The sequence below is a fragment of the Dactylosporangium sp. NPDC050588 genome (assembly GCF_040654975.1).
GTDB classification, from domain to species: Bacteria; Actinomycetota; Actinomycetes; order Mycobacteriales; family Micromonosporaceae; genus Dactylosporangium; species Dactylosporangium maewongense.
The window spans coordinates 1-82,298 of record NZ_JBFAJA010000066.1 but is presented as its reverse complement, the minus strand read 5'-3'; the positions used below and the strand labels follow the sequence as shown (position 1 = coordinate 82,298).

Annotated in this window: 87 protein-coding genes; 35 read left to right on the top strand and 52 right to left on the bottom strand. The window is 74.0% G+C overall.

Features of this window, described 5'->3' with window-relative positions; genetic code table 11:
* From AB0I21_RS38200 to AB0I21_RS38180, 5 genes are all read left to right on the top strand, one after another.
* Positions 1 to 1,639 (top strand): ABC transporter ATP-binding protein (locus AB0I21_RS38200; RefSeq protein WP_360568577.1); only part of this gene is annotated, 1,639 nt, incomplete at its 5' end.
* Complete coding sequence (locus AB0I21_RS38195; RefSeq protein ID WP_360568576.1) at positions 1,636 to 2,064, top strand: S26 family signal peptidase; 429 nt, start codon at positions 1,636 to 1,638, stop codon at positions 2,062 to 2,064. The genes AB0I21_RS38200 and AB0I21_RS38195, both read left to right, overlap by 4 nt.
* A gap of 91 nt (positions 2,065 to 2,155) precedes the next feature.
* Positions 2,156 to 2,767 carry a hypothetical protein gene (locus tag AB0I21_RS38190; protein ID WP_360568575.1) on the top strand — a complete coding sequence of 204 codons (612 nt, stop codon included), beginning with the start codon at positions 2,156 to 2,158 and terminating at the stop codon, positions 2,765 to 2,767.
* Between the two features lie 288 nt (positions 2,768 to 3,055).
* Positions 3,056 to 3,427 carry a hypothetical protein gene (locus AB0I21_RS38185; protein ID WP_360568574.1) on the top strand — a complete coding sequence of 124 codons (372 nt, stop codon included), beginning with the start codon at positions 3,056 to 3,058 and terminating at the stop codon, positions 3,425 to 3,427.
* A 56-nt stretch (positions 3,428 to 3,483) separates the two neighbouring features.
* Positions 3,484 to 4,779, top strand: coding sequence for an acyltransferase (locus tag AB0I21_RS38180; protein ID WP_360568573.1), 1,296 nt, complete (start codon positions 3,484 to 3,486; stop codon positions 4,777 to 4,779).
* Here AB0I21_RS38180 and AB0I21_RS38175 read toward each other — a convergent pair.
* Positions 4,749 to 5,090 carry a metalloregulator ArsR/SmtB family transcription factor gene (locus tag AB0I21_RS38175; RefSeq protein ID WP_344514640.1) on the bottom strand — a complete coding sequence of 114 codons (342 nt, stop codon included), beginning with the start codon at positions 5,088 to 5,090 and terminating at the stop codon, positions 4,749 to 4,751. The genes AB0I21_RS38180 and AB0I21_RS38175 overlap by 31 nt on opposite strands.
* Positions 5,091 to 5,096: 6 nt before the next feature.
* Positions 5,097 to 6,128 carry a cation diffusion facilitator family transporter gene (locus AB0I21_RS38170; protein ID WP_360568572.1) on the bottom strand — a complete coding sequence of 344 codons (1,032 nt, stop codon included), beginning with the start codon at positions 6,126 to 6,128 and terminating at the stop codon, positions 5,097 to 5,099.
* A 122-nt stretch (positions 6,129 to 6,250) separates the two neighbouring features.
* On the opposite strand from AB0I21_RS38170, the gene AB0I21_RS38165 reads away from it, so the two are divergent.
* Complete coding sequence (locus AB0I21_RS38165) at positions 6,251 to 7,114, top strand: hypothetical protein (RefSeq protein WP_360568571.1); 864 nt, start codon at positions 6,251 to 6,253, stop codon at positions 7,112 to 7,114.
* Between the two features lie 38 nt (positions 7,115 to 7,152).
* Here the strand turns inward: AB0I21_RS38165 and AB0I21_RS38160 are convergent, their stop codons facing one another.
* From AB0I21_RS38160 to AB0I21_RS38090, 15 genes are all read right to left on the bottom strand, one after another.
* A complete protein-coding gene (locus AB0I21_RS38160; protein ID WP_360568570.1) occupies positions 7,153 to 7,920 on the bottom strand; it encodes a BPL-N domain-containing protein in 768 nt (255 codons plus the stop codon).
* Entirely contained in the window at positions 7,917 to 9,566 is a 1,650-nt protein-coding gene (locus tag AB0I21_RS38155) for a heparan-alpha-glucosaminide N-acetyltransferase domain-containing protein (RefSeq protein WP_360568569.1), read from the bottom strand. The genes AB0I21_RS38160 and AB0I21_RS38155 overlap by 4 nt, the downstream gene beginning before the upstream one ends.
* Positions 9,563 to 10,318, bottom strand: coding sequence for a BPL-N domain-containing protein (locus AB0I21_RS38150; RefSeq protein WP_360568568.1), 756 nt, complete (start codon positions 10,316 to 10,318; stop codon positions 9,563 to 9,565). Before AB0I21_RS38150 ends, AB0I21_RS38155 begins: the two co-directional genes overlap by 4 nt.
* Positions 10,315 to 11,124: an arginine deiminase-related protein gene (locus AB0I21_RS38145; protein WP_360568567.1), complete on the bottom strand. Its 810-nt coding sequence runs from the start codon at positions 11,122 to 11,124 to the stop codon at positions 10,315 to 10,317. Before AB0I21_RS38145 ends, AB0I21_RS38150 begins: the two co-directional genes overlap by 4 nt.
* A 110-nt stretch (positions 11,125 to 11,234) precedes the next feature.
* Positions 11,235 to 15,281 (bottom strand): Pls/PosA family non-ribosomal peptide synthetase, encoded by a 4,047-nt coding sequence (locus tag AB0I21_RS38140; RefSeq protein WP_360568566.1) that lies wholly within the window; start codon positions 15,279 to 15,281, stop codon positions 11,235 to 11,237.
* Between the two features lie 275 nt (positions 15,282 to 15,556).
* Positions 15,557 to 15,910 (bottom strand): hypothetical protein, encoded by a 354-nt coding sequence (locus AB0I21_RS38135; protein ID WP_360568565.1) that lies wholly within the window; start codon positions 15,908 to 15,910, stop codon positions 15,557 to 15,559.
* Positions 15,911 to 16,117: 207 nt separating this feature from the next.
* A complete protein-coding gene (locus AB0I21_RS38130) occupies positions 16,118 to 16,888 on the bottom strand; it encodes an ATP-binding protein (protein ID WP_360568564.1) in 771 nt (256 codons plus the stop codon).
* 193 nt (positions 16,889 to 17,081) lie between these two features.
* Positions 17,082 to 19,046 carry an ATP-binding protein gene (locus AB0I21_RS38125; RefSeq protein WP_360568563.1) on the bottom strand — a complete coding sequence of 655 codons (1,965 nt, stop codon included), beginning with the start codon at positions 19,044 to 19,046 and terminating at the stop codon, positions 17,082 to 17,084.
* 8 nt (positions 19,047 to 19,054) lie between these two features.
* Positions 19,055 to 19,630 carry a D-alanyl-D-alanine carboxypeptidase family protein gene (locus AB0I21_RS38120; protein WP_360568562.1) on the bottom strand — a complete coding sequence of 192 codons (576 nt, stop codon included), beginning with the start codon at positions 19,628 to 19,630 and terminating at the stop codon, positions 19,055 to 19,057.
* Between the two features lie 47 nt (positions 19,631 to 19,677).
* Positions 19,678 to 20,295, bottom strand: coding sequence for a response regulator transcription factor (locus AB0I21_RS38115; protein ID WP_344514683.1), 618 nt, complete (start codon positions 20,293 to 20,295; stop codon positions 19,678 to 19,680).
* Between the two features lie 34 nt (positions 20,296 to 20,329).
* Positions 20,330 to 20,461 carry a 2-oxo acid dehydrogenase subunit E2 gene (locus AB0I21_RS38110; RefSeq protein ID WP_360568561.1) on the bottom strand — a complete coding sequence of 44 codons (132 nt, stop codon included), beginning with the start codon at positions 20,459 to 20,461 and terminating at the stop codon, positions 20,330 to 20,332.
* 13 nt (positions 20,462 to 20,474) lie between these two features.
* The gene (locus AB0I21_RS38105; protein ID WP_360568560.1) at positions 20,475 to 20,918 is read right to left on the bottom strand and encodes a GNAT family N-acetyltransferase; all 444 of its coding nucleotides are present in this window, start codon (positions 20,916 to 20,918) and stop codon (positions 20,475 to 20,477) included.
* Between the two features lie 70 nt (positions 20,919 to 20,988).
* Positions 20,989 to 21,228, bottom strand: a complete 240-nt coding sequence (locus AB0I21_RS38100) for a DUF6289 family protein (RefSeq protein WP_360568559.1) — start codon at positions 21,226 to 21,228, stop codon at positions 20,989 to 20,991.
* Between the two features lie 67 nt (positions 21,229 to 21,295).
* The gene (locus AB0I21_RS38095) at positions 21,296 to 22,453 is read right to left on the bottom strand and encodes a trypsin-like serine protease (protein WP_360568558.1); all 1,158 of its coding nucleotides are present in this window, start codon (positions 22,451 to 22,453) and stop codon (positions 21,296 to 21,298) included.
* Between the two features lie 135 nt (positions 22,454 to 22,588).
* Positions 22,589 to 23,308, bottom strand: a complete 720-nt coding sequence (locus tag AB0I21_RS38090; protein WP_360568579.1) for a GntR family transcriptional regulator — start codon at positions 23,306 to 23,308, stop codon at positions 22,589 to 22,591.
* A 205-nt stretch (positions 23,309 to 23,513) separates the two neighbouring features.
* Between AB0I21_RS38090 and phnD the strand changes: the two genes are divergently transcribed.
* Genes phnD through AB0I21_RS38060 form a run of 6 tightly spaced genes read left to right on the top strand, consistent with a single transcriptional unit; the run spans position 23,514 to position 29,834 of the window.
* Positions 23,514 to 24,446: a phosphate/phosphite/phosphonate ABC transporter substrate-binding protein gene (gene phnD / locus AB0I21_RS38085; RefSeq protein WP_360568557.1), complete on the top strand. Its 933-nt coding sequence runs from the start codon at positions 23,514 to 23,516 to the stop codon at positions 24,444 to 24,446.
* Positions 24,447 to 24,456: 10 nt separating this feature from the next.
* Positions 24,457 to 25,236, top strand: coding sequence for a phosphonate ABC transporter ATP-binding protein (gene phnC / locus AB0I21_RS38080; RefSeq protein ID WP_360568556.1), 780 nt, complete (start codon positions 24,457 to 24,459; stop codon positions 25,234 to 25,236).
* Positions 25,233 to 26,960: a phosphonate ABC transporter, permease protein PhnE gene (gene phnE, locus AB0I21_RS38075; RefSeq protein WP_360568555.1), complete on the top strand. Its 1,728-nt coding sequence runs from the start codon at positions 25,233 to 25,235 to the stop codon at positions 26,958 to 26,960. The genes phnC and phnE overlap by 4 nt, the downstream gene beginning before the upstream one ends.
* Positions 26,957 to 28,075 (top strand): TIGR03364 family FAD-dependent oxidoreductase, encoded by a 1,119-nt coding sequence (locus AB0I21_RS38070; protein WP_360568554.1) that lies wholly within the window; start codon positions 26,957 to 26,959, stop codon positions 28,073 to 28,075. Before phnE ends, AB0I21_RS38070 begins: the two co-directional genes overlap by 4 nt.
* Before the next feature lie 15 nt (positions 28,076 to 28,090).
* Complete coding sequence (locus AB0I21_RS38065) at positions 28,091 to 28,771, top strand: HAD-IA family hydrolase (protein ID WP_360568553.1); 681 nt, start codon at positions 28,091 to 28,093, stop codon at positions 28,769 to 28,771.
* Position 28,772: 1 nt separating this feature from the next.
* The gene (locus tag AB0I21_RS38060; RefSeq protein ID WP_360568552.1) at positions 28,773 to 29,834 is read left to right on the top strand and encodes a zinc-binding dehydrogenase; all 1,062 of its coding nucleotides are present in this window, start codon (positions 28,773 to 28,775) and stop codon (positions 29,832 to 29,834) included.
* A 137-nt stretch (positions 29,835 to 29,971) separates the two neighbouring features.
* Here the strand turns inward: AB0I21_RS38060 and AB0I21_RS38055 are convergent, their stop codons facing one another.
* The 8 genes from AB0I21_RS38055 to AB0I21_RS38020 all read right to left on the bottom strand — a co-directional run bounded on the left by AB0I21_RS38055 (position 29,972) and on the right by AB0I21_RS38020 (position 37,241).
* The gene (locus AB0I21_RS38055) at positions 29,972 to 30,577 is read right to left on the bottom strand and encodes a dihydrofolate reductase family protein (RefSeq protein ID WP_360568551.1); all 606 of its coding nucleotides are present in this window, start codon (positions 30,575 to 30,577) and stop codon (positions 29,972 to 29,974) included.
* 82 nt (positions 30,578 to 30,659) lie between these two features.
* Complete coding sequence (locus AB0I21_RS38050; RefSeq protein WP_360568550.1) at positions 30,660 to 32,006, bottom strand: lamin tail domain-containing protein; 1,347 nt, start codon at positions 32,004 to 32,006, stop codon at positions 30,660 to 30,662.
* A gap of 210 nt (positions 32,007 to 32,216) precedes the next feature.
* The gene (locus tag AB0I21_RS38045) at positions 32,217 to 32,897 is read right to left on the bottom strand and encodes a hypothetical protein (protein ID WP_360568549.1); all 681 of its coding nucleotides are present in this window, start codon (positions 32,895 to 32,897) and stop codon (positions 32,217 to 32,219) included.
* Positions 32,898 to 33,021: 124 nt separating this feature from the next.
* The gene (locus tag AB0I21_RS38040; protein WP_360568548.1) at positions 33,022 to 34,551 is read right to left on the bottom strand and encodes an alkaline phosphatase D family protein; all 1,530 of its coding nucleotides are present in this window, start codon (positions 34,549 to 34,551) and stop codon (positions 33,022 to 33,024) included.
* Between the two features lie 119 nt (positions 34,552 to 34,670).
* Positions 34,671 to 35,351 carry an alpha/beta fold hydrolase gene (locus AB0I21_RS38035; RefSeq protein WP_360568547.1) on the bottom strand — a complete coding sequence of 227 codons (681 nt, stop codon included), beginning with the start codon at positions 35,349 to 35,351 and terminating at the stop codon, positions 34,671 to 34,673.
* Complete coding sequence (locus AB0I21_RS38030) at positions 35,348 to 35,659, bottom strand: antibiotic biosynthesis monooxygenase (RefSeq protein WP_354899953.1); 312 nt, start codon at positions 35,657 to 35,659, stop codon at positions 35,348 to 35,350. Before AB0I21_RS38030 ends, AB0I21_RS38035 begins: the two co-directional genes overlap by 4 nt.
* Positions 35,660 to 35,728: 69 nt before the next feature.
* Complete coding sequence (locus AB0I21_RS38025) at positions 35,729 to 36,493, bottom strand: nitroreductase (RefSeq protein ID WP_360568546.1); 765 nt, start codon at positions 36,491 to 36,493, stop codon at positions 35,729 to 35,731.
* A 280-nt stretch (positions 36,494 to 36,773) separates the two neighbouring features.
* Positions 36,774 to 37,241 carry a chemotaxis protein CheX gene (locus AB0I21_RS38020; RefSeq protein ID WP_360568545.1) on the bottom strand — a complete coding sequence of 156 codons (468 nt, stop codon included), beginning with the start codon at positions 37,239 to 37,241 and terminating at the stop codon, positions 36,774 to 36,776.
* Between the two features lie 136 nt (positions 37,242 to 37,377).
* Here AB0I21_RS38020 and AB0I21_RS38015 point away from each other — a divergent pair, with 136 nt between their 5' ends.
* A complete protein-coding gene (locus AB0I21_RS38015; protein WP_360568544.1) occupies positions 37,378 to 37,968 on the top strand; it encodes a hypothetical protein in 591 nt (196 codons plus the stop codon).
* 80 nt (positions 37,969 to 38,048) lie between these two features.
* On the opposite strand, the gene AB0I21_RS38010 is transcribed toward AB0I21_RS38015, so the two are convergent.
* The 5 genes from AB0I21_RS38010 to AB0I21_RS37990 form a co-directional block, all read right to left on the bottom strand.
* On the bottom strand, positions 38,049 to 38,807 hold the full coding sequence (locus AB0I21_RS38010; RefSeq protein ID WP_360568543.1) for an alpha/beta hydrolase: 759 nt from the start codon (positions 38,805 to 38,807) through the stop codon (positions 38,049 to 38,051).
* 87 nt (positions 38,808 to 38,894) lie between these two features.
* On the bottom strand, positions 38,895 to 39,563 hold the full coding sequence (locus AB0I21_RS38005) for a TrkA family potassium uptake protein (protein WP_360568542.1): 669 nt from the start codon (positions 39,561 to 39,563) through the stop codon (positions 38,895 to 38,897).
* 18 nt (positions 39,564 to 39,581) lie between these two features.
* Positions 39,582 to 40,913 (bottom strand): potassium transporter TrkG, encoded by a 1,332-nt coding sequence (locus AB0I21_RS38000; RefSeq protein ID WP_360568541.1) that lies wholly within the window; start codon positions 40,911 to 40,913, stop codon positions 39,582 to 39,584.
* 28 nt (positions 40,914 to 40,941) lie between these two features.
* Positions 40,942 to 43,143, bottom strand: coding sequence for an MMPL family transporter (locus AB0I21_RS37995; protein WP_360568540.1), 2,202 nt, complete (start codon positions 43,141 to 43,143; stop codon positions 40,942 to 40,944).
* 171 nt (positions 43,144 to 43,314) lie between these two features.
* Entirely contained in the window at positions 43,315 to 43,773 is a 459-nt protein-coding gene (locus tag AB0I21_RS37990; protein ID WP_360568539.1) for a DivIVA domain-containing protein, read from the bottom strand.
* On the opposite strand from AB0I21_RS37990, the gene AB0I21_RS37985 reads away from it, so the two are divergent.
* Together AB0I21_RS37985 and AB0I21_RS37980 are read left to right on the top strand one after the other, a co-directional pair.
* Positions 43,759 to 44,142 carry a VOC family protein gene (locus AB0I21_RS37985; RefSeq protein WP_360568578.1) on the top strand — a complete coding sequence of 128 codons (384 nt, stop codon included), beginning with the start codon at positions 43,759 to 43,761 and terminating at the stop codon, positions 44,140 to 44,142. The genes AB0I21_RS37990 and AB0I21_RS37985 overlap by 15 nt on opposite strands.
* A gap of 107 nt (positions 44,143 to 44,249) precedes the next feature.
* Positions 44,250 to 44,822 carry a hypothetical protein gene (locus AB0I21_RS37980; protein WP_360568538.1) on the top strand — a complete coding sequence of 191 codons (573 nt, stop codon included), beginning with the start codon at positions 44,250 to 44,252 and terminating at the stop codon, positions 44,820 to 44,822.
* Positions 44,823 to 44,929: 107 nt separating this feature from the next.
* On the opposite strand, the gene AB0I21_RS37975 is transcribed toward AB0I21_RS37980, so the two are convergent.
* The gene (locus AB0I21_RS37975; RefSeq protein WP_360568537.1) at positions 44,930 to 45,955 is read right to left on the bottom strand and encodes an NAD(P)H-binding protein; all 1,026 of its coding nucleotides are present in this window, start codon (positions 45,953 to 45,955) and stop codon (positions 44,930 to 44,932) included.
* Between the two features lie 71 nt (positions 45,956 to 46,026).
* Here AB0I21_RS37975 and AB0I21_RS37970 point away from each other — a divergent pair, with 71 nt between their 5' ends.
* From AB0I21_RS37970 to AB0I21_RS37955, 4 genes are all read left to right on the top strand, one after another.
* A complete protein-coding gene (locus AB0I21_RS37970) occupies positions 46,027 to 46,968 on the top strand; it encodes a helix-turn-helix domain-containing protein (protein WP_360568536.1) in 942 nt (313 codons plus the stop codon).
* The gene (locus tag AB0I21_RS37965) at positions 46,965 to 47,102 is read left to right on the top strand and encodes a hypothetical protein (RefSeq protein WP_360568535.1); all 138 of its coding nucleotides are present in this window, start codon (positions 46,965 to 46,967) and stop codon (positions 47,100 to 47,102) included. Before AB0I21_RS37970 ends, AB0I21_RS37965 begins: the two co-directional genes overlap by 4 nt.
* An 87-nt stretch (positions 47,103 to 47,189) precedes the next feature.
* Positions 47,190 to 48,020, top strand: a complete 831-nt coding sequence (locus AB0I21_RS37960; protein WP_360568534.1) for a class I SAM-dependent methyltransferase — start codon at positions 47,190 to 47,192, stop codon at positions 48,018 to 48,020.
* 74 nt (positions 48,021 to 48,094) lie between these two features.
* Entirely contained in the window at positions 48,095 to 48,826 is a 732-nt protein-coding gene (locus AB0I21_RS37955; protein WP_360568533.1) for a hypothetical protein, read from the top strand.
* Here the strand turns inward: AB0I21_RS37955 and AB0I21_RS37950 are convergent.
* On the bottom strand, positions 48,805 to 49,254 hold the full coding sequence (locus AB0I21_RS37950; RefSeq protein WP_360568532.1) for a hypothetical protein: 450 nt from the start codon (positions 49,252 to 49,254) through the stop codon (positions 48,805 to 48,807). The genes AB0I21_RS37955 and AB0I21_RS37950 overlap by 22 nt on opposite strands.
* A 196-nt stretch (positions 49,255 to 49,450) precedes the next feature.
* Between AB0I21_RS37950 and AB0I21_RS37945 the strand changes: the two genes are divergently transcribed.
* Positions 49,451 to 49,870 carry a YjdF family protein gene (locus AB0I21_RS37945; protein WP_360568531.1) on the top strand — a complete coding sequence of 140 codons (420 nt, stop codon included), beginning with the start codon at positions 49,451 to 49,453 and terminating at the stop codon, positions 49,868 to 49,870.
* Between the two features lie 90 nt (positions 49,871 to 49,960).
* Here AB0I21_RS37945 and AB0I21_RS37940 read toward each other — a convergent pair whose 3' ends face one another.
* Together AB0I21_RS37940 and AB0I21_RS37935 are read right to left on the bottom strand one after the other, a co-directional pair.
* Complete coding sequence (locus tag AB0I21_RS37940) at positions 49,961 to 51,532, bottom strand: bifunctional 3-(3-hydroxy-phenyl)propionate/3-hydroxycinnamic acid hydroxylase (RefSeq protein WP_360568530.1); 1,572 nt, start codon at positions 51,530 to 51,532, stop codon at positions 49,961 to 49,963.
* 54 nt (positions 51,533 to 51,586) lie between these two features.
* Positions 51,587 to 52,606 carry an aldo/keto reductase gene (locus AB0I21_RS37935; RefSeq protein WP_360568529.1) on the bottom strand — a complete coding sequence of 340 codons (1,020 nt, stop codon included), beginning with the start codon at positions 52,604 to 52,606 and terminating at the stop codon, positions 51,587 to 51,589.
* Between the two features lie 95 nt (positions 52,607 to 52,701).
* Here AB0I21_RS37935 and AB0I21_RS37930 point away from each other — a divergent pair, with 95 nt between their 5' ends.
* The gene (locus tag AB0I21_RS37930) at positions 52,702 to 53,283 is read left to right on the top strand and encodes a TetR/AcrR family transcriptional regulator (RefSeq protein ID WP_360568528.1); all 582 of its coding nucleotides are present in this window, start codon (positions 52,702 to 52,704) and stop codon (positions 53,281 to 53,283) included.
* A 286-nt stretch (positions 53,284 to 53,569) separates the two neighbouring features.
* Here AB0I21_RS37930 and AB0I21_RS37925 read toward each other — a convergent pair whose 3' ends face one another.
* Positions 53,570 to 53,776 (bottom strand): hypothetical protein, encoded by a 207-nt coding sequence (locus AB0I21_RS37925; protein ID WP_360568527.1) that lies wholly within the window; start codon positions 53,774 to 53,776, stop codon positions 53,570 to 53,572.
* A 64-nt stretch (positions 53,777 to 53,840) separates the two neighbouring features.
* Complete coding sequence (locus AB0I21_RS37920; protein ID WP_360568526.1) at positions 53,841 to 54,884, bottom strand: LacI family DNA-binding transcriptional regulator; 1,044 nt, start codon at positions 54,882 to 54,884, stop codon at positions 53,841 to 53,843.
* Between the two features lie 441 nt (positions 54,885 to 55,325).
* Here AB0I21_RS37920 and AB0I21_RS37915 point away from each other — a divergent pair, with 441 nt between their 5' ends.
* The 3 genes from AB0I21_RS37915 to AB0I21_RS37905 all read left to right on the top strand — a co-directional run bounded on the left by AB0I21_RS37915 (position 55,326) and on the right by AB0I21_RS37905 (position 56,988).
* Positions 55,326 to 56,183, top strand: a complete 858-nt coding sequence (locus tag AB0I21_RS37915) for a hypothetical protein (protein WP_360568525.1) — start codon at positions 55,326 to 55,328, stop codon at positions 56,181 to 56,183.
* A gap of 110 nt (positions 56,184 to 56,293) precedes the next feature.
* Positions 56,294 to 56,578, top strand: coding sequence for a hypothetical protein (locus AB0I21_RS37910; RefSeq protein WP_360568524.1), 285 nt, complete (start codon positions 56,294 to 56,296; stop codon positions 56,576 to 56,578).
* Complete coding sequence (locus AB0I21_RS37905) at positions 56,575 to 56,988, top strand: hypothetical protein (RefSeq protein WP_360568523.1); 414 nt, start codon at positions 56,575 to 56,577, stop codon at positions 56,986 to 56,988. The genes AB0I21_RS37910 and AB0I21_RS37905 overlap by 4 nt, the downstream gene beginning before the upstream one ends.
* Here the strand turns inward: AB0I21_RS37905 and AB0I21_RS37900 are convergent.
* The 5 genes from AB0I21_RS37900 to AB0I21_RS37880 form a co-directional block, all read right to left on the bottom strand.
* Entirely contained in the window at positions 56,975 to 57,934 is a 960-nt protein-coding gene (locus AB0I21_RS37900; protein ID WP_360568522.1) for a CehA/McbA family metallohydrolase, read from the bottom strand. The genes AB0I21_RS37905 and AB0I21_RS37900 overlap by 14 nt on opposite strands.
* Positions 57,935 to 57,980: 46 nt before the next feature.
* The gene (locus AB0I21_RS37895) at positions 57,981 to 60,764 is read right to left on the bottom strand and encodes a BTAD domain-containing putative transcriptional regulator (RefSeq protein ID WP_360568521.1); all 2,784 of its coding nucleotides are present in this window, start codon (positions 60,762 to 60,764) and stop codon (positions 57,981 to 57,983) included.
* 91 nt (positions 60,765 to 60,855) lie between these two features.
* On the bottom strand, positions 60,856 to 61,401 hold the full coding sequence (locus tag AB0I21_RS37890) for an RICIN domain-containing protein (RefSeq protein ID WP_360568520.1): 546 nt from the start codon (positions 61,399 to 61,401) through the stop codon (positions 60,856 to 60,858).
* A 93-nt stretch (positions 61,402 to 61,494) separates the two neighbouring features.
* A complete protein-coding gene (locus tag AB0I21_RS37885; RefSeq protein ID WP_360568519.1) occupies positions 61,495 to 62,223 on the bottom strand; it encodes a hypothetical protein in 729 nt (242 codons plus the stop codon).
* Positions 62,224 to 62,279: 56 nt separating this feature from the next.
* Positions 62,280 to 65,492 (bottom strand): BTAD domain-containing putative transcriptional regulator, encoded by a 3,213-nt coding sequence (locus tag AB0I21_RS37880; protein ID WP_360568518.1) that lies wholly within the window; start codon positions 65,490 to 65,492, stop codon positions 62,280 to 62,282.
* Positions 65,493 to 65,581: 89 nt separating this feature from the next.
* Here AB0I21_RS37880 and AB0I21_RS37875 point away from each other — a divergent pair, with 89 nt between their 5' ends.
* On the top strand, positions 65,582 to 65,950 hold the full coding sequence (locus tag AB0I21_RS37875) for a hypothetical protein (protein WP_360568517.1): 369 nt from the start codon (positions 65,582 to 65,584) through the stop codon (positions 65,948 to 65,950).
* A 2-nt stretch (positions 65,951 to 65,952) separates the two neighbouring features.
* On the opposite strand, the gene AB0I21_RS37870 is transcribed toward AB0I21_RS37875, so the two are convergent.
* Positions 65,953 to 66,255, bottom strand: coding sequence for a hypothetical protein (locus AB0I21_RS37870; protein ID WP_360568516.1), 303 nt, complete (start codon positions 66,253 to 66,255; stop codon positions 65,953 to 65,955).
* A gap of 31 nt (positions 66,256 to 66,286) precedes the next feature.
* Between AB0I21_RS37870 and AB0I21_RS37865 the strand changes: the two genes are divergently transcribed.
* Positions 66,287 to 67,396: an NADAR family protein gene (locus AB0I21_RS37865; protein WP_360568515.1), complete on the top strand. Its 1,110-nt coding sequence runs from the start codon at positions 66,287 to 66,289 to the stop codon at positions 67,394 to 67,396.
* 9 nt (positions 67,397 to 67,405) lie between these two features.
* Positions 67,406 to 67,885, top strand: a complete 480-nt coding sequence (locus tag AB0I21_RS37860; protein ID WP_360568514.1) for a hypothetical protein — start codon at positions 67,406 to 67,408, stop codon at positions 67,883 to 67,885.
* On the opposite strand, the gene AB0I21_RS37855 is transcribed toward AB0I21_RS37860, so the two are convergent.
* The 3 genes from AB0I21_RS37855 to AB0I21_RS37845 all read right to left on the bottom strand — a co-directional run bounded on the left by AB0I21_RS37855 (position 67,854) and on the right by AB0I21_RS37845 (position 70,246).
* Positions 67,854 to 68,705 carry a peptidoglycan DD-metalloendopeptidase family protein gene (locus AB0I21_RS37855; RefSeq protein WP_360568513.1) on the bottom strand — a complete coding sequence of 284 codons (852 nt, stop codon included), beginning with the start codon at positions 68,703 to 68,705 and terminating at the stop codon, positions 67,854 to 67,856. The genes AB0I21_RS37860 and AB0I21_RS37855 overlap by 32 nt on opposite strands.
* 67 nt (positions 68,706 to 68,772) lie before the next feature.
* Complete coding sequence (locus tag AB0I21_RS37850; RefSeq protein WP_354900052.1) at positions 68,773 to 69,507, bottom strand: dienelactone hydrolase family protein; 735 nt, start codon at positions 69,505 to 69,507, stop codon at positions 68,773 to 68,775.
* A gap of 10 nt (positions 69,508 to 69,517) precedes the next feature.
* Positions 69,518 to 70,246, bottom strand: a complete 729-nt coding sequence (locus AB0I21_RS37845) for a DUF4261 domain-containing protein (RefSeq protein ID WP_360568512.1) — start codon at positions 70,244 to 70,246, stop codon at positions 69,518 to 69,520.
* A 97-nt stretch (positions 70,247 to 70,343) separates the two neighbouring features.
* On the opposite strand from AB0I21_RS37845, the gene AB0I21_RS37840 reads away from it, so the two are divergent.
* Entirely contained in the window at positions 70,344 to 70,850 is a 507-nt protein-coding gene (locus AB0I21_RS37840; RefSeq protein WP_360568511.1) for a GNAT family N-acetyltransferase, read from the top strand.
* A gap of 118 nt (positions 70,851 to 70,968) precedes the next feature.
* On the opposite strand, the gene AB0I21_RS37835 is transcribed toward AB0I21_RS37840, so the two are convergent.
* Together AB0I21_RS37835 and AB0I21_RS37830 are read right to left on the bottom strand one after the other, a co-directional pair.
* Positions 70,969 to 72,045, bottom strand: coding sequence for a tetratricopeptide repeat protein (locus tag AB0I21_RS37835; protein WP_360568510.1), 1,077 nt, complete (start codon positions 72,043 to 72,045; stop codon positions 70,969 to 70,971).
* Between the two features lie 58 nt (positions 72,046 to 72,103).
* Positions 72,104 to 72,961 carry an ATP-grasp domain-containing protein gene (locus AB0I21_RS37830; RefSeq protein WP_360568509.1) on the bottom strand — a complete coding sequence of 286 codons (858 nt, stop codon included), beginning with the start codon at positions 72,959 to 72,961 and terminating at the stop codon, positions 72,104 to 72,106.
* Positions 72,962 to 72,978: 17 nt separating this feature from the next.
* Between AB0I21_RS37830 and AB0I21_RS37825 the strand changes: the two genes are divergently transcribed.
* Entirely contained in the window at positions 72,979 to 73,875 is an 897-nt protein-coding gene (locus tag AB0I21_RS37825; protein ID WP_360568508.1) for a GNAT family N-acetyltransferase, read from the top strand.
* Between the two features lie 98 nt (positions 73,876 to 73,973).
* Positions 73,974 to 74,681, top strand: a complete 708-nt coding sequence (locus AB0I21_RS37820) for a peptidylprolyl isomerase (RefSeq protein ID WP_360568507.1) — start codon at positions 73,974 to 73,976, stop codon at positions 74,679 to 74,681.
* A 25-nt stretch (positions 74,682 to 74,706) separates the two neighbouring features.
* Here AB0I21_RS37820 and AB0I21_RS37815 read toward each other — a convergent pair whose 3' ends face one another.
* Positions 74,707 to 75,345 (bottom strand): class I SAM-dependent methyltransferase, encoded by a 639-nt coding sequence (locus AB0I21_RS37815; protein WP_360568506.1) that lies wholly within the window; start codon positions 75,343 to 75,345, stop codon positions 74,707 to 74,709.
* A 147-nt stretch (positions 75,346 to 75,492) separates the two neighbouring features.
* Between AB0I21_RS37815 and AB0I21_RS37810 the strand changes: the two genes are divergently transcribed.
* The 4 genes from AB0I21_RS37810 (at position 75,493) to AB0I21_RS37795 (ending at position 78,618) form a co-directional block, all read left to right on the top strand.
* Positions 75,493 to 75,750 (top strand): YciI family protein, encoded by a 258-nt coding sequence (locus tag AB0I21_RS37810; RefSeq protein ID WP_360568505.1) that lies wholly within the window; start codon positions 75,493 to 75,495, stop codon positions 75,748 to 75,750.
* A gap of 79 nt (positions 75,751 to 75,829) precedes the next feature.
* A complete protein-coding gene (locus tag AB0I21_RS37805) occupies positions 75,830 to 76,249 on the top strand; it encodes a hypothetical protein (RefSeq protein WP_360568504.1) in 420 nt (139 codons plus the stop codon).
* Positions 76,250 to 76,303: 54 nt separating this feature from the next.
* The gene (locus tag AB0I21_RS37800) at positions 76,304 to 77,623 is read left to right on the top strand and encodes a sulfatase-like hydrolase/transferase (protein ID WP_360568503.1); all 1,320 of its coding nucleotides are present in this window, start codon (positions 76,304 to 76,306) and stop codon (positions 77,621 to 77,623) included.
* 29 nt (positions 77,624 to 77,652) lie between these two features.
* The gene (locus AB0I21_RS37795; protein ID WP_360568502.1) at positions 77,653 to 78,618 is read left to right on the top strand and encodes a cellulose binding domain-containing protein; all 966 of its coding nucleotides are present in this window, start codon (positions 77,653 to 77,655) and stop codon (positions 78,616 to 78,618) included.
* Positions 78,619 to 78,725: 107 nt separating this feature from the next.
* On the opposite strand, the gene AB0I21_RS37790 is transcribed toward AB0I21_RS37795, so the two are convergent.
* From AB0I21_RS37790 to AB0I21_RS37775, 4 genes are all read right to left on the bottom strand, one after another.
* Positions 78,726 to 78,962: a DUF1963 domain-containing protein gene (locus AB0I21_RS37790; protein WP_360568501.1), complete on the bottom strand. Its 237-nt coding sequence runs from the start codon at positions 78,960 to 78,962 to the stop codon at positions 78,726 to 78,728.
* A gap of 407 nt (positions 78,963 to 79,369) precedes the next feature.
* The gene (locus tag AB0I21_RS37785; protein WP_360568500.1) at positions 79,370 to 80,209 is read right to left on the bottom strand and encodes a YwqG family protein; all 840 of its coding nucleotides are present in this window, start codon (positions 80,207 to 80,209) and stop codon (positions 79,370 to 79,372) included.
* The gene (locus AB0I21_RS37780) at positions 80,206 to 80,787 is read right to left on the bottom strand and encodes a DUF4240 domain-containing protein (protein ID WP_360568499.1); all 582 of its coding nucleotides are present in this window, start codon (positions 80,785 to 80,787) and stop codon (positions 80,206 to 80,208) included. The genes AB0I21_RS37785 and AB0I21_RS37780 overlap by 4 nt, the downstream gene beginning before the upstream one ends.
* Entirely contained in the window at positions 80,784 to 81,347 is a 564-nt protein-coding gene (locus AB0I21_RS37775; protein ID WP_360568498.1) for a DUF4240 domain-containing protein, read from the bottom strand. Before AB0I21_RS37775 ends, AB0I21_RS37780 begins: the two co-directional genes overlap by 4 nt.
* 190 nt (positions 81,348 to 81,537) lie before the next feature.
* On the opposite strand from AB0I21_RS37775, the gene AB0I21_RS37770 reads away from it, so the two are divergent.
* On the top strand, positions 81,538 to 82,298 hold a 761-nt coding region (locus AB0I21_RS37770), incomplete at its 3' end, for an RICIN domain-containing protein (protein WP_360568497.1).

The window sequence follows — 82,298 nt, the reverse complement described above, 5'->3', positions numbered from 1 at the left end:
GCTCCCCGTCGCCGCCGCGCTCGCCGCCGCCGGGCTGCTCGCCGCGCTCGGCCCGCCCGTGCTGCGCTATGTCCAGGCGGAGCTCGGCCGCGCCGTCGCCGTCATCGCCAAGGACCGCCTGTACGCGGCCGTCGGCCGGTTCACGCTGCTGCGGACCCTCGAGGACCCGGCGTTCCGGGACCGGCTGCGGATGGCCGAACAGGCCGGGAACGGCGGCCCGAGCCAGGTCGTCGACAGCGTCCTCGGCGTCGCCCAGGCCGTCGTGACGATCGCCGGCATGGCCGGCGCGCTCGTCGTCGTCTCGCCGTGGCTGGCCGCCGGTCTCGTCGCCGCGGCCGTCCCGGCGCTGGTCGCGGAGCTGCGGCTGAGCCGGCGCCGGGCCGCGCTCACCTTCAGCCTCAGCCCGGCCGAGCGGCGGGAGCTGTTCTACACCGACCTGCTCACCGACCTCAGCGCCGCCAAGGAGGTGCGGCTGTTCGGCGCCGGCGACCTGCTGCGCCACCGGATGCTCACCGAACTGCGGACCGTCAACGCCGGGCACCGCCGGATGGACCGCGCCGAGCTCGGCAGCCAGGTGTCCCTCGCGGCGCTGTCGGCTCTGTTCGCCGGCGCCGCGGTCGCCTGGACCCTCGTCGCGGCCGCCGCGGGCCGTCTCAGCGCCGGCGACGTCGGCGCCGTGATCCTCGCGGTCGCCGGTGTGCAGGCCGCGCTGTCGGGCGGCGTGCAGTACCTCGCGCTGGCCCATCATGCCGGGCTGCTGTTCGACCACTACCGCTCGCTGCTGGCCACCCCACCGGACGCCGGGGCGGCGCCGGCGGTGGGTGGACCGGTCGCCGGCGAGACCGGGATCGTCCTGGACGACGTGTGGTTCCGCTATGGCGACGAGCATCCGTGGGTGCTGCGTGGCGTCAGCGTCGCCGTCCCGCCCGGGTGCGCGGTCGCGGTCGTCGGCGAGAACGGCTCGGGCAAGAGCACCCTGGTGAAGCTGCTGTGCCGCCTGTACGACCCGACCCGCGGCACGATCCGCTGGGACGGCGTCGACCTGCGCGACCTGCCCGTCGAGGACCTCCGCCGGCGGGTGGCGGCCGTCTTCCAGGACTTCATGTGCTACGAGCTGACGGCCGCGGAGAACATCGCGCTCGGCGACACCGACGGACGCACCACCCTGGACACCGACCCGTCCCGGCTCGCGGAACCGGCGACGTGGGCCGGCATCCACGACACGCTGCTGGCCCTGCCCGGCCGGTACGACACCCTGCTGTCCCGCACGTTCGTCGACTACGACCGGCCGGAGGGGGTGCTGCTGTCCGGCGGGCAGTGGCAGCGGCTGGCGCTGGCCAGGGCGTTGCTGCGCGGGCGGCGGGACCTGCTGATCCTGGACGAGCCGAGCTCCGGGCTGGACGCCGCCGCCGAGCACCGCATCCACCGGGCGATCGCCGCCCACCGCGACGGCCGCACCAGCGTGCTGGTCTCCCACCGGCTCAACACGGTCCGCGACGCCGACCGCATCGTGGTCCTCGCCGACGGGCGGATCGCCGAGACGGGGACGCACGCCTCGCTGATGGCGGCCGGCGGCACGTACGCGACGCTGTTCCGGTTGCAGGCCAGCGGCTACGACCTGGACCCGGCGGCGCCGTGACGTGGGTGCTGCGGGTCTTCCTCCGCCCCTGGTGGCTGGTGGTCAGGGTGCACGGCGGCAGCATGGAACCCGCGCTGCACGACGGCGACCTCGTCCTGGCCCGCCGGCGGGCCGGCCGCACGCCGCGCCGCGGCGACATCGTGGTGCTGCGGCGCCCGGCCGCCGCCGCGCCACCGCCCGGCGCCGAGGTCGTCCACGGTGGACCCACGCCGGCCGCGCCGTCGCCGTGGCTGGTCAAGCGGGTCGCCGCCGTGCCGGGCGACCCTCTCCCACCGGACGTGCCGGCGGCGGCGCCGGGCCCGGTCCCGCCCGGCATGGTCGTCGTGCTCGGCGACCGTCCCGGCCTGGACTCCAGGCTGTTCGGTCCGGCGCCGCTCGCCACCGTCCACGCCACGGTCGTGCGGACCATCGCCTCCGCCCGCTGACCCGCGGGCCGGCCACCACAGTCCGGCCGAACGGCTGCGGCGGGCGCCGGCGGCTTCCCCGTACGATGGCGGCGGCCACACGGTGCGGGAGGTGAGGGCGACGGACCAGCGGCACGCGGGTCGCGCGCTCGTCGCCGTCTCCGCGGTCTCGTCGGGCGCGCTCGGCTGGAGCACCGCGCACCTGGTCACGTCGCGGCTGCTCGCGCACCGGCACGCTGCGGCGCACGGCATGGCCGACGGTGTCTCGCACGTCCACGCGGCCGAGCTGGCCGCGGTGGTCGTGGCGCTCGCCCTCACCGCGACGTCGCTGCTCGCGGTCACCGCCGCGGCGTTCGCGTCCGGCGGGCGGCTGCCGGCGCCGCGCAAACGGCGGCTGGCCCGCACCGCCGGGCTCTGGTCGACCGGAGCGTTCCTCGCGGCCGAGACCGCCGCCTGGGCCGCCTCCGACACGCACGTGGTGCCGCCGCCGGTCGTGCTGCTGCTCGGCCTGGCGGTGCACGGCGCCGCCGGCGTGCTCGCCACGCTGCTGTGGCGCGGCGCCGTGCGGCGCATCAGCCTCGCCGCCGCGGCGGCTGCCTCGCGGCGGTCCGATCCGCCGGTGCGGATGCGCGCCGTCGTGCGCGCGGCCGCCGGCGGCGAGTCGGTCTGGTCCGTGCTCCGGGTGGCGGGCCGAGCCCCGCCGGCGTCGGGAACGCCCGCATAGCGCTGTTTCCCAACGTCCGCCCGGGCGTCGCTTCGCCGTGCCCGGGAAACCCCGAGAGGCCTCCATGCGTCGACCCGCTCTGCGCCGGGGCACCGTCGTGCCCGGCGCCGCCCTGACCCTGCTGCCGCTCCTGCCGACCGCCGCGGAATAGGCCCGATGCCGCACGTACGCGCCGCCGCCGGCGCCCCCACCCCGGGGGGCACCGGCCCGTTACGGACGGGTGAACACGAAGAGTTCTGGCGGATCTCCGACACCGCCACGGCCCGGCGGGCTGCCATCATCCGAGGCATGGGGCGGTGGTGGATGTTGTGGCCGGCACGGGCCGGGCTGGCGTTCCTGCTCCTCCTGTCGTTACTGCTCGCGCCGCTGGCCAGCGCGCAGTCGGCGCACCTCCTGCAGGGGCACCCCGACGGCCACGCGGCGCCGGCCGGGCACGACCATCACGGCGTCACCGGTGAGCACTCCCACCAGCACCACCACAACGTGCTGCACACGGCCGGGGCGCCGGCGTACCCGCAGCAGCCGAAGCTGCCCACCGGCTCCGCGACCGTCATCACGGTCCCGGTCGGCGTCGCCACCGAACCCCCACCACCACCGGCGGTCCCGGACCGGGCCACCGGGCAACCTCGGCAGTCGCACCTCCAGGTATGGCGGATCTAGGCCGACACGGCGCTCGCGACGTGTCCTGACCGACGCCACACACCTGGAGCTCCCACATGCCCGCAACCGCCGACCGGCGGCCGCCGCACCATGCCCCCGACACGGAAACCCACACCGAAACCCACACCGAAACCCACGCCGGTGACCACACCGACCACCACACACCGGCCGCCGCCCCGCCGCGCGGACACCGCCTCGCCCACGGCAGCCTCGCCGGGCGGTGGGACGGGCGCGACAACGGCATCGGCGCCATCCGCCTCGGCCTCGCCGTCGCGGTCGTCCTCGCCCACGCCACGTCGCTGGGCTTCGGCTGGGAGGACCTCGGCCGGAGCCTGTTCCGGTCCCAGACCAACGTCGGCACGCTCGCGGTCTTCGGCTTCTTCGTCCTGTCCGGACTGCTCATCACCCGCTCCGCCGCGCACACGAGCGTCGGGCGGTTCGCCTGGCACCGCGCGCTGCGCATCCTGCCCGGCCTGTGGGTGTGCCTGCTCGTCACCGCGTTCGTCGCCGCGCCGGTCGTCGCGCTGCACCAGCGGGGCACCCTCGCCGGGTTCTGGGACGGGCCGAAGGGGCCGCTGCAGTACGTCGCCGGCAACTGGTTCACCGGCGTGCGCCAGTACGGCATCCAGGACCTCCTCGCCGACACCCCCTGGGGCCGCGAGATCGGCGGCAACAGCGTCTTCGACGGCGCGCTGTGGTCCCTCGTCTACGAGTCCACCTGCTACGCGGTCGTCGCGGTGCTCGCGGTGACGGCCGTGCTGCGCCGGGCGCGGTGGCTCGTGCCGGTGTTCGCCGCCGGGCTGTACGGCTGCATCGTCGCCGACCAGATCCGCGGCTGGACCTTGGAAGGGCCGCCGGCGCAGCACTACGGGTCGATCGTGCCGCCGCTGGTCGGCAGCGTCTCGGTGCAGTGGCTCATCTACCTCGGCGCGCTGTTCCTCACCGGCGCCACCATCGAGCTGTACCGCGACCGCGTCCCGATCCACGACGGCCTCGCCGCCGGCTGCCTCGTGATCCTGGCCGCGTCGCTCCTGCTGGGCGGGTTCTTCGTCGCCGGCTTCCCCACCCTCGCCTATCTGCTGGTGTGGGCGGCGGTCCGGGCACCGCGGCGGCTGCGCCGCGTCGGCGCCGTCAACGACTACTCCTACGGCATCTACATCTACGGCTTCGTCGTCCAGCAGCTCCTGGCGACGTTCGGCGCCAACCGCTGGGGCTACCTGCCCTACACGGCACTGAGCCTGACGATCACCGCCGCCGTCGCCTACGCGTCATGGCATCTCGTCGAACGCCGCGCGCTGACGCTGAAGCACTGGCGGCGGCGTCAGTCGTGCTCGGGCGCGCCGGTCAGATGATGGTCGGCCGCGTGGAACACCTCGGTCACGAGCCGGCGGACGTGCCCGCCGGCCGCCCGGTAGAGCACCCGCCGGCCGTCCCGCCGGGTGTGGACCAGGCCCGCGAGCAGCAGCTTGGCCAGGTGCTGCGACACCGCCGGGCGGGCGGCGCCGACCGCCGCCGTCAGGGTGCTGACGTCCTGCTCGCCGTCGCGCAGCACCCACAGCAGCCGCAGGCGGGTCGGGTCGGCCAGCATCCGTAGCGCGGTCACCGCGGTCGCGACCTGCGCGTCGGTCGGCGAGTCGACCGTGGTTTCGTCTGGTGCGTACATGAGCACTCACGGTACCGCGGGGGCCCGGCGATGGTGCGCGACGGCGGCGTGCGCGTCGGCGCTGTCGGGGTCGGTGTGGATGGTGGCCGCGGTGAGGCGGGGCACCGCGTGCAGCAGCCGGTGCTCGGCGTCGAGGGCGATGGCGTGCGCCTCGACGACCGTCAGCGTGTCCGCCACGACGAGATCGGTCTCCGCGTGCAGCCGGTGGCCGATCCAGCGCATCCGCAGCGCGGCGACCCTCCGCACGCCGGGCGTGCCGGCGAGGGTCGCCTCGGCGGTGTCCACGAGTGCGGGGTCGACGGCGTCCATGAGCCGGCGGTACACCTCCCGCGCCGCGTCCTTGAGCACGAACAGGATCGCGACGGTGATGGCCAGGCCGACGACCGGGTCGGCCCACCGCCAGCCGACGGCCACGCCGCCGGCGCCGAGGAGCACGGCGAGGGAGGTGAAGCCGTCGGTGCGGGCGTGCAAGCCGTCCGCGACGAGCGCCGCCGAGCCGATCCTCCGGCCGATGCGGATGCGATACCGGGCGACGAGCTCGTTGCCCGCGAAACCGGTCACGGCCGCGACCGCCACCCACGGCAGGTGGGTCACCGCGGCCGGGTTGAACAGCCGGTCGACGGCCTCCAGCCCGGCGAGGACCGCCGACGCGGCGATGGTGAGCACGATGACGATGCCGGCGATGTCCTCCCCGCGGCCGTATCCGTAGGTGTACCGCCGATCGGCGACCCGGCGCCCGACGATGAACGCCACCCCGAGCGGCACGGCGGTCAGCGCGTCGGCGATGTTGTGCAGCGTGTCGCCGAGCAGCGCCACCGACCCGGACACCAGCACGACCACGACCTGGATCGCGGCGGTCGCCCCCAGCACCAGCAGCGAGACCCACAGCGCGCGGATCCCTTCCCGCGAGGTCTCCAATGCGCCGTCGACCCTGCCCGCGGTGTCGTGCGAGTGCGGTGCCAGCAGATGCCCGACCCGGTGCCGTGCCGCCGCCCACCGGAAGTCCGGGTGGTGCCCGTGCTCGTGCCGATCGCCCATGCCTCCACTTTATGTGCTCATGTACGCACGCGACAACGTTGCAACTGCCACCGGTGGGCAACTGCCACCCGCCGTTGACCTTGCCGCATACGATCGGGCGCCTACCGGGGGCGGGAGGGCGCGTGCCGGATCGGATCCGCGACGAGCTGCTGGCCGAGCTGGCCGGGCGGCCGCTGGACGGGCGGGCGGTCGCCGCCCAGCTGGTCGACGTGGCCGAGCGTGGGCTGGTGACGCTGCGCTGGCACGAGCAGCCGGCCGGGTTGTGGGCGGTCGACGTGTCGCACGCGCGCGACCCCGCGACCAGGATCGGCGCGGCCGACGCCGCGCTGCTCGGTGAGCTGTTCGGCCCGGTGCGGGAGGTGTCGCTGCACCGGCACGCCGCCGCCGGCGCCGCCCGGAGGCTGTACCTGCGGGCCCGGCGAAGCGGCGAGACGGCGGGGCTCTGGCAGACCGTGCCGCCGGCATGGGACCAGCTGCGCGGCACCCTGGCCACCCTGGTGGTGGCGGTGACGGGCGTCGTCGCCGGTGCGGCGCTCGCCGAGGGCCCGGGCACGGCGGCCACCGCGGCGGCCATCGGCGTGCCGACCGCGGCCGGCCTGTACCTCGTCGTCCGCCGCCTGCTGACCGGGCCGCGGCTGACCGCGCGGGGCCGGGCCGCGGCCGCCGAGGTGCTCGACCGCGCCGAGCGGTGCCGCGCGCACGGCGGAAGCCTGGCCGACCACGTGGCCTTCGGCACGGTCCAGCACCGGCCGGCCGGCGCGCACCCACCGTCATGGGTCGACGGGCTGCCGTGGTGCGAGCCGTCCACACCACAGCAGGACACGGCGAAGCCGGACACGGCACAGCAGGACACAGCGAAGCCGGACACGGCACAGCAGGACACGGCGAACCGCCGGGCGATCGGCACCATGGCCGACCGGATCGCGGCGGCGTTCCGCCCGGCGTCCCGCTCCCCCGACATCGCCGGCGGTGGCGGCGGCTCCTGATGCCCCCCGCCGGCGCGGGTCGATGGCGCGGCGGCGGATCAGTCCCGGCGCAGGGTGCTCTCGATCAGGTCGTGGCCGAGGTCGAACCGGATGCCGTCGGGGTTGGCGAGGCCGGCGTCGTCGTACCAGGACTGGTCCGCCTCCGGGTGCGGGCCGACCAGCCCGACGCGCCCGGAGCCGTAGCCGGTGACGACGGCCGCGGCGCCGCCGGTGTCGTACGTGGCCAGAACCGTCGCCGGCGTGCCCGGCTTGGGGCGGAACAGCGCGCCGTCCTGGAAGAACATGTGCCGCCGCCGGCCCCGCCAGTCGACGCCGACGACGGTGTCGTCCTGGTCGTGGACCGTCGCCTCGGCGCTGTAGATGTACCCCTCGACGCCGACCCCGGCCAGCAGGCCGAAGCCGGGGTCGGCGGCGGCGAGGTAGGCGCCCAGGCAGAACCCGAGATAGTTGCCGCCGCCGTGCACGAAGCCGCGGACCTCCTCGGCGTGCCCGCGCAGGCGGCGCCACGCCTGGCGGACGTCGCCGCCGCCGGGCTGCGCGTACACGCTGGCCCCGGCGAGCGAGTCCGCGGACAGCGCCACCTGCTCGCCGGGGCCGCAGAACTCGGTCCGGAACCCGCTCGGCGCGCCGCGCAACAGGGCCGCGACCGCCTCGGAGCAGCCCGCGCAGGCGGCCGGGCCGCGGTAGACGAGGGCGAGCGGCCGGTCGCCGGACAGCATCATGTACCCGGTGCCGGCCGCCCCGCCGAGCGCGGCAAGGACACCGGCGGCGGCGCCCGCGCCGAGCAGGAACCGCCGCCGGTTCACCGGCCGCCGCCCTGCCCGGCCCCGGGTTGCGCCCGCCGCCGGACGGTGCGGCGGCGGCCGTCGCCGGGCCCATGCGGCCGTCGCTGCGCCCGCCGCGGCGCCGGCCCACCTGACCCCGGGCCATCTGCCCCTGACCTACCTGACGCCGAGCCATCAGGCGCCGGTCCACCGGACCCCGACCCTTCGGACGCCGTCGCAGCCGGTGCCTGCGCCGCCGACGCCGTCGTCGAATCCGTCGAGGATTCCGGGGACTTCGCCGGCGCCGAAGCCGGTGCCGGCGCCAACGCCGGTGCCGAAGCCGCCGGCACAGCCGAGACCGGCGCCGGCGAGGCCTGGACCGGGATGGTGGCGGTAGCTCTGATGGTGGCGGCGACCCGGACCGCGCCGCGGGACGTGGTCAACCGCCGGGCGCGGTTGGCCAGCGCCGCGACGGCCGCCTCCAGCGGGCCGCGGCCGACCGTTCCCCTGACCGCGAGGCCGATCAGCAACGCGCCGACGACCTGCACGAGACAGCCGTTCCCGGCGCTGTACGTGTCGAAATCCGAGTTGATGAACAGGATGTGCGCGGAGTAGAAGGTCAGCGTCATGCTGCCGGCCGAGGCCAGCGCCACCAGGATGACCGTGCACACCGGCCCCAGCACCCGGTGGGTGACGTGCGCGGCGAGCAGCATCAGGCCCAGCACCGCGACGGCGCAGCCGGCGGCGCCGAACATCTCGGGCGGCGTGCCCGTGTGCGCGGTGTCGACCGCCAGCCACCACCACGTGTTGGACGGTACGTTGCCGTTGCCGCCGAACTTGAGCAGCTCGGTCGTCTGCGCCGCCGTCAGGTCGCCGCGCGGCTGCGCGGCCCAGATGTGGGCCAGCCCCCCGTAGCGGTGCAGCAGCAGCGTGGAGGCCGTGTGCGCCGCGACGGCGACGGCCGTGCCGACGGCCAGCAGCAGGGCGGCGAACCGTCGCCGGCTCAGGTCCTGCCGCCCGATGACGATGCCGACGCACACGTACGCCAGCCAGGTCGGCGACGGGTAGAAGCCGGTGAACGTCAGCTCGGTGAGCATCCCGATCGGGTCCTGGACGAGCCGTATGAACGACGGGTTGCCGAGCTCCGGCTCCGGCAGCCGTGGCAGCAGGAAGTAGTTGCCGACCGGGCCCGCGGTCGCCAGGAGCAGCCCCACCACGGCGACGGTCCAGGTGCGCAGGAACACCAGCGGGATCGCCAGCAGGAACACCACCGCCAGGTACGGCAGGATCACCGCCTTGAGCGTCGTGTCGGCGGCGCAGACCAGGAATCCGACCACACCGATGGCGACAGCCCGGGCTGCCATCCCGGCGGCAACGGCGGGACGGTCGGCCGCCGGAACCCGTCGCCGGCCGGACACGAACGCGATGCCGACGCCGGCGAGCAGCGCGAAGGCCGCCGCCGCCCGCCCGCTGAACGCTCTGTCCGACCAGGTCGGGTTGCCTGCCGCGTCGGACTCCCACAGCGCGTGCAGGGTGATCATGCCGAGCAGCGCCACACCCCGGGCGGCGTCGATGCCGATGAGCCGTTGCCGGGTGCGTGGCGCCGCGGCTCGCGCGGGCGGCGCGGGCTCCACCAGGTCGCCGGGGCGCACCGCGCCGTCCCCCGCGCTGCGCTGCACAGCGGTCATGTCGTCATCACCGCGTCCACCAGGTCGAGGCCCAGGTCGACGCCGAGCCGGTCGACGTGCAGCCCGGCATCGGCGTACCAGTCGCCGGTCGCCTCCGGGTGGGGGCCGACGACCCCGACCCGGCCTGCCCCGAAGCCGGCGACGAGCGCGGCGACGGTGCCGTTGGGGTACGTGGCGACGACCGTCGCACCGGCGTCGGGCCGCACCCAGAAGTACGGGCCGTCCTGGAAGAACAGCGTCCGGGCGCGGCCCCGCCACGCGACCTCGACGAGCGTGTCGTGCGGCTCGACGACGGTGGCGGCGGCCGAGGCGATGTACTGGTCGGTGTCCCCCGGCAGCAGGCCGAAGCCGGGGGTCGCGCCGGCCAGGTACCCGCCGAGGCAGAAGCCGAGATACCGCCCGCCGTCGTGCACGAACTCGCGGATCGCGGCGCGGTGCCGGCGCAGGTGGCGGTAGCCGTGCGAGAGCAGGCCGCCGCCGGGCTGCGCGTACAGGACCGCGCCGGACAGGGCGCGCGCCGACACCTGCACGTCCTCGCCGGGGCCGACGAAGCGCACGTCGAAGCCCCAGCGGCTGCCGCGCAGCAGCTCGGCCACCGCCTCGGGGCAGCCGGGCAGGGACGCCGGCCCGCGGTACACCAGCGCCACCAGCGCCCCGCCGGACCCTCCCGTGGGCTGCGCGGCCGGCACGCGGCACGTCGCGGCCATGACGCGCCCGGCGCCGGTGCTCCGGACGCGCCGGGATGCGATCACCGCGACCCCTGTCGCGGCGGGTTGTCCAGGGTCAGGGCGGTGCACCGCACACCGCCGCCGCCCTTGGCGAGCTGGGTCGTGTCGAGCTCGACCACGTGCAGCTTCCGCTCGCGCAGCGCGGCGGCCAGGCGCGGCACCCCGCGGGTCATCGTCACGGTGCGGCCGTCGCTGATCAGGTTGAGCGCGAGGCGGGACGCCTCGTCGAGGCCGACCTCGATCAGGTCCAGCCCCAGCGCGCGCAGGCTGCCGCGGCTCGGCTCGTCGAGCGCCAGCGGGCAGTACGCCAGCGTGTGCGGGTCGATGACGGCGATGGCCAGGTCGAGGTCGTACCAACGCGGGCCGACGGTGCGCAGCGGGATCACGTCGTAGTCGAGCTCCTTGGCCAGGACGGCGTGCATGCGCTGGTCGGTGCGCTGCCCGTGGCCGGCAAGCAGCAGGTCGCCGCAGGCGAGGGCGTCGCCCTGGCCGCTGAACGGGAACGGCGCCTCGACCACCTCGTAGCCGCGGTCGACCAGCCACTCCTCGAAGTACGACACCTCCGCCTTGCGTTCCGGCGGCGGGAAGCCCAGCACGGCCCGCTCGCCGCGGACCACCGCGGCGTTCGCGGTGAACACCATGTCCGGGCACTCGGGCGCGGCGGGGATGTACTCGACGAGGCGGCCGGCGGCCAGGTGCGCGGCGACGATCGCGTCGTGCTCGGCGTTGGCCGCGGCCGGGTCGGGTTGCACGTCGGTGTGCATGTACGGGTTGATCTCGTAGTCGATGCGGAAGTGGGTGGCGTCGGAGACGAGCAGTTCGGTGTTCATGGGGCGGTGTCCTCCTTGATGTGTGACGGAATCTTGCGAAGCGGGCGGTGCGCACGCGACCGGCAGGCACGCGGACGGCGGGCGCCGGTGCGGGCCGGACGGCGGACGGTTCAGGCGGCGAGGGCCGGGAGGGTGGCCGGTGCCGGGAGGGTGGCCGGTGCCGGGAGGGTGGCGACGCCCTGTGCGGGGATGCCACGCCATCGGCTGCCGGGCGTGAGGTGTTCGCCCTTCATGAGCAGCGACAGCGAGCCGAGCGACACGCCGTCGCCGACGACGGCGTCGTACAGCACGATCGCCCGGGTGCCGATGCTGGCGCCGGCGCCGACGGTGACGACGGACATCTTCATCACCCGGTCCTCGAACAGGTGCGTCTGCAGCGACACCTCGGCGCCGACCGCGGCGTCGTCGCCGATCTCGACCAGGTCGAACTCGGTCAGGTACGTGGTGCCGATCCAGGTGCGCCGGCCGATGCGGGCGCCGAACCAGCGCAGCACCGGCGGCAGGAACGGGGTGCCGACGAGCATGCCGACCCCGGCCGGGATCGCCGCGGCCTCGTACAGCCCGGTGACGAACTCGGTGCGCCGCACGAACGTGCTCCACAGCGGCTCGACCCTGGGCCGGTAGGCGCCGATGATGCTGCGTTTCGTGGCCGCGCAGCACCCGATCACGGCGGCGCCCGCGGCCATGACGACCAGCGGGGAGACCAGCGCCGGCACCGGCAGGTCACGGCCGCGGGCCAGCGCCGACAGCACCCACAGGTACAGGTAGACGCTCATGCCCAGCAGCGAGGCGGGCACGGTCGCGCGGGCGAACTCGACGGCGAGGCGGTGCGCCACCACCTGCCGCGGCGGGCGGAACGTCTCCTGCTCGGAGAACGTGCCGCTGCTCTGCCGCCGCGGCAGGTGCATCGCGGGCGAGCCGAGCCACGAGGTGCCGTCGGGGACGTCCTCGTCCGGCGGCAGGGTCTGCACGCCGACGAGGCTGCCGGCGCCGAGGGTGGTGCCGGCCGGCACGAACGCCGCGTTGCCGACGAACGCCCGGTGCCCGACCCTGGTCGGCAGCAGCGCCATCCGCCCGTTGGCGAACGTGGCGGCGCCGACGCTGGCCATGTCGGCCACGAAGCTGTCCGGGTCGAGGGTGAGCAGGTCCGGGTCGAGGTGCGCGGCGGTGGACACCTCGGCACCCCGCCCGACGCGGGCGCCGAGCAGCCGCAGCCACGGCACCGTGTACAGCGTGGAGTACAGCGAGTTGGTGAACAGCAGGCTGAACTCCAGCAGCTTGTCGGCGATCCACTTGCGGACGCCGAGGCCGGAGCGGGCCGGGTGGATGCCGGCCGGGGCGTGCCGCAGCACGAGGCGTTTGCCGCCCGCGATGACCGCGCAGGTGGTCAGCACGTAGAGCGGCCCGGCGGGGACGGTGGCGACGAGACCGGCGAGCAGCCCCCACTTCAGCAGCGCCCACCAGACGAGGACCACGCTGGGCACGACGGTCGCGATGGCGCTCAGCTCGAGGCCGACGGCACCGAGGCCGGCGGCGAGCAGGTGCTTCGGGTGCCAGTTCTGGCGGCGGCCCTTGGCCGCCAGCATGACCTCCACCGTCGAGCACAGCGCGTCGACGGGCGCCGCCGGGGAGCCCGCCCACCGCGCGCCGGGCGGCACGGTCTCGCCCTGCTCGAGCACGGACTGCTCGCCGAGCCCGGCGCCGGACCGCACCGACGAGCCCGGCTCGAGCACGGCGTTGGCGCCCACGAACGCGTGCCGCGCGACCGTGATCGGCTCGACGACGACCCAGCCGTGCTCGACCCGCCACGGCCGCATCGACACGCCGTAGCCGACGGTGGCGTCGGACTCGATCTCGATCATGGTGGGGACGCCGATCGAGCTGGTCGCGATCGTGGTCCGGGCGCCGACGCGGGCGCCGAGCAGCCGCAGGTACACCGCCATCAGCGGCGAGCCGCTGAGCACGGTCATCGGCCCGAGCGCCAGCAGCAGGTCGAGCATCCACAGCCGCACGTAGGTCGGGCCCCATAGTCGGTACCGGCCGGGGCGGATGCCTGCCGCGACCGGCCGGGCGAGCAGGACCGGCACGATCCAGCGCACGCCGAGGTAGCTCACCAGGATCGCCATCATCAGCTGGGCGAGGACCTCGACGGACACGCGGCCGTTGTTCCAGGTGTACACATAGGACACCGGCAGCGTGATGAGCAGCACCAGCAGGTAGATGACGAGCGCCTGGCCGGCGCCGGCGGCCGCGATGCGGCGGCTGCCGTGGCGCAGCGGCGCCGGGCGGCGCGGCGCGGCCAGCCCGGTCACGGGCGCGGCGAGCCGGCCGGCCAGGCCGCGCACCGTCGGGTTGCTGTACAGGTCGCGCACGGCGGGGCTGGCGCCGATGCCGCGCGTGCGCAGCAGCGACACGACCCGTGCGGCGAGCAGCGAGTGCCCGCCCAGGTCGTCGAAGAAGTGCGCCTCGACCGACAGGGCCTGCGGTTCCAGTCCGAACGCCTCGGCCCACACCGCGCGGACCTGCTCCTCGAGGTCGGTGTCGGCGGCGACGACGGTGCCGCGGGCGGGGCGCCGGTGCACCGGGGCCGGCAGCCGCTTGCGGTCGACCTTGCCGCTCGGCATGGCGGGCAGCGCCTCGACCACGTCGAGGTACGCCGGCACCATGTACCCGGGCAGGCGCTCCTGCAGCTGCTCGAACAGGTGGGGCACCAGCGACCCGTCCGCGGCACCGTCGGGTGCCAGGCAGACGATGTAGGCGGCGAGCTCCTTGGGCGCGTCGGGGGCGTCGCCGATCGGGGCGAGGGCCACGACCGCCTCGCTCACGCCGGGGTCCTCCAGCAGCACGCTCTCGATCTCGCCGAGGTCGACCCGGTGGCCGCGGATCTTGACCTCGGCGTCGGCGCGGCCGAGGTACTCGACCTCGCCGTCGGCGGTGAGCCGGCCGAGGTCGCCGGTGCGGTACAGGCGCGATCCGGGCGGTGCGAGTGGGTGCTCGACGAACCGGTCGGCGGTCAGCTCGGGCCGGCCGACGTAGCCGCGGGCGACGCCGGGGCCGCCGATGCAGATCTCGCCGACCTCGCCGTCGCGGACCGGCCGGCGCTGCTCGTCCAGCAGCACGACGCTGTAGGTGGGCAGCGGCCGGCCGATGGTGACGATCCGCCCGGGCAGCAGCTCGCACCAGGTCGCGGTGACGGTCGCCTCGGTCGGCCCGTAGGTGTTGAGGATGCGCCGGCCCGGCCGGCTCCACCGCTCGACGAGCTGGCCGGGGCAGGCCTCCCCGCCGACGAGGACGCTGCGGATGCGGGGCAGCTCCCGGGGGATCGTCGCCAGCAGGGTCGGCACGCAGTACAGGACGGTGATGCCGGACGAGTCGAGGAAGTCGGCGAGCTCGGCGCCGAAGCGCCGCGAGTCGGTCGGCCCGGCGACGAGGGTGGCGCCGACGGACCACGTAGGCCAGATCTCCTCGATCGAGAAGTCGAAGGCGATCGTCATGCCCTGGTAGACCCGGTCGCCGGGGCGCACGTCGTACACCCCCGGCACGACGTCGAGGAAGTTGCAGATGCTGGACTGGGCCACCTCCACGCCCTTCGGGCGGCCGCTGGAGCCCGAGGTGTAGATGATGTACGCGGCGGGGTCGCCGGCGGCGTCCGGCTCCGGTCGGAGTGCGGGTGCCTCGGCGGCGCCGTCCCCGCCGGTCTCCGCGGTCTCCTCGGGGCCGCCGGTGCTGTCGACGCGCAGCACCGGGCAGGGCAGCCCCTCGGCGCGGTCGGCGAGCTCCGCCGACGTCAGCAGCAGCGCGATCGCCGAGTCCTCGGCGATGTAGGCGACCCGGTCGGCGGGCGACTCCGGGTCGATCGGCACGAACGCCCCGCCGGCCTTGCCGACGGCGAGCAGCGCCACGTACGTCGCGACGGAGCGCTGCAGCAGGATCGCCGTCCGGGCGCCGCCGCGGATGCCGAGGCCGCGCAGCCGGTGCGCGAGCCGGTTGGCGCGCTCGTCGAGGTCCTGGTAGGTGAGGCGGATCCCGTCGCATTCCAGCGCGACGGCGGTGGGGGTGCGGTCGCACGCGGTCTCGAACACTTGGTGCAGGCGGCGCGCCGTGAGCTCGTGCTGCCGGGACGGCGGCGCGGTCGTCCTGGTGGTTGCCTGGATCAAAATTTCAGCCCTATCTCTGCTGATGCCGCCGCGGCACAGGTGCGGGCCAGCGGCGCGGCTGCCGCCAAGGCGCAGCGGGGCACCGCGGCCGGTGTGGGACCGGCCGCGGGTCTCAGCGACAGTCATGAACGGGGGCGCGCCGGGGGCGGGACCCGGGGCGTGCCGTGCCACAGCGTGACCGGGTGCGGTCCAACGGAGGCAGCGGCACCTGGGTGGGCACCGCATCCCCAGATTGCCGCCCCGGTTCAGGTCACGGGAGCGGCGTCGGTCAGTTCTCACCACGAGACCACCCACGGCGCGCCGCCCCCACCCTCAGCGGCCGCGACGGTGGGCCGAGGCGCCCTGCGCGCGTCACACGTCGCCTCACCGGGGCACGCGACCCGGGTTCGCGGTGCGGGGAAGCCGGCGTGCCGGGGGTCGATCCCGGACGCCTGCACCAGGTGCGGCGGGTCCGTGGCGGCGAGCAGCACCAGCGCGGCGCCGATCCACTTCGGACGGAGTCGGGCGGCGTGATCCGGCCCGCCGGCGCCACGACCTTCACGGGCGGGCGAGTGGGCGGACGGGCCGGTCGCCGGAGTCGTGCTGGTCTCGGGCGGCGTGATCCGGCCCGCCGGCGCCACGACCTTCACGGACGGGCGAGCGGGTGGGCGGACGGGCCGGTCGCCGGAGTCGTGCTGGTCTCGGGCGGCGTGATCCGGCCCGCCGGCGCCACGACCTTCACGGACGGGCGAGCGGGTGGGCGGACGGGCCGGTCGCCGGAGTCGTGCTGGTCTGCGTGCGGGCCGCGCATCGCCCCTCGGCGCCGCGCATCCGCCGAGCGGGCTACCGGCCCGTGCTCAGGTCCGGCGCTGCGTCGGCACCGTCGCCAGGGTCGCCCAGATCACCTTGCCCGCCGCGGTCCGCGTCGCCCCCCAGGCGCGCGCCGACCGCGCGACGATCCCGAGCCCGAGGCCCCGGACGTCCAGCGGCACATCCTCGCGCTGCACCGGCCTGATCATGCGGGGCAGCGCCGGATCGCCGTCCTCGACCGCGAGATGCAGCAGGTCCCAGCGGCGGGAGGCGGTCACGGTGAACGGCGTCCGCGCGTGCTGCACGGCGTTGGTCACGAGCTCCGAGATGATCGCCCGGGCCGGGTGCAGCAGCGCGCGCAGGTCCCAGGCAAGGACCGTGTCACCGATGAACGACCGCGCCGTCGACGGCGCCATGGCCTCCGGCTGCAGGTCGAGCCTGACCCGGCCGAACGGCGGCGTCCTGTGGCTGAGCGCGTCCTGCGCCGCGGCCATGGTGGTGTAGATCGGGATCCGTGTCTCGAGCCCGGAGGCGGCCAGCTTGCGCCTGGCGGCGTCGGATGCCACGAGCACCAGCGGGACCGGCGGCCGGATGGAGCCGCTGTGCCGCTCGGCCAGGAGGACCGCGCCGACGAGCGCGGGGTTGGGCTGCTCGACCGCCGTCAGGTTCAGCAGCAGCGCCCTTGGATGCTCAGCGAGGCCCTTCCGCACCGCGGTGGCGAGGTCGGTCTTGACCCGCCCGTCCCACACCCCCTCGACGATGACCTCGACTGTGCCCTGCTCGATGTCGCTGCGCAGACCCACCCTCGACTCGATCACCGCCGCCCCACTTCTCTTTCCATCCCGCTGGGTCGGATGCCGCGCCCTCGGACCCGGAGTGTGGCCATCATCCAATAAGAATTGCGCTGCGGCAGCGAAACGGCCAATCCCGTTGGATTTGACCGGTACCGCGGCCTCACCGGATCACTGCAAATCCGTTGTTTTCCGACAATATGCCTCCGGTCGCTCTCGGTCACCGTGCGGGGAGCGGGACCCACAGCTCGACCTCGGTGCCGATGCCCGGGCGGCTCTTGACGGTCGCGGTGCCGCCGAGGTCGTGGATCCGGCCGCGGATCGACTGCTCCACCCCCAGGCGGCCGGCCAGGGCCGCGTCCCGCAGCCTGTGCGGCTCGAAGCCGGCACCGTCGTCGCGGACCGTCACGCGCACGCCGTCGTCCTCGTCCTCCAGAAGGATCCAGGCCCGCGCGCCCGGACCGGCGTGCTGCCGGACGTTGTCCAGTGCCGCCTGGACCGCCGCGACCAGCTCGGCCGCCGGGACGGCCGGCAGCATGACCGGGTCGACCGGGGCGGCGACGTCGACGGTGGGCGAGGACAGCCCGGTGAGCCTGGCCCGCAGGTCGGCCTCGGCGCCCGCGCCGGGTGGCGCCGGGTTGCCGCTGAGCAGGTTGCGCAGGGCCACCTCCTGCTCGCCGGCCAGCGCCGCCAGTTGGGCGCCGGCACCGCCGAGCTCCGAGCCCTCGCGCTGGACCATGGCGAGGACCTGCAGCACGCCGTCGTGGATCGGCCGGGCCAGCCGGTCCCGCTCCGCGGCGGCCGCCTCCTGCCGGATCAGCTCGGCCTGCTTGCGCTCCGCCCAGCGCTCGGAGAGATAGTGCGCGATGCCCAGCCCGCCGATCGCCGCGGCCGACACCAGCAGCAGGATGCCGGCGGTGTCGAGGCGGAGCGTCGTGCCGATCGACCGCGGCGCCGCGCCACCCAGGTCGATCACCGGGGCGGTCTTGACGCCGGCGACGACGAGCACGCCGGCGATCGGGCCGAGGACCGCGGGGAGCGAGCCGCGCGGGGCGAGCACCGGTGCCGTGGCCCCGGCAACCGCGGTCGCGGCCCCGGTGACCAGCACGATCATCAGCAACGCCGGCGTCGCACCGTACTGCCCGGCGAGCTTCTGCGGGTCGCCGCTCGTGCCCGAGAACGCGATGAACAGGCACGTCGCCGCGCCCACCGTGAGCGCGACCGTTGCCGCGACCCGCCACCTGGTCGCCGCGGCCGCCACGCCGATCGCCACCCCCAGCAGCGCGGCGGACCAGCGGGCGGGGCCCGCGTCCCTGGTCGCGAGCAGCGCGATCGCCAGCGGCGCGGAGACCGCGATCTGCGCCGTCGCCGCGGTCAGCGCCCCGGCCAGCGACCACACCCCGGCCAGCGTGGCCAGGACCACCGCCGCCGCGAGGGTCATCCCGCCGAGAATGGCGGTCCTGGCGTTCGGGGAGTTGGCGAGCGTCCGCCAGCTGACGCCCAGCAGGTCCGCGAGCCGCTCGGTGGAGAGCATGGCGAACGGCAGCGCCACGAGCGCCACCAGCCCGCCGGTGACGATCGGCCGCAGCCGCTTCCAGCTCCAGGCCTTCTCGTCCGGCAGCCCGACCGCGGCCGGATCGCCGCGCCGCCACCACCAGGTCGCCGGGGCGACGGCGGCGAGGCCGGCCACGACCAGCAACCCGCGCCAGATGGGCAGCGCCGGGTCCATAAACTGATAGATGGTGCCCGGCAGGGCCTGGCCGAAGAGGCCGAACCCGATGACGAGACCGGCCACGGCGGCGCCCAGACCCGGCGCGCCGGTGCACAGCAACCGCTGCGCGGCGCCGAGCGCCCCGATGGCGAGGACCGGGAACGCCGCGCTGGACAGGTGGTAGAAGGTCATCGTGTCCGGATACGGGACCAGGTCCGGCCACGCGATCGGCACGCACAGCAGCCCGCCGACCGTCAGCAGGTAGGGCCACCACCGCAGCAGGCACAGTGCCAGCACGGTCGCCACGGTGGGGATCAGCGGCGTGTACGGGTCGGGCCCGTAGTACGCGTCGGGCCCCTGTACGCCGAGCCGCGGCGAGAATCCTCCCCCGTGCGAGGACTGCACCACCGCGACCAGCAGACCACCGCCCAGACCCGCCAGCGCGATCCACCACCGCAACGCCCGTTCATGCATGCCGATGATCATGACCGATGGGCCGCGTGCGCGACGGCCGGGTGTGCCAGGCGGGCCGGCCGGCCCTCCGGGTGGTACTCGAAATGCCACCATTCGTTGTCATACATCCGGTACAGGCCGTACCGTGCGCCGTACACCTCGAGCCAGCGCGCACCCTCCGACGGCCGCACGTCGAGGGCCAAACCCGCGACGTGCCGCGACTCGTCCGGCGGCAGCGTCCACCGCCGGGCCAGCTCCTCCGAACCGCAGCGCTCGACCTGCGCGGCGTACAGCGCGGCCTGGGCGGCCGCGTCCCGGTGGCCGGAGGTCAGCCCGAGCAGCTCGCCGTGCCGCCACAGCGCCCGCGTGCGGGCCGCCTCGAACGCCGCCCGCGTCGCGGGGGTGAGCCCGGCCAGGTCCTCGGCCGGGAAGCGCAGGGTCAGCGCCCACTGGCAGGCGGTGTGCCGCGCCCGTCCCGGCGTGACCAGCGCGGCGACCGGTGTCAGCGAGACGGCCAGCAGGCGGGTGACCGCGCGGTACAGCGGGTCACGGCGCCGGACGACGCCGTGCCGTCGGGCGACCACCATCGATTGGTTCAGGGCCATGCACAGAACATTCCGCACCGGCGGCGGCCGGGCATGAGTAGAAGTACTCAGTCGAGCCCGTGCTCGAGTGCGTAGCGCACCAGCGCGCTGCGGTTGTGCAGCTGCAGCTTCCCCAGCGTGTTCTGCACATGGTTCTGCACCGTGCGGACCGACAGCCCCAGGTCCTCCGCCACCAGCTTGTACGGCAGGCCCTTGGCGACCAGCCGCAGGACCTCGGTCTCCCGCGCGGTCAGCTCGGGCCCGCCGCTCGTGGACCGGGCCAGCTTCCGGTACTCCCCGAGCACCAGACCGGCCAGCCCGGCGGTGAACACGGCCTCGCCCTCCGCGGTGCGGCGCACCGCCTCCAGGAACTCCTGCCGTCCCGCCGACTTCACCAGGTAGCCGGTCGCGCCCGCCTTCAGCGCGTCGAGCACGTCGCGCTGCTCCCCGCTGGCGGACAGCATGAGGACGCGCACCTCGGGCAGCGCCTCGAGCAGCCCGCCGATCACCTCGACGCCGGACAGGTCGGTCAGCTGGAGGTCGAGCACGACCACGTCGGGGCGGGCCGCCCGCGCGACCCGCAGCGCCTGGGCTCCCTCGCCGATCACGGCGGTGACCAGGTAACCGGCGTCGGTCAGATCCCGTGCCACCCCGTCCCGCCACATCGGGTGGTCGTCCACCACCATCACCCGCACAGGCACACCGATCACACCGGCCACCCTAGACGGCGGGGCCTGCCGGTGGTTGCTGCAAGGCGTCGCGGAGGTCGCGGAGCAGCTCGACCGCCTCGCGGCCGTTGACGACCCGGTGGTCGTAGGCGACGCCGAGCTGCACGACGGTGCGCCGCACCACGGCGCCGGTGTCGTCAAGGTCGAGCTCCGTGGTGCGGCCCTGCTGCCGCCTCCCACAGCAACAGCTGCCGGTGGTGGCTGAACCCGTTGCGCGCGTAGAAGTCGACCGCCCGCCGTCCTGAGTGGACGGTCACGTGCAGCAGCCCCCGCGCCTCGGCCTCGGCCAGGATCGCCGCCATCAGCGCACCGCCGATGCCCCGGTTCCGGTGCTCCTCGCGGACCATCACCGACTGCACGTCCCCGAACCGCCGATCCGGCGCCCCGCTGCCGGGGACGCGCTCCGCGACGAGCAGGAAGGCGCATCCGACCACGGCCCCGCCGGCCTCGGCGACGAACGGCAGGTGCGTCTCCGCGTGCGCGGCCACCCAGCCGGCGAACTCGTCGAACTGGTCCGGCCCGATCCCCCGCATCTCCGCGAGCGCCGCCAGGTCCGCCGGTCCCGCCATCCGCACGATCACCCGGCGGAGTCTATGCGAGCGCCGGCGGCTCCGGCGGCAGCGCCGGCGCCGCCGGCGAACACGTTTTCCGTCAGCAGGGGGTGAAGAACACCTGCCTGATGCCCGAGGTGACGCCCCAACTGCCGGAGGGCTGGCCGCAGCCGGTCCACGACTGCCCGATGACCTGGGTCTTCGCGTCGTCGGCGTAGTAGGCGAAGACGATGAGAAGGTCGCCGCCGGGCGGGGGCGGCGGGATCGCCCCGGCGGGGGTGGCGGCGCCGGCGATCACGGCACCGGTGACCAGCAGCGCGAGCATCGTACGACGGATCATGTCCATCCCTTCGACAATGGTCTATGTCGTGACCATCATCGGCGCTCGCGGCCGGCACCACAATGCGTCAGCGCGGGGTGGCGCCGGCGGCGCCGGTCAGCCACAGGTCGGAGTTGCCGACGTCGTAGCCGCACCAGTCCTTCAGCACGACCCGCATGGTGTTGAGGCCCGGCTCGAACAGCGTGCGGATGTTCTCGGCCGCGCGGGAGTCGACGGTGGTGTTGCAGTTCAGGCTGAAGTCGCGCTGCCAGCGCCGGGTCGAGCCGGTCGGGGTGACGACCGTGATGTCGACGATGTCGTCGACCGAGAACGGGGCGGTGCCGTCCGCGCTCGCCGACAGGTACACGGCGGCGGTGCCGGCGACGCGGACGTCCCAGGTGCGGTCGTAGAAGACCTCTCCCTCGCGGGCGGCCGGGCGGTCCAGGGCGGTGGCGAGCCGGACCGCCGTGCCGCCACGCAGGCCCGGGACGCGCAGGGACAGCCAGGCCGGGATCGGGCCGTCGTCGAGGCGCAGGTGGACGTTGCGGTCGTCGGCGCGGCCCCGCTTGTCCACCGTCCGCACGTTCAGGCCGACCTGGACGCTGCGGCCGACGAACGTCGCGAAGAGGGGGCCGCCGCTGTCACCGCCGACCAGCAGCCCGTACGGCGTGCCGGGGCGGGTCTGCAGGCCGTAGCCGGCGAGCAGCTCGGGCGTGCGGGCCGGGGCGACGTGCTGCATGTCGGTCTCGCCCCAGCCGGCGATCTCCAGCGGCAGCGACGGCCAGTCGACGGGGCCGGTCGGCAGGGCGACGGGGACGACGCCGGGCGGCGCCATCCGCAGGCGCAGCAGCGCGACGTCGTTGTAGCCCTTGCCGCGGTCGTAGCCCGGCATGCGGACGATCTCGACGACGTCGCTTCGCTGGGCCGCGGTCGTGCCGCTCTTGTTCAGCCGGTTGAACGCGATCCGGACCTCGTTGACCGGGTACTGCCGCATCCACGGCGAGCCCGGGATGTTGTGCTCGAGGCAGTGCTGCGCGGTGAGCACCCAGGTCGGGGCGATGAGGGTGCCGGTGCACTGGCTCTCGGTCCAGTACTTGTAGCTGCGCGACGAGATGAAGCCGGTCGCTCGGCTGGCGGGGGTCGGGGTACGGATGATCGTGCCGCCATCCATCGCGTGGGCCGGAGCGGCCGGCAGGACGGCGACGGCGGCGAACGCGACCACGGCCACCAGGATTCTGCGCAACATGGGTCCGACCCAACCGGCTCGGCCGCCCGCCGAACACCGGCGTTCTGCCTGGTCTCGCGGTCGTTCGGGCCCGCGGGACGGACCGGTCGCGGCCGACGTCGCACCGACCAGGGGACAGCGCGGCCTGCCCGGCGCCTACCGGTCGGCGGTCAGCCGGGTCTCGAAGCCGATCCGGTCGCCGCGGTACAGCGAACGGACCCGCTCGATGGGCGTGCCGGTCGGGTCGCGGCTGACCCGCTGCATGAGCAGCATCGGCAGCGCCGGGTTGGTCTGCAGCAGCAGTGCCTCGCGCGGGCTGGCCAGGGCGGTCTCGATCCGCTCGGTCGCCTCGGCCCAGACGACGCCGAGCTCGTCCTGCATGCAGCGGTACAGCGAGCCGCTGGGATCGAGCACGTCGAGCAGCGTCGGGTAGCGCTCGGCCGGCAGGCAGGTGCTCTCCAGGCCGAGCGGTTCGCCGTCGGCGAGCAGCACCCGCTCCAGATGGATGACCGGTGCGGCCGGCGCGATCTCCAGGGTGGCGGCCAGCTCGTCGTCGGCCGGGATCTCGCCGATCGTGACGACGATGCGGGACGGCGTCCGGCCCATGGCCCGCAGCGCCTCGGTGTAGCTGGCGAGGGACAGCGGATGGATGAGTTTGGGCCCGGCGACGAACGTCCCGCGCCCCTGCCGCGCGCTGAGCCGGCCCTCGATGACCAGCTCCGAGATCGCCTGGCGGACCGTGGACCGGGCGACGCCGAACCGGGCGGCGAGGTCACGCTCCGGCGGGAGCAGCGCCCCGACGCCGAGCTCGGCGATCTCGTCGAGGATCCGCGCCTTGACGGCGTAGTACTTCGGGACCCGGCCGTGCGCGGGGATGCCTGAGTGGTGCAGGGAGACCGACACGGGGCAACCTTACGGTGCGCCCGCTTCATAACGGAACCATAACAGGTGCGAACCTTTATGGCTCGTTCGCTGCGAACTACGGCTCGTTGACGGCCCGTTCACCCGTGCTCCCTACGTTGACGCCGCTGATGAGGAATCCGTACGAACGACTGAACCCGCAGGTCAAGAAGGGTTGAACATGAAGGTCTCCACCCGGGTCGCCCTCGGCGTCGCCGCCGTGGCGGTGCTGCTGGCCGGCACCACCGCGTGCTCCTCCGACGACGACACCACCTCCACCGCCGCCGGCGCGTCGGCCGCGGCCGGCAAGTTCGCCAAGGACTCCGGCACGCTCGTGTTCGGCGTCGTGCCGGACACCGCCTCCACGCAGCAGAACTACAAGCCGCTCGAGGACTACATCGCCAAGATCTCCGGGCTCAAGGTCGAGTACCGGGAGTCGTCGGACTACGCCGCCCTCATCGAGGCCGCGGTCTCCGGCAAGGTCGACATCGCGAGCTTCTCCGGCTTCACGTACGTGACGGCGAAGAACAACGGCGCCAAGATCACGCCGTTCGCCTCCATCATCACCAAGAAGGGCCAGGAGCCCGGCTACTACTCCGAGGCGATCGCCCCCGAGGGCTCCTCCATCAGCAAGATCGATGACTTCAAGGGCAAGAAGGTCTGCTTCGTCAGCCAGACCTCGACCTCCGGCTACCTGTACCCCAGCTACAACCTGCTCAAGGCCGGCATCGACCCGACCAAGGACGTGACGCCGGTCTTCGCCGGCAAGCACGACGCGTCGGCGCTCAAGGTCTCCCAGGGCTCCGAGTGCGAGGCCGGCTTCGCCGAGGACGTCGCCGTCGAGGCCCAGAAGGGCCTGAAGGTCATCAACAAGACCTTCGTCATCGGCGCGCCGATGACCCTCGCCGACGGGCTGCCGGCCGACCTCAAGACCAAGCTGGTCTCGGGCCTGCAGAACGTCACGATCGACCAGATCCAGGCCGCCGGTGTCGCCGGCGCGGACAGCGACGCCTTCAAGAAGACCTTCTACGCCCTCGCCCCGGTCGACGACGCGAAGTACGACATCATCCGCGATCTGTGCAAGCAGACCAAGGCCGCGGCCTGCGGCAACTGAGGTAGGGACGATGACTGTCGGCGACGCGCCCGCTGTCGAGGTGCACGGGCTCAGCAAGACCTACGGGCAGGTCACCGCGCTGCGGGACGTGTCGCTGACGGTCACCCGCGGGGAGATCGTCGTCCTGCTCGGGCTCTCGGGCTCGGGCAAGACGACCCTCCTGCGCCACATGAACGGCCTCGAGACGCCGAGCGCGGGCGACCTGCGCGTCCTCGGCGAGGACCTCACCCGCCTGCGCGGCCGCGACCTGCGCCGGCTGCGCGGCCGCATCGGCATGGTCTTCCAGCAGTTCCACCTGGTCGGCCGGCTCACGGTGCTGGAGAACGTCCTCACCGGCGCCCTCGCCGGGCTGCGCGGCCCGCGGATCGGCGTCGCGTCCTACCCGCGGGAGCAGCGCCGGCGGGCACTGACCCAGCTCGACCGGGTCGGCCTGCTCGACAAGGCCTACCAGCGGGCCGACACGCTCTCCGGCGGCCAGCAGCAGCGCGTCGCCATCGCCCGGGCGCTGATGCAGCGGCCCGAGATCCTGCTCGCCGACGAGCCGGTCGCGTCGCTGGACCCCGAGTCCAGCGACCAGGTGATGGCCCTGCTGCGCGACATCGCCGCCGAGGACAAGCTGACCGTGATCTGCAGCCTGCACCAGGTGGAGCTCGCGCTCGCCTGGGGGCAGCGCATCGTCGGCATGCGCAGCGGCAGCGTCGTGCTCGACACGCCCGCCGCCGGTCTCACCCGCGAGACGGCGATGCGCATCTACGGCCGGATGACGGCGTCACTGGCGGAGGTCAAATGAGCGCCACCGACCTGCCCGAGATGCCGGTGCTGGACCTGGACCGGGCCGTGAAGCGCCCCGCGCCGGCCGCGTCCACGATCGTCGCGGCCGGCCTGCTCGTCGCGCTGCTGGGGTTCGCGGTCTGGTCGCTGAACGAGATCGGCTTCACGGCCGAGACGTTCACCGAGAGCGCCGACAAGGTCGGGCCGTTCCTCGACCGGATGCTGCCGCTGCGCTTCCCACCGTTGCAGGACCTGCTGCGCTCGATCGGCGTCACCCTCGGCGTCGTGCTGTGCGGGACCGCGATCTCCGCGCTGCTGTCGGTGCCGGTCGCGTACATCTCGGCCCGCAACACCAGCCCGCTGTCGTGGCTGGTCCCGATCGGCCGGGCGATCGGCGTCGTGGCCCGCGCCGTGCCGGACGTCGTGCTGGCCATGCTGTTCGTGCTGCTCTTCACGCTGGGCTCGCTGCCCGGCATCCTCGCGATCGCGCTGCACTCGATCGGCATGATCTCGAAGCTCTTCGCCGACGCCATCGAGCAGATCGACGAGGGCCCGCGCCAGGCGATCCGGGCGACCGGCGCCTCCCGGGCGCAGGAGTTCTGGTCCGGCATCTTCCCGCAGGTGCTGCCCTCCTGGATCGCCACGACGCTGCACCGCAGCGACATCAACCTGCGAGGGTCGGTCCTGCTCGGCTACGCCGGCATCATCGGCCTCGGCTACGACCTGCGCCTGTCCCTGGAGTCGCTGAACTACCACAAGGCGATGGCCTTCGCCCTCGTCATCTTCGGCCTGTGCGTGCTGTTCGAGATCGTCTCGACCGTGATCCGGGCGCAGCTGCTCGGCGCGGCGCCGACCGGCCGCAGCCTCGGCTCCCGGCTCGCCCGGCGGCTGCCGGCGCCGGACTTCCCCGTCACCGCCGCCGTCCCCGCGACCCATGACCGGAACGCGGCGGTGGCGGCCGCGATGCGCCGCCCGTGGAACGCGGACCGCGTCAGGTCCACGGCGGCCGTCGCCGCCGCGGTGGCCGTCATCGTGGCGGCCGTCATCGGGTCCGAAGCGAAGTGGCTGGACCTGTTCCGCTTCTGGGGGCAGATCCCGTTCCTCCTCGAACGGACCTGGCCACCCTCGATCGAGCCGCGCACCTGGGCGGACGTCTTCGACGCGCTGCTGGTGACGCTGGAGATCGCGGCGGCGGCCACGCTGCTGAGCGTCGTGCTGTCGCTGCTCGTCGGCCCCCTCGCGGCCCGCAACGCCGCCCCCAACGGCCCGACGCGGGCGGCCGCCCGGCTGCTGCTGCTGGTGGTCCGCTCGGTCCCGGAGCTCATCCTGGCCATCGTGCTGATCATCGTCACCGGGCTCGGCCCGCAGGCCGGCACCCTCGCCCTCGCCTTCGTCGGCGTCGGGCTGCTCGGCAAGCTCATCGCGGACTCCCTCGAAGAGGCGGCGCCGGGCCCGCAGGTCGCCGTCCGCTCCGTCGGCGCGAGCCGCACCCAGGTGTTCTTCTCCTCCACCGCGCGGCTGAGCGTGCCCGCGTTCGTCGGCCACACGCTCTACCTGCTCGACTCCAACATCCGCTCGGCGACCGTGCTCGGCATCGTCGCGGCCGGCGGCATCGGCTACTACCTCGTCGACGCCACCCGGGTGTCCCGCTACGACCAGGTCACCGCGTTCGTCATCGTCCTCGTGGCCGTCGTGCTGGTGGTCGAGGCCGTCTCCGCCGTCATCCGCCGGGCGCTGCGGTGAGCGCCGCCCCCGCCTTCGACCTCGCCGTCGTCGGCGCCGGGATCGTCGGGCTCGGCCATGCCGCCGCGGCGCACGCGCGCGGGTTGCGGGTCGTCGTCGTCGAACGGTCCACCGCGATCCACGGCGCCAGCGTGCGCAACTTCGGGCACGTCTGCATCACCGCGCAGAGCGGGCAGGCGCGCGAATACGCCGAGCGGGCCCGTGAGCTCTGGCTGCGCTACGCCCGGCGGGCCGGCTTCTGGGCCCGCGAGTCCGGCACGGTGATCGTCGCCCGGGCCGCCGACGAGCTGGCCGTCCTCGAGCAGTGGCGCGAGGACGAGCCGGCCATGACCTTGCTGCGCCCGGACGAGGTCACCGACCGGGTGCCGGTGACGGGCGCGGTCGGCGGGGCCTGGCTGCCCCGGGACCTGCAGGTCGACCCGCGGCAGGCCGCCCCGGCGCTGGCCCGGCACCTGGCCGGGGCCGGCGTCGAGTTCCGCTGGCGCACCTCGGCCCTCGGCGTCGACGGCGGCGTGCTGCACACGTCCCGCGGCCCGATCCGCGCCGGCGCGGTCGTCGTCGCCGTCGGGCACGACGTCGACCAGCTGTTCCCGCACGTCGCGGAGGCCGCCGGCGTCGTACGCTGCGGCCTGGACATGCTCCTGGTCGACGCCGGGGTCCTGCCGTCGCCGCTGAGCGCCCCGGTCCTCACCGGATGGTCGCTGCTGCGGTACTCGGCCACCAACGCGACCCCGGCGGCCGCGGCCCTGCGCGAGCGGCTCTCGGCCGAGCACCCCGACCTGTACGCGCTGGACCTCAACCAGATGTACACGCAGCGCCCCGACGGCACCCTCATCGTCGGCGACACCCACTACCGGGACGCCGCGGTCGCGCCGTTCCAGGCGGAGTCGTCCTTCGCCGCGCTCGCCGGCGTCACCCGCGACCTGTTCGGCCTGCCCAGCCTGCCGGTCCGCGAACGGTGGCAGGGCGTCTACGCGTCGGCGCCCGAGGAGTTCCTCGTCGCCGCGCCCGCGGACGGGCTGCGGGTCGTGTCGGTCACCACCGGCATCGGCATGACCACCGGCCTCGGCCTGGGCGACGCGACCGTCGCCGACCTGTTCGGAACCACCTCATAGATGGGAAACGAGAACATGCGATTCGAAACCGTGGTGCTGGACCTCGCCGGGACGACCGTCGTGGACGACGGCCTGGTCGAGCTGGGCTTCGAGCGGGCCTTCGACCGGGTGCTGCCCGGCGACCCGGGCCGCGCCGCCGCCGTCGAGCACGTGCGGGCGACGATGGGGCAGTCCAAGATCGAGGTCTTCCGCGCCCTCGCCGACGAGGCCACGGCGCAGCGCCTCAACCAGGCCTTCGAGCAGGCCTACGGCGAACTGGTCGAGGAGGGCCGCTGCGCGCCCATCCCCGGCGCCGAGAAGGCCGTCCGCGAGCTGCGCGAACGCGGCCTGGCCGTGGTCTTCACCACCGGCTTCGGCCGCGCCACGGCGGACGCCGTCGTCGGCACCCTCGGCTGGCGGGACCTGGCCGACGCCGTGCTCACCCCCGCCGACGCGGGCCGCGGCCGCCCGGCGCCGGACCTCAACCTGACCGCGCTGCTGCGGACCGGCGCCGGGTCCGTCGACGCCCTCGTCGTGGTCGGCGACACCGAGTCGGACGCCGCCTCCGGCGTCGCCGCCGGGGCCGGCCTGGTCGTCGGCGTCCTCACCGGCGGCCGCGCCGAGCCTGCGCTGCGGGCCGCCGGCGCGCAGCACGTGCTCGGCAGCGTCGTCGAGCTCCCCGCCCTCATCGACGCCGTCATCGACGGCCGCCGCTGACGTGGGCGCTGACACTGGCGGCGACACTGGCGGCGACACGGTGCGGTTCGCCCGCTGGGACGGCGCCGGATCGCCCTTCCGCGTCGTCAGCACCGCGCTCCCGGCGCGGCTGGACGCGGGCGAGGTGCTGGTCGAGGTCGAGCTGGCCACGATCTGCGGCAGCGACCTGCACACCGTCGCCGGCCACCGCCCCGCCCCGGCGCCGACCGTCCTCGGTCACGAGCAGGTCGGCCGGATCGTCGGCGCGGCCCCCGGCGCCCGGGTCCGCCCGGGCGACCGGGTGGTCTGGTCGGTGACCGTCTCCTGCGGCGCGTGCCCCCGCTGTACGCGGGGCCTGGAGCACAAGTGCGTGCGGCTGCGGAAGTTCGGCCACGAGCCCGTCGACGCCGGCTGGACCCTCAGCGGCGGCTTCGCCACCCACGCGGTCCTGCCGGCCGGGACCACGATCGTGCCGGTCCCCGAGGACCTGCCCGACGTCGTGGCCGCACCGGCGTCCTGCGCGACCGCGACGGTCGCCGCGATGCTGGACGCCGCACCGCCGCTGCCGGGCCGCCGCGTGCTCATCACCGGCGCCGGCCTGCTGGGCGTCACGGCCGCCGCGATGTGCGCCACGGCGGGCGCCGACGTCACGGTCAGCGACCCGGATCCGGCCCGGCGCCGGCTCGCCACCCGCTTCGGGGCCGGCCGCGTGGCCGCCCCCGGCGAGCCACTGACCGGCTTCGACGTCGCCCTGGAGCTGTCCGGCTCGGCCACCGCGGTCGAGGGCTGCCTGGCCGCCCTGGACGTCGGCGGCCACGCGGTCCTCGCCGGCTCGGTCTCCCCCGGCCCGCCGGTCACGATCGCGCCGGAGCGCTTCGTGCGCAACCTGCTGACCATGACCGGCGTGCACAACTACCGCCCCGGCCACCTGCGCCGGGCCGTCGCGTTCCTCACCGGGCACGCCGGCCGCTTCCCGTTCGCCGAGCTGGTCGGCGAGCGCTTCGGCCTGGCCGACCTCGACCGCGCCTTCGCATCGGCCGGCCGGTCACCGGCGCTGCGCCAGGCCGTCGACCCCCGTCGCTGACCACGCTCGCCACCGGACCGGCTTTCGCCGACGGGTCGCCACGGCCGGCCCTGCCCTCGCCGGACGCCCGCCGGTCTGCTGCCGGACCGGTCGCGTCGCGATCGGGCCGGGACGTGGCCGGTCCGATGGGTGCCGCGTCAGGCGGCGCGATCGACCGGGAACACCAGGTGGGTGACCCGGTCGCCCTGGATGCAGACGGTCGGGTCGCCGAGCAGGGCGTCCCCGGCGTCGAGGTCGCCGAAGAACGGCCGGCCCTTGCCCATCACCACGGGCACCAGGTCGACCGCGACCTCGTCGAGCAGGCCGAGCTCCAGGCACTGCCCGGCGATCGTGCCGGCGGCGACCGCCACGATCCGGTCGCCGGCGATCTCCTGGGCCTTCGCGACCGCCGCCGCGACGCCGTCGGTGACGAAGTGGAACGGGGCACCAGGATGCGCCGCCACCCATTCGGCGGGCACCTGATGGGTGACCACCACGACCGGCATGCCCATCGTGTGCTGCCCGCCCCACCCGTCGGTGAAGTCGAAGAGCGTCCGCCCGCAGACCAGCGCACCGATCTGTGAGACCCACTGCGTCCAGTAGTCGGCGCTCGGCCGGCTCACGTGGAACGTGAAGTGCCCGGCCACGGTGGGCAGCTCCACGTCCCCGTTCTGAAACCAGTCGAAGAGACGGCCGATCGTGTTGTCGTCCTTCGCGATGTACCCGTCCAGCGACATCGACGCCGATGCGACGACCTTGCCCATGCATCCTCCTTCGTCCCGGACGCCACCCGAGGACCCAGCATGCACCACGGCCGGCCCACACCTGCGGCGATCGGCAGGACGATCAGCAGGACAGAGTGCCGCTGCGCAGGGCGTGGCCGCTGTCGTTGCTGTCGTCGGCCCACAGGACCTGCTTCGTGCCGCCCGAGCACGCGGGGCTGAAGGCGAGGCCCTCGTTGTTGTAGTTCGACATGCCGGAGGGGCGGTTGTAGGTGGCGGTCGGGGTGAAGGTGCCCTGCGCGTTGACGGTCAGGGTGGTGGATCGGCCGGAGCAGGTGTCGTCGCAGGCGGCCCACAGGCGGCCGGTCGACGGCTCGTACTCGAGGTCCATGACGGCGGCGAGGCCGGTCGGGAACGTGGCGACCCGGGTGTAGCCGGTGCCCGCGAGGTTCAGCGCGTATGCGTAGACGGTGCCGGTGGCCTCGGCGCCGACGAGGTACAGGCCGGTGCCGTGGCCGGCGTACGACGACGGCGTGTAGGCGCCGCCGGTGCGCTCGTCGCGGAAGCCCGCCGCCACGAGGGCGGTGTCCGGCACCCACGCGATGGCCTCCAGGCCACTGTTCGCGGCGGTGCCCGGCAGGTCGGCGGTGAGGTTCCACTCGGCGGACGCGTTCACCGTGCTGCCGGAGGGGCTGTACCGCAGGATCTTCTGCAGGCTGGTGCCGCTCTTGGCGTTGTCCCGCTCGGTCACCACCATGATCCCGTCGGGGGTGACGACGACACCCTCGGCGTCCGGGTCGCCGTTGCCGTTGGCGTAGCGCAGCGTGTACGTGGCGGCCTTCTGCCACGTCGTGCCGTTCGGCGTCAGCCGGTAGAGCGTGCCGGCGCCGTTGCGGACCGCCCAGACGACGGACGCGGACTCGTACGACAGGCCGCTGAGGTTCTCCCCGAAGGCATTGCTCGCGTCGGCGTTGGCGACCGCCGACCCGCCGGGCCAGGCGGCCGGGGGCGGCGGCGGGCACGCGTTCGCGGTGCCCTTCGTGGCGGCGCTCGTGGTGACGAAGCTGCCCGTGCCGTTCGGGCAGCGGCCGTACGTGCTGCTCGCGTGGCTCGACCAGGTGTAGGAGTCGGCGAGGGGGCCGCCGGGCTCGTACAGGCGGACGCTGTCGGCGCTGCCGAGGCCGAACGCGCTCTCGACGTCGACGGCGAGGAACGCGCCGGGCGCCAGGCTCACGCCGCCACCGATGACGTACTGGTGGGCGTCGTCGTTGTCCTTGACGACCCATCCGGCGAGGCTGACCGCGGTGGTGCCGGTGTTGGTCAGCTCGACCCAGTCGCCGGGGCTGCCGCCGCTGGACTCGACCTCGTTGATCCGCACGCCGGTCGCCGCCGCGTGCGCCGCGGGGCCGGGCAGCAGCGGGACGGTCAGCGCGGCGACGATGACAGCTGTGAGGGACTGGCGAACACGCACGTAAGACGCTCCAGACATGGACGGATGTCGAAATTCGCAGCCTTCCTGACGGCGACGTCGGCCCGTTGAACGCGCCGCGAACAGCGCCCGTCGTGCCGGCAGCTTCTCCCGTCCGGGATCCCCGGACGCCCGGCACCGGCGCCGGTCCCGCGCCATGACCTGACCGGCCGACCGGGCCGGCGCGTCCGGAGGCTCAGCGGCGGCAGCGGGTCAGCCGGACGGGAGCTCCACCGTCAGGTGCGTGCCGCTGCCGGCGGGGCTGTCGAGGTGCAGCACGCCGCCGAGCGCCGCGACCCGGGCGGCGATCATGACGATCCCGCCGCCGATGACCGGCTGCGCGCCGCCGGCGCCGTCGTCCGCCACCGCCACCTGCACCGTCCGGCCGTGCCGCCGGACCGTGACGACCGCCCGCCGGGCGTGCGCGTGCCCGGCGACGTTGGCGAGGGCCTCGCAGATCACCGCGTAGGCCGTCGATGCCACCGCGTTCGCCGCCGGCCCGACGTCCACGGTCACGACGACGGGGAACGGCATGGCCGTGGCGAGCCCACGCACCGACGCCCCGAGGTCGGGCCCGGCCATGCCGTCGGCGAGCACCAGGTCGCACAGGCCCCGCAGCGCGTGCCGCAGCTCGGTCCCGGCCCGCGCCCGCGCCTCGGGGCCGGTCGCCGCGCGGGCGGCCGCAGCCAGGTCCCGCACCCGCTGGTGAGCCGCGTCGTCCCGCCCGCCGCCGGCGCCGCCCAGAGGCCGGCCGGTGCCGTCCGGGGCGCGGCCGGGGCCGTCGGGGCCGGCGCCTCCGCCGGAGCCGGCGCCGGAGGTCTCGTCGCGTCCGGCGGGCGCGGACCGCTCGCGCCGCCGGCGCGGACCGGTCGTGCTGAGCCACGGGCCGAACATTCCCTCGCCACCTCACCCTTCCCCGGGCGGACAACACCCGTACAGACAAGGGGCGGATCGCCGGGCCGGCGCGTTACCGGCGCGGGCGGCCCGGGAACCCGGGCCGCCCGCGGTGCCGCTCAGCTCAGGCGGCGGGCAGCGTCGTCGTCCACAGCACCGCGCCGTCGAGGTCGCGGAGGCGGACCGTCAGCGCCCTGGTGTGCGGGTCGATGTCGACCTGCCCGAAGTGCTGGAACCCCTCCATCGGCGAGGCGTTCGCGCGCGGCGGGGCGTGCACGAACGCGGCCTGCGGCCCGAACGTCGCGTCGAGGGCGTTCGGCCCGAACGCACCCGCGTTCGCCGGCCCGGACACGAACTCCCAGAACGGCGTGAAGTCCTGGATCGCGGCCCGCGCGGGGTCGTAGTGGTGGGCGGCGGTGTAGTGCACGTCCGCGGTGAGGAAGACGATGCCCCGTACACCGTGACGGTGCGCGGCCTGCAGCACCGACGCGAACTCGAGCTCCCGCCCCAGCGGCGCACCCGGGTCGCCCTGCGCGACACCCTCCTGCGCCGCGGCGCCGTCGGGGACGACCAGGCCCAGCGGCAGGTCGATCGCGATGACCTTCCACGTCGCCCGCGAGCCGAGCAGCTCCCGGGTCAGCCAGGCCCGCTGCTGCGCGCCGAGCAGGCCCCGGGACCGGTCGGCGTAGGTGTTGCCGTCGTTGGCGTCCTTGAAGGTGCGCATGTCGAGCTTGAACAGGTCCAGCAGCGGGCCGTAGGACACCTTGCGGTACACGGGCCCGGGGCTGATCGGCTGCCACTCGTAAAACGCCTGCCTGGCACGGGCGGCGAGCACGTCGACGCGCTTCTCCGTGTACCGCGCGTCGTCGAGGATCTGGCCGGGGAACCAGTTGTTGCGGACCTCGTGGTCGTCCCACTGGTTGAGCTGCGGCACCTCCGCGGTGAAGGCACGCAGGTTGGCGTCGAGGAGGTTGTACGCGTACTGGCCGCGGTACTCCTGCAGCGTCTCGGCGACCTTGCTCTTCGCCTCGGTCGTCACGTTGCGCCACACCCGCCCGTCGGGCAGCGCGACGGTCTCCGGCACCGGCCCGTCGGCGTAGACGGTGTCGCCGCTGCACAGGAAGAAGTCGGGGCGCACGTCGCGCATCGCGCGGAAGATGCGCATGCCGCCGACGTCGGGGTTGATGCCGTAGCCCTGGCCGGCGATGTCACCGGTCCACACGAACCGCACGCCCTCGTGCCGGGCCGGGATGCGCAGCGAGCCGCTGACCGGCTCGCTCACCCGGCCGTGCCCGGCGTCGGCGCGGACCCGGTAGTACGCGCGGCGCCCCGGCACCAGGCCGTGGATCCGCAGGCTGCCGGTGAAGTCGCTGCCGGCGGCGAGCACGGGGCCGCGCAGGGTCCGCGCGTGCCGGAAGTCGGGGCGGTCGCTGAGCTCCACGAGCATCCGCCCGGCCCGGTCGGCCCGGGTCCAGATGTTCGCCGCCGCGCCGAACGCGTCGCCGCTCTGCACCCCGTGGGTCAGCACCGGCCGGCCGTCGGGCACGAACGCGACGGACGGCGTGGCCGGCAGCGCGGACGCCGTGACGGCGCCGGCCGCGACGGCCGCCGAGGTGCCCAGCACCCGCCGGCGGTTCCAGGTTCCAGAAGTCATGCCCTTGGTCTACGCGAGCGGGCCGATCGACCGATGCCATCGACGTGAACGGTTCCGGACCACTTCCCGGCCGCAGCGTTACCGGCGGCGCGGGGCGGCCCGCCGTCGGACGGCACTCGTCAGCGACCCGTGAGGAGCGCCGCGAGGTCGGTGGGGTGGGACATCGGGGCGTCGTGGTCGCTGTCGATGAGCTGGTACGGGGTGCCGGCCGTGTCGAGGCGGGCGCGGGTGACGGCGGCCGGGTATCCGGGTGGGGTCGCCGTGCAGAAGATGTGCGTGCGCGGTACCGACGCCGACGCCGCCGTGTGCGCGGGCATGGGGTCCAGGGAGGGGGCGAGCGGGGTCGGGCAGAGGCGGGCGTTCATCCAGGCGGCCGTCTCCTCGTCGAGGCCGGCGCCGGCCTGGAGGGGCTTCGGTTGCAGCCACAGGTCGCGGGGCAGGTCGGGAACGGGCCCGAGGAGGGCGGCGGCGCGCTCGCCCGGCAGGGGCTCGGGTGCGTCGACGAAGACGAGCCGGGCCAGGCGGTCGGCGCACCTGGGCGCCGCGGCGGCGATCGCGATGCCGCCCTGGCTGTGGCCGGCGAGGACGACGTCGTGCAGGTCCTCCTCGGTCAGGAGGTTGGCGACGTCGAGGGCCCAGGTGTCCAGGGAGGGCGGCTCGGCGGTGAGGTGGCGGCGGTCGCCCATGCCGGTCAGCGACGGCGTGTGCACCTCGTGACCGGCGGCCGTCAGCAGGCGGCGGACCCGCGACCACGACCACGCGCCCCGGAAGGCGCCATGGACCAGGACGAACACGGTCACGGCCGGTCCTCCAGCACGACCTCGCCGGTCATGCGGGGGTAGGTGTCGTACGGGCGGAGGTGCTCGTACATGGCTTCGGTGTGCTCGACGTAGCCGGGTGTGCGGGTCGCCTCGGCGTAGGACTCCGCCGTGTCGAAGAGGCGGATGTGGGTGAAGTGCGTCGGGTCGTCGGCGTCGCGGACCAGCCAGCGGCCCCGGAAGCCGGGATGGGCGGCGAAGTAGTCGGCGAACCGCGCGGACAGCGCGACGTACGCGTCGGCGTGGCCCTCCGCGTCCCGGGTCCAGGCCTGGCTGACGACGACGTGCATGGGGCTCCCCTCGTTCCGCTGTGAGAACCGATGTTTCCATCTGGACGCGGCCCGCGGAAGCCCCCGGGGCTACCCGATGACGTCGGACGGCGGGCGGCGGTTCGTGAAGCACGTCGACGGGGCGTAGCCGAAGCGGAGCACGAGCTGCGGGTCGTGGGACCGGTGCAGGGCGAGCCGCACCTGCTCGCGCACGGCCGGCACCTCGATCGGCTGGGAGAACAGCGCGGCGGCCAGGCCGAGGTCGGCGGCGAGCAGCAGCAGCCGCTGCAGCACGATGCCGGCCCGCAGCTCGTCGGCGGGCCGGTCGCCGTGCACGCCGAACACGGCGACGACCGGGCCGCGGCCGGGGTCGCGGGTGTCCTCGTGGCCGGGGCCGCCGAAGTCCCGGCGGGTCATCAGCTCCCCTGGGTGTGGCGTGGCGCCGGCCGCCCGCGGCCCGACACCCTCCACGTCCTGGTCGGCGCCGGTGCTCCAGGCGCGCAGTTCGGCCAGGTACCGGGGGTTCGCGCGCAGCTCCGTGTCGGCCTCATGGGTGAGCGCCGCCAGGGAGTGCAGGTCCGGTCCGTCCTCGACCAGGTCCAGCCAGCCGCCGTCCGACTCGACCTGCCGCACGAGCTGGGTGGTGACGCCGGCGGCGACGGCGGTGTCGGCGAACGGCGACCGGTTGGTGTGCCGGCGCCAGATCTGCCAGTGCAGGCGGCGCTCCAGCGGCGTCGGCGGCCGCGGTACGGCCGGCGTCAGGTGCACCACGCCCGCATGGGCCGCGACGTCCGCGGGCACCTCGGCGACCGCGAGCGACAGGGCGAGGTTGGCCGCCGCGGCCCCGCACGACACGCGCGGCCCGGCCGTCCGGGTCCGTGGCCGGCAGCGCCCTCGCCGGGTCGACACGCACCTCGATGCCGCCCTCCGTGCGGCGGAAGCGCCACGGCTGGCTGTTGTGGATCGACGGCGCCCGCACCGCGTCGCCGACCGCGGAGACGAACGTGTCCTGGTCCCACATGGATGCCCCCGGCGGGTGTGCACGATATCTGCCGGGTACGACGCTTCCCGGGACGCCGGGCGACCGCCAGAGGCGAAGGTCCCGTCCACCCTCGCTCCGGGATCAGGCGGGGGGTCAGGCGGGCTTGGGCTGGCCGTGCAGGATCGTCAGGAGCATCGGCTCGGTGTTCAGCGTGACCTGCAGCGTGTGCAGCGGCGTCGTGCCCGGCCACACGATCTTCGCCCGGCCGACCACCACCTGCGGCAGCGACAGGTGACTGGGCTTCGGCAGCAGGCTCTTCACGTTGCCGGCGAGGATGTTGACCAGCTCGCCGAGCGCGTCGGCGCAGTCGTCGGCGTTGGCGCTCGTGGGGTCGACGTCGAGCATCGCGCCGGCGACCACCCCCGCCACCGGCAGCCCGCAGCGCAGCACGGCGAGGCCGTTCCACGCGCCGGCGAGGCCGATGCTGGCCGTCACGTCCGCGGTGTCCGCCGGCGGCTCCGGGGCGGGCGTCACCTCCGGCGCGCAGTTCAGGTACGCCGTCCACACCTGCCAGACGATGCCCCGCACGTCGTCCTCGGACAGCGACGGCTCCGGGTCCACGAGACCACCCCCGGTGGTCCCATCGGCAGGCCCGCGCCCGGCTTGAGGTCCCGCGAACACGGGACTTCCGGCCCGTTCGCACCGGCGCCGCGACGACAACACTGAAGTCGTCAAGGACACCGACTGGAGGCCCGAAATGAGCGCCGCATCCGTCCACCACACCCCTGTCAGCCACCTCGAGCGGGTCGAAGCCCCCGGCAGCATGCTCACCAAGACCGCCGCGAAGGCGCTCGCGGTGCTGCGGGTCGGCACCGGGTTCGTGTTCCTCTGGGCGTTCCTCGACAAGACGTTCGGCCTCGGCTACGCGACCCCGTCGGCGAAGGCCTGGATCAACGGCGGCTCGCCCACGAAGGGCTTCCTGAGCTCCGTCGACGTCGGCCCGCTGCAGTCGGCGTTCCACGCCATGGCCGGCACCTGGTGGGCGAACTGGCTGTTCATGCTCGGCATGCTCGGCGTCGGCCTGGCCCTCATCGCCGGGATCGGCCTGCGGATCGCCGCCGCCTCGGGCGCGCTCATCATGGCGATGATGTGGCTGGCGGAGTTCCCGATCGCGCAGCACACCGCGGCCGGCGCCGCGAGCGGCTCGACCAACCCGTTCGCCGACTACCACCTGGTCTACGCGGTGGTGCTGGTCGTCCTCGCCGCCGCATACGCCGGCCACACCTGGGGCCTCGGCCGCCTCTGGGCCAAGCTCCCCTTCGTCCAGCGCAACCGCTGGCTCATCTGACCACCCTTCGGCGAACGGCCCGGGACCACGCGTCCCGGGCCGTTCGTGCGCACCGGTCCTGCCGCCCGGGCCGCACCCGTTCAGGCCCGGCGGATCGGCATGTGCGTCGTCGCCGGTGTCCCGTCGAGGAACGCCGCGACCAGGCCGGTGCACAGCTGCGGCTGCTCGATCAGCAGCGTGTGCGAGGCGCGGGGCACCACGGCGAGCTCGGCGTCGGGCAGCCCGCGATAGAGCGCCAGCGTGTGCTCCAGGGACACGGCGTCGTCGTCGCCGACGAGCACCAGCGTGCGGCAGCCGACCGCCCCCAGGTCGGCCGCGGTCAGCGCCAGGTCTCCCGCCTTCGCCGACTCGGCGATCCGCTCGATGACGGACGTCAGCCGCCCGGGCCCGTCCGGCGACACGCCGGCGTGCTGGTCGTAGATGATCTGCGGGATGTCCGCCGGCGAGGCGGGCGGCAGCACCCAGCCGTCCTGGTGGAACGCGGTGCTGATCAGCACCAGCCGGGACACCAGGTCCGGGCGGGCCAACGCCGTCAGCAGCGCCACCACCCCGCCCGCGCTGTACCCGACCAGGGCGGCCGCCCCACCCACCACGGTCTCCAGGAACGCGATCATGTCCGCGGCCATCACCTGCGGGCTGAGCGGGCCACCCGGGTCCGCGGTGTGCCCGTGGCCGCGCCGCTCCGGAAGGTAGAGCCGGAACGACCCCGCCAGCGCGTCCAGGTTGCCGGCGAAGCAGCGCGAGTCGACGATCGCGCCGTGCAGCAGCACCACCGGCTCGCCCGAGCCGCGCTCGTCGTGCCACATGCGCATGCCGTCGCCGTCGGCGTATCGCCGCACCAGGACCTCCCCCGCCCGTCCGCCCGCGACCGATCATGCCGCACCCCGGCCGATCCCGCTGCCCCGAAGCCCCGCCGCTGGAAGGGGTCAGGTGGGGCGGGCGCCGAGCTGCTCGACCTTCTCCGTCGGGCCGGAGACGATCAGGGTGTCGCCGCGCCGGATGACGGTGTCGGGCAGGGCGGTCTCGGCCTCCTCGCCGGCGCGTTTGACGGCGACGACGGTGATGCCGTGCCGGGTGCGCAGGGCGAGCTGGGTCAAGGTCTGGCCGATCATGTCGTCGGGCGGGCAGACCTTGGCGATGGCGTAGCCGTCGTCGAGCTCGATGAAGTCCAGCAGCTTGCCGGTGACGAGGTGCGCGACGCGCACGCCCATGTCGGCCTCGGGGAAGACGACGTGCCGGGCACCGACGCGCTCCAGGATGCGGCCGTGCTTGGCGGAGATGGCCTTGGCCCAGATCTCCTCGATGCCGAGCTCGGTGAGGGCCAGGACGGTCAGGACGCTCGCCTCGATGTCGGTGCCGATCCCGACGACGGCGCGGTTGAACTCGGGGACCCCGATCTGGCGCAGGGCCGCCTCGTCGGTGGAGTCGGCCTGCACGACGTGGGTGAGGACGTCGGCAAGCTTCTGCACGATCTCGGCGTTCTCGTCGATGCCGAGGACCTCGTGGCCGAGCTCGGTGAGCGACTCGGCGACCTGCCCGCCGAAGCGGCCGAGGCCGATGACCACCACGCCGCCCGACGCGTCGCTCTTGCCCATGGAGCCTCCCCGGAAACGTCACCCGATGATCGGCCGCTCCTCGGGCAGGCGGTAGCGCAGCTTCCGGTGCCGCAGCGCGATCGCGGAGGCCACCGTGATCGTACCGACCCTGCCGATGAACATCAGCGCGACGAGCGTCAGCTGGCCGGCCGGCGGCAGGGACGCGGTGATGCCGGTCGACAGCCCCGCGGTGGAGAACGCGGCGGTCGCCTCGAACAGCACCCGGTCGAACGGCAGCGCGGTGATCAGCAGCAGGACCAGCGTCCCCAGCGCGACGGTGCCGACGCCCAGCAACGCGACGGTGACCGCCTGCCGGACCGTCTGCGCCGGGACCCGGCGGGCGCCGACGTTGACGTCGTCCTCGCCCCGGACCTCGGCCCAGATGACGAACGCGAGCAGGAAGAACGTGGTGACCTTGATGCCGCCGGACGTGCCGGCGCTGCCGCCGCCGATGAACATGAGGACGTTGGTGAGGGCGAGGGTCTCCGGGCGGGCCGCCGCGTAGTCGATGCTGTTGAACCCGGCGGTGCGGGGGCTGACCCCGCAGAACGTGCCGCCGACGAGGGTCTGCCACCAGTTGAGCGGGCCGAGGGTCGCGGGGTTGGACCACTCGAAGGCGGTGACCGCGCCGGCGCCGACGAGCAGCAGGATCGCCGAGCCCCAGACCGTGAGGCGGGTGTGGATCGACCAGTACCGCGGCTTGCGCCACTCCCGGTAGAGCTCCAGCATCACGGGGAACCCGAGACCGCCGAGGATGACGGCGACGGCGACGGTGCCGCAGATCCACGGGTCGCCGACGAAGCCCATGAAGCTGTCGGAGTACAGGGTGGTCCCGGCGTTGTTGAAGGCGCTGACCGCGTGGAAGACACCGTGCCAGAGCGCGGTGCCGAACGAGTCGTCGTAGGTGGTGCGGAAGCGGACGGTCAGCACGGCGGCGACCACCAGCTCGAAGCCGACCATCATGGCCAGGACCCGCAGCAGCAGCGCCCGCACCTCGCCGAGGTTGAGCGAGCGGGTCTCGGCCTGGGCGACGAGCCGGGTGCGCAGCGCGAGCCGGCGCGAGACCATCAGCCCGAGGACGGTCGCGAAGGTCATGATGCCGAAGCCGCCGACCTGGATGAGGCCGAGGATGATGCCCTGGCCGGCCGGTGACCAGTAGGTCGCCGGGTCGACGGTGCTCATGCCGGTGATGAACACCGATGACGCGGCGGTGAACAGCGCCACCAGGAACGGCGCGGGCTCCCCGGCGGCGCGGGCCGCGGGGAGCATGAGCAGGCCGGTGCCGACGGCGAGCGCGGCCAGGAACGCCGTCGGCAGCAGGCGGGTCGGGTGCCGCAGGGCACGGAGCATGGGGAAGATCCTATGGCCGCGCCGGCGGTCACACGCTGCTCGTCGCCAGCTCCCGGGCATCGGTGGGCTGCGCCGGCACGTCGTGGGAGACCTCCGGCAGCCAGCCGAGCCAGCGGGGCAGCCACCAGTTGCGCTCGCCGAGCAGGGCCATCGTGGCCGGCAGGAGCACCGCACGGACGATCGTCGCGTCGAGCAGGACCGCCGCCGCGAGCCCGACGCCGAGCTCCTTGGTGGAGACCAGGGGCAGCGTGGCGAACAGCGCGAACACCGCCACCATGACCGCGGCGGCGCTGGTGATGACGCCGGCGGTGGCGGTGATGCCCTCGGTGACCGCCTGCCGGGTCGGCAGCCCCCGGTCGTGGCCCTCGCGGATGCGGCTGACGACGAAGACGTGGTAGTCCATCGACAGGCCGAACAGGATGACGAAGAGGAACAGCGGCATCCAGTTCGTGATGCCGTCGGCGGCGCGGAAGTCCAGCAGCGACTCGAAGTGGCCGTACTGGAAGACGAACACCAGCATCCCGTAGGCCGCGGCGACCGACAGCAGGTTGAGCACCACGCCGGTGACGGCGACGACGACCGACCGGAACGACACGAGCAGCAGCAGGAACGCCAGCCCCAGCACGAACCCGAAGACCAGCGGCATGGAGCCGGCGAGCTGGTCGTTGAAGTCCTTCGAGCCGGCGGTGCCGCCCGTGACGCCGACCCACGCACCCGGCTGCTTCGCGAGCGTCGCGGGGATGACCGTCCCGCGCAGGGCGGCCAGGGCCTCCTCGGAGGCGCGGTCGCTGCCGGTGCCGGACAGGCCGACGCTGATGACGGCCACATCGCCGGCGGGGTTGACGCTCACCGTGACCGGCTCGTGCAGCTTGCCCGTGGCGAGCGCCTGCCGCTTGAACTCCGTCACCGCCGCGTCCCACCCGGCGCCGGTGACGGCGGGTGCCTTGACGACGACCTCGGCGGGTCCGGTGCCGCCGGGGAACGCCGCCTGGATCGCCAGGAACGCCTGGGTGATCGGCGCGCTCGGGGACAGGTCCTCGACGCCCTCACCCTTGGTGCGCAGGTCCAGCGCGGGCGCGGCGAGCACGCCGAGCGCGGCGACGGCGACGACGGTGGAGACCAGCGGGCGCTTCAGCACCAGCCGCAGCACCGCACCCCAGACGCGGCCTCCGCCGCCGCGCCGGCGGTACAGGCCGGGGATCTTCCCGAGGTCGACCCGGTCGCCGAGCGCGGACAGCAGCGCCGGCAGGACCGTCAGCGAGCCGAGGACGGCGGTGGCGACGACGAGGATGGTGCCGACGGCGAAGCTGACGAACGTCGTGTCGCGGGTCAGGAACATGCCGGCCATGGCGACGATGACGGTCAGCCCCGAGACCCAGATCGACCGGCCGGACGTCTGCGCGGCGATGACCAGGGCCCGGTGCGGGTCGACGCCGTTGCGCCGCTCGTCGCGCTCCCGGCGGATGTAGAACAGGCAGTAGTCGACGCCGACGGCGAGCCCGACCAGCAGCATGACGTGCATCGTGGTGTCGACGGCCGGCGCGAGGTGGCTGGCGAACGCGAGGAGCCCGACCGCCCCGACGACCGCGGTGACGGCCAGCCCGACGGGCAGCAGCGCCGCGACGATCGCGCCGAACGCGACGAGCAGGATGCCGAGGGTGACCGGGATCGACAGCATCGACAGCCGGTTCAGGCCCTCGTCGAGTTCGTCGCCGATGAGCTTGTCGCCGCTGGCGTCGCCGGCCTCGGCGATGTACAGCTGGGGGTGCGCGCGCTGCACGCCGGCGACGGCGTCCAGGACCGGCTGGATGCGGTCCTTGGCGGTCTCCGGGTCGCCGCGCACGGTGAACGTGAGCAGCACCGACCTGCCGTCCTCGGAGGTGACCGGCGCCGCGACGGGCTCGGTGGCGCCGGTGCCGTTCACGGCGGCGGCGACCTCCGCGACGGCGGCCTCGAGGTCCGGGTCGTCCACTGTGGACTTGCTGGTGACGATCACCATCTCGCCGGCGCCCTGCTCGGGGAAGCCGGCCTGGGCGACGATCCGGTCGGCGCGGCCCGACTCGCCGTTGCCGAAGTCGCCGCTGCCCGCCTCGACCATCCCGGCCTGCCCGCTGAGTACGGTGACCCCGACGACGAAGACGAGCCATCCGATGATGGCGAGCGCGCGATGGCGGGCGCTCCACACCGCGACCCGCGCCGCGATGCCCTTCACGTTGTCCCTGGATTCCATGCCTGGAACGCTATTGAGGCGCCCACCCCGGATCGATCCGGCGGACCGGCGGACCCGGGGTGGGGCGGGCGGGCGGCGGCCCGGTAGGGACAGCCCTACCGTCCACGGCCGCGTCGATGCGGCGCGCGCCCGCGGCGGCACACGTAACGGGGCGGTGAGAACCCGCCGGCCCTATCCGGAGCGCAGCTGGCGGGCGGCCCGGTCGAGCCAGGCGTCGACCGCGGCCCGGTCGAAGCCGCGGAACGCGACCGGCAGGCGCGCGTCGCCGATCGCCCGCAGCGCGTCGGCCCGCCGGGCGGCGTCGCCGCTCGCGATCGCACCGGCGACGAGGGTGAACAGCGCGTCGGTCTCCGCGGGGCGGTATCCGCGCAGCACGACCGGCAGCTCGACGGCCGCCGCCCAGACCGGGGCGGGGCCGGCGCCCGGATCCGGCTCGACGGTGCGGGAGGCCGCCAGCCAGGCGTCGACCTGGGCCGGCGAGTAGCCGCGGAGCACCACCGGCAGCCGGCCGGCCGCGCGCACCGCGGCCGCGACCCGGTCCCGGTCGCCCGCGGCCGCCTCGACCGCCCGCACCAGGGCGTCGACGGCACGCCGGTCGTACCCGCGCAGGACGACATCGAACGCAACCATGCACTGCATTGTCGGTGCCCGGCTCAACCACCGCAGCCCGTCAGCAGCGGCACCAGGCACTTCTACCAGGCGGTCACCGGCGCGGAGCGGGAACACGACAGCGACGACGCCGTCGCGCTCGCCGCGGTGCCGCCCGGCGGGATCAACCTGTGCTTCCAGCGCGTCGCCGACCACCGGCCACCGCGCTGGCCGGACCCGTCCGCGCCGCAGCAGTTCCACCTCGACCTGTACGCCGACGACCCGGCCGCCGCGCTGGCCCGCATGATCGAGCTCGGCGCCACCGTCGCCCCGCACCAGCCGGGCGACGGCCGCTGGACGGTCCTGCTCGACCCGGCCGGCCACCCGTTCTGCCTCGCCGCCGCGCCGTGATCGGCGGTGCGGGGGGCCGCCGCCCTCCGGCGCGTGGACCTTCGACCTGCGCTGCCGACGTTGCGTCCTTGCCCCACAGTGGCGGTAGGCGAGCGTGAGGGGACACCATGCAAGAGCTGTCTGCGCTTGCGGGCGCGGTCATCGGCACGGTCCTGGGCTTCATCCTGTCGAATCTCGGTGAACGGGCCCGCTGGCGCAGGGACCAGCGCGTGCGATGGGATGCGGCCCGGCTGGCCGCGTATACGGAGTACTGCAACGCCGTCAAGAAGATGGTCCACCTCTCGACCGGCATGGCTCGCACACGAGGGCTCCCGCACTCGTCGGACGCGGTGCCGCTGGAACGCGGCCAGGTGGAGCTGGCCGCAGCGGCAGGCCTGCGGGCACAGGTGTGGGAGACGGTTCTCCTGCTCGGCAACCCGGAAACCATCGAGGCCGCGCGCGCCTGGCACCAGAGTGTGTGGCAGCTGGAGTTCTTCGCCCGCGGAATACTGACCGGCAGGGACAACTGGGCACATGCCCTCGACGAGTTCGAGCTCACCAGAAAGGCGTTCTACCGGGCCGCGCGCACGGACCTCGGGCTTGCCGGGGACATTCCGACCTCGTCATGGCCACCGCCATGGCTCGACCGTCTCGAGCCGGAGCAGAGGGCCGCGGTGGTCAGCTCGACCGATCCCCGGTGAGGCACCCTGTCGCCCAGGTGAGCGACCCCGTCGAGACCGGTCATGACGGCATCGTCCTCTCGCTCGTGTCTCTGCCGTCTCATGCCCACCGGCCGCCGGTCCTACGGTTAACGGATGGTGAACGCGCCGCCGTCCGGCGCGTGCACGGACAGGTGCGGCGACAGCGCGCGGAGGAAGTCCGGGGCGTCGAAGGCGGCGCCGGCCGAGGCGACACCGGTGGCCCTGACGCGGCCGGTGAGGATCCGGTCGACGGCCTCGACCGCCAGGGGCGCGCTGATCGCGTAGATGTCCTGGCCGGTCGCGGTGATGCGGCGCTCCTCGGCGCCGGAGCGGACCACGACGTCGACCATGAACGTCTGCGCGGAGCGGCCCCGCGTGTCGACGGCGGCCGGGGCCGGGGTCTCCGGCGCGGCCAGGTCCGCGGCGGCGGTGGCGGTCATGTACGTGCGCACCTCCGGGACCGTCAGGTGGCTGGGGACGGTGACGACGTCGGCCATCGTGAACTCCCCGATGACGTCGCGCGGACCGAGCGGCGCCGGGAACGGCCACTCCAGGACCGGCAGAGTGTCGGTGTGGTACTCGAGGCGCCCCCCGCTGTAGCGGACCCTGCGGCCGCCCCGCCGCTCCCCCGACACGGCGCCCGCGACCCGGGTCCCGGCGGTGGGGTGCCAGCCGCTCAGGCCGTATGCCACGTGCACCTCGCCGGCCGTGGTCCGCTCGCCCATCGCGGTGGTGACGAGCAGGTCCCCGAGTCCGCCGAAGAACGCCATCGCCGGCACCACCGAGGTGTTCCCCGCGCGGTCCTTGAAGTGGCTGAACGTGTCGCGGTTGGCCTCGATCTCGGCGGCGACGTCGACGTACGGGATGCCCGCCCGCAACGCGGCCTCGACAAGCGGCGCGGCGGTCGTGGCGAACGGCCCGGCGGTGTTGATGACGGCCGCCGCGCCGTCCAGCGCGCGGTCGAGCGCGGCCGGGTCGTCCACCGCCGCCCGCCACCCGCCGGCCGGCAGCTTGGCGGCGTCGCGGCCCACGTGCCGCGGGGTGTACCCGCGCTCGGCCAGCTCCGCGACGACGAACTTCCCCGTGTGCCCGTAGGCGCCGTACACGGCGACCTCTGCCTTGAAGTGATCCACGCGGACGATCCTGTCCCGGCCCGCCGAGCCGCACCAGTGTCCGGAACGACGCGACCCGTACAATTTCCGACATGACCTCTGTCGCGGTCGCCGCCACCGACGGGATGCTGCACTTCGAGCTCGCCCTGGCGTGCGAGGTGTTCGGCCCGCCGCCGGACGCGCTCACCGGCCCCTGGTATGACCTCGCGGTGTGCGGCCCGCGGGGCGTGCGGGCCGGCCGCTTCCGGCTGGAGCCCGACCACGGCCTCGACCACCTGGCGCGCGCCCGCACCGTCATCGTGCCGGCGCTCGCCGACGTCGCCGCCGACCCGCCGGCCGACCTGGTCGAGGCGGTGCGCGCGGCCCACGACGCGGGCGCCAGGATCGTCTCGTTGTGCACCGGCGCCTTTGTACTGGCGGCCGCCGGCATTCTCGACGGGCTCCGCGCCACGACGCACTGGGCGCACACCGACGAGCTCGCCGCGCGCTACCCGAGGGTGGCCGTCGACCCCGACGTGCTGTACATCGACAACGGCCGTGTCCTCACGTCCGCCGGGAAGGCCGCCGCCATGGATCTGTGCCTGCACCTGGTCCGCCTCGACCACGGCTCGACCGTCGCCAACATCGTCGCCCGCCGCCTCGTCGTGCCGCCGCACCGCGCCGGCGGCCAGGCCCAGTTCGTCACCACGCCGGTGCCGGACGAGGACGGCCACCCCCTGTCCGACCTGCTCCCGTGGGTGATGCAGCGCCTCGACCAGCCGCTCACCGTGGAGGACCTGGCCGCCCGGGCGAACCTGAGCTCCCGGCACCTGGCCCGCCTCTTCCACGCCGTCACGGGCACCACCCCGCTGCAATGGCTGCACGCGCAACGCATCCGCCGCGCCCAGCAGCTCCTGGAGAGCACCGACGACGGCATCGACGTCATCGCCTCCGCCGCCGGCATGGGCACCGCCACCACCCTCCGCCGGCACTTCCAGCGGACGCTCGGCGTCCCGCCGGACATATACCGCCGCACGTTCCGCGCCCTTCCATGACCCGCATCGATCAGGGTCAGCGCGAAGCGGCCGCGGTACTGCAGCAGCGTCCCTGGGGCGCGTCCGACAGCCAGGTCATCGACCGCTACGGCCTGCACTGGCTCGTCGGCTTCGAGGTCTCCGAGAGCGCCTGACCGCACGCACGGGATGCGCCGGCGGTTCAATCCGCGGCTGTCCTGATGCTGGCTGCGCGGCGCCCGCCGGGCAGCCAGCCTGGGGCGATGGGAAACCCAGCAGGCGACCCGGCGTACGCGCTGGAGCGGTCGCAGGAGGAGTACGAACGACTCGGCCGTCAGGCGCTGTTCCTGCACGGCACCACCGAACGGCTGCTGCGCGACGCGGGCCTGCGCCCCGGCATGCGGGTCCTCGACGTGGGCAGCGGCGCCGGCGACGTGGCGCTGCTCGCCGCCGGCATCGTCGGACCGCAGGGCACGGTCGTCGGCGTCGACGTCGACGCGGCGGCGCTGGGGGTCGCCCGGGGCCGGGCCGAGGCGCTCGGGCTGTCCAACATCGAATTCGTCGAGGGTGACCTGGACACCGCCGACGCCGGGACCGGGTTCGACGCCGCCGTCGGGCGCCTGGTCCTGATGTACCGCACCGACCCCGTCGCGGCGCTGCGTGCCGTCGCCGCCCGGGTCCGCTCCGGCGGGATCATCGCCTTCCAGGAGCTCGACCTCGACCCCGCGATCGCCGCGCGGTCCCTGCCCGAGGCGTCGCTGTGGAACGACACCGGCCGGCTCACCACCGAAGCCTTCCGCCGCGCCGGCATGCAGGTCCGCATGGGCCGCCAGCTGTTCAGCGCGTACACCGCCGCCGGCCTGCCCGAACCCACGATGCGCGACGAGGCTCTGATCGGTGGCGGCCCCGGCTTCGGCGGCTACGCCTGGCTGGCCGGCGTCACCCGAGCCCTCGCGCCGCTCATGCAGAAGCTCGGCCTCGACCTCCCCGGCGACCTCGACACCCTCGCCGACCGCCTCCGCACCGACGCCGTCACCAACGGCACGGTCGTCTGGACCCCGTCCCTCGTCGGCGCCCACGCGACGAAGCCGTAGCACCGGGCTCACGGGAGCCTGGTGCGGCGCGTATCCTCCGCTGGCTGATCAAGAGCGCGGGAGGCACGAACGCCGTGGGCACCAGCTACAAGACGATGATGGTGGTCGGGGAGCTCGCCGGGGTGGTGTCCGCCCTGACGGACCTCGGCGCCGACGCGTGGGTCGTGCCTGCGGCGGCGGGTCGGGTGGCGGTGCTGCCGCGCGAAGGTGAGCACGATGTCGCCGACGTCGACGGGTTGGCGCGGTCGGTCAGCGCGCGGCTGCGCACGCCCGTGCTGAGCCACGTCGTCGTCGACTCGGACGCGGCGTTCATCACCGTCTACCGCGACGGGGACCGCGTCCACGAGTACGTCTCCGACCGGGCAGCGCTCGCCGGCCGGTACATCGGCGGCGGCAACGAGACCGGGGTCCGCTTCGGCGGTGCCGATCCCGGTGTGTTCGCACCGTTCGGAGTGGGCTCCGTGGACCTGGATCGGCTCGGTGTCACGCTGCGCGGGGAGTTCGGCACCGGGACGAAGGTCTTCGCCGAGTTCCAGCACCGGCTGATCGTCAAGGCGATGAACCTGGACCCGGCCGGTCTTACGACGGCCTTCCGGTGGGCCCGGCAGGAAGACCTTCCCGGGGCGGTGCGGGTCAAGCCCGCCGGCCGTGCGCCCCGCGCCGCCGCCGGCCGGACGTCAGCCGTCCACCCGCCGCGCTTCCGCGCCCCCGCTCACGCTCACCACGTCCGCGCCAGTGACGGTCGGGTGCGCGCGGACACGGCCACCGTCCGGCCCGCGCCGCGTCAGAGGGCGATCGGGCGGTAGGCCAGCGCGGCGTCGACGATCTGTTCCGCCGTCGCGTCGCGCAGTGCCGGCGGCGGGTGGAAGATGAGGCCGCTCGCGCCGGGCATCACGGTGTTGTGGTCGAACGCGGCGATGGACCAGTCGTCGGCCGGGTCGGCGAGAATGCGACGCACGATCTCGACCAGTTCGTCCCGGGTGATGTCAGGCAGCCGGGCCGGCGGCGCCGCGCACGCCCACTCGATCAGCGCTTCGCGGTCCGGCGCTCCGCAGTGATAGCGGAAGTCGTCGGGCCCGAAGCGGTGGCCGGTCGTCTCGTTGAGTGCCGCGACCGCCGCGGCGGCGTCCGCACCGCTGCCGACGAGCTCCTCGATCCGCTGTACCGCCGCCGTGATCGCGGCTCGTCGCTCGGCCGTGACCGGCCTGCGTCGTAGCGCGTCGCGCAACTCCATGCCGCGGACCCTACCGCCCCCACCGATCAACCGCCGCCCATCTGCCGGCGCAGGGGTATCGTTGGCGGCGCACGAAAACACGGCCCCGTCGGTAGTCGGGGCGTCGCCGCTTCGGTGGCGATCCGTCTCCTGCCGGTGGGTTCGCTGACCGGTTGTCCGGTGCAGGACGCATGCTGCCTGCACTCAAGAGACCGTGATGACGACGATGACCGTGTTCTTCGACAACCCGTTCTGGGTTGCCGTGCTCGAAGTGCGTGATCCGAATGGTGTACGGGCGACCCGGCACGTCTTCGGCAGCGAGCCGACCGATGCCGAGCTGTACCAGTTCCTGCTCCGGCACGGCGGTGCCCTGCTCGACCGGGCCGGACGGTCCGCCGCGGTGGCCGGTCAGCCGGCGCAGCCCCCGGCCCGCAGCCCGAAGCGGCTGGCCCGGGACGCGGCCCGGGCCGCGCGGGCGGCGCGGCCGAGCACCGCGGCGCAGGAGGCGGTCCGCAAGGAGCTGGAGCTGCGCAAGCAGGCCTCCACCCGACGCGGCCGCGAGGCGAAGGAGGCACACGCCGAGCACCGCCGCGACGCCCGGCGCGCCAAGGCCCGCGACCGCCACCGCGGCCACTGACGGCCGGGCCGGTGGCGACCTCGGCCGTCACGGTCGGTGTCGTCGGGGGTGTACCAGTGTCCGGTTTGAACGATGCACCGCGGGCGCCGGTCAGGCGGTGAGGGTGGTGGCGTAGACGAAGCGGTCGGGGCGCAGGACCGCCACCTCGGCGCGGTGCTTGGCGAACCAGGCGGTCAGCACGCCGTCGACGTCGACCACCGTCAGTGCGTCTTCCGCCGTTGCTGGGCCTTCTGCCGCGGCTGGGCTGTCTGCCGCGGCTGGGGCTTCTGCGGCGGCGGGGGTGGTGCCGGGTGGCAGGACACGGATGAGGGTTGCCGGCGGGCCGGGGCGCCGGGTCGTGGCGGTCACGGACGGGCCGATCACGGCGAACCCGGTGCCGAGCACGTCGTCGAGGCGGACGGGGTCGGTGGCGCCGGCCGGCAGGACCAGCGGCTGGGGGAACATCGTGCCGATGGGGCCGCGGCGGGTGCCGCCGGCGAGCGCGCCCTTGTCCAGGATCGGCGCGGGCTTGAACTCGAAGTGGCGGATGAGGCGGCGTACGCGGGGCACCGCCTGGACGGCGCGCAGGGTGGCGTCGCGCAGGAAGGCCAGCACGCGGCTGCGGACCAGGAAGACGCGGCCGAGGCGGACGCTCATGGCGGCCATCGCGGCGGTGTGGGGGCGTCGTTCGGCCTCATACGTGTCGAGCAGCTCGTCGCCGGCGGTGCCGTCCAAGGCCATGGCGAGCTTCCAGCTGAGGTTCGCGGCGTCGCGGAGGCCGCTGCACAGGCCCTGGCCGAGGAACGGCGGCATCTGGTGGGCGGCGTCGCCGAGCAGGAAGACCCGGCCCGCCCGCCACTGCCGCGCGGCGAGGTGGTGGAAGGTGTACACGACGGCGCGGGTCACCGTGAAGCGGTCGGGGTCGACGTACGGGGCGGCCAGCCGTGCCACCGTCTCCGGCCGGGTCATCTCGGCCGGCGTCTCGGTGGCGCGGAGCATGAACTCGAGGCGGTGCGTGCCGAACGCGCCCGGCGAGACGAACGCGGGGCGGCGCCAGTCGCAGACGAACCTGGTCGTCGGCTGGCGGACGCCGCCCGGCTCGACGTCGCCGGAGATCGCCAGCCACGGCTCGGCGTACGACGTGCCGCTCAACGCGATTCCAACGGCCGCCCGGGTTGCGCTGCGGGCGCCGTCGCAGCCGAGCACGTACCGCGCCCGGAGCGAGCTGACGGCGCCGTTATCCAACGCGCGTAGGAATACCGTGACGCCGTCGGCGTCCTGGTCGAGGCCGGTCAGCTCGACACCGGTCCGCAGCGACACGTGCTCGAACCGCTCGAGGCCGCCGCGCAGCGACGCCTCCAGCCGGGGCTGGTCGAAGAAGTGCAGCGGCTCGCTGCCCAGGCCGAAGTCGACCTCGTCGAGCGCGATCGTGGCGAACGGCCGGCCGTCGCCGCTGACGTACTCGACGAGCGGCGGCGGGTACATGTCGGCGGCGACCTCGTCGCGCAGCCCCGCCTGCTGGTAGATCCGCAGCGCCTCGTCGTCGCAGGAGAACGCCCGCGGCTGCCCGTGCGGGGCGGTGCTGCGCTCGACGACGACGGTCCGCACCCCGCGGATGCCGAGCAGGTTGGCGGTGAGCGCGCCGACCGGCCCGCAGCCCACCACGACGACGTCTGTGTCCATCCGGGCAGTCCACCAGCGCGCTGTGGGAACCGTGTGGAACCCGTGTGGAGGTCCCTACCGGCGGCGCAGCGCGGCGTCGAGCAGCGACGGTGGCGTGTCGAACTTCTCCTGCGGCGCCAGGTCCACGCCCGGTGCGACGATCGCGTCGACGGCGTCGAGGACGTCGGCCGGCAGTACCACATCCGCCGCCGCCAGCTGGGAGTCCAGGTGCTGCAGCGTGCGCGGCCCGATGATCGCGCTCGTCACGCCCGGGTGTGCGGTCACGAAACCCAACGCGAGTTGGATTAGCGTGAGTCCCGCGTCTTCGGCGACCTTGGCCAGCCGCTCGACGGCCTCGAGCCGGGCCCGGTTGGAGGCGATGCCGAGGTCGAAGCGCTCCGGCAGGATCGCCGACCGGCTGGTGGTGATCCCCCGGCCCTCCCGCACCGCACCCGACAGCCATCCGGACGCGAGCGGGCTCCACGCGAGCACGCCGAGACCGTACTCCTGGGTCACGGGCAGCACGTGCGCCTCGATTCCCCGCTGCAGGATGGAATAGCTCGGTTGTTCGGTCACGTACCGTCCGAGGTGGTGCCGCCGTGCCGCCCATTCGGCCTGCACGATGCGGTACGCCGGAAACGTCGACGACCCGAAGTAGCGGATCTTCCCGGCGCGCTGGAGGTCGGTGAGCGCCGACAGGGTCTCCTCGTCGCTGGTCGTCGGGTCCCAACGATGGATCTGGTACAGGTCGACGTGCTCCACCCCGAGGCGGCGCAGGCTGTTGTCGAGCTCGGTGACGAGCCACCGGCGGGACGCGCCGCGGTGGTTGCGCTCGTCGCCCATCGGCATCACCGCCTTCGTCGCGAGGACGATGTCGTCGCGGCGCCCGGCGATCGCCCGGCCGACCATCTCCTCCGACTCGCCCTGCCCGTACATGTCGGCGGTGTCGATCATGTTGATCCCGGCGTCGAGGGCGGCGCCGACGATGGCCGTCGCCTCGTCCTGCGTGGTGCGCCCGATGCTGCCGAAGTTCATCGCGCCGAGCACGAGCGTGCTGACCTGCACACCCGTGCGGCCCAAAGTGCGGTACTGCATGGCCGTCTGGCATCCTTTCCCCATAAGCGGAACCTCGTTCCGCTCTCTCGACAATACGGAACACGGTTCCGTTTGCCAAGTTCCTGGAGTGGGCAGTGACGCACGAGGCACCACGGAAGCGCGCCGACGCGCGCCGCAACGAGCAGACCCTGCTGGACGCGGCGGCGGCGGCGTTCGTCGCGGCGGGCGTCGACGCCCCGGTCCGCGACATCGCCGCGCGGGCGGGCGTCGGCGTCGGCACCATCTACCGCCACTTCCCGACCCGCGCCGACCTGATCGTCGCCGTCTACCGCCACCAGGTCGAGGCGTGCGCCGCCGCCGGCCCGGACCTCCTCGCCGGCACCGCCTCCCCGCACGCCGCCCTGGCCGCCTGGATCGACCTGTTCGTCGACTTCCTCGTCACCAAGCACGGCCTCGCCGCCGCGCTGCGCTCAGACGACACCACGTTCGACACGCTGCACGCGTACTTCATCGACCGCCTGCTGCCCGTCTGCGCGTCCCTGCTGTCAGCGGCCGTCACCGCCGGCGAGGCAAGGCCCGACGTGGAGCCGTTCGCCCTCATGTACGCCGTCGGCAACCTCTGCATCGGCGCCGGCCGCGACCCCCGCTACGACGCCCGCCACATGGCACAGCTCCTCGTCGCCGGCCTCCACCCACCGCCACCACCCGCCGCCTGACCCACCACGGCAGCGTCGGCGGTACTGCCGATCCTGGCCGGACGCGACGGCTCCGAACCCGCGGCTCCGACCTCCGAGCCAGACGGACAGGCGTGGGCGTACGCCGCGGAGGCCGACTCCGGCGTCGTGCAAGCTTGTGGTGAAAGTGTGTCGCAGCATGTGCGGGTGCATCCCAGGCATCCGTGCTCCGGCGGTACGACCGGCACCCGAACCGCATCCTCGCCGCGGCCGCAGCACTTGAGTCGCGGCTGCACGCCAACCACCGTAGCCAGCAAGCGGAGAGCAGCTACTCGCTGCGGATGTTCTCGCTCCCAGTCTTGTCTGTGCGGCGTGGCTCAATGCGCGGTCGCAGGATGTTGGCGAACGCCCTGAGAATCGCAGGACGCTCACTTGGCTTAGTTCCACGTAGCACGATGATCAACATCAGGAGCTTCACCACAGAGGGAATAACAATAACAACCGCGATCCACGGAATACCGAGCAGCGAGGGCATCGCACCCCCTCTTCGATCCAATGTCCCTTGAACGCAAATGCCCGAGATCGCGACAACGACCTGCCTACGCCCGCAAGGTCTGATGCCCACTCCAGTCGCAGCCACAAGACCGCCGAAGAGTGAGACTCGTCTGCAGCCAAATACTGTCGGCTACAGCCGGGGGTTGTCCTGGCTGCCTCGCGACCCTGTCCACGGCCTCGGTTGCGAGATCATGCAACGGCTGCTGCACCGTGCTCAACGGTGGCACAGTGAACCGTCCACCCTCGATACCGTCGAAACCGAAGACCGCAAGATCTTCCGGCACACGGAGACCCAATTGCGCAGCCGCGGAGAGCACTCCGATCGCCTGCTCGTCGCTGGTCGCGAAGACCGCATCCGGCCGCCGACCGTTGCCCAACATGATCATTGCCGTGCTATAACCGTCTTCTTGCCGAAAGGTGCCGTAGTGCAGATCGACAGCGTTTGGCGTCAGACCAGCTTCATCCATGGCTTGGCGCCAACCCGCAACTCGCTCGTCCGTCGGATGGATACCCCTAGGCCCGGCGATGCAGGCAATGCGTTGACACCCATGGCCTACCAGGTGTTGCACCGCCGCACACGCGCCCGAACGGTTGTCGACCACGACCTGCGGGAACGGCATCTCCTCAAGGCCGCGATCCAGGATCACCGACGCCGTTGGAGATCGGACGAGATCATCCATCCAAGGCGTCGGACCGGCCGAGGGCGCAAGGATGACGCCATCCACCTGACGATCCAGCAGCGCGCGCACATGGGCGAGTTCGCGCTCCTTCTCCTCCATGGCATTGCCCAACAGAAGGGCGTAGCCGCGAGCGAACGCAGCCTCCTCGATCTCACGAGCGAGAGCTCCGAAATATGGGTTGGACGCGTCAGGAACGATCAAGCCGATTGCCATCGTCCGTTGAGTTCGCAGGGAGCGAGCGGCGAGGTTCGCTCGGTACCCAAGTTCGCGAATTGCGCTCAGAACGCGGTCTCGCGTCTCCGCACGAACGTTGCGGGGACCATTATTGATCACGTAGCTCACGACCGCCACCGATGTATTTGCCCGATTGGCAACGTCCTGCCGTGTTACGCGTGCGGATTGAGCCATCGTGTCAGACCGCCGATCTACTCGTATCGTCTACACGTGTAGACTCAATGTACCGACCCGTAGATTGATTGGCAACTGACGATTTAACGATCACTAAGTCCGCTCCACGATCCGCACGCAGACCTCGGCCACCACCTCCCTACCCGAAGACCAGCGCAGACGCCTCGGCGCGGGCTTGTGCCGAATTGAGCGAATCAGTCTTCGTCTGACGGCGGCTGGCAAAAGTTATTCTTGTCCCCGGAGAGAGTCCTGTGCCGCGATGGAGCGTCCCGCCCGACGATCCGGGCGATCTCGCGGCGCAACTCCTTCCCGCCCTCGACCATCACAGGCTGCTGGGTGCAGGACCTGACTGGTTGGCGTACAGGTGGAGCGGGCTTGCTTTTGCGATCTTCCGCGCACACGATTCCGTCCGTGCACACGACTCCAGCAGCTCCGGTCGACATGGACGCGACCTTCCCGCAGTTGCGCGGACTGGCCCGGACCAGCGTCCGGTTGCATCCACGCAAGGGGCATCCGTCGGTCGAGCAGAGTTCGCTGGACGGACCGCTGTTGTGGCCGGCGGACGAGCCGTGGCCTCTGTGTGATGATGCGCGTCTGGAGGAGCACCCGGCCGGCGACCCGGTCCCGCTCGTCCCGGTGTTGCAGGTGTTCGCCAGGGATGTGCCGGAACTGCCTTTTCGGGACGGCTCGGACCTGCTGCAGGTGCTGTGGTGCCCGTTCGATCACGATCCATGGAGCGCTCCGGTGCCCCGGCTGCGGTGGCGATCCCGGTCGGCGGTCGGGCCACGGCTGGTCGCGATGCCGACGCCGCACGAGGAGGCCGACTCCAGGTACGTGCCCGACCCGTGCATCGTCGATCCCGAGCGGGTGCTCGAATATCCGTCCAACGACCTGTCACGGGAGCTGTGGTCGCAGATCCGGGATGCGGTCCGCCAGGTTCAGGCGGAAACGGGGTGGGATTATGAAACCGACCTGGCGGTCGCTTCGGGGATCAAGGTCGGCGGCTACCCCGGCTGGACGCAGCAGCCCGACTGGCCGTTCTGCGGGTGCGGCGACCGGATGGAGCACCTGGTCACCATCGCGAGCTGGGAGTTCAGCCGCGGCGACGAACGTCGTTGGATTCCGTTGGAGGACCGGCCGGCGATGCTCGGCTGGGGCTTCGGCAGCTCGGACGATCATCCGTGGCGGGCGCTGCAGAATCCGGCGGGACTGATGCTCGGCGACGCCGGTGGCATCTACATCTTCACCTGTACGTCGTGTCCGGCACGCCCCGACGACTACCGATTCGACTGTTCCTAAGCTCGGTATGACACGCTGGTGATTGGCTGGCCCGTCGGGGGTGGGGGGACGTTGCGGAGCACAGATGGCTTGTCGCGGACAGGGTTCGACGAGACGGTCGGCTGAGTCCGGTGGACGTGATCGAGGTGCTCCGGGAGCGGGTCGGGACGTTTCGGCGGCTGGCGGTCGAGCACGGCCTTCCCGTCGTCATCGGCGAGCCGGAGCCCTTGCCGCGGAACCCGGAGCTGCCGGTTGGGCTGTATGACGTGTTCGACCTGGTCGGCAGCGTCGACACCGGGGATCTGCGGTTCGCGCCGCCCGCGGAGGTCGCACCGTCGAGGCGTGGCGGGATCGCGACCTCGACGAGGAGTGTCCGCTGGGTGACCCGCCGGCGATCGGCGAGGGGTGCGTCGTGACCGGCGACACCGAGGACGACGTCATCGCCATCGGTGACCTCTCCCTCGACGTCGCCGACGGCAGCGTCTACTACATCGACGGCGACAGCTACCGGTTCTATTGCATCGACGGCGCCGGGCTGGACGAGATCGAGGTCGACGAGTTCGCGCCCGACCTGCCGACGTTCTTCACGCGGTACGTGTTCGGGCCCGATTACCCGCGCCTTGCCGCGACCGTGTGCAACCTCCGGGCGTACCAGACCCGCAAACACCGATACGTCGCCCCTTGGATGCGTCTGCTGGCGGCGGCCAGCCTGATCGAACCGCCCAGCCGCGAACGGCCTCGACCGGCACCGTCCGGCGCCGGCGACCCCGGCGACCTGTTCCGGACCCGGTTGAAGCCCCGCCGCGGCGCTGCTACGTCAGGATGACCGGGTTGGTGAGTGCCGCCATGGGGCCGGTGGGATGGCGGACCTCGACGCGGACGAAGGTGGGCCGGTCGGTGGTGGACCAGGTCACGGTGCCCGTGCCGGCGGGAGGCAGCGCCTCGTGGTGGGACCGGCCGCGGTCGGTGTGGAAGCTGACCGTGCCCGACGGCACGCCGCGCACGTGGACCTCCACCGTGACGGGTTCACCGCTGGCGGCGGGCAGGTGCTCGCCGATTCCGGCCTCGGACGGACCGGCGGTGGCGACCAGCGTCAGCTGGATCGCGGCGGACCCGGCGATCCAGCAGCGGCCGGCGCGTAGGGCGGCGAGCACGGCGTCCTGGGTGAGGTCCGCGGCGTGGACGACGGTCTGCGGGGTGCCGATCTGGCCGGCCAGGTGGACGTCGCTGTTGCCGATCGCCGGTGTCCAGCGGCGGCGGTGGACACCGACCGCCAGGCCGCGGCCCCACTCCGCGAGGGCGGCCTCGTTGTCGGCGTTCCAGGGCAGGTCTGAGCTCCACTGCCCGTTCCACACCTCGACCGCGTCGAAGCCGTCGAACGGGAACATGAAGGTGCCCGCCGGGTACGGGGCGTGCGGGTGCGCCACGACGCACAGGCCGCCGGCCCGGTGGACCTCGGCGACGGACCGGTCGATCAGGTCGTCGCGGACGCCGTAGCGCCAGTCGGCGACGTGCCCGGGAGCCAGGCCGAGCACCAGCCAGTGCCCGGTCTCGGTGACGACCTCCTGGCCGGGAATGACCAGCAGGCCGTCGCCGGCGAGCCGCGACCACGGGTCCCGGGCGGCGTCCAGGTTGTGTTCGGTCACGGCGATGAAGTCGAGCCCGGCCGCCCGGGCGGCGACGACGAGCTCCGCCGGCGTGAGCTCGCCCCCGTGCGAGCGCCGGGAATGCACGTGGCAGTCACCCCTGAACCAGTGCCGGTCCCCGGCCATACCGGCATCGTAGCCACGCCGGCACCGCCGCCGGAGAGCATGCGCCTCAGACCGCTTGCAGCTTCCGGTTGACGTCGCCGGCGCGGGGGTCGCCGATCGCCTCGAAGTGCTGGAGGGCGCGGCGCCACGACACGGCCGCCCCGGCGCCGTCGCCGGCCGCGTGGTGGCGGTCGCCGGCGGCGACGAGGACGTCGGCGGCGGTGGCGCGGTCGCCGAGCTGCTCGAAGAGCTGGATCGCCTTGTCGTAGCAGCGAGTCGCCTGCTGGTGGTCGCCGAGATGGTCGTGGGCGAGGGCGAGGCTGTCCCACGTGCCCGCCTCGCCGTGCCGGTCGCCGACCTCCTGCAGCAGCTGCAGCGCCCGGCCGGAGAGGTCCAGGGTCCGCCGGTGGTCGCCGAGCTGGGCGTGCAGCCATCCGGCCGCGTTCAGGGTGCGGGCCTGCCACAGTACGTCACCCGCCGCCTCGAACAGGTCGAACGCCTGCTCGCTGTGGGTCAGGGCCTCCCGGTGCCGCTGCTGGACCTGCAGCATCCAGCCGATGTTGTGGTGGGTGCGGGCCTGGCCGACCGGGTCGCCCAGGGAGCGATAGAGGTCGATGGCCTGGTCGAGGTGCGTCGCGGCGTCGTCGAAGCGGCCCAGCCGGGCGAGGGTGCGGCCCAGGTCGCGGTGGACGTGCGCGCGGCCGAGGACGTCGCCGACGCGCAGCAGGGCCGCGAGGGCCGCGGTGGACGTCGCGATGAGGTCGTCGAAGCGGCCCAGCCAGTCGAGGTACGTGGTCAGCGTCCACGCGAGCCGCCACACGTGCTCGTCGAGGCCCTCGGCGGCGCCGCCGTGCACGGCCGCGAGCAGGACCGCGTCCTCGGCGGTGAACCACGCCATCGCCTCGTCGCCGCCGCGGACCTTGAGGACCGTGACGCCGTCGGCGGGGCGCGGCAGCCGCGTCGGCGGGCGGCCGGTGTCCAGCTGCATGACCGCCGCGTGCGCGGTGTGCAGGTAGTGGTCGAACATCCTGAGGACGGCGGCGCCCCGGTCCGCGGAGACCTGCTCGGCGGCGTAGCTGCGCAGCAGGTCGTGGAAGCGGAACCGGCCGGTCGTGTGCTCGGTGAGCAGGTTCGCCTCGACGAGCTCGGCCAGCAGCGCACGCGCCCGCGGCAGCCCGACGCCGGCGAGGCTGGCCGCGGCCGGCACGCCGAGATCGGGGCCCGGGTGCAGGCCCAGCAGGCGGAACATCCGCGCCCCGTCGTCCGTCAGCGCGCGGTACGACCAGGAGAACACCGCCCGCACGTCGGTGCTCGTGTCGCCGCCGTCGAGGGCGTCCAGTCCGCCGGCCGTGCCGCGCAGCTGTGCCGCGTGCGTGGCGAGCGACGTGCCCGGACGGGTCGCGGCGTGCGCGGCGGCGATGGACAGCGCGAGCGGCAGCCGCGCGCACCGCTGCACGATCTCGGCGACCGCGGCGGGCTCCGCGGCGGTCCGGGCCGCGCCGAGCCGGAGGGTCAGCAGTTCGCGCGCCTCCCCCGCGGTCAGCAGGTCCAGCGCGAGCGGCACCGCGCCCTCGGCCGCGACGAGCGGCGTCAGCTGGTTGCGGCTCGTCACCAGGACCAGGCAGCCGGGCGCGCCGGGCAGCAGCGGGCGGACCTGGTCCGCGTCGCGGGCGTTGTCGAGGATGATGAGGACCCGCTTGCCGGCGAGGATGCTCCTGTACCGGGTGGCCCGGTCGTCCAGCCCGGCCGGGACCTGCTCCCGCGGCATCCGGAACGCGTGCAGGAAGCCGCTCAGCGCCTCCGCCGGGTCCATCACGGCGCCGCGCTGGTCGAAGCCGCGCAGGTTGACGTACAGCTGACCGTCGGGGAACCGGTCCGCGACCCGGTGCGCCCAGTGCACCGCGAGGCTGGTCTTGCCGACGCCGGGCGGGCCGGACACGGCGCAGACGACCGTGGTCCGTGCTGCCGCCGCCTCCTGCACGAGGGCGTCCAGCCGGGCGAGGCGCTCCGCGTGGCCGGCGAACCCGCGCACCGCCAGCGGCAGCTGCGCCGGCGCGGCGGGTGCGGCGGCGGTGACCCACGACGCGGTCAGGTCGAGCGCCGGGTCCTGCCGCAGCACGGCCGCCTCGAGGTCGCGGAGGTGCTGGCCCGGGTCCAGCCCGAGCTCGGTCGCGAGCGCCTGCCGCAGCCGCTGGTAGGTGGCGAGCGCGTCGGCGGGGCGGCCCGACCGGTACAGCGCGAGCATCAGCTGCCCGTGCAGCCCCTCGTCGAGGGGATGGTCGCGGGTGAGCCGCTCCAGGTCGGGCACGAGCTGCGCGTGCTCGCCGAGCTGCAGCCGGCACTCGGCGAGCGCCGACTGGGCGTGCAGGCGCAGCACCTCCAGCCGCTCGGCCTCCGCGTCGAGCCCGGTCTGGCCGGCGATGTCCTCGAGCGGCCGGCCGCGCCACAGGGCGAGGGCCTGTTGCAGCGCGCGCACCCGCTCGGCGTGCGCGCCCTGCGCGGAACCCTGCGCGGAACCCTGTGCGGTCCCCTGCCGGATGAGCCGTTCGGCGACCGCGACGTCGGTGGCGTCGTCGCCCGGCAGCGCCAGCACGTAACCGGGCGGACGGGCCACGATGGTGTCTCGCCCGCCCAGCACCTGCCGCAGGTACGACACGTGCCGCTGCAACGTGTTCATCGCCGTGGCCGGCGGGTCCTCGCCCCAGACGGCGTCGATCAGCCGGTCGGTGCTGACCACCTCGCCCCGGCCCACCGCCAGCGCCGCGAGCACCGCCTTGCGGCGCAGTCCGGGCACCTCGCGGGGCACCCCGGCCTGCGTCACGTCGATCGGCCCGAGGAGCCTGACCTGCATCGTGTCCCCCACACCCCTTCAACGACCGGTAAACGGTAGCCGCAGGTGTGGCGGTGGAGGGACCCGTCGGTCGGTGACCTGACAGCCGGTATCAGGCGCCCACGATCCGCCACACCTGCGAGTTGGCCCCGGTCCACGGCCGCGTGACGGCGCGGAAGTCCTGCGCGCTGGACACGTACGCGTCGAGGTACCGGCCGCTGCTCACCTGCTGCACCGTGTAGAACGCGCCGCCGTAGTCCTGCAGCCGCCACAGCTGCGTGTTGTCGAACGTCTGCCGCGGCCGCGTCACGACCCGGTAGTCCAGGCTCGCGATCTCGTGCGCGTCGAGGAACCGTCCACTGCTTGCCTGTTGCAGCGTGTACAGCCCACCGCCCACGTCCGTCAGCCACCACTTCTGCGTGTTGTCCGTCTGGTACGGCCTGGTCACCACGTTGTAGTCCTGCGACGCGATCTCGTGCGCGTCGAGCAGCCTGGCCCCGCCGTCCTGCGCGAGGATCACCAGCCTCGGCCCCGCAGCGGTCTGCGCCGCCCGTTGCTGTGTCGCCGCCGACGCAGTGGTCGCCGCCCCGAAGAGCACGGCACCCGCCGCCGCGAGCACGACGACCACCCGCCAACCGGCGCTGCGCTTCGCCTTCATGGTCCTACCTCCGTCTGGTTCCGCCGGCCGGACCTGCCCGGCCGATCTCCCAGAAGGCTGACCGGCACCCCTGAAACGCTGCTGAAACCCCGCTCACGGCACGTGCCGCAGGACCGCCGCCGCGGCGGGCTCCGGCAGGCGGCGCAGAGTCTGGGCCGCACGGAGCCGGTCCATGCCGGCCAGGGCGCCGGCCGCCACCACCGGGTCGAGCAGCGCCACGATCTGGATCGCCGGACCGAACTCCAGCGACTCCAGCACCGCGGCCACGTCCGGCGCCGGGACGCCGGCGAGCGCGGCTGCGGCGTCGGCGGGGCGGCGCAGGGCGGCGATGTCCAGCCTGGCGAGACGGTCGGGCAGTGGGCGGCCTTCGGTGCGCAGCCACCGCCGCCAGCCGCGCCCGTCGGTGCGGTGCTCGGGATGCTCCAGCAGCCACAGCACGAACCGCGCCCGTAACCTCGTGGGCTCCGCTCCATCTGTGGCGGCGGCACGGAGCCGGGCGCGCAGCGTGGGACTGTCCAGGGTGCGGGCCAGTCCCCAGTACCGGTGATCCTTGCACCGGTGCTGCCGGCCGGTCGCGCCGACGATCAGGTCCCGCAGGGTCGCCGCCACCGCCGCGGGGGCACCGAGGGCCGTGAAGGTCCGCAGCACGCCCTCCTTCAACGTCCACGGCGACCACGGCCATGGTCCGGCCCGCCAGGTCTGCGGATCGGTGGCCTCCGACGCCAGGAACCCGACTGCCGCCTTGGCGAGGCGCCGTCGCCTCAGCACCCGGTCCAGCCAAGGTCTGGACGGCAAGCCGCAGAACGCGACGACGTCGGTCATGGGGTGCGAGGGTACGCCAGGAAGACGAGGCCGCAGAAGTCATCGGCGGCGGGGTGTCATCGCTGGAGGCGGTGCAGGAGGAGGCGGGCGCCCTGGGTGGTGGCGATGTCGGCGCCGGTGTGGAGGTCCTCCTGGTTGGCGGTGGCGAGGCCGCGGACGCGGAGGAGCTCGGCGGTGAGGACCTGTTCGCCAATGGCCGCAGCGGCGGTGAGACCTTCGGTGGCGAGGGTGGCGGCGGTGGTGCGGTCGCCGGCGGCGAGGTGGGCGTCGGCCATGGCGGCGATGGAGATGGTCCTCGTGGCGCGCAGGCCAAGGCGGTGGATCGCCTCGCCGGTGGTGCGCATCGTGGCGAGAGCGGCAGGTGTACCGGTGTGCACGGCCGCCCAGGCCGCCACGAAGTCGCCGGTGGTGACGAAGTGGGGCATGCCCTGGCGGGCGCCGATCTCGCGGCAGTGGCGGGCGGCGGCGAGGCCGGCGGGGACGTCGTGCTCCTGCAGGGCGGTCCAGGCGGCGTACAGGGCGGCGTTGGCCCGGCCGTAAGGGTCGTCGCAGCGCTCGGCGAGCGCCGCGGCCGAGGCCAGGTCCTCCCGGGCGGCGGCGGGCAGGCCGCGCAGCGAGCGGACGAGGGCACGGAAGTTGTACGCGGCGAGGGCCGGGGTGCGGCCCGCCTGCGAGCGCAGGTGGCGGGGGTCGACGGCGGCGAGGCGGTCGACGGCGGTGCTGAGGTGCCCGTCGGCCTCGGCGAGGCGCCCGGTGAAGTAGCAGGCGACGCCGAGCAGGTACGGGCCGGCGGCGGCGAGCAGCTCGTCCGGCGGCGCGCCGGCACCGAGCGGCTCCTCCCCAGGTGCGCCCGCGTCGGGCGGCTCCTTCGCAGGCGTGTCCGCGTCGAGCGGCCTCTTCGCAGCCGCGCCGGAGTCGTGTGGCGCCGCCACGGGTGGGGCGGAGGCGAGCAGTTGGCGGGCGAGGTCCTCGGCGACGGCGTACTCGGCGCGGTTGCAGGCGACCTCGCCCAGCGTCCACAGCGCGGCGCGCACGTCGGTGCCGGTGCCCGTGTACGGCAGCAGCCACCTGGCCCGGGCGGCCGCCTCGGCGACCGCGTCGCTGCCGACGCCGACGGTGATCTGCAGCAGCGCCGCCCGGCGCAGCTGCACGTCCAGCTCGGCGGCGGCCGCGCCGGGGGACGTGGCGGCGTGCGGCGCGAGCTCGTCGGTGGCGCGGGCGAGGTGGGCGAGCGCGTCCTCGTACGCGAGGCGGCGCGCGGCGTCGTCGGCGGCGCGCACCGTCCAGCGCAGGAAGTCGCCCGCGTGGCCCAGGCCGATCGACCGTCCATAGTGGAACGCGATCTCGCCCGCGGTGAGCGCGCCGGGGTACGGGTCGGCGGCCGCGGACGCCAGGCGGGCGTGCAGGGCGGCCCGTCGCGCCGCGGGTAGCTCGGCGTATGCGACCTCGGCGAACAGCGGGTGCCGGAACCGGACCGCGCCGGGGCCGGCCTCCGTGACCAGCTGCGCCGCGGCCGGACCGGCGAGCAGCTCGGCGGCGGGGACGCCGGTCACGGCGGCGAGGAGCCGCAGCTCCAGGTCCCGTCCGGCGACGCCGAGCACGTCCAGGCACTCGCGGGTGACCGCGTCGCGGACGCCGTCCAGGCGCAGCCGCACGGCGTCGCGGACGCTCGGCGGCAGCCGCTCCCCCGGCGCGCCGAGGACCTCGGTGAGGAAGAACGGGTTGCCGCCGGTGCGCTCCGCGAGCCGCCGCACCACGTCGTCGGGCGCGGGCGCGCCGGTGCGGGCCGCGACCAGGTCGGCGACCCCGGCGGTGTCGAGGCCGGCGAGGCGCAGCTGCCCGGACCCGGCGCCGCGGGCGAGGTCGTCGAGGGTCTCCACGAGGGCGGGTTCGCGCTCGTACGGGCGCAGCGTCGCCACCACGAGCGTCCGTCCCGTGTGGATGGTCGTGGCCAGGAACCGGGTCAGCAGCAGCGAGTCCGGGTCGGCCGCGTGGAGGTCGTCGAGGACGAGCACCAGGCCGGAGGGGGTGGCGGCCGCTCGTACCAACGCCGAAACCGCCTCATAGGCGCGGAACCTCGCCGCGGGGTCGGGCGCGACGTCCACCGTGGACGGTCCGCCGACGAACCCGGTGAGGGCCGCCGCGGGGGCCCCGGCGTGCGGGAGGGCGAGCAGTCCGCGCACGATCTGGCTCCACAGCCAGAACGGCGGCGCCTGCCCGACGGCGGGGCAGCGGCCCCACACCACGGGGACGCCGGCGGCCGCGGCCCGGTCGGTGACGGCGGTGGCGAGGGTCGTCTTGCCGATGCCGGCCTCGCCGACGACGGCGACCATCCGCCCGCCGCCGCGCAGCGCCGCCCCGAGATGCTCGCCGAGGACGACCAGCTCGGCGCCCCGCCCGACGAAACCAGCCGGCCGCGCCTCCCGCCCGGCCTCCCGCTCGGCCTCCCGCCCGGCGAAGCCGGCCGGGACCGCTTCGTGTCCGATGTGGACGGTCGGCGCGGCATCGGGGACCGTGTGGCTGAGGATCCGGTGGTGCAGCTCGCGCAGCGCCGCGCCCGGCTCGACGCCGAACTCGGCGGCCAGGAAGCGGCGGCCCTCGTCGTGGACGGCGAGGGCCTCGGTCTGCCGGCCCGCGCGGTACAGCGCGAGCATCAGCTGCCCGCGCGCCGACTCCCTGGCGGGTTGTTCGGCCACGAACCGCCGCAGGTCGGGCAGGACCGCGTGGTGCCGGCCCGCGGCGACGGCGGCGGTGCAGCGGCCCTCCTCGACCGCCAGGCGGGTCTCGGCGAGCCTGGCCACCTCGGCGTGCACGGCCGACAGGTCCCCGGCGGGCGGGTCGCCGCGCCAGAGCGTGAGGGCCCGCGTGTACTCGCGTTCGGCGGTGGCGGGGGCACCTGCGGCGAGGGCCCGGGCGCCCGCCTCGGCGAGCGCGGCGAACTCGGCGGCGTCGACCGCTTCGGGCGGCACGCGCAGCTCGTAGCCGCCGGCGTGGCCGACCACGACCGTGCCCTGCGCCCGCGCGCCGCGGCCCGGCTCGAGCGCCCGGCGCAGCGCGGCGACATAGCCGCGCAGCGTGACCTGCGCGCTCGGCGGCGGGTCGCCGTCCCACAGCGCGTCGGTGAGCCAGCCGGTGCTGTTCACCCGGTTGGGTCGCAGGAGCAGCAGGGTCAGCAGCGCCTGCTGCTTGGGGCCGCCGACCGGCACGGCCGCGCCGTCGCGGGACACCAGGAGCGGCCCGAGTATCGCGAACCGCACGCTCCCGGACATGACCGGTCGAGCATAGCGTTGTGCCACAATGGGTCGCATGCGACGACTCCGAAAGGCGTATGGCGCGTAACGCCCCAGGCGCCGGCCGCGTGACACCGCGGACGCCCACCATCGACGGCCTGTCGAGCCGAGCCAACGCGGCGATCGAGGTCCTGCGCCCCCGCATCGGCGATGTCGGCGGCGCGCTCCGCACCTACCGGCGCGAGATCCGACAGGCAGGCCGCTGGATCGACCTGGCCGGCCAGTGCCCCAGCCCGAGCTGCGACATCAGCTTCCAGCGGGACATCCTCGAGGCGGCGCTGCACGCCCTGCCCCGCGACGCCGCCCGCGAGCTGCGGCGTCTCGTCGCGGCGCTGGACGAGGAGTTCCTGCGCAAGACGCTGCCCGACCCGTGGGCCGCCACCCGCGCTCCCCGGCACGCGCGAGCCTGGTGGCGGCAGCGTCTCGTAGACCGGTGACGTCAGCGCGGCCGCAGGACGTCGACCGACGGCAGGTCGCGGTTGGCGGCGTGGACCTCGGCGATGCCCGCCAGGGCGTCCCGGCCCAGCGCGCGGTAGGCGCCGGCGAGCAGTTCGACGGCTTCCCGCCGGGCACCGAGCACGACGGTCGCGGTGGGCCCGCTGTAGGTCCGCTGGTCGTAGAGCGACACCCGCACCACCAGCCCGAGCCCGTCGACGTACGCCGGCTCGGACAGCGCGCTGAGCGTGACCCCGTCGTCGTCGAACTTCCGGTAGCCGATGAGCCGAATGGCTTCGCTGGTCACGGACCGCACTCTACGGCCGTACACTTCGCCGGTGGCGCTCAGGAGGACGTACCGCTTCGTCGACGGCGAACGGATCGAAGGCACCTGGCGGCCCATCTTCATCCGCAACGGCGGCACGTACTTCCTGACCGACCTGTTCGTCTTCGCCGACGGCGTCATCGACTGCTGGGGCTGGGTCGACCTCGACGGCCTGCGCGAGAAGCTGGCATCCGGCTGGGTCGCCACGCGGCTCGAGCCCGGCGCGGAGGCCCGCGCCCATGAGCTGGCGGACTGGCGGATCGAGGAGCCGGAGATGTGGGTGACCGCCGAGGGCCTCCTGGGTGAGGTCGCCGACCTGATCGACGAGCTCAACGACCGGCCCGACTCCACCGGCCGCTGCCGGCAGGCGCTGGACCGCTACCTGGAGACGCGGACCGAGGCGGACCGGGTGGCGCTGCGGGAGGCTTACCTGGCCGTCCCGGAACACCTGCGGATGTTCACCCTGAGCGACATGGACGCGAAGGACTGGCCGCTGCAGGTGCTGTGCACCCAGGTCGGCGAGCCCACACCCCGCGGCACGGTCGTCACGCCGGCGATGCACGCACAGGCGGACGAGTACTTCGCCGACCGGGCCAGGGCGACGGCCCAGCGGCACGGCGGCCGATCCGTCGACGGCCCGCGGGACGCCACGGTCATGCTGGCACGGCTCCCCGGCACCTGGCCCCAGGAGCCGGACATCGAATGGCTGCGCAACGAGTACCCAGTGCCGGTCACCGTCGCCGGGTCGGCGTACGCCAGCGCGGTGCACGCGTACTGGGCCCTCGCCACCACCGACGAGACGGCCCGCCACGCGATCGGCGCCGCGGCGACGGCGACGCTCGCGGAACGGACCGCCAGGACCGCGCCCCTCCGCCCGGACTGGCCGCTCGTCCGCGCCGCCGCGATGCACGCGGTCCTGCGGGCGAAGTTCACCCAGCACCCGGCCCTCGCCGACGTCCTCGTGGCGACCGGCGACGCCCGCATCGACTACGGCAGCGACTCCTTCGGGCACGGCGACGGCCCCGGCACCCGGAACTGGGTCGGCCGCCTGCTGGAGCTCGTCCGGTCGGAGCTCGTGGCCGAGCGGGCCGGCTTCCTCGGCTCCTCCCCGGCTGCCGGGTAGTCCCGCGCTGTGATCACGATGCGGGCGGTCGTCGAGGCGCCGGCGGTCGAGGCGCCGCCGTGGCCCGTGGCGGCGACGGCGGCCTGGTCGACGCTGGACCTCGGGCCGGGGTGCACCGACGCGCAGGTCGGGCTGTTCGTGGCCGGACTGGTCGACCGGCCCGGCGGCGGCGCGGACGAGGTCGTCGACGCGGTGCTGGGTGCGGAGATGCTCATCGCCGCCGGTGGGCTGTCGGTCGGCGACAGCCGGACCGGGACGGTGCTCGCGCCGGGCTGCTGCGCGGGGCTGGAGAACTGGCGGGACTGGGAAGGGCTGGCCAGGAGTTCGACGTCGACGAGGACCCCGACGCGGAGCCCGGCCCCTGGCCCGAGATACGCCTGCCTGAGACGGAGACGTGCTGGGTGCGGATCGCCGACCACAGTCACCGCATGTGGACCGTCCCGTCGCAGGAGTGACGTCAGGCGACGGGGGCGCCGGCGGTCTTCATGAAGGGGACGGGGTCGATGGCGTTGAGGCGGGTGGCGGGGCGGCCGTAGTGGACCTCGAAGTGCAGGTGGGGGCCGGAGGAGTTGCCTGAGGTGCCGACGTGGCCGATGGTCTGGCCGGCGGTGACCTGCTGGCCGACGGTGACGTCGGGCTGGCGGACCATGTGGCAGTACCGCGTGACGATGTCGCCGGCGTGGTGGATCTCGACGTACCAGCCGCAGCCCTTGATGCTCGGTGAGCCGTCGACGTCGCAGGACGGGCCGGAGGTGTTGCACACGACGGTGATGACGGTGCCGGCGGCGGCGGCGCGGATCGGGGTCTCGCGGGCGGCCATGATGTCGATGCCGTCGTGGGTGGGGCGGGAGACGGTGCGGAAGCCGCTGGTGCCCTTGCCCGGCACGGGGTTGACCCAGGTGCCGACGGGTGCGGCGCCGGTGGGCGGCACGATCAAAGACGGGGTCACCGACGGTGTGACCGACGGCGAGGCGGAGGGTGCCGGGGCCGGGCAGGCGGGGACGGTCTTGCGGCGGGAGACGTAGGCGTCCGAGACGTAGGCGCCGCTGGTGAGCCGGTCCCACCGGTCGGTGGTGCGGACGCGGCCCTTCGTCTTCGGGCCCCGCACGGAGCAGACCAGCGACAGCTTCGCGCCGTTGCGCAGGCTGCCGACGGCGGGTGCCGCGGGCGTGGGGGCGGAGCGCACCGCCAGCTTCACCTTGCCCGAGGAGACGGTGGCCGGCACGGACGAGGAGGCCGCGAGCGCGGTTGAGCCGAACGCCATCAGGGCGGCGCCCGTCAGACCCAGCACCGTCAGTTGCCGCCGCATGCACCACTCCGTCCGTCGCCGGTCACGTCACAAGTGAGCGTGCGGGCGGCGGGGTGCGGGACGGTTGCTACAGCGTGGTGAAGAAGGAGATGGCCGCCGTCAGCGCCTGGTCGGTGAGCACCGGGTCGTGGCGCGGGCCGACGTCGCGCATGAACGCGTGCTCGCCGCCGGCGTAGACGTGCAGCTCCGCGTCGTGCAGGCCCGCGTCGTACAGTGCGGCGATGATCTGCAGGCGGGCGTCGGCGGGAACGTGCGGGTCCTGCGAGCCGAACACGAGCATGAGCCGCCCCCGGATCTCGGCGAGGGAGCCCAGGGTGCCGGCGTCGGGGTCGGCGCCGAGCGCACCGTTGTGCAGGCCGGTCGGGTAGAAGCAGACCGTCGCCGCCACGCGCGGGTCGAACGCCGCCCGGAACGCGAGGTGCCCGCCGATGCAGAACCCGGTCGCGAACAGGGTCGTCGTGTCCGGGCGTCCGTCGAGGTACGACAGGACCGCCACCCGGTCGGCGTCGAACGAGGCGGTCGTGGTGGCCGCCGCGCCGGCGAGACCCGCCTGCTTGCCCGCGTCGTCGAACTCGAGCGCGACGCCGGCCAGGTCGCCGTGCGGGTAGATCTCGGGGACGCAGACGACGAAGCCGGCCGAGGCGAGCCGCCGCGCGGTCCGCAGCGTCGACTCCGTCAGCTGGAAGATGTCGGTGTACAGCAGGACGCCCGGCAACGGACCATCGCCGGAGGGCCGCAGCACGACGGCCCGGACCGGCCCGCCGGGCGCCGGCACCGACACCTCGTCCTCACGCAGCTTCATGCCGGTGACCTTACGCGGCGCCGTCCGGCGTGATGGTCAGGACCGGCCGGTCCGGCGCGGCGAACGCGGGCCCGGCCTCGACCTTCCACCGCTGGTGCGGGGTCAGGCCCGGCACGACGTCGCCGGCCTTCAGGCCGCGGCCGTCGATCATCGAGGAGGCGGTCGCCGCCAGGTACGCGGTCAGCGCCTCCGGCGGGAGCGCCCCGCACACGCACTGCAGGTCGGGCAGGCCGAGCGGGCCGAGCCCGAGGGTGTCCAGCACATACCGGCCGGTGACGTCGTGGTGCCGCACGTTGACCACGCCGCTCGCCTCGGCGCCGGGTGGCGTGGCGAGCCGGCTCGACGGCCACCAGACCGCGACCGGTGCCGTGTCGTCGGCGAGGGTACGGACGACGGCGGTGAACGCCCGCACCCGGTCGGCGGGGGCGAACGACGTACCGAAGACCTCGGTGACCGTCACGGTGCGCGTCACCCCGGCCATCACCTCCGCCGCCTCCGCCCAGCCGCGGGTGTGGGCGAGGTCCCGGCGGCCCTGCGACACCGCCGGCCGCCCGAAGCTGACCAGGAGCCGGATCGGGTCGGGCGCGGTGAGCTCCGGGAACCCCACCATGTACCCGCCGCCGCGGCTCGTGCCGTCGGTGAGGGTGGCGGACGGCCAGTACCGCCGCAACGTGGCCGGCGAGGGGCGCAGGCGCACCGCGCCGGTGTAGCACAGCTCCGCCGCCAGTCCAGCGCTCATCGGGTCCCTCGGGCTCGTCGGGTGGCTCGCATCATGCCACGCCGGCGCCGCCGGGAATGCGGTGGCGGCCCGTGGCGGCCCGGTCGATGATGGCCGGGTGACCGCCGTCTCCGAGGCCCGCCTGGCCGTGACCGTGGTGCCACCGGCGCACCCGCGGGCGCGGGAGGCGCTGCGCGCCTACTACCACGACATCGGCGGGCGGTACTACGACCGCCCGATGACGGAGGCGGAGGTCGACACGATCCTCACCGAGGACCCTGACGAGGACCTCCAGCCGCCGACCGGCTGGTTCTGGGTCGCGACCGTCGACACCACGGTCGCCGGCTGCATCGGCCTGCGGTACGTCACCGAGGCCGGCCATCGGGTCGGCGAGCTGACCAGGGTCTACGTCTCGGACAAGGTCCGCCGGCAGGGCCTCGGCGCGAGGCTGATCACCGTCGTGGAGCAGCAGGCCCGCACCGACGGCGTCACGTCCATGCGGCTGGACGTGCGCACCGACCTGGTCGAGGCCCGCGCCCTGTACACGCGGCACGGCTTTCACGAGGTGCCCGCGTTCAACGACAGCCCGTACGCCGGCCACTGGTTGCGCAAGTCCCTCCAGTGACCGGGTCCCGGTGGCGCTGGGTGCGGTTGCACAGCCGCTGGCCATCTCTCCGTCCTGACGTTCGTCCGCGGAAGCCACTCGGCTTGTACCGCGGACCGCAGGGGCGTTGCCATGGCCGCTACGCGGGGCGTGTGAGGCGGGCGAGGTTGCGGCGGGCGGCGGTTGTTTCGGGGTGGTGGGGTCCGTACCGCGTGGCGTACGCCTCGGCGAGGTCGGTGAGTGCGGCGGTGGCGTTGGTCTCGTCGCCCTGCAGCAGCATGATGCGGGTCAGGCCGGCGAGCGCGGTGAGGTGGTGCGGGTCCAGGGGGTCGCTGAGCTCGGTGGCCCGTTCGTAGGCGCGGTAGGCGCCCATCAGGTCGCGCTGCTCGCGCAGCACCATCGCGAGGTCGTTCAGGGCCGCCGGGGTCCCGGTGGCATTCCCGTCGCCGGGCGCGGCGGCCTGTTCGGAGAGGGCGCGGGCGGCTCGCAGGTCGCCGGTGGCGAGGCGGGCGGTGGCGGGGTCCTGCGGGGCGGACTGTCGCCGGGCGATGCGCGCGTCCGGGTGGAACGGGCCGAACAGGTCCTCGTACAGGGCCGCGACCTCGTCGTGGCGCGGGGTGGGGTCGGTCCTGGTGACGCCGTTCAGGGCGGCGACGGTCTCCGGGTCGGCGTCGCCGAGCAGCCGGCGGCAGCGGTCGAGGGTGTCGCGGTAGCGGGCGGCCGCCGCGGCCCGGTCGCCGTGTGTCAGCAGCGCCGCGGCGAGGCCGTTGGCGGCGGCGATCGTCGGTGGCGCGTCGTCGCCCTGTTCGCGCCGGTTCAGCTCGTACGCCTCGCGCCACACCGCGACGGCCCGGCCGGTCTCGCCGAGGGCGAGATGGGCGGCGGCCAGGCACTGCTGGAGTTCCGTGGTGAGGTCCCCGCCGCCCCGACGGAGCGCGCCGGCGAGGCGGGTGGCGGCGCCGGCGTGGTCGCCGCGGCCGGCCCGGTCGAGGGCGTCGGTGTACAGGTCGTGGACGGCGTCCCCGGTGCGCCGCTCCGCCCGGCGGGCGCGCACCTCGCGCCACTTCAGCCGGGCGACGCCGGCGGCGAGCAGCGCCACCACGGCGAGCACCCACGGGCCGAGGCCGTCGACGAGCGCGGCGACGAGGCACGCGATGGTGCCGCCGACCAGCAGCACCAGAAGGATGGTCAGGATGCCGTCGCGCCCTCTCCCCATCGGGTCATCATGACCGCCGCCGGTGGCGTGGACCGACGGCTGCGTCGTACATCTGCCATCAACGCGGCCCGAGCACCGCGGCGACGAACTCCTCCGGGTCGACGGTGCCGGGCCGGTCGCTGACCTGACCGTCGCCGAGCTCGATGACCCGCCACACGCCGTCGGACCGCAGCGCCAGGTCGACCGTGACGAACGGCAGGCCGAGCGCGGCGACGAGCGGCGCCACGGCGGCCAGGTCGAGATCCGCGGGCGGCAGCTCGTGCGGCGTGTCCGGGTGCGGGCCGACGAGCTTGCACGCGCCGCCGACCCACCAGGTGCGGACCTCCGCCTTGCTCAGCTCCTCGAACCGGCGCAGCACGAACCCGCCGGTGAACTCGTCGTCGCGCAGCTCCCGGAGCCGTTGCGCGACCGCCCACGCCGCGGCGGTGTCGGCGAGGTCGGGGATGAACGCGGCCTCGTGCCAGTGGTGCTTCATCGACTTCGTGTAGTCGCGCAGGACCGCCGCGCCGTCGCCGAGGTCGCCCGCGGCCCGCTCGAACGCCTCACGCTCGTCGCCGGCCGTCCACACCGAGCGCGGGGTGACGTCCGCCAGGGCGGCGTACCAGCCGGGAAGCTCATGCGCCTGCCGGTACTGCGCGGCGCTGGTCCGCAACGTGACGCCACGATCCTGCAGGGCTCCGGCGAACGCCGCGTACTGCGCGGAGCGCAGCATCCAGCCGCGGTAGACGGCCTGCCGTTCGCCCGCCTCGACGCGGGCCACGGCTCGCCGCGCCCCGTCCGGCGTGCTCAACGCGTCGTGGTCCACCACCGCCACGTCCAGGCCCGCCTCGCGGGCGGCACCGGCCTCCGGGGCGAAGTGCCCGTCGGGTCGGCGGGGGCGCAGCGGATCCGCCGGTACCAACACCATCGTCGACATCTGGATACCGTACGCGGATGGTCACACTCGAGTTCACCGCCGACGCCGCCGAGTTCCTCGCCGCGGCCGGGGACCACCTGGCCGCCGACCCCGTCCTGAACACCGTCGTGACCGCGAACGCGCACAAGCCCCGCACCTGGCCCGACGGCGGCCCGCCCGCGCACTTCTGGTGGCTCGTCGCGCGCGACACCTCCGGCGCCGTGGTCGGGGTGGGCATGCGCACCGCCCCGATGGCGCCGCATCCGCTGTACCTGCTGCCGATGCCGGCGGACGCCGCGGTCGAGCTCGCCCGTGCGCTGCACGCCCGCGGCGAGGAGACCCTGGGTGTCAACGGCTCGCTGCCCGCCTCGCAGGTGTGCGCCGCCGAGCTGGCCCGCCTCACCGGCGGCCGGGCCGAGGTCATCATCCACACCCGGCTGCACGTGCTCGGCGAGCTCGTCCCGCCGCGCCCCGCACCGGGCCGCCTGGCCCCGGTCCCCGCCTCCGCCGTCGACCTGGTCGTCGAGTGGGTCGCCGCGTTCATGGGCGACGCCGACGAGCAGGCCGGCCGCCCCCGTGGCACGGGCATGCACGCCATGCCCGACCGCCAGGAGCTGCTACGCCGCATCGACGACGGCCTGCTCTGGTTCTGGCTCGACGGCACCGGCCGGCCCGTCAGCCTCGTCGGCGCCACCGCACCCACGTACGGCGTGGTCAGGATCGCCCCCGTCTACACCCCGCCGGACCAGCGCGGCCACGGCTGGGCCAGCAACGCCGTCGCCGAGGTCTCCCGCCGTCTCCAGTCCACCGGCGACCGTGTCTGCCTCTTCACCGACCAGGCCAACCCCACCTCCAACAAGATCTACGCCGCCCTCGGCTACCGCCCCGTCGTCGACATGGCGAACTTCGGCATCACCGGGGTTGTCCGGAGTTGACCGCCCGAGGGGCGTCGCCCCTACCGGACAACGACGGATGCCCGCATGGTCGGAAGGGTCGCGGCGGACGGCGCCGCGCTTTCCGAAGGGAACCAGCCGTGAAGCGACTCACCCAGGCGCTCGCCGCGCTGCTCGTCACGGCGGGCCTGGCCGGCTGCACCGGCCAGCCGCAGGCCGCCCGGCGGGTCGCCACGCCCACGGCACCGTCGCCGGCCGCCACCGCCGAGTGCCGATGGTCCCCGGTCAACCCCGTCGACAAGGCGACCATCAAGGATGTCGGCACACCGCCGGCCACGGTCCCCAGCGGCACCATCGCGACCATGACCTTGACGACCAACCTCGGCACCATCGAGATCACGATGGACGCCAAGGTCGCCCCGTGCGCGGTGGCGAGCCTCGCCTACCTGGCCGGCAAGCAGTTCTTCGACGGCAGCCACTGCCACCGCCTGGGGACCTCGGAGAGCCTGTCCATCCTGCAGTGCGGCGACCCGTCCGGCACCGGCACGGGCGGCCCCGCGTACCAGTACGCGGAGGAGAACCTCGGCCCCAAGGCCGGCTACCTCCGCGACACGGTGGCCGTGTCCCGCTGGGAGGACCCGGGCACCAGCGGCAGCCAGTTCTTCATCAACTACGCCGACAACCCGACCATCCCCGCGAACTACAGCCTGATCGGCATCGTCACCAAGGGCATGGACATCGTCAAGCAGGTCGCCGCCGCCGGCGTCGTCCCCGAGACCAGCTACCACGGCGACGGCCCCCCGAAGCTCACCCTCACCCTGCAACACGTGACGGTCGCCTACCTCTGACACGCCGGCGCCGGCAGCACGTGTCTCAGGTGCGGCGGGCGAGGAGGTAGGACTGGGGGGTCGACTCGCCCTGTTCGGCGGGGCGGGTGGCGCGGAAGAGCGTGGTGAAGCCCGCGGTGGTGAGGTGGTGGGCCATCTCGTCGGCGGGCAGCCAGTACGCGTCGAACTCGACGCCGGCGGTGCGGCCGGCGCGGCGGAGGGTGCCGTCACCGTCCTTGAAGGCCGTCACCAGATGGCCGCCCGGCTTGACGACGCGGGACAGCTCGCCGAAGGCAGGCGCGCGGTCCTCGGGGGCGAGGAAGATCAGCGAGTACCAGCAGACCACGCCGGCGAGGGAGGCGTCGGCGAACGGCAGGTCGCGCAGGTCGGCGACGGCGAAGGGGAAGCCCGGGTGGTCGCGCCGGGCCACCCTGACCATCTCCGGGGACAGGTCGACGCCGTGCGGGGACAGGCCGTGGGCGGACAGGTAGGGGGCGAGCCGGCCGGTGCCGCAGCCGACGTCGCCCACGTCGGGGCCCAGATCGGCGGCGAGGGTCAGCTCGCAGAACAGGCCGAGCACCGCCCGCTCGACCGGCATCCGGTCCAGCTCGCCGGCCAGGCCGTCGGCGTAGATCTCGGCCAGGACGTCGTGGGCGGCTCGCAGCTCATCGGTCTTCGCATCCACGGACGAAACCTTAGCCACCCGGGGTGGACGCCGTCTGCGACGCCGCACCTGCACCCCGACGAGCAGGTGCGCCAGTGGCTGGACGCGTTCCGGCAGGTCCGCGCCACCTCCCCGACCCGTGAGCGGGCCCTCCCCTACGATGGCCGCGTGTACCTGCTTGAGCTTGCCTTCGACGGGAGTCCCGACCGGCTGGCGGTGCGGCCCGCGCACCGGGAACGGCTGCGGGTGTTGCACGAGGCCGGGCGGGTGGTGATGGCCGGGCCGTACTCGGACGAGACCGGCGCGCTGCTGCTCTTCGACGTGACCGCCAAGGAGTTCGACGCGATCATCGACGACGACCCGTACTACCGCGCGCCCGGCGTGACGATCGTGCGCCGCCAGGAGTGGGTCCCGCTGTTCCGCTGACCGAGGACGCCACCCCGCTCGGCTCGCATCCCTTCGTGCACCTGGTGCACGGCGACCCGTCCGGCGGTAACGTGTGGCGATGGTGGCGCGGGAGTCCGGTCGGGGCGCGACGGTGCTGTCGGCCGTCGCCGCCGTCACGTACTTCCTGCTGGCGAGGTACGGGCCCGGATGGTGGCGCGGCGCGCGGCTCGACGGCGTGGACGCGCCGCTGGATCTCGGCTGGCTGCACAACGGGTTCGCGTGGCTGGCGCAGTACGCCGGGGCGGCGCTGTCCCTGCTGTTCGGCGTGGCGGCCGTGCTGCTCGTGCTGGTGGCGGTGGCCGGGGTCGACTCGCCGCGGCTGGACCGGGTCGTCGCCGCCGCCCGGACGGCGCCGGCGCTCGCGTTGCTGGCGGTGCCCGCCCTCGCCGTCGCCTGGTTCCTCGCCACGCAGGTCGCGCTGCTGGTGGCGCCCTTCCTCGGCATGTATCACGGGGAATACCACCCCGCCGTCCCGTAGCGGCTACCTTGTAGCACAGCGTGTCGGAGCGGATACCTGGAGTGCGTGGTGCGGGTGGCGGCGTGGGCTGTGGCGGTGGTGGCGGCGGCCGGCCTGGTCGCGCCCGCCCATGATGTACGGGCGACGGCGCCGCCGGGTCGGCCGAACGTGTTGCTGCTGCTCATGGACGACGCGCGGACCGGGCAGACGTTCGCGATACCGAAGGCGCTGGCGTGGCTGCGCGACCACGGGCGGGAGTACCCGAATGCGATGGTCAGCACGCCGAGCTGCTGCCCGAGCCGGGCGACGATCCTGTCCGGCCGGTACGCGCACAACCACGGCGTCACGCAGCAGGGTGCGGTCGGCCGGTTCGACCACGACCGGTCGCTGCAGCACGAGCTGCACGCCGCCGGGTACCGCACGGCCGCGGTCGGCAAGCTCTTCAACGCCTGGGACATCGCGCGACGGCCGCCGCACTTCGACGACTGGGCGCTGACCGGCGGCGGGTACACCGGCGCAGACTTCGTCGTCGACGGGCTGAAGACCCGCGCGTCCTACGCCACCACGTTCATCGGCGACCAGGTCGGCCGTTACGTCGACCGGTACGAGCGCGACGACCGGCAACCGTGGTTCATCTACGCCGGCTTCACCGCCCCGCACGCGCCGCAGGTGCCGGAGCCGCGCTACGCCGGCGTGAGCTACCCGTGGGACGGCAACCCCGCGACCCGCGAGACCGACCGCGGCGACAAGCCCGCGTACGTGCGACGCTTCAACCGTACGCAGGAGGAGGGCGCACTCGAGCGGCAGGCGATGCTGCGGACGCTGCGCTCCGTCGACGACGCGCTCGAGTCGATCCGGCGCCGCCTGAAGGCCGACGGCGAGCTGGACGACACGCTCGTCATCCTGCTGTCGGACAACGGCAAGCTGTTCGGCGAGCACGGGCTGCCGGAGAAGTTCATGCCGTACCTGCAGGCCGAGCGCGTCCCGCTGCTGATCTCGTGGCCGGGACACATCCGCGCCGGCAGCGACCGCCGGCTGGCCGCGAACCTCGACATCACCCCGACGGTGCTCGCCGCCGCCGGTCTCACCCCGTCGTTTCAGGTGGACGGGCGCGACCTGCTGGCACCCGGCGACCGGCGGGCGCTGCTCACGGAGTACTGGCGGGACCCGGCCAACGGTGCGGGCATCCCGTCGTGGGCGTCGACGGTGGTGCCGGGGCGCTACCGGTACACGGAGATCTACGACGACGCGTTCACCGTCACCGACCGCGAGTACTACGACCTGGCCCGCGACCCGTGGCAGCTGACCAACCTGCTCCAGGACGGCTCCACCCGCCCCGCGCTCGCCGCCGCCCTCGCCCGCCAGCGGACCTGCGCCGGCCGCGACTGCCCCTGAGTTGCGGCGCTCACGTATCGTCCATTCACATGAGTCGATTCTTTGCGAGGGCGGCCGTCGTGGCCGGCATCCTCGCGATCACGCTCAACGCGGTGGCCGCCGGTGCCGCCACCGTCCCGACGGCCGCGTTCTCCCAGGACAGCGCGTGGCCCGCGGGCTACGTGGGCCGCATGACCGTCACCAACGGCGGCACGACCGCCCTGACCTGGCGGGTCGAGTTCGACCTGCCCGCCGGCACGACCATCGGCAGCTCGTGGGACGCCACGGTGACCCGCGCCGGCAGCCACTACGTCGCCGTCGGCGCGTCGTGGAACGCGAGCCTCGCCCCGGGCGCGTCGACCAGCTTCGGCTGGGTCGCCGCCGGCCAGGGCACGCCGCAGGGCTGCCTGCTCAACGCCGCCCCGTGCGACGGTCGCCCACCGTCGCGCGACGTCCGCCCGCCCTCGACCCCGACCAACCTGCGCGGCACCGCGCAGGCCAGCTCGTACGTGCTCACCTGGTCCCCCTCGACCGACGACCGCGCCGTCACCGGCTATGAGATCTACTCCAACACCTCCACCGCCCCGATCGCGACCGTCACCGGCACCAGCTACAGCATGCCGACGCCCCCGCCGATGGTGATGTCGTTCGGTGTACGGGCGATCGACGCCGCCGGCAACCGCTCCCCCTTCGCCACGGTGGGCCTGGGCACGCCGCCGGACACCACCGCACCCAGCCAGCCGACGGGCCTGGCGTTTCGCGGGGTGACCGACGGCTCCTGGACGGTCGTGTGGACCGCCTCGACCGACAACCAGTTCGTCGCGGGCTATGAGGTCGCCCTCAACGGCACGGTCATCAGCCTGGTCGGCAACACCACCGCCTACGTCCCCTACACCGGCTACGGCACCTACTTCGTCGCCGTCCGTGCCTTCGACGGTGCCGGCAACTTCTCCACCCGCGCCCAGATCGGCATCGCCGTCGACCCGCCGCCCCCGCCGCCGCCGCCCGGCTCCTGACCGTCGTTCACGGGGCGCGCGCCACCGCCGCCGCGCGCCCTCGGCGCTGCGTTCAAACAGGACCTGGTCGCCGGGGACTTCGGGCGCGTCAGAGGCATCGGCCGACGTCACCCCCACATCCACCCGGTGACGTCGTCGGAGTCCACCTGCAGCAGCACCCAGTCGCCGTCATCCGACCGCGCAGGGTCCTGGATGAACTCCGGCCAGCCGAAGACGCGGTGCAGCGGCGTCTCCACCTTCCCGTGCAGCTCATCCATCGCGGCGGGCCGCCGCTCCCACAGCGGCTGGACGACCTCCTCCCACCGGTCCGGGATCGTGAGCACCCGCCGGGCCGCGCAGGCCACCGCGGGAAGGTCGCGGCTCCCTCAAGCGTCGCCACCGGCAACGCTTCCAGCCCGAGGGCCTCGTTGACCTGGTCGCAGTCCAGCTGCACGATCAGCGACAGCGCTCGCCCGCCGCCCGTCCGCGGCCGGACGAACCGCTCGTCCCCGAACGCGACCCCACCGAGCCGCGTGTCCCGGAGCTCCTCCCCGCACGCCGAGCCGCACACCGGGTCGCCCGCTGGGCCACACGCCGAACCGTGCGCCGGGCCGCCCGCCGGGCTGTGCGTCAGGCGGACCGACGGCAGCGCATGCGCCATCACCGCCGCCCACAACGCCTCATCGTCGCCGCCATCGACACCGTCACGGACCTCGGTCATGTCCGCCGTCCGTCGCCGGGCCGCCGGCCGGATCGGGGCACGAGGGGCGGCTCAGCAGCACTGGCCGATCCCCCAGATGCGGGTGAAGTCGCCGGCGGCGAGGTCCTGGGAGCGAATCCAGTAGTACAACGTGCCGACGTCACCCCACATCCAGCCGGCGTCGTCGTCGGAGTCGACCTGCAGGAGCAGCACCCAGTCGCCGGCGCCCTCGCGGAGCCGCTCCACGCGCGGGTCGCCGTAGCCCTCGGGCCCGCCGACGGAGATGCCGTTGGCGGCGAGCTGGCACTCCAGCTGCATCGGGCCCTGCACCGGCTCGGGCCAGCCGAACACCCGGTGCCTGGGCGCCTCGTCCTTTGCCCCGACGCGGTCATACAACCGGCTCACCGCGCCGCGACCGTGCTCGCGCAGCCGCTCCACGGCCGGCTCCCACCTGTCGGGGATCGTCAGCACCCGCCGGGGCACGCACGCCACAGCGCCGAACGCTTCCGTCCCCTCCGGCGCCACCACCGGCCGCGCCGTCGCGGCGTCGGACACGACCACCCGCCAGTGCTGCCGGTGGCCGGGGTCATAGCCCCAGCCTTCCATCTCGACGGCGTCGTAGAAGAACGTCAGCAGCGCCCCGGCCGGCAGCACGCCCGGGCCGTCGCCGCCGCCGAGCGTCGCGTTGATCTCGTCGCAGTCGAGCTGGGCGATCACCGTCAGCGCTCTGCCGCCGTCGGTCCGCGGCCAGACGAACCCGTCCCCGGCGAGCGCGTCCCCGCCGAGCCGCGTGCCCCGCGAATCCGGCGCGCACGCCCCGCCGCCGGCCAGCCTGACCGACGGCAGCACGTGCGGCGCGAGAACACTCCAGAGCGCCTCATCTCCGCCGACCGCTTCTCGAAGCTCGCTCACGTGTCCTCTTCCTCGTCGTAGAGCGCCATGAGCCGCGGCAGGCGGCGCCGCATCTCGGCCTCGTCGTCGAAGTCGAACTCCCAGTCCGGGTCGAGGTCGGGATAGCGGATGGTGAAGGCACGGGCGGGGAGCTCCTCGCCGCCGGTCCGGTCCCGGTACGCCTGCCAGACGACAGCCAGCACGTCCTCGCACTCGAGGCCGTCGCACTCGGCGGCCGCCGCGACCACCGCGGGATGTGTCGCGAGGCTGTCGGGGTCGGCGAGCGCCCGCTCGAACGTCTCCCGGCCCTGCGCGATGAGCCATCCCCGGAAATACTCGAACCCGTCATCGGACGCGCCGCCGTTGATGACGTAGGCGGCGGCCCACAGGCCGGCCCGGTAGGACACCGCCACCAGCTCGTCGAAGGGCTGCTCGAACGCGGCGATGTCGGCGGCCGGCCAGCTACGCAGCAGTCGCACCACCGCCGCCGCCACGTCGTCCGACGACGGCGACCCGCCAAGGTCAGCCCGCGCCGCGGAGATCAGGCGCCACACGTCATCCACGCCCGGCGACAAGGGCGACACCTCAGCGGTGCTCACTGCCCCTCCTCCCCGTCGAAGAGCGCCACGAGCGCCGGAAGGCGCCGGCGCATCTCGGCCCTGTCGCCGTAGTCGAAATTCCAGTCCGGGTCGAGGTCGGGGATCCAGACCGTGTCGGGATAGTCGGGCACGTCCTCCTCGCCGCTGACGTCGCGATAGGCGTCCATCACGACATACAGGACCGGCTCGCCGTCGAGGTCTCCGTCCCCGGCCGCGGCCGCGACCACCGCGGGATGGGCGGCCAGGCTGTCGGGGTGGGCGAGGGCGCACTCGAACCAGTCCCTGCCCTGCGCCACGAGCCAGCCGCGGAAATAGTCGAACCCGTCACCGGACGCGCCGCCATTGATGATGTACGCAGCGGCCCACAGATCCGCCCGGTGGGACACCGCCATCAGCTCGTCGAAGGGCCGGTCGAACGCGGCGATGCCGGCCGCCGGCCGCGCGCTGAGCAACCGCACCATCGCCGCCGCGACGTCGTCGGCGGACGGCGCCCCGCCCAGGTCCGCCCGCGCCTCGTCGACAAGCTGCCACACGTCCCGAATCCCCACCCCACCGCTCATGCGCACATCATGCCCGCGGGGTACGACAGTTTTCACAGCCTCCTTTCACGGCGTCGGCGTTGACGAGGAGCGGGCGAAGTGAGCGCTCACATCGACGTTGACAAGTGCGAACGACGCCGATACGGTCCGCCACCGAGGAAAGCGCTTTCCTCGCGACACGAACCAAGGCACCGATCGGAGGTTCCCCGACGTGGCAAGGCAGAGACACAGACGCTGGCTGCTCAGTGCGGTCGTGCTGACCGTCGTGGCGGCGGTGACGACCGTCGCCGTGCGGTCCGCGGACGCGGCGACGATCGTGCAAGGCACCTGGTACAACCTGGTGAACGTCAACAGCGGCAAGGTCATGGAGGTCACGGGCGCGTCGACCGCGGACGGCGCCACCGTCACCCAGTACAGCAGCAACGGCTGCCAGTGCCAGCAGTTCCGGTTCGAGTCGGCCGGCACCGGCTGGTGGCGGATCATCGCCCGGCACAGCGGCAAGGCCGTCGACCTGTGGGAGTGGAACACCGCCGACGGCGCGGAGTACCGCCAGTGGCCGATCAGCAGCGGCAACAACCAGCAGTTCTCCGTGCAGAACATCGGCGACAACATCCAGCTCATCAACCGGCACAGCGGCAAGGCCCTCGAGGTCTGGGAGTGGTCGACCGCCAACGGCGCGAGGATCTCCCAGTTCACCGACCTCAACGGCGCCAACCAGCAGTGGCGCCTGGTGGTGGCGGGCACGACCACGCCCACAAATACCAACCCCAGCACCAGTTGGCCGACGAAGTCGGGCGACGCGAGCGTCAGCGGCACGATCAAGGTGTCGGGCACGCTCGACGGCGGGATGAAGCGCTACTGCTGCATCGGCGACGGCGGGCAGAGCGAGAGTCAGGACCCGATGTTCGAGCTGGCCAACGGCGCGACCATCAAGAACGTCATCATCGGCGCGCCGGCCGGTGACGGCATCCA

Coding starts and splice junctions, on each gene's coding strand:
- AB0I21_RS38185 (WP_360568574.1), top strand. CDS start 3,056: ATGGGGCGGTGGTGGATGTTGTGGCCGGCACGGGCCGGGCTGGCGTTC.
- AB0I21_RS38180 (WP_360568573.1), top strand. CDS start 3,484: ATGCCCGCAACCGCCGACCGGCGGCCGCCGCACCATGCCCCCGACACG.
- AB0I21_RS38175 (WP_344514640.1), bottom strand. CDS start 5,090: ATGTACGCACCAGACGAAACCACGGTCGACTCGCCGACCGACGCGCAG.
- AB0I21_RS38170 (WP_360568572.1), bottom strand. CDS start 6,128: ATGGGCGATCGGCACGAGCACGGGCACCACCCGGACTTCCGGTGGGCG.
- AB0I21_RS38155 (WP_360568569.1), bottom strand. CDS start 9,566: ATGACCGCTGTGCAGCGCAGCGCGGGGGACGGCGCGGTGCGCCCCGGC.
- AB0I21_RS38145 (WP_360568567.1), bottom strand. CDS start 11,124: ATGAACACCGAACTGCTCGTCTCCGACGCCACCCACTTCCGCATCGAC.
- AB0I21_RS38125 (WP_360568563.1), bottom strand. CDS start 19,046: ATGCATGAACGGGCGTTGCGGTGGTGGATCGCGCTGGCGGGTCTGGGC.
- AB0I21_RS38120 (WP_360568562.1), bottom strand. CDS start 19,630: ATGGCCCTGAACCAATCGATGGTGGTCGCCCGACGGCACGGCGTCGTC.
- AB0I21_RS38115 (WP_344514683.1), bottom strand. CDS start 20,295: ATGGTGGTGGACGACCACCCGATGTGGCGGGACGGGGTGGCACGGGAT.
- AB0I21_RS38100 (WP_360568559.1), bottom strand. CDS start 21,228: ATGATCCGTCGTACGATGCTCGCGCTGCTGGTCACCGGTGCCGTGATC.
- AB0I21_RS38095 (WP_360568558.1), bottom strand. CDS start 22,453: ATGTTGCGCAGAATCCTGGTGGCCGTGGTCGCGTTCGCCGCCGTCGCC.
- phnD (WP_360568557.1), top strand. CDS start 23,514: ATGAAGGTCTCCACCCGGGTCGCCCTCGGCGTCGCCGCCGTGGCGGTG.
- phnC (WP_360568556.1), top strand. CDS start 24,457: ATGACTGTCGGCGACGCGCCCGCTGTCGAGGTGCACGGGCTCAGCAAG.
- phnE (WP_360568555.1), top strand. CDS start 25,233: ATGAGCGCCACCGACCTGCCCGAGATGCCGGTGCTGGACCTGGACCGG.
- AB0I21_RS38065 (WP_360568553.1), top strand. CDS start 28,091: ATGCGATTCGAAACCGTGGTGCTGGACCTCGCCGGGACGACCGTCGTG.
- AB0I21_RS38055 (WP_360568551.1), bottom strand. CDS start 30,577: ATGGGCAAGGTCGTCGCATCGGCGTCGATGTCGCTGGACGGGTACATC.
- AB0I21_RS38045 (WP_360568549.1), bottom strand. CDS start 32,897: ATGTTCGGCCCGTGGCTCAGCACGACCGGTCCGCGCCGGCGGCGCGAG.
- AB0I21_RS38040 (WP_360568548.1), bottom strand. CDS start 34,551: ATGACTTCTGGAACCTGGAACCGCCGGCGGGTGCTGGGCACCTCGGCG.
- AB0I21_RS38030 (WP_354899953.1), bottom strand. CDS start 35,659: ATGCACGTCGTCGTCAGCCAGGCCTGGACCCGGGACGCGGAGGGCCAC.
- AB0I21_RS38015 (WP_360568544.1), top strand. CDS start 37,378: ATGAGCGCCGCATCCGTCCACCACACCCCTGTCAGCCACCTCGAGCGG.
- AB0I21_RS38005 (WP_360568542.1), bottom strand. CDS start 39,563: ATGGGCAAGAGCGACGCGTCGGGCGGCGTGGTGGTCATCGGCCTCGGC.
- AB0I21_RS38000 (WP_360568541.1), bottom strand. CDS start 40,913: ATGCTCCGTGCCCTGCGGCACCCGACCCGCCTGCTGCCGACGGCGTTC.
- AB0I21_RS37995 (WP_360568540.1), bottom strand. CDS start 43,143: ATGGAATCCAGGGACAACGTGAAGGGCATCGCGGCGCGGGTCGCGGTG.
- AB0I21_RS37990 (WP_360568539.1), bottom strand. CDS start 43,773: ATGGTTGCGTTCGATGTCGTCCTGCGCGGGTACGACCGGCGTGCCGTC.
- AB0I21_RS37980 (WP_360568538.1), top strand. CDS start 44,250: ATGCAAGAGCTGTCTGCGCTTGCGGGCGCGGTCATCGGCACGGTCCTG.
- AB0I21_RS37970 (WP_360568536.1), top strand. CDS start 46,027: ATGACCTCTGTCGCGGTCGCCGCCACCGACGGGATGCTGCACTTCGAG.
- AB0I21_RS37965 (WP_360568535.1), top strand. CDS start 46,965: ATGACCCGCATCGATCAGGGTCAGCGCGAAGCGGCCGCGGTACTGCAG.
- AB0I21_RS37960 (WP_360568534.1), top strand. CDS start 47,190: ATGGGAAACCCAGCAGGCGACCCGGCGTACGCGCTGGAGCGGTCGCAG.
- AB0I21_RS37950 (WP_360568532.1), bottom strand. CDS start 49,254: ATGGAGTTGCGCGACGCGCTACGACGCAGGCCGGTCACGGCCGAGCGA.
- AB0I21_RS37945 (WP_360568531.1), top strand. CDS start 49,451: ATGACGACGATGACCGTGTTCTTCGACAACCCGTTCTGGGTTGCCGTG.
- AB0I21_RS37940 (WP_360568530.1), bottom strand. CDS start 51,532: ATGGACACAGACGTCGTCGTGGTGGGCTGCGGGCCGGTCGGCGCGCTC.
- AB0I21_RS37935 (WP_360568529.1), bottom strand. CDS start 52,606: ATGCAGTACCGCACTTTGGGCCGCACGGGTGTGCAGGTCAGCACGCTC.
- AB0I21_RS37925 (WP_360568527.1), bottom strand. CDS start 53,776: ATGCCCTCGCTGCTCGGTATTCCGTGGATCGCGGTTGTTATTGTTATT.
- AB0I21_RS37920 (WP_360568526.1), bottom strand. CDS start 54,884: ATGGCTCAATCCGCACGCGTAACACGGCAGGACGTTGCCAATCGGGCA.
- AB0I21_RS37915 (WP_360568525.1), top strand. CDS start 55,326: ATGGACGCGACCTTCCCGCAGTTGCGCGGACTGGCCCGGACCAGCGTC.
- AB0I21_RS37900 (WP_360568522.1), bottom strand. CDS start 57,934: ATGGCCGGGGACCGGCACTGGTTCAGGGGTGACTGCCACGTGCATTCC.
- AB0I21_RS37895 (WP_360568521.1), bottom strand. CDS start 60,764: ATGCAGGTCAGGCTCCTCGGGCCGATCGACGTGACGCAGGCCGGGGTG.
- AB0I21_RS37890 (WP_360568520.1), bottom strand. CDS start 61,401: ATGAAGGCGAAGCGCAGCGCCGGTTGGCGGGTGGTCGTCGTGCTCGCG.
- AB0I21_RS37885 (WP_360568519.1), bottom strand. CDS start 62,223: ATGACCGACGTCGTCGCGTTCTGCGGCTTGCCGTCCAGACCTTGGCTG.
- AB0I21_RS37880 (WP_360568518.1), bottom strand. CDS start 65,492: ATGTCCGGGAGCGTGCGGTTCGCGATACTCGGGCCGCTCCTGGTGTCC.
- AB0I21_RS37855 (WP_360568513.1), bottom strand. CDS start 68,705: ATGCGGCGGCAACTGACGGTGCTGGGTCTGACGGGCGCCGCCCTGATG.
- AB0I21_RS37850 (WP_354900052.1), bottom strand. CDS start 69,507: ATGAAGCTGCGTGAGGACGAGGTGTCGGTGCCGGCGCCCGGCGGGCCG.
- AB0I21_RS37845 (WP_360568512.1), bottom strand. CDS start 70,246: ATGAGCGCTGGACTGGCGGCGGAGCTGTGCTACACCGGCGCGGTGCGC.
- AB0I21_RS37835 (WP_360568510.1), bottom strand. CDS start 72,045: ATGGGGAGAGGGCGCGACGGCATCCTGACCATCCTTCTGGTGCTGCTG.
- AB0I21_RS37830 (WP_360568509.1), bottom strand. CDS start 72,961: ATGTCGACGATGGTGTTGGTACCGGCGGATCCGCTGCGCCCCCGCCGA.
- AB0I21_RS37825 (WP_360568508.1), top strand. CDS start 72,979: ATGGTCACACTCGAGTTCACCGCCGACGCCGCCGAGTTCCTCGCCGCG.
- AB0I21_RS37805 (WP_360568504.1), top strand. CDS start 75,830: ATGGTGGCGCGGGAGTCCGGTCGGGGCGCGACGGTGCTGTCGGCCGTC.
- AB0I21_RS37795 (WP_360568502.1), top strand. CDS start 77,653: ATGAGTCGATTCTTTGCGAGGGCGGCCGTCGTGGCCGGCATCCTCGCG.
- AB0I21_RS37775 (WP_360568498.1), bottom strand. CDS start 81,347: ATGAGCGGTGGGGTGGGGATTCGGGACGTGTGGCAGCTTGTCGACGAG.